This window comes from Nocardiopsis sp. NPDC050513 (assembly GCF_044457925.1).
Classification (GTDB): Bacteria; Actinomycetota; Actinomycetes; order Streptosporangiales; family Streptosporangiaceae; genus Nocardiopsis.
Window position 1 is genome coordinate 169,830 of the sequence record NZ_JBITHK010000002.1, and the last position, 115,343, is coordinate 285,172.

General features: G+C 72.3%; 90 protein-coding genes and 3 pseudogenes (2 of these 93 cut by a window edge). 42 read left to right on the top strand and 51 right to left on the bottom strand.

The features are described from left to right. The 4 genes from leuA to ACIBFB_RS03475 form a co-directional block, all read right to left on the bottom strand. A protein-coding gene (leuA, locus tag ACIBFB_RS03460; protein ID WP_397225729.1) for a 2-isopropylmalate synthase crosses the window boundary here: on the bottom strand, nucleotides 1–933 show its 5' portion. Its footprint begins 768 nt before the window's first position; only the first 933 of its 1,701 coding nucleotides appear in the window; the start codon lies at nucleotides 931–933; its stop codon lies off the left edge, out of view. A 332-nt stretch (nucleotides 934–1,265) separates the two neighbouring features. Further along, complete coding sequence (gene gcl / locus ACIBFB_RS03465; RefSeq protein ID WP_397225731.1) at nucleotides 1,266–2,981, bottom strand: glyoxylate carboligase; 1,716 nt, start codon at nucleotides 2,979–2,981, stop codon at nucleotides 1,266–1,268. Between the two features lie 159 nt (nucleotides 2,982–3,140). Beyond that, complete coding sequence (locus tag ACIBFB_RS03470) at nucleotides 3,141–4,031, bottom strand: 2-hydroxy-3-oxopropionate reductase (protein ID WP_397225733.1); 891 nt, start codon at nucleotides 4,029–4,031, stop codon at nucleotides 3,141–3,143. A 140-nt stretch (nucleotides 4,032–4,171) separates the two neighbouring features. Next, nucleotides 4,172–4,972 carry a hydroxypyruvate isomerase family protein gene (locus ACIBFB_RS03475; RefSeq protein WP_397225735.1) on the bottom strand — a complete coding sequence of 267 codons (801 nt, stop codon included), beginning with the start codon at nucleotides 4,970–4,972 and terminating at the stop codon, nucleotides 4,172–4,174. Between the two features lie 418 nt (nucleotides 4,973–5,390). Between ACIBFB_RS03475 and uraD the strand changes: the two genes are divergently transcribed. The 4 genes from uraD (at nucleotide 5,391) to ACIBFB_RS03495 (ending at nucleotide 9,180) form a co-directional block, all read left to right on the top strand. Next, nucleotides 5,391–5,945: a 2-oxo-4-hydroxy-4-carboxy-5-ureidoimidazoline decarboxylase gene (gene uraD / locus ACIBFB_RS03480; RefSeq protein WP_397225737.1), complete on the top strand. Its 555-nt coding sequence runs from the start codon at nucleotides 5,391–5,393 to the stop codon at nucleotides 5,943–5,945. After that, nucleotides 5,942–6,286, top strand: a complete 345-nt coding sequence (uraH, locus tag ACIBFB_RS03485) for a hydroxyisourate hydrolase (protein ID WP_397225739.1) — start codon at nucleotides 5,942–5,944, stop codon at nucleotides 6,284–6,286. The genes uraD and uraH overlap by 4 nt, the downstream gene beginning before the upstream one ends. Before the next feature lie 191 nt (nucleotides 6,287–6,477). Continuing rightward, the gene (gene pucL / locus ACIBFB_RS03490) at nucleotides 6,478–7,374 is read left to right on the top strand and encodes a factor-independent urate hydroxylase (protein ID WP_397225741.1); all 897 of its coding nucleotides are present in this window, start codon (nucleotides 6,478–6,480) and stop codon (nucleotides 7,372–7,374) included. A 288-nt stretch (nucleotides 7,375–7,662) separates the two neighbouring features. Continuing rightward, nucleotides 7,663–9,180: a nucleobase:cation symporter-2 family protein gene (locus ACIBFB_RS03495; protein ID WP_397225743.1), complete on the top strand. Its 1,518-nt coding sequence runs from the start codon at nucleotides 7,663–7,665 to the stop codon at nucleotides 9,178–9,180. A 57-nt stretch (nucleotides 9,181–9,237) separates the two neighbouring features. Here ACIBFB_RS03495 and ACIBFB_RS03500 read toward each other — a convergent pair whose 3' ends face one another. Further along, entirely contained in the window at nucleotides 9,238–10,302 is a 1,065-nt protein-coding gene (locus ACIBFB_RS03500; RefSeq protein WP_397225745.1) for an alkene reductase, read from the bottom strand. A gap of 159 nt (nucleotides 10,303–10,461) precedes the next feature. On the opposite strand from ACIBFB_RS03500, the gene ACIBFB_RS03505 reads away from it, so the two are divergent. Then, entirely contained in the window at nucleotides 10,462–13,851 is a 3,390-nt protein-coding gene (locus ACIBFB_RS03505; protein ID WP_397225747.1) for an AfsR/SARP family transcriptional regulator, read from the top strand. A gap of 279 nt (nucleotides 13,852–14,130) precedes the next feature. Next, on the top strand, nucleotides 14,131–15,393 hold the full coding sequence (locus tag ACIBFB_RS03510; RefSeq protein ID WP_397225749.1) for a M14 family metallopeptidase: 1,263 nt from the start codon (nucleotides 14,131–14,133) through the stop codon (nucleotides 15,391–15,393). A 276-nt stretch (nucleotides 15,394–15,669) separates the two neighbouring features. Here ACIBFB_RS03510 and ACIBFB_RS03515 read toward each other — a convergent pair whose 3' ends face one another. From ACIBFB_RS03515 to ACIBFB_RS03535, 5 genes are all read right to left on the bottom strand, one after another. Further along, nucleotides 15,670–15,942, bottom strand: a complete 273-nt coding sequence (locus tag ACIBFB_RS03515) for a type II toxin-antitoxin system RelE/ParE family toxin (protein WP_397225751.1) — start codon at nucleotides 15,940–15,942, stop codon at nucleotides 15,670–15,672. Next, on the bottom strand, nucleotides 15,926–16,150 hold the full coding sequence (locus tag ACIBFB_RS03520) for a TraY domain-containing protein (protein ID WP_397225753.1): 225 nt from the start codon (nucleotides 16,148–16,150) through the stop codon (nucleotides 15,926–15,928). Before ACIBFB_RS03520 ends, ACIBFB_RS03515 begins: the two co-directional genes overlap by 17 nt. Nucleotides 16,151–16,257: 107 nt before the next feature. After that, complete coding sequence (locus ACIBFB_RS03525) at nucleotides 16,258–16,542, bottom strand: hypothetical protein (protein WP_397225755.1); 285 nt, start codon at nucleotides 16,540–16,542, stop codon at nucleotides 16,258–16,260. Between the two features lie 212 nt (nucleotides 16,543–16,754). Next, nucleotides 16,755–18,104 (bottom strand): allantoinase AllB, encoded by a 1,350-nt coding sequence (gene allB, locus ACIBFB_RS03530; RefSeq protein ID WP_397225757.1) that lies wholly within the window; start codon nucleotides 18,102–18,104, stop codon nucleotides 16,755–16,757. Continuing rightward, on the bottom strand, nucleotides 18,104–19,384 hold the full coding sequence (locus tag ACIBFB_RS03535) for a DUF6986 family protein (RefSeq protein WP_397225759.1): 1,281 nt from the start codon (nucleotides 19,382–19,384) through the stop codon (nucleotides 18,104–18,106). The genes allB and ACIBFB_RS03535 overlap by 1 nt, the downstream gene beginning before the upstream one ends. 341 nt (nucleotides 19,385–19,725) lie before the next feature. Here ACIBFB_RS03535 and ACIBFB_RS03540 point away from each other — a divergent pair, with 341 nt between their 5' ends. Continuing rightward, the gene (locus ACIBFB_RS03540; RefSeq protein WP_397226419.1) at nucleotides 19,726–20,460 is read left to right on the top strand and encodes an IclR family transcriptional regulator; all 735 of its coding nucleotides are present in this window, start codon (nucleotides 19,726–19,728) and stop codon (nucleotides 20,458–20,460) included. Between the two features lie 114 nt (nucleotides 20,461–20,574). Here the strand turns inward: ACIBFB_RS03540 and era are convergent, their stop codons facing one another. From era to ACIBFB_RS03580, 8 genes and pseudogenes are all read right to left on the bottom strand, one after another. Next, the gene (gene era / locus ACIBFB_RS03545) at nucleotides 20,575–21,543 is read right to left on the bottom strand and encodes a GTPase Era (protein ID WP_397225761.1); all 969 of its coding nucleotides are present in this window, start codon (nucleotides 21,541–21,543) and stop codon (nucleotides 20,575–20,577) included. Between the two features lie 9 nt (nucleotides 21,544–21,552). Beyond that, nucleotides 21,553–21,897 (bottom strand): cytidine deaminase, encoded by a 345-nt coding sequence (locus ACIBFB_RS03550; protein WP_358563438.1) that lies wholly within the window; start codon nucleotides 21,895–21,897, stop codon nucleotides 21,553–21,555. Further along, nucleotides 21,894–23,279 carry a hemolysin family protein gene (locus ACIBFB_RS03555; RefSeq protein WP_397225763.1) on the bottom strand — a complete coding sequence of 462 codons (1,386 nt, stop codon included), beginning with the start codon at nucleotides 23,277–23,279 and terminating at the stop codon, nucleotides 21,894–21,896. Before ACIBFB_RS03555 ends, ACIBFB_RS03550 begins: the two co-directional genes overlap by 4 nt. Next, nucleotides 23,276–23,764, bottom strand: a complete 489-nt coding sequence (gene ybeY, locus ACIBFB_RS03560) for an rRNA maturation RNase YbeY (RefSeq protein ID WP_397225765.1) — start codon at nucleotides 23,762–23,764, stop codon at nucleotides 23,276–23,278. Before ybeY ends, ACIBFB_RS03555 begins: the two co-directional genes overlap by 4 nt. Before the next feature lie 156 nt (nucleotides 23,765–23,920). Continuing rightward, nucleotides 23,921–24,313: pseudogene (locus ACIBFB_RS03565) on the bottom strand (PhoH family protein); the annotation flags it as partial. A 270-nt stretch (nucleotides 24,314–24,583) separates the two neighbouring features. Beyond that, a pseudogene (locus ACIBFB_RS03570) lies at nucleotides 24,584–25,405 on the bottom strand (LAGLIDADG family homing endonuclease); the annotation flags it as partial. Further along, nucleotides 25,394–26,092 (bottom strand): annotated as a pseudogene (locus tag ACIBFB_RS03575) (PhoH family protein); the annotation flags it as partial. The pseudogenes ACIBFB_RS03570 and ACIBFB_RS03575, both read right to left, overlap by 12 nt. A 210-nt stretch (nucleotides 26,093–26,302) precedes the next feature. Continuing rightward, the gene (locus tag ACIBFB_RS03580; protein ID WP_397225767.1) at nucleotides 26,303–26,653 is read right to left on the bottom strand and encodes a histidine triad nucleotide-binding protein; all 351 of its coding nucleotides are present in this window, start codon (nucleotides 26,651–26,653) and stop codon (nucleotides 26,303–26,305) included. Nucleotides 26,654–26,997: 344 nt separating this feature from the next. Between ACIBFB_RS03580 and ACIBFB_RS03585 the strand changes: the two genes are divergently transcribed. Beyond that, nucleotides 26,998–27,528 (top strand): SigE family RNA polymerase sigma factor, encoded by a 531-nt coding sequence (locus ACIBFB_RS03585; protein ID WP_397226421.1) that lies wholly within the window; start codon nucleotides 26,998–27,000, stop codon nucleotides 27,526–27,528. Next, the gene (locus ACIBFB_RS03590; protein ID WP_397225769.1) at nucleotides 27,525–28,241 is read left to right on the top strand and encodes a hypothetical protein; all 717 of its coding nucleotides are present in this window, start codon (nucleotides 27,525–27,527) and stop codon (nucleotides 28,239–28,241) included. The genes ACIBFB_RS03585 and ACIBFB_RS03590 overlap by 4 nt, the downstream gene beginning before the upstream one ends. Before the next feature lie 130 nt (nucleotides 28,242–28,371). On the opposite strand, the gene ACIBFB_RS03595 is transcribed toward ACIBFB_RS03590, so the two are convergent. Genes ACIBFB_RS03595 through hrcA form a run of 3 tightly spaced genes read right to left on the bottom strand, consistent with a single transcriptional unit; the run spans nucleotide 28,372 to nucleotide 31,263 of the window. Continuing rightward, nucleotides 28,372–29,109, bottom strand: a complete 738-nt coding sequence (locus ACIBFB_RS03595) for a 16S rRNA (uracil(1498)-N(3))-methyltransferase (protein WP_397225771.1) — start codon at nucleotides 29,107–29,109, stop codon at nucleotides 28,372–28,374. Continuing rightward, the gene (gene dnaJ / locus ACIBFB_RS03600) at nucleotides 29,106–30,245 is read right to left on the bottom strand and encodes a molecular chaperone DnaJ (protein ID WP_397225773.1); all 1,140 of its coding nucleotides are present in this window, start codon (nucleotides 30,243–30,245) and stop codon (nucleotides 29,106–29,108) included. Before dnaJ ends, ACIBFB_RS03595 begins: the two co-directional genes overlap by 4 nt. Nucleotides 30,246–30,249: 4 nt before the next feature. After that, complete coding sequence (gene hrcA / locus ACIBFB_RS03605) at nucleotides 30,250–31,263, bottom strand: heat-inducible transcriptional repressor HrcA (protein ID WP_397225775.1); 1,014 nt, start codon at nucleotides 31,261–31,263, stop codon at nucleotides 30,250–30,252. A 211-nt stretch (nucleotides 31,264–31,474) separates the two neighbouring features. On the opposite strand from hrcA, the gene ACIBFB_RS03610 reads away from it, so the two are divergent. The 3 genes from ACIBFB_RS03610 to ACIBFB_RS03620 all read left to right on the top strand — a co-directional run bounded on the left by ACIBFB_RS03610 (nucleotide 31,475) and on the right by ACIBFB_RS03620 (nucleotide 34,265). Continuing rightward, nucleotides 31,475–32,314 (top strand): DUF3097 domain-containing protein, encoded by an 840-nt coding sequence (locus ACIBFB_RS03610; protein WP_397225777.1) that lies wholly within the window; start codon nucleotides 31,475–31,477, stop codon nucleotides 32,312–32,314. Nucleotides 32,315–32,444: 130 nt separating this feature from the next. Continuing rightward, nucleotides 32,445–33,605, top strand: a complete 1,161-nt coding sequence (locus tag ACIBFB_RS03615) for a DUF4870 domain-containing protein (protein ID WP_397225779.1) — start codon at nucleotides 32,445–32,447, stop codon at nucleotides 33,603–33,605. A 45-nt stretch (nucleotides 33,606–33,650) separates the two neighbouring features. After that, nucleotides 33,651–34,265 (top strand): DUF4870 domain-containing protein, encoded by a 615-nt coding sequence (locus ACIBFB_RS03620; RefSeq protein WP_397225781.1) that lies wholly within the window; start codon nucleotides 33,651–33,653, stop codon nucleotides 34,263–34,265. A 40-nt stretch (nucleotides 34,266–34,305) separates the two neighbouring features. Here the strand turns inward: ACIBFB_RS03620 and hemW are convergent, their stop codons facing one another. Together hemW and ACIBFB_RS03630 are read right to left on the bottom strand one after the other, a co-directional pair. After that, nucleotides 34,306–35,538 (bottom strand): radical SAM family heme chaperone HemW, encoded by a 1,233-nt coding sequence (gene hemW, locus ACIBFB_RS03625; protein WP_397225783.1) that lies wholly within the window; start codon nucleotides 35,536–35,538, stop codon nucleotides 34,306–34,308. Between the two features lie 72 nt (nucleotides 35,539–35,610). Continuing rightward, nucleotides 35,611–36,696 carry a LacI family DNA-binding transcriptional regulator gene (locus ACIBFB_RS03630; RefSeq protein ID WP_397225785.1) on the bottom strand — a complete coding sequence of 362 codons (1,086 nt, stop codon included), beginning with the start codon at nucleotides 36,694–36,696 and terminating at the stop codon, nucleotides 35,611–35,613. 96 nt (nucleotides 36,697–36,792) lie between these two features. Here ACIBFB_RS03630 and ACIBFB_RS03635 point away from each other — a divergent pair, with 96 nt between their 5' ends. The 4 genes from ACIBFB_RS03635 (at nucleotide 36,793) to ACIBFB_RS03650 (ending at nucleotide 42,617) form a co-directional block, all read left to right on the top strand. Further along, the gene (locus ACIBFB_RS03635) at nucleotides 36,793–38,391 is read left to right on the top strand and encodes an alpha-amylase family glycosyl hydrolase (protein WP_397225787.1); all 1,599 of its coding nucleotides are present in this window, start codon (nucleotides 36,793–36,795) and stop codon (nucleotides 38,389–38,391) included. A gap of 460 nt (nucleotides 38,392–38,851) precedes the next feature. Next, nucleotides 38,852–40,096, top strand: a complete 1,245-nt coding sequence (locus ACIBFB_RS03640; protein WP_397225789.1) for an extracellular solute-binding protein — start codon at nucleotides 38,852–38,854, stop codon at nucleotides 40,094–40,096. Between the two features lie 2 nt (nucleotides 40,097–40,098). After that, nucleotides 40,099–41,712 (top strand): ABC transporter permease subunit, encoded by a 1,614-nt coding sequence (locus ACIBFB_RS03645; RefSeq protein ID WP_397225791.1) that lies wholly within the window; start codon nucleotides 40,099–40,101, stop codon nucleotides 41,710–41,712. Then, nucleotides 41,712–42,617 carry a sugar ABC transporter permease gene (locus ACIBFB_RS03650; protein WP_397225793.1) on the top strand — a complete coding sequence of 302 codons (906 nt, stop codon included), beginning with the start codon at nucleotides 41,712–41,714 and terminating at the stop codon, nucleotides 42,615–42,617. Before ACIBFB_RS03645 ends, ACIBFB_RS03650 begins: the two co-directional genes overlap by 1 nt. Before the next feature lie 47 nt (nucleotides 42,618–42,664). On the opposite strand, the gene lepA is transcribed toward ACIBFB_RS03650, so the two are convergent. Then, the gene (gene lepA / locus ACIBFB_RS03655) at nucleotides 42,665–44,503 is read right to left on the bottom strand and encodes a translation elongation factor 4 (RefSeq protein ID WP_397225795.1); all 1,839 of its coding nucleotides are present in this window, start codon (nucleotides 44,501–44,503) and stop codon (nucleotides 42,665–42,667) included. Nucleotides 44,504–44,755: 252 nt separating this feature from the next. On the opposite strand from lepA, the gene ACIBFB_RS03660 reads away from it, so the two are divergent. The 5 genes from ACIBFB_RS03660 (at nucleotide 44,756) to holA (ending at nucleotide 51,005) form a co-directional block, all read left to right on the top strand. Further along, a complete protein-coding gene (locus ACIBFB_RS03660) occupies nucleotides 44,756–45,730 on the top strand; it encodes a hypothetical protein (protein ID WP_397225797.1) in 975 nt (324 codons plus the stop codon). Nucleotides 45,731–45,941: 211 nt separating this feature from the next. Next, nucleotides 45,942–46,211: a 30S ribosomal protein S20 gene (gene rpsT, locus ACIBFB_RS03665; protein WP_397225799.1), complete on the top strand. Its 270-nt coding sequence runs from the start codon at nucleotides 45,942–45,944 to the stop codon at nucleotides 46,209–46,211. 642 nt (nucleotides 46,212–46,853) lie between these two features. Beyond that, nucleotides 46,854–47,594, top strand: a complete 741-nt coding sequence (locus ACIBFB_RS03670) for a helix-hairpin-helix domain-containing protein (RefSeq protein WP_397225801.1) — start codon at nucleotides 46,854–46,856, stop codon at nucleotides 47,592–47,594. 5 nt (nucleotides 47,595–47,599) lie between these two features. Beyond that, a complete protein-coding gene (locus ACIBFB_RS03675; RefSeq protein ID WP_397225803.1) occupies nucleotides 47,600–49,942 on the top strand; it encodes a ComEC/Rec2 family competence protein in 2,343 nt (780 codons plus the stop codon). 100 nt (nucleotides 49,943–50,042) lie between these two features. Beyond that, on the top strand, nucleotides 50,043–51,005 hold the full coding sequence (holA, locus tag ACIBFB_RS03680) for a DNA polymerase III subunit delta (RefSeq protein ID WP_397225805.1): 963 nt from the start codon (nucleotides 50,043–50,045) through the stop codon (nucleotides 51,003–51,005). Nucleotides 51,006–51,246: 241 nt separating this feature from the next. On the opposite strand, the gene ACIBFB_RS03685 is transcribed toward holA, so the two are convergent. Continuing rightward, the gene (locus ACIBFB_RS03685) at nucleotides 51,247–52,455 is read right to left on the bottom strand and encodes an amidohydrolase family protein (RefSeq protein ID WP_397225807.1); all 1,209 of its coding nucleotides are present in this window, start codon (nucleotides 52,453–52,455) and stop codon (nucleotides 51,247–51,249) included. A 376-nt stretch (nucleotides 52,456–52,831) separates the two neighbouring features. Then, entirely contained in the window at nucleotides 52,832–54,364 is a 1,533-nt protein-coding gene (gene hflX, locus ACIBFB_RS03690; protein WP_397225809.1) for a GTPase HflX, read from the bottom strand. Nucleotides 54,365–54,702: 338 nt separating this feature from the next. Here hflX and aceB point away from each other — a divergent pair, with 338 nt between their 5' ends. The 3 genes from aceB (at nucleotide 54,703) to ACIBFB_RS03705 (ending at nucleotide 59,163) form a co-directional block, all read left to right on the top strand. Continuing rightward, entirely contained in the window at nucleotides 54,703–56,307 is a 1,605-nt protein-coding gene (gene aceB, locus ACIBFB_RS03695; protein ID WP_397225811.1) for a malate synthase A, read from the top strand. Nucleotides 56,308–56,423: 116 nt separating this feature from the next. Then, nucleotides 56,424–57,887, top strand: a complete 1,464-nt coding sequence (locus ACIBFB_RS03700) for an FAD-binding oxidoreductase (protein WP_397225813.1) — start codon at nucleotides 56,424–56,426, stop codon at nucleotides 57,885–57,887. A 64-nt stretch (nucleotides 57,888–57,951) separates the two neighbouring features. Further along, entirely contained in the window at nucleotides 57,952–59,163 is a 1,212-nt protein-coding gene (locus tag ACIBFB_RS03705; RefSeq protein WP_397226423.1) for an FAD-binding oxidoreductase, read from the top strand. Nucleotides 59,164–59,184: 21 nt separating this feature from the next. Here ACIBFB_RS03705 and dapF read toward each other — a convergent pair whose 3' ends face one another. The 4 genes from dapF to ACIBFB_RS03725 all read right to left on the bottom strand — a co-directional run bounded on the left by dapF (nucleotide 59,185) and on the right by ACIBFB_RS03725 (nucleotide 64,441). Beyond that, the gene (dapF, locus tag ACIBFB_RS03710) at nucleotides 59,185–60,009 is read right to left on the bottom strand and encodes a diaminopimelate epimerase (RefSeq protein WP_397225816.1); all 825 of its coding nucleotides are present in this window, start codon (nucleotides 60,007–60,009) and stop codon (nucleotides 59,185–59,187) included. Between the two features lie 78 nt (nucleotides 60,010–60,087). Beyond that, the gene (locus ACIBFB_RS03715; protein WP_397225818.1) at nucleotides 60,088–61,089 is read right to left on the bottom strand and encodes an enediyne biosynthesis protein UnbU; all 1,002 of its coding nucleotides are present in this window, start codon (nucleotides 61,087–61,089) and stop codon (nucleotides 60,088–60,090) included. Beyond that, nucleotides 61,086–62,987, bottom strand: coding sequence for an FG-GAP repeat domain-containing protein (locus ACIBFB_RS03720; protein WP_397225820.1), 1,902 nt, complete (start codon nucleotides 62,985–62,987; stop codon nucleotides 61,086–61,088). Before ACIBFB_RS03720 ends, ACIBFB_RS03715 begins: the two co-directional genes overlap by 4 nt. Nucleotides 62,988–63,064: 77 nt before the next feature. Continuing rightward, entirely contained in the window at nucleotides 63,065–64,441 is a 1,377-nt protein-coding gene (locus ACIBFB_RS03725) for an NAD(P)/FAD-dependent oxidoreductase (RefSeq protein WP_397225822.1), read from the bottom strand. Between the two features lie 232 nt (nucleotides 64,442–64,673). Here ACIBFB_RS03725 and ACIBFB_RS03730 point away from each other — a divergent pair, with 232 nt between their 5' ends. The 9 genes from ACIBFB_RS03730 (at nucleotide 64,674) to tpx (ending at nucleotide 74,015) form a co-directional block, all read left to right on the top strand. Beyond that, a complete protein-coding gene (locus ACIBFB_RS03730; RefSeq protein WP_397225824.1) occupies nucleotides 64,674–65,180 on the top strand; it encodes an SgcJ/EcaC family oxidoreductase in 507 nt (168 codons plus the stop codon). A gap of 55 nt (nucleotides 65,181–65,235) precedes the next feature. Continuing rightward, nucleotides 65,236–66,048 (top strand): SAM-dependent methyltransferase, encoded by an 813-nt coding sequence (locus ACIBFB_RS03735; protein ID WP_397225826.1) that lies wholly within the window; start codon nucleotides 65,236–65,238, stop codon nucleotides 66,046–66,048. A gap of 40 nt (nucleotides 66,049–66,088) precedes the next feature. Beyond that, a complete protein-coding gene (locus ACIBFB_RS03740; RefSeq protein ID WP_397225828.1) occupies nucleotides 66,089–67,414 on the top strand; it encodes a nucleotide disphospho-sugar-binding domain-containing protein in 1,326 nt (441 codons plus the stop codon). Further along, on the top strand, nucleotides 67,411–68,574 hold the full coding sequence (locus tag ACIBFB_RS03745) for a DegT/DnrJ/EryC1/StrS family aminotransferase (protein ID WP_397225830.1): 1,164 nt from the start codon (nucleotides 67,411–67,413) through the stop codon (nucleotides 68,572–68,574). The genes ACIBFB_RS03740 and ACIBFB_RS03745 overlap by 4 nt, the downstream gene beginning before the upstream one ends. Beyond that, nucleotides 68,571–69,644 (top strand): glucose-1-phosphate thymidylyltransferase, encoded by a 1,074-nt coding sequence (locus tag ACIBFB_RS03750; protein ID WP_397225832.1) that lies wholly within the window; start codon nucleotides 68,571–68,573, stop codon nucleotides 69,642–69,644. The genes ACIBFB_RS03745 and ACIBFB_RS03750 overlap by 4 nt, the downstream gene beginning before the upstream one ends. A gap of 40 nt (nucleotides 69,645–69,684) precedes the next feature. Further along, complete coding sequence (gene rfbH / locus ACIBFB_RS03755) at nucleotides 69,685–70,989, top strand: lipopolysaccharide biosynthesis protein RfbH (protein WP_397225834.1); 1,305 nt, start codon at nucleotides 69,685–69,687, stop codon at nucleotides 70,987–70,989. 94 nt (nucleotides 70,990–71,083) lie between these two features. Beyond that, entirely contained in the window at nucleotides 71,084–72,430 is a 1,347-nt protein-coding gene (locus ACIBFB_RS03760) for a nucleotide sugar dehydrogenase (protein ID WP_397225836.1), read from the top strand. After that, a complete protein-coding gene (locus tag ACIBFB_RS03765; RefSeq protein ID WP_397225838.1) occupies nucleotides 72,427–73,425 on the top strand; it encodes an NAD-dependent epimerase/dehydratase family protein in 999 nt (332 codons plus the stop codon). The genes ACIBFB_RS03760 and ACIBFB_RS03765 overlap by 4 nt, the downstream gene beginning before the upstream one ends. 71 nt (nucleotides 73,426–73,496) lie before the next feature. Further along, nucleotides 73,497–74,015 (top strand): thiol peroxidase, encoded by a 519-nt coding sequence (gene tpx / locus ACIBFB_RS03770; protein ID WP_397225840.1) that lies wholly within the window; start codon nucleotides 73,497–73,499, stop codon nucleotides 74,013–74,015. Between the two features lie 137 nt (nucleotides 74,016–74,152). Here the strand turns inward: tpx and ACIBFB_RS03775 are convergent, their stop codons facing one another. Together ACIBFB_RS03775 and ACIBFB_RS03780 are read right to left on the bottom strand one after the other, a co-directional pair. Continuing rightward, nucleotides 74,153–74,605 (bottom strand): SgcJ/EcaC family oxidoreductase, encoded by a 453-nt coding sequence (locus ACIBFB_RS03775; protein ID WP_397225841.1) that lies wholly within the window; start codon nucleotides 74,603–74,605, stop codon nucleotides 74,153–74,155. Between the two features lie 64 nt (nucleotides 74,606–74,669). Further along, a complete protein-coding gene (locus ACIBFB_RS03780) occupies nucleotides 74,670–75,137 on the bottom strand; it encodes an SgcJ/EcaC family oxidoreductase (protein WP_397225843.1) in 468 nt (155 codons plus the stop codon). Between the two features lie 286 nt (nucleotides 75,138–75,423). Here ACIBFB_RS03780 and ACIBFB_RS03785 point away from each other — a divergent pair, with 286 nt between their 5' ends. Then, nucleotides 75,424–76,602 carry an acyl-CoA dehydrogenase family protein gene (locus tag ACIBFB_RS03785; RefSeq protein ID WP_397225845.1) on the top strand — a complete coding sequence of 393 codons (1,179 nt, stop codon included), beginning with the start codon at nucleotides 75,424–75,426 and terminating at the stop codon, nucleotides 76,600–76,602. 35 nt (nucleotides 76,603–76,637) lie between these two features. Then, nucleotides 76,638–78,206 carry a GMC family oxidoreductase gene (locus tag ACIBFB_RS03790; RefSeq protein WP_397225847.1) on the top strand — a complete coding sequence of 523 codons (1,569 nt, stop codon included), beginning with the start codon at nucleotides 76,638–76,640 and terminating at the stop codon, nucleotides 78,204–78,206. 116 nt (nucleotides 78,207–78,322) lie between these two features. Here the strand turns inward: ACIBFB_RS03790 and ACIBFB_RS03795 are convergent, their stop codons facing one another. From ACIBFB_RS03795 to ACIBFB_RS03805, 3 genes are all read right to left on the bottom strand, one after another. After that, nucleotides 78,323–79,882, bottom strand: a complete 1,560-nt coding sequence (locus tag ACIBFB_RS03795; RefSeq protein ID WP_397225849.1) for an MFS transporter — start codon at nucleotides 79,880–79,882, stop codon at nucleotides 78,323–78,325. A gap of 6 nt (nucleotides 79,883–79,888) precedes the next feature. Next, nucleotides 79,889–80,557, bottom strand: a complete 669-nt coding sequence (locus tag ACIBFB_RS03800) for a DUF899 domain-containing protein (protein ID WP_397225851.1) — start codon at nucleotides 80,555–80,557, stop codon at nucleotides 79,889–79,891. Nucleotides 80,558–80,681: 124 nt separating this feature from the next. After that, nucleotides 80,682–81,095 (bottom strand): SgcJ/EcaC family oxidoreductase, encoded by a 414-nt coding sequence (locus ACIBFB_RS03805; protein WP_397225853.1) that lies wholly within the window; start codon nucleotides 81,093–81,095, stop codon nucleotides 80,682–80,684. A gap of 397 nt (nucleotides 81,096–81,492) precedes the next feature. Here ACIBFB_RS03805 and ACIBFB_RS03810 point away from each other — a divergent pair, with 397 nt between their 5' ends. Further along, the gene (locus ACIBFB_RS03810) at nucleotides 81,493–83,202 is read left to right on the top strand and encodes a hypothetical protein (protein WP_397225855.1); all 1,710 of its coding nucleotides are present in this window, start codon (nucleotides 81,493–81,495) and stop codon (nucleotides 83,200–83,202) included. A gap of 33 nt (nucleotides 83,203–83,235) precedes the next feature. Beyond that, the gene (locus ACIBFB_RS03815) at nucleotides 83,236–83,610 is read left to right on the top strand and encodes a hypothetical protein (RefSeq protein WP_397225857.1); all 375 of its coding nucleotides are present in this window, start codon (nucleotides 83,236–83,238) and stop codon (nucleotides 83,608–83,610) included. A gap of 12 nt (nucleotides 83,611–83,622) precedes the next feature. Here the strand turns inward: ACIBFB_RS03815 and ACIBFB_RS03820 are convergent, their stop codons facing one another. From ACIBFB_RS03820 to ACIBFB_RS03860, 9 genes are all read right to left on the bottom strand, one after another. Beyond that, nucleotides 83,623–86,868 (bottom strand): BTAD domain-containing putative transcriptional regulator, encoded by a 3,246-nt coding sequence (locus ACIBFB_RS03820; protein ID WP_397225859.1) that lies wholly within the window; start codon nucleotides 86,866–86,868, stop codon nucleotides 83,623–83,625. Between the two features lie 225 nt (nucleotides 86,869–87,093). Then, nucleotides 87,094–87,909 carry a TIGR03084 family metal-binding protein gene (locus tag ACIBFB_RS03825; protein ID WP_397225861.1) on the bottom strand — a complete coding sequence of 272 codons (816 nt, stop codon included), beginning with the start codon at nucleotides 87,907–87,909 and terminating at the stop codon, nucleotides 87,094–87,096. Beyond that, nucleotides 87,906–88,937, bottom strand: a complete 1,032-nt coding sequence (locus tag ACIBFB_RS03830; RefSeq protein WP_397225864.1) for a carboxymuconolactone decarboxylase family protein — start codon at nucleotides 88,935–88,937, stop codon at nucleotides 87,906–87,908. Before ACIBFB_RS03830 ends, ACIBFB_RS03825 begins: the two co-directional genes overlap by 4 nt. A gap of 29 nt (nucleotides 88,938–88,966) precedes the next feature. Further along, on the bottom strand, nucleotides 88,967–90,619 hold the full coding sequence (locus tag ACIBFB_RS03835) for an FAD-dependent oxidoreductase (protein ID WP_397225866.1): 1,653 nt from the start codon (nucleotides 90,617–90,619) through the stop codon (nucleotides 88,967–88,969). After that, nucleotides 90,616–91,185: a DUF5987 family protein gene (locus ACIBFB_RS03840; protein ID WP_397225868.1), complete on the bottom strand. Its 570-nt coding sequence runs from the start codon at nucleotides 91,183–91,185 to the stop codon at nucleotides 90,616–90,618. Before ACIBFB_RS03840 ends, ACIBFB_RS03835 begins: the two co-directional genes overlap by 4 nt. A gap of 41 nt (nucleotides 91,186–91,226) precedes the next feature. Continuing rightward, entirely contained in the window at nucleotides 91,227–92,573 is a 1,347-nt protein-coding gene (locus ACIBFB_RS03845) for a cytochrome P450 (RefSeq protein WP_397225870.1), read from the bottom strand. Then, nucleotides 92,570–93,556 (bottom strand): DUF1702 family protein, encoded by a 987-nt coding sequence (locus ACIBFB_RS03850; RefSeq protein WP_397225872.1) that lies wholly within the window; start codon nucleotides 93,554–93,556, stop codon nucleotides 92,570–92,572. Before ACIBFB_RS03850 ends, ACIBFB_RS03845 begins: the two co-directional genes overlap by 4 nt. Nucleotides 93,557–93,661: 105 nt before the next feature. Next, the gene (locus tag ACIBFB_RS03855; protein ID WP_397225874.1) at nucleotides 93,662–94,612 is read right to left on the bottom strand and encodes a DUF1702 family protein; all 951 of its coding nucleotides are present in this window, start codon (nucleotides 94,610–94,612) and stop codon (nucleotides 93,662–93,664) included. Nucleotides 94,613–94,639: 27 nt separating this feature from the next. Further along, nucleotides 94,640–95,464, bottom strand: a complete 825-nt coding sequence (locus ACIBFB_RS03860; RefSeq protein ID WP_397225876.1) for a helix-turn-helix transcriptional regulator — start codon at nucleotides 95,462–95,464, stop codon at nucleotides 94,640–94,642. 741 nt (nucleotides 95,465–96,205) lie between these two features. Here ACIBFB_RS03860 and ACIBFB_RS03865 point away from each other — a divergent pair. Next, nucleotides 96,206–96,862, top strand: a complete 657-nt coding sequence (locus ACIBFB_RS03865) for a TetR/AcrR family transcriptional regulator (protein WP_397225878.1) — start codon at nucleotides 96,206–96,208, stop codon at nucleotides 96,860–96,862. A gap of 25 nt (nucleotides 96,863–96,887) precedes the next feature. Here ACIBFB_RS03865 and ACIBFB_RS03870 read toward each other — a convergent pair whose 3' ends face one another. Genes ACIBFB_RS03870 through ACIBFB_RS03880 form a run of 3 tightly spaced genes read right to left on the bottom strand, consistent with a single transcriptional unit; the run spans nucleotide 96,888 to nucleotide 103,703 of the window. Beyond that, a complete protein-coding gene (locus ACIBFB_RS03870) occupies nucleotides 96,888–97,406 on the bottom strand; it encodes a flavin reductase family protein (RefSeq protein ID WP_397225881.1) in 519 nt (172 codons plus the stop codon). Between the two features lies 1 nt (nucleotide 97,407). Then, a complete protein-coding gene (locus tag ACIBFB_RS03875; RefSeq protein WP_397225883.1) occupies nucleotides 97,408–97,884 on the bottom strand; it encodes an acyl-CoA thioesterase in 477 nt (158 codons plus the stop codon). Beyond that, on the bottom strand, nucleotides 97,884–103,703 hold the full coding sequence (locus ACIBFB_RS03880) for a type I polyketide synthase (protein WP_397225885.1): 5,820 nt from the start codon (nucleotides 103,701–103,703) through the stop codon (nucleotides 97,884–97,886). The genes ACIBFB_RS03875 and ACIBFB_RS03880 overlap by 1 nt, the downstream gene beginning before the upstream one ends. 232 nt (nucleotides 103,704–103,935) lie before the next feature. On the opposite strand from ACIBFB_RS03880, the gene miaA reads away from it, so the two are divergent. The 3 genes from miaA to ACIBFB_RS03895 all read left to right on the top strand — a co-directional run bounded on the left by miaA (nucleotide 103,936) and on the right by ACIBFB_RS03895 (nucleotide 107,196). Next, nucleotides 103,936–104,940 (top strand): tRNA (adenosine(37)-N6)-dimethylallyltransferase MiaA, encoded by a 1,005-nt coding sequence (gene miaA / locus ACIBFB_RS03885; protein WP_397225887.1) that lies wholly within the window; start codon nucleotides 103,936–103,938, stop codon nucleotides 104,938–104,940. A 143-nt stretch (nucleotides 104,941–105,083) separates the two neighbouring features. After that, on the top strand, nucleotides 105,084–105,905 hold the full coding sequence (locus ACIBFB_RS03890; protein WP_397225889.1) for a TetR/AcrR family transcriptional regulator: 822 nt from the start codon (nucleotides 105,084–105,086) through the stop codon (nucleotides 105,903–105,905). Nucleotides 105,906–105,918: 13 nt separating this feature from the next. Continuing rightward, nucleotides 105,919–107,196, top strand: a complete 1,278-nt coding sequence (locus ACIBFB_RS03895; RefSeq protein ID WP_397225891.1) for a cytochrome P450 — start codon at nucleotides 105,919–105,921, stop codon at nucleotides 107,194–107,196. Nucleotides 107,197–107,249: 53 nt separating this feature from the next. On the opposite strand, the gene miaB is transcribed toward ACIBFB_RS03895, so the two are convergent. The 4 genes from miaB to ACIBFB_RS03915 all read right to left on the bottom strand — a co-directional run bounded on the left by miaB (nucleotide 107,250) and on the right by ACIBFB_RS03915 (nucleotide 113,550). Continuing rightward, on the bottom strand, nucleotides 107,250–108,719 hold the full coding sequence (gene miaB, locus ACIBFB_RS03900) for a tRNA (N6-isopentenyl adenosine(37)-C2)-methylthiotransferase MiaB (RefSeq protein ID WP_397226425.1): 1,470 nt from the start codon (nucleotides 108,717–108,719) through the stop codon (nucleotides 107,250–107,252). 146 nt (nucleotides 108,720–108,865) lie between these two features. Further along, nucleotides 108,866–111,931 carry a TRAP transporter permease gene (locus tag ACIBFB_RS03905; RefSeq protein ID WP_397225893.1) on the bottom strand — a complete coding sequence of 1,022 codons (3,066 nt, stop codon included), beginning with the start codon at nucleotides 111,929–111,931 and terminating at the stop codon, nucleotides 108,866–108,868. 42 nt (nucleotides 111,932–111,973) lie between these two features. Then, nucleotides 111,974–112,459: a DUF1850 domain-containing protein gene (locus ACIBFB_RS03910; protein WP_397225895.1), complete on the bottom strand. Its 486-nt coding sequence runs from the start codon at nucleotides 112,457–112,459 to the stop codon at nucleotides 111,974–111,976. Nucleotides 112,460–112,509: 50 nt separating this feature from the next. Then, nucleotides 112,510–113,550: a TAXI family TRAP transporter solute-binding subunit gene (locus tag ACIBFB_RS03915; protein ID WP_397225897.1), complete on the bottom strand. Its 1,041-nt coding sequence runs from the start codon at nucleotides 113,548–113,550 to the stop codon at nucleotides 112,510–112,512. Nucleotides 113,551–113,860: 310 nt separating this feature from the next. Between ACIBFB_RS03915 and ACIBFB_RS03920 the strand changes: the two genes are divergently transcribed. Next, nucleotides 113,861–115,343, top strand: partial view of a S9 family peptidase gene (locus ACIBFB_RS03920; protein ID WP_397225899.1) — the 5' portion only. 680 nt of this gene lie beyond the right edge of the window; only the first 1,483 of its 2,163 coding nucleotides appear in the window; the start codon lies at nucleotides 113,861–113,863; its stop codon lies off the right edge, out of view.

Genomic DNA, 115,343 nt, shown 5'->3' on the forward strand with positions numbered 1-115,343 from the left:
CTCGGAGAAGTCGATCCTGGGGTCGACGCCCTGGCTGAACAGGTTCAGGCCCAGGGTGACCAGGCAGACGTTGCCGGTGCGCTCGCCGTGCCCGAACAGGCAGCCCTCGACGCGGTCCGCACCGGCCATGACGGCCAGCTCGGCGGAGGCCACGCCGGTGCCGCGGTCGTTGTGCGGGTGGACCGACACCACCACGTGCTCGCGGCGGCTCAGGTTGCGGCTCATCCACTCGATCTGGTCGGCGTAGACGTTGGGGGTGGCGCGCTCGACCGTGGCGGGCAGGTTCAGGATGATCTCGCGTCCGGGGCCGGGCCGCCAGACGTCCATGACGGCCTCGCAGACCTCCAGGGCGAAGTCCAGTTCGGTGTCGACGAAGATCTCGGGCGAGTACTCGTAGCCGAAGTACTCGGTCTGGCCCAGGTACTGCTCGGCGAAGCGCATGACGTGCCGGGTGCCCTCGACGGCGATGTCCTTGCACTGCTCGCGGTCGACGCGGAAGACCACGCGGCGGAAGGTCGGGGCGGTGGCGTTGTACAGGTGGACGGTGGAGCGCTTGGCGCCGACCAGGCTCTGCACGGTGCGCTCGATCAGGTCCTCGCGGGCCTGGGTCAGCACCGAGATCTGGACGTCGTCGGGGATCAGGTCGCCCTCGATCAGCGACCGTACGAAGTCGAAGTCGGTCTGGCTGGCGGCGGGGAAGCCGACCTCGATCTCCTTGTAGCCCATCTTGACCAGCAGCTCGAACATCTCGCGCTTGCGCTCGGCGTCCATCGGCTCGATCAGCGACTGGTTGCCGTCGCGCAGATCGGTGGACAGCCACCGGGGCGCCTCGGTGATCGTCTTCGACGGCCACGTGCGGTCGGGCAGGTCGACCGGCTGGAAGGGCTGATAACGCTGGAAGGGCATGGGACTGGGCTGCTGCTGCGGCACCATCGGGTGTCTCCTGAAGGATCTGCTGGCGTGAGGTCAGTGGCCGACCATGGCAAGCCGAAGTCCCGCGGCGAGGGAGCCGACCGTCTAACGACCCCCGCCGCGGCCACTAAGGAGAAGCAGCTCGCGCAGCATAGTGGTCGCCACGCTAGCAGAGTGCTCCGGAATGCTGGTACTCGACGTCCACATCCTGGGACACCATGCGCGTGGCCTGGTTCCCTGTCGTGGAAACGGTGGCATCGCGTGGGAATGGCGGCGTCGCGGCCGTAACCCGTTCACTACGACCGCGACGCCTGTCTGTTTGTTCCCCGGAGGGACACCGGTCCCCCGGCCCGTTACGCCTCGGGCAGGGGCTCGAACTCCTTGACCGCGTCGATGGCGGGGCCGTGCGGCGTGTTCGCCTCGCGCTCGATCATGATCTCGACCAGAACCGGACGCGAGGTGGCCTTGGCCTCCTTGCGCGCCCACTCCAGGGCGTCCCGGATCTCGTCCGGGTCGGCGACCCGGCGGCCGGAGCAGCCGTAGGCCTCCATGATCTTGACGTTGTCGGTGCCGAACTCGTCGTAGTGGATGTCGACCTGGTAGTTCATCTCGTACGGGAGCGAGGCCTGGCGGATGAGGCCCAGGTACTCGTTGTTGATCATGATGATCACGTACGGGACGTCGTACTGCGCGGCGACGGCCAGCTCTTCCACCATGTACTGGAAGCCGTAGTCGCCGACGATGCCGACGACCTCGGCGTCCGGCTCGGTGTTCTTGAGCGCCTTCTTGACACCGATGGCGGCCGGGATCTCCCAGCCCAGCGGGCCCGCCTGGCCGCAGATCTGGTAGTGGCGCGGCTTGTAGGCCTTCTGGTGCTGGCCGCCCCAGATCTGGTAGAGGCCGATCGCGGTGACGAAGTAGGTGTCGGCGTCGAAGACCTCGTTGATCTCCTTGTAGACGCGCGGCGCCTTGATCGGCACGGTGTCGAAGTCCTCGCGGCGGGTCAGCGTCCGCTTGAGCTCGTTCACCCGGTCCACCCACGGCTGGACCTCGGCCCTGCGGCCCCGCGCCCGGGCGGTCTCCAGGAGCGCGGACAGGAACAGCTTGGCGTCGGAGACCACGCCCAGGTCCGGCTCGAAGACCCGGCCGATCTGGGTCGGCTCGATGTCGACGTGGATGAACTTCCGGTCGCCCCGGTAGACGTCGATCTGGCCGGTGTGGCGGTCGCCGAAGCGCGCGCCGACCGCCAGGACCAGGTCGGACTCCAGGAAGGAGGCGTTGCCGTAGCGCTGGGAGGTCTGGACACCGGTCATGCCGGAGTAGAGCGGGCTGTCCTCGTCGAAGGAGCCCTTGCCCATGAGCGTGACCTGGACGGGGACGTTCAGGTACTCGGCGAGTTCCCTGAGCTCCTCGGAGGCCTCGGACAGGATCACACCGCCGCCGGACAGCAGGAGCGGGCGCTCGGCGGCCAGCAGCAGGTCCAGGGCGCGCTCGACGCGCGGCTGGTGCGGCTCGACGGCGTTGATCCTCAGGGGCGCGTCGATGGACGGGTCGTACTCGATGACCTGCTTGGCCACGTCCAGCGGGATGTCGATCAGGACGGGGCCGGGACGGCCCTCCTGGGCGACGCGGAAGGCCTCGCGGAAGATCCAGGGGGCGGTGGCCGCCTCCCTGATCTGCACGGCCCACTTGGTCACGGGCTTGGCGATCTCGACGATGTCGACCGCCTGGAAGCCCTCCTTGTCCAGCAGGGAGGTCATGGCCTGGCCGGTGATGCAGACGATCGGCACGGAGTCCGCCATCGCCGTGTACAGACCGGTGATCATGTTGGTGCCGGCGGGACCGGAGGTGCCGATGGCGACACCCACCTTGCCGGTGGTGCGCGACCACCCGTCCGCCATGTGGGTGGCGCCCTCCTCGTGGCGGACGGTCAGGTGCTCGATGCCGCCGACCTCCTCCATCGCCTTGTAGAGCGGCAGGATGGCGGCGCCGGGGCAGCCGAACGCGGTGTCCACGCCTTCGTCCTTGAGGACCTCGATGACGGCGTTCATCGCGGGCATCTGTACCATTTGAAGCGAACCCTTCAGTGCTAGGGGGGTTGACGGATTCCGCCGGCGGGACCCAGGGTGCGGCCAACACCCGAGGCCGCCGTCAGCCACGCGGATCACACGTAAGACGTGGGTACGGCAGGCCGGTACCGCCGGCGGAAGCCCATTTCCAGGTGGCCGTTACTCGGTGCGGCCGGACAGCTGCTCGACGATCTTCAGCAGCGCGGAGTGGTCGAGCCCGCCGTGGCCCTGGTGCTTGAGGGCGCCGACGAACTGGGCCACCTGGGCGCCCAGCGGAATCGCCACGCCGGCCTCGCGGGCGGCGGTGGTCACGATCTTCATGTCCTTGTCGTGCAGCGCGATCCGGAAGCCGGGCTGGAACTCGCGCTTGCGCATGGCCTCGCCCTTGCGCGCCATCACGGTGCTGCCCGCGAGCCCGCCGCCGAGGACCTCCAGGCCCGCCTCGGTGTCGACGCCGTGCGCCTCCAGGAAGACGAGGGCCTCGGCCACGAGCTGGATGTTGCCCGCGACGATGAGCTGGTTGGCGGCCTTGACGGTCTGACCGGCGCCGTTGGGGCCGACCAGGACCGGGGTGGTGCCGAGGACGTCGAAGATCGGCTTGGCCGTGTCGAAGTCCTCCTTCGCGCCGCCGACCATGATGGACAGCTTGGCCTCGATGGCGCCCGCCTCACCGCCGGAGACCGGGGCGTCCAGGACGCGGAAGCCGCGCTCGGCGCCGGTCTCGGCGAGGGTGCGGGTGACGTCCGGACGGATGCTGCTCATGTCGATGACCAGGGCTCCGGCCTCGGCGTTGTCGTAGACGCCGCCCTCTCCGGTGAGGACCTCCTCCACCTGGGGGGAGTCCGGGACCATCGTGATGACGACGTCGGCGCCGGCCACGGCCTCGGCGATGTTGCCCGCACCCTTGCCGCCTGCCGCGACGAGCTTGTCGATCGCGGCCTGGTCCAGGTTGTAACCGGTGACGCTGTACCCGGCCCTGACCAGGTTGGTGGCCATGGGCAGGCCCATGATCCCGAGTCCGATGAAGGCGATGTTGCTGTTGGCGGGCATGTCCGCCCCTTTCGTGGTCTGTCGTCTGCGGGTGTGTGGAACGCGTCCGGGTGGTGCGGCCGCCCGCCCCGAGGGCGTGCGGGGCGGACGGCCGACGGCGGTCGCCGCGTGCGGCGGCCGCCCGTCTGGGACGGGGCTGGTCAGCGGTTCAGCCAGCCGAAGCTCTCGGCGGAGGGCACGGTCGGCTTGTACTCCAGACCGACCAGGCCGCGGTAGCCGCGGGCCTCGGCCTCGGTGAGGAGTTCGTCGAGGGGCAGCGACCCGGTGCCGGGCTCGCCCCGGCCGGGGGCGTCGGCGATCTGGATGTGGCCGAACTCGGCGGCGTGGTCCCGCACGACCGCGGCCACGTCGTCGCCGTTGACCGCCAGGTGGAAGAAGTCGGCGAGGAACGCGACGTTGGCGGCCCCGGCCTCCTTGACCTCGGCCACGAACGCGAGGGCGTCGGCGGCCGTCTTGAGCGGGTAGTCCTCGGAGCCGCTGATCGGCTCGACGAGCACGGTGCCGCCGACCTTGGCCACGGCGTTCGCCGCGGCGACCGTGTTCTCCAGGGCCAGGCGGTCCTGCTCGGCCGGGTCCACGCCCTCCTGGCGCAGGCCGTAGAGGGCGTTGAAGCCCGTGGTGCCGGTGCGCTCGGCGATGCGCGCGACGACCTCGGTGTTGGCCTTGAACTCGTCGCTGCGGGAGGGCTGGGACAGGACGCCGCGGTCGGGACCGGGAAGGGCGCCGGCGAAGAAGTTGAGGCCGCTCAGCCGGACACCGGCGTCGTCGATCGCGGAGACGAAGGCGTCGATCTCGTCCTGCGCGGGCGTCGCGCTCTCGAACGGCCACCAGAACTCCACCGCGTGGAAGCCCGCGTCGCGCGCGGCCCTGGGGCGTTCGTTGATGGGGAGCTCGGTGAACAGCAGCGAGCAGTTCACCGTGTAGCCCAGCGCGTGGCTCATGCTTGGCCTCCGTCACCTTGTGTTCCGCGATGCGGAAAGTAGTTTTCACTTGAAGGAATAATCAGAGTGTGCGCCCCCAGCGTGACCTTGTCAACCACCCGATGCGCCCCGGATCGCCGAACGTCCGCCGCCGACCCGCCCACGAGCCCCGCACACTCCACCCGCCCCGCACGTTCCACCGGGAAGATCGCCCGATCTTCGTGCGGGAGCACGAAACTCGGACTTTTTCGACAATCCCCCCTTGCCAGTGTTGACAAGATCACACGGTCTGGAGTTAGAGTCCCTCCATCCGCCATACGGAAACAACCCTCTGCACTACGAAAAATGCCCGGTGACTCTGTGGGAACATCCGAGTGCCGTGAGCGGGGTAGGGACCCCTCACGGGAGTGACCGCACACCGGACACGGGGAGAGAACACATGCCCGAGACCAACGCGCGAGAGCCGGACGGGGCCGCCGATCCGGGTCTCGCGCGCCTGAACGCCCTGTCACGGGACGACCTGCGCGTCGAACTCGCCCAGGTCCTCGACATCGACCGCTGGGTCGACGCCGTGGCCGGGCAGGCGCCCTACGCCGACCGGCACGCCCTCACCGAACTCGCCGACAAGCACGCGCGCGGGATCACCGGGGACGAGGTCGCCTCCGCGCTGGCCCGCCACCCGCGCATCGGGGAGAAGGCCGAGGGGAGGGGAACCGAGGCACGGTGGTCGCGCGGCGAGCAGTCCGCGTTCGCCGCCGACACCGACGACGCGTCCCTGCGCGTGCAGCGGATCTTCGAGTTCGCCCAGGGCGAGTACGAGGAACGGTTCGGGCAGATCTACCTGGTCTGCGCCAGCGGCCGTTCCAGCCGCGCGCTGCTGGCCGACCTCGTCGCGCGACTCGACAACGACCTCTCCAGCGAGCTGCGGGTGGTCGCCGAGGAACTGCGCAAGATCGCCGGACTACGACTCGACAAACTCCTGGACGCCGCATGAGCCACGTGACCACGCACATCCTCGACGCGTCGCTGGGCCGCCCCGCCCGCGACGTCCCGGTCCGCCTGGAGGGCGCCGCCGACGCGGAACGCACCTCGTGGAAGACCGTCGCCGAGGGCCGCACCGACGACGACGGCCGCGTTCCCGACCTGGGGCCCGACCGGCTCGCCGCCGGCTGCTACCGGGTCGTCTTCGACACGGCGGCCTACTTCGCCGCCACCGGTCAGACGGGCTTCTACCCGGAGGTCACCGTCGTCTTCGACCTGGCTGACGAGGACGCGCACTACCACGTGCCGCTCCTGCTGAGCCCGTTCGCCTACTCGACCTACCGGGGTTCCTAGGGCCCGGTCGGATCCGCCGAGAAGGGAGCACGACACGACCCGAATCCCCCAGCGCTGACCACGAACCTCTTCGAGTGCGTGACAGGTCCTTCCGCATGTCCACAGCGGTCCTCCCTCGTGCGCACGGCGCGGGCGCGCGGCGCCCGGCGCGAAACGACGTCATGTACACACATGGGATGGAGTACGCCCTGATGGGTATCCGACTCGGAGACAACCAGTACGGCAAGGCCGAGGTGCGCCTCGTCCACGTCAACCGCGACACCGCGGTCCACCAGATCAAGGACGTCAACGTCACCTCGCAGCTGCGCGGCGACCTGGAGACCGTCCACACCGTCGGCGACAACAGCACGTGCCTGCCGACCGACACCCAGAAGAACACCGTCTACGCCAAGGCCAGGGAGTGGGGCGGCGTCGGCGCCATCGAGGACTTCGCGCTCGGGCTCGCGCGCCACTTCGTCGACGAGCACGAGTACGTGTCCGGCGCGCGCCAGGAGATCCAGGAGTACTCCTGGGAGCGGATCGCCACCGCGCACGGCCCGCACGACCACGCCTTCTCCCGCAGCGGCGCGGAGACCCGCACCACCGTGGTCAACAAGGACGGCGACCGGGAGTGGGTGGTATCCGGCTTCGAGGGCCTGACCGTCCTCAAGTCCACCGGGTCCGAGTTCCACGGCTACCCGAAGACCAAGTACACCACCCTCAAGGAGACGGACGACCGGATCCTCGCCACGGACGTCACCGCCCGCTGGCGCTACGTCGGCACGGACCTGGAGTTCGACAAGCTCTACTCCTCCATCCGCGCCATCTGCCTCGAGGCGTTCGCCGAGACGCACAGCCTCGCCCTCCAGCAGACGCTGTACGAGATGGGCAAGGCCGTCCTGGAGGCGCACCCCGAGGTCGCCGAGATCAGGTTCTCCATGCCGAACAACCACCACTTCCTGGTGGACCTGTCGCCGTTCGGCCTGGACAACCCGAACGAGGTCTTCTTCGCCGCCGACCGCCCCTACGGCAAGATCGAGGCCACGGTCGAGCGCGACGACGCTCCCGACGCCGGTGACGCCTGGAAGGCCGTCCCCGGCTTCGTGTAGGAAGCCCACGCGTCCCGGGGTCCGTCAGGGCGTGTGCGGTGGATGCCGCCCGTCGCGCAGCAGGGCAGGTGCCCGCCACGCGCGCCCGGACAGCCCGTCGGACCCCGGTTCCCGCCGCAATCCCAGTTCGAGGCACCGCCTCGCGAGCCGCGCACCGACGCGGCCGACCCACCGCTCCTCGGCGTGCCCGGAAACGGGCGCCCGGACGGTGGACACCACCGGGCCGCGCGCCCGAGAGACCGGTCACCCCCGCCGGTGACCGCCCGACGCAAAGGCTGGAAACTGGCCATGTCGAACAGTCCGTCCGCGAAGGACTCGGCCACAACGAACGCCTCATCCCCCTCCCCCGTGCGTGCCGAGGACGAGAAGCTGCCGCTGCGGCTGCTGATCGTCTACGGGTTGCAGCACATCTTCACCATGTACGCGGGCGCGGTCGCGCCCGCCCTGGTCATCGGCGCCGCCGCGGGACTCGCGAACGAGCCCGCCGCCATGGGCATCCTCGTCAGCGGAGCGCTCCTGGCCGCGGGGATCGCCACCCTCCTCCAGACCGTCGGCCACCGGCGCCTCGGCGCGCAGATGCCGATCGTGGTCGCCTGCTCCTTCGTCCCGGTCAGCGCCATCACCTCGCTGGCGGCCGGGTCGAACGGGGAGAACCTGCCCGTGGCCTTCGGCGCGTCGATGGCCGCCGGGGTCTTCGCCCTGATCCTGACCCCGTTCTTCGGGCAGCTGATCCGCTTCTTCCCCCCGATCGTCACCGGGACGATCATCACCGTCATCGGGATCAGCCTGATGCCGGTCGCCGCCCGCTGGATCATGGACGGCGGGACCCGGACCCTGGAGGACGGGTCGACGGTGGCCGCGGCCCCGCTGGCCGACCTCGCGCTCGCCGGGTTCACCCTCGTACTCATCCTCGTCTGCTCCCGGGTCCTCCCGGGCCTCTGGGGACGCCTGTCGGTCCTGCTCGGACTGGTCGTGGGCACGCTCGCGGCGGTGCCCTTCGGCATGGCCGACTTCAGCCGGGTCGGTGAGGCCGACATCGTCTTCAACCCCGCGTCGGTCTTCTACTTCGGCGCGCCGCGCTTCGAACTCGCCGCCGTCCTGACCATGTGCGTCATCATGCTGGTCGTCCTCACCGAGGGCGCCTCGCACATCATCGCGGTCGGCGAGATCACCGGGTCGAAGGTGGACGCCAGGCGCATCTCCGCCGGTCTGCGCGCCGACGTGAGCGGGTCCATCATCGGGCCGGTCTTCAGCGCCACGCCCACCAGCTCCTTCGCGCAGAACATCGGGCTGCTGGCGCTCACCGGGATCCGCAGCCGGTTCGTCGTCGCGACGGGCGGTGTGATCCTGCTGGCGCTCGGCCTGTTCCCGATCCTGGGCGGGGTGATGGCCGCGTTGCCCGCCCCCGTGCTGGGCGGCGCTGGGCTCGTGCTCTTCGGCAGCGTGGCCGCCAGCGGCGTCAAGACCCTCGGCAAGGTCGACTTCACCGACAACCTCAACCTGGTGCTCGTCGCGACGTCCATGGGCGTGGCGGTCATCCCGCTGGCCTATCCGACCTTCTACGCCTTCCTCCCCGAGTCCGTGGAGATGATCGCGCACTCGGGCATCATCGGAGCCGCCCTGGTGTCGGTGCTGCTCAACATCTGCTTCAGCGTGATCGGGCGGACCCCGGACGGGGGATCCCCGGCCGAGACCGACACCGCCGAGATCGGCAGCACCGGTCCGGGCGAGGCCACGTACACCGACCAGGCCGGTGCGGCCTACCGCGGAGAGGAGCCGGAGTCCGCCGACGGCTCCCGGGGGTGACCGCCCCGCGGAGACGGTGCGGCGGCGCCCGGTCGGACCGGGCGCCGTCCGCGCGGCTCAGGCGCCCAGCGTCGGGTAGTCGGTGTACCCGCGGTGGTCGCCGCCGTAGAAGGTGGCGGAGTCGGGCTCGTTGAACGGGCCGCCCGCCTTGATCCGGGCGTCGAGGTCGGGGTTGGCCAGCCACGCGGCGCCCAGGGAGACGGCGTCCGCCAGGTCCTCCTCCCGTGCCTGGATCGCGGGGGCCGTGTCCAGGCCCGCGGCGGGGTTGTAGACGAAGGTGCCCGCCCACTCCTTGCGCAGGCGCTCGGCGTGCTCACGCGGACCCATCCCCACGACGTGGAGGAACGCCAGCTCGGACTGGTTCGGGATGGCCGCCAGGAGTGCCAGGTGCTGGCCGAGCGAGTCCGTCTCGGTGATGCCGTTGAAGGTGTTCCCGGGGGACACGCGCAGGGCGGTGCGCTCGGCGCCGATGGTGTCGGCGACGGCCGCGACCGCCTCGGCCGCGAACCGGGCCCGGCCGTCCGCGCCGCCGCCGTACTCGTCGGTGCGCTGGTTGGCGCCGTCGGCGAGGAACTGGTGGATGAGGTAGCCGTTGGCTCCGTGCAGCTCCACGCCGTCGAACCCGGCGGTGATCGCGTTGCGGGCGGCGGAGGCGAAGTCGTCCAGCGCCTCGGCGATGTCGGCGGAGGTCATCTCACGCGGGACCGGGTGGGGGACCATCCCGGAGCCGTCGAACAGGGACTGGCCGGAGGCGATCGCCGAGGGCGCGACCGGCAGGCCGCCGTCCGGGTACAGACTCGGGTGACCGATGCGGCCGGTGTGCATGATCTGCGCGTAGATGTGGCCGCCCTCGGCGTGGACGGCGTCGGTGACCTTCCGCCACGCCTCGACCTGCTCGGCGGAGTGCAGTCCGGGGGTGTTGATGTAGCCCTGGCCGCGCACGCTGGGCTGGACGCCCTCGGTGATGATCAGGCCGGCGGAGGCGCGCTGGGCGTAGTACTCGGCGACCAGGTCGCCCACGCGACCCTCCCCGTCCGCCCGGGACCGGGTCATCGGGGCCATGAAGAGGCGGTTGGGAAGTTCGTCGCGGCCGACGGTGATGGGCTCGAACAGCTGACTCATGTCGTCTCCAGGTCGTGTGCGGGGCGCCGCCCCTCGTTGACGACACCGACGGTAGGGAGGAGTGCTCGCCGTCCTCCCGCCGTCCGCTGTCCGCCCGCTGTCCGTCGGCTGTCCGCCCGTCGCCGAACGCGACCGGCTCGTCGGGATAAGCTGCCTGATATGCGATTCGGCGTGTTGGGGCAGCTCGCGGTGTGGACCGACGACGGCACGCCCGTCACCGTTCCCGGCGCCAAGGTCCGCGCCCTCCTGGCCCATCTGCTCGTCCACCGCGGAAGCTGGGTCTCCGCCGACCGGCTGAGTCTGGACCTGTGGGAGGATCCCCCGCCCGACCCCGCCGCCGCCCTCCAGACCGCCGTGTCGCGGCTGCGTCGCGCCCTGGAGAACGCCGAGCCCGGCTACCGGGAACGGGTGGAGTCCGGGCCGGCCGGATACCGGCTGCGGGTCGACGCGGCACAGCTGGACGCCGCGCGGTTCGAGGAGCTGGCCGGTCGGGCGCGCGGAGCGGCTCCCGGGGAGTCCGCGGACGTCCTCGGCCGGGCGCTGGAGCTGTGGCGCGGCCCGGCCCTGGCGGACCACGCGGACGCCCCCTTCGCCCGCCCCAGCGTCACCCGGTGGGAGGAGTTGCGGCTGTCGGCCGTGGAGGACCGGATCCGGGCCCGGCTCGACCTGGGCGAGGACGCCGCCCTGGTGGCCGAGCTCGACGACCTGGTGGACCGCGAGCCCCTGCGCGAGCGCCTGCGCGCCGCCCACATGCTCGCGCTGTACCGCGCCGGGCGCCAGTCCGAGGCCCTGGAGAGCTACCGGCGGATACGCGATCTGCTGGCCGACGCGGTGGGCGTGGACCCCGGCCCCGAGTTGGTCCGGCTGCACCAGGACATCCTCGCCCAGGACCCCGCGCTCACCCGGGCCGCCGCGTCGCGCGGCGCGGAGGGACACTCCGCGGAGGCACGTGACACGGGCGGCCGTTCCTCCGGACCGCGTGCCCGGGACGACCGGACCGACGCGGAGCCGGCCGCGCGCCCCGCACCGGCCGAGCCGGGTGGCGAACCGGACACGGCCGCGGCGCCGCCGCGGCTGCCGGGCAACGTTCCCGCCCCGCTGACCGAGGTCATCGGCCGGGAGGAGTCCGTCGCCCGCGTGCGCGCCGACGTCGAGCGGTTCCGCCTGGTCACCCTCATGGGTGCGGGCGGGGTGGGCAAGACGACGCTCGCGCTCGCCTCCGTGCGCCCCGCTCCTCCGCCCTCCTCCGCAGTGTGGTTCGTCGAACTCGCCGGTCGCGACGCCGACTCCACCACGCCCGAGAGCGTCGCCGAGGACATCGCGTCCGCCGTCGGCCTGTCCGACGAGGGCTGCTCGCCCGGACAGCGTTCCTCGGCGCTCCGGCTCGGCCGGTGCCTGGGCGCGGGCCTGCTCGTCCTGGACAACTGCGAGCACGTAGCCGGCCCTGTCGCCGCACTGGTGACCCAGCTGCTGCGCTCGGCCCCCGACCTGCGGGTCCTGGCCACCAGCCGCGAGCCCCTGGGCGTTCCCGGCGAGCGCCTCCACCAGGTCCGGCCGCTCGACCTGCCCCGGGAGGCCACCCCCGAGGCGCTGTCCGCGTCCACGGCGGTCGAGCTGTTCGTCCAGCGCGTGACCGCGTCCCTGCCCGGGTTCGCCGTCGACGCCGGCAACGCCGCCGCCGTCGACGCGATCTGCCGCCGCCTGGACGGTCTGCCGCTGGCCCTGGAGCTGGCCGCCGCGCGGGTGCGCTCCCTCGGCGTGCACGAACTGGCCGCCCGCCTGGACCACCGCTTCCAGGTCCTGGGCGGCGGCGGGGCGGGCCTCCACGCCCGTCAGCGCACCCTGCACGCCCTGGTGGACTGGAGCTGGCAGCCGCTCAGCGACGACGAACAGGCCGTCCTGCGCCGTCTGTCGGTGCACGCCGGGCCGTTCCGACTGGACAAGGCGGAGGCGATCGCCGGACTCACGCTGGAGGGGGCGCGCGCCGTGCCGGCCCCTGCCGTGGCCGGGCTGCTCGCCTCGCTCGTGGACCGGTCCCTGGTCGTGGCCGAGCAGAACCCCTGGTGCACCCGGTACCGGCTCCTGGAGACCATCCGGGCCTTCGCGCGGGAGCGGCTGGCCGAGGCCGGTGAGGAGACCGCCGCCGTCCGCGCGCTGACCGTATACCTGGCCGAGGAGTCCGCGCAGTTCGAACCCCGGCTCTTCGGCTCCGACAGCGAGCAGGGGCTCTGCCTGGAGTGGCTGGACCACGAGACGGCGAACCTGCGCACGTCGGTGGAGTGGGCCGCCGCCCAGGGCGAGGCCGCGCTGGCGCTGCGCATCGCCGGCGCCCTCGGCTGGTACTGGTACCTGAGGGGCCGCTACCGGGAGGGGCACCGCCTGCTGTCGCTGGCCCTGGCCGCTCCGGGCGGGCCGACCGACGCCGAACGCGCCACCGGACAGCTCTGGCACGCCGCCCTGTCGTTCGCGGTCACGCCCGGCCCGGAGGCGATGGAGTCGGCGCGGGCCGCGCTCGACCTGGCCGCGCGGCTGCCGGATCCCGCGGTCCTCGCCCGTACCCGCGCCCTCCTGGCCTTCATGACGTTCATGGCGGCGGTGGAGGGGGAGCCGCTGGACGCGCTGGACGAGCGGCTGGATGCCGCGCTGGCGGTGTTCGAGGCACGGTCGGACCGGTGGTGGCGGGCCTTCACCCTGCACCTGCGCGGATGGCGGTCGGTGCGGCACAGTCAGATGGCGGAGGCGGAACGCGACGCGCGGGAGAGCCTCGCGCTGTTCGAGGAGCTCGGAGAGCCGTGGGGGCGGGTCCGGGCGGGCAACCTGCTCGGAGTGCTCGCGGGGATCGAGGGCGACTACGCGGAGGCGGCGCGGCTGCACGGCGACGCGCTGGAGCAGGCGGAGCGGATCGGGCTGTGGCCGTCGGTGGCCGAGGAGTACACCCGCGTCGCGCGGGTCCACCTGCTCACCGGGGATCTGGACGCCTCGGACGAGGCCAATCGGCGCGCCATCGCCGTCGCCAGGGAGCAGGGGCTGCCGGACCCGGAGCGGTTCGCCCTGGTGGGTCTGGGGTTGGGCGCACGGCGGCGCGGCCGACTGGACGAGGCGGAGGGGCACCTCGGGAAGGTCCTGGCGTCGCACCGGGCGGACGGGTACCGCCACGGCTTGGCCTTCCTCCTGGCCGAACTGGGCTTCTGCGCCGAGATGCGCGGGGACGCGCCCCTGGCGCGGGAACGGCATGCCGAGGGGCTGGAGTACGCCCGGCGGAGCGACGACCCTCGGGCGGTGGCCTACGCCCTGGAGGGGCTCGCCGGGGTGGCGCTGGCCGAGGAGGACGGCGTGCTCGCCGCACGGTTGCTGGGCGCTGCCGCCCGCACCCGCGAGGACGTCGGGGTGCCGCTCCAGCCCGGTGACCGGTTCGACGTCGACCGCCTCACCCGGGCCGTCCACGGGCTGATCGGCGCCGCCGGGGCGGAGCGGGAGTTCGCGCGGGGCCACGCGGCCGGGACCGATGCGGCGATCGGATGGGCGCTGGCCGACATCCCCGTCGGCTGATCCGGACGGCGGCCCCCGCCGCGCACGGGCGGCCGACGCGTGCGCGCCGTGTACGCCCCTGTACGTTGTGTGCGCACCGTGTACGCCGTGGCCACATCCGGCCACGGCGTGTGCGCGTCCGCGGCACGGGGAAGCGGGCCTCACCTGCCCAAGGGGCCAAACCAGGCGTTCCGCCACGATGGACACGCTGCGTTAGACGGATTGACAGGATTTGCGGCATTCCTTAGCAATGACGCCAAATGTCCGACGCCTCACCCCCCGCTCCACGGAGGCCGTGTCATGCGTTCCCCCACCCCCCGACGAATCCTCGCCCCCCTCGCCGCCGGAGCACTCGTCCTCGGGCTGCTCAGCCCCGCCAGTGCCGACACCGCGGACGACCCCGCGCTGTACGAGGTCAGCGGTGTGTCGACGGCGCAGGAACGGACCGAGATCGCCTCGACCGGTGCCGCGATCGACGACGTCAGCGCCGACACGGTGCTCGTCACCGCGACGGCCGAGACCGCCCGGGCCATCGACGGCCTCGGGTACGAGGTCACCGAGTTCAACCCGCCCACCACGCAGTTCGCCCCCGACGACGGGTACACCACCTACTCCGAGTTGCGCGACGCCGTGGACCAGGTCGTCGCCCAGAACCCGGGCATCGCCGCCCAGTCGGTCTACGGGTACTCCTACCAGGGGCGTGAGCTGATCGCGATCAAGATCAGCGACAACGTCGGCACCGACGAGGACGAGCCCGAGGTCCTCTTCACGCACTCGCAGCACGCGCGCGAGCACCTGACGGTCGAGATGGCCGTCTACCTGATGGAGCTGCTCACCGGCGAGTACGGCTCCGACACGAGGATCACCGACCTGGTGGACGGCCGGGAGATCTGGATCCTGCCCATGGTCAACCCCGACGGCGCCGAGTACGACATGGCGGGCTCGTCGTGGCGGTACTGGCGCAAGAACCGGCAGCCCAACGCGGGTTCGTCGTACGTCGGCACCGACCTCAACCGCAACTGGGACTACAACTGGGGCTGCTGCGGCGGTTCCTCGGGCAGCACGTCGAGCGAGACCTACCGCGGCTCCGCCCCGGAGTCCGCCCCCGAGGTCGCCCAGGTCGCCGACTTCGTGCGGAGCCGGGTGGTCGGCGGCGAGCAGCAGATCACGTCCGCGATCGACTTCCACACCTACAGCGAGCTCATCCTGTGGCCGTTCGGCTACACCTACAGCGAGGTCACGAACGGGATGAACCGCGACGAGTACGACACCCACGCGGCCCTGGGCACGTACATGGCCCGCGCCAACGGGTACACGCCCCAGCAGTCCAGCGACCTGTACGTGACGGACGGGACGATCAACGACTGGCTGTGGGGCGACCAGCGGATCGTCAACTTCACCTACGAGATGTACCCGAGCAGCTTCTGGGGCGGGGGCTTCTACCCGCCGTCCTCGGTGATCGACCGGGAGACCGCACGCAACCGCGAGGCGGTCCTGCGCCTGCTCGACTACGCCGACTGCCCGTACCGCATCATCGGCGAGGAGGACGCCTACTGCGGCTGACCCTCCGAGCCCGACGGTGGCCCCGGCGCGTGAGCGCGCGCCGGGGCCACCGGTCTGTGGATTCCGCGGTGCGAACCGACCTCGCATCCCTACAGTGGCCGGAGATCGAACGCCAGGAGGTCACCATGAGCGTTGCCCTGATCGACATCGACGACGAGGCACAGGACAGAGCCGCCGTCCTGGGCACCTCGACCCCCGAGGAAACGGTCAACACCGCCCTTCGGCAGGAGGTCGAGTGCATGGAACGAGTGTTGCTTCGAGCGGGCGCCGATGACGTCAGCCCCGGTACACCTGGCCCCGGTGACCCACGTGAAGGACGAGAACCGTGACGATCCCGTCCTGAATGTCAGCGATGATCCGGTAGTCCCCGACCCGATAGCGCCAGAGGTCACCCAGTCTGTTGCCCTGCAGAGCATCCCCGAGCGCGCGCGGATCCTCGGTGCCCGAGATCCGGTCGTTCAGGAACCGGAGGATTCTTCGTGCGACCTGTCCGTCCAGCTTGCGCAGCTCACGCTTGGCATCATCGTGGAGGTCAACTTTCCAGGCCATATTCGTCCATCACGTCCGAGAGCGGCGTCGTGCTACTCCGCCCCGCCCGCAGGTCCTCAAGCCTGCTCTCGGCGAGGTAGATCTCTTCCAGCTCATCCAGGTGAGCGACAATCGCCTCTCGGGCGTAGAAGCTCTTCGACCTGCCGGTTTCCTTGGCCAGGGCTTCGAGTCTCTCCTCGATCTCAGCCGGAAGACGCAGTGCCAACATGGTGAACCTCCCTGGTTGCTATACAAGTATAGCACCGGAGCGGATGACTCCGAGCACTCAAAGGGCCCCGGTGCGCGAGCGCGCGCCGGGGCCGCCGTGGCCAGGCGTCAGTCGCCGGGCGGCGGCGGGTTCGGCACGCTCGGGGCGTGCTGGACCGCGGGAAGGAGCACGCCGAGCTCCAGCGGCCCGACCGTCGGTCCGAGGCTGGTGGGTCCGCCGTCGGCGGCGGACGTCTGGACGGAGACGACGAAGGCCAACTCCAGCAAGATCTCCACGGATCCCGGGTCCACGCTCACGCCCGGTCGGACGTCCGCCAGCGCGAGCCCTCCTCCCGCCCACGTGAGCGCCCCGGCCAGCCCCGCGACCGCCATCGTCCTGCTCAAGGTACGCATGCGTCTCCCCTGTCCGCCCACGGAGTCCCTTCCGCGGGAATCACCTGATGAACACCGCATATGTACCCTGAGTGATGATTCTATGGCTTGTGGTTAGGTGAAGATCCGGTATGCCCGTCCGGCGCGGGCCCGAGCCACGGCCGCGCCCGCCGCATGCCACCCACACGAGGTCCCGGCACGCGCGCGTGCCGGGACCGTGGAGCCAGGGGAACTCAGCCCCGGGTCAGCAGCCGACCGGCGGGCGCGGACAGGTCGACGTCCGCGCCGCGCAGGATCGTGCGGCGTACCCGGCCCACCAGGTCGGCTCCGTCGTAGGCGCTCACCGGGTTCTTGTGCTGGAGGTCGCGCGCGACCACGTGCAGCGCCTCCTCCGGGGCCACGATCGCGAAGTCCGCGTCCTTGCCCTCGGCGATCGAGCCCTTGCCCTGGACCCCGGCGACCCGTGCCGGGCCGGAGGACATCCACCGCACGACGTCCACCAGCGGCACCCCGCGCCGACGCGCCTCGGTCCACACCGCGCTGAAGCCGACCTGGAGCCCGGACACCCCGCCCCAGGCCGTCCCGAAGTCCCCGGTGTCCAGGTCCTTCAGGTCCGGCGTGCTCGGCGAGTGGTCGCTGACCACGCAGTCGATCAGTCCGTCCGACAACGCCCGCCACAGCAGGTCCCGGTTGGCGTGGCCGCGGATCGGCGGGCAGCACTTGAACTGAGTGGCACCGGCGGGGATCGCCTCGGCCTCCAGCGTCAGGTAGTGCGGGCACGTCTCCACGGTCAGCGGCACACCGTCCGCACGGGCCTGGGAGATCAGCGGCAGCGCCGAGGCGCTGGACAGGTGCAGGATGTGCGCTCTGGTACCGGTCCGGCGCGCGGTCTCGATGACCAGCGCGATCGCCTCGTGTTCGGCCTCGTCGGGGCGCGAGGCCAGGAAGGCCGCGTACTCGCGGCCCGACGCCGCGGGCGCCCCGTCCAGGACCGAGGGGTCCTCGGCGTGCACGATGATCTGGCCGCCGAACTCCCCGATCGCCTCCGCCGCCGTACGCAGCCGGTCGGGCGACAGGTGCCCGAACTCGTCCACGCCGGACGGCGACAGGAACGCCTTGAACCCGTACACGCCCTGCTCGTGCAGCGCCCGCAGTTCCTCGGTGGCGCCGGGGGTGCTGTTCTCGGGCACGGCCCCGCCCCAGAAGCCGACGTCCACCGCGACCTGGTCGCGCGCCACGGAGCGCTTGACGTTCAGGCCGTCCACGGTGGTGGTCGGGGGGACGCTGTTGAGCGGCATGTCGACGATCGTGGTCACACCGCCCAGCGCGGCGGCGCGCGTGGCGCTGGCGAAGCCCTCCCACTCGGTGCGGCCGGGCTCGTTGACGTGCACGTGGGAGTCGACCAGCCCGGGCAGCAGCACCTCGTCTTCGGCCAGGACGATCTCCCTGGCCGCGTCCGCCGCGGCGTCCGCGCCCGGCAGGACGGCGGTGATCCGGCCGCCGTCGACGGCGACGGTCACCGCCCGCTCGCCGTCGGGGGTGACGGCGCGCCGGGCGCGCAGAACGAGGTCGTGGGTGGTCATCACTGCTCCTGTCCGACTCGGCGGGTGGCCAGCCCCAGCAGGGCGGCCGTGTCCGTCCCGGTGTGCTCCTGGACCTCGGCCTCGTCGAGCGCGCCGCAGCGCACCCCGTTGACCAGGGCCGACGCCAGCGCCTGTGCGGTGGCGGGCTCGTCCATGACGCCGCCGGCCACGGCGCCGAAGTAGGCCTTCAGGCGGGCCGCGGCGGGGGCGAAGGCCTCCCGGTAGAAGGCGTAGGTGGCCAGGAACCGCATGGGAAGCTGGCCCGGGTGCAGGTCCCAGCCCTGGTAGTACCCGCGTTCCAGGGACCGGCGCACCAGTCCGGCGTGCAGTCGCCAGGCCTCGTGGACGTCCGCGCGCCCGCCCACGGGCAGGACGTTGCTGCCCCCGTCGGAGAGCCACACGCCGGTGCCGGCCGCGGCGAGCTGCATGACCGCCTTGGCGTGGTCGGCGACCGGGTGGGCCAGGCTCTGGTAGGCGGCGGTGATCCCGCAGGCGGCGCTGTAGTCGTAGGTGCCGTAGTGCAGGGCGCTCGCCCGCCCCTGGGCGGCGCCGATCATCCGGGCCACGGCGGCCGTGCCGTCCTGGAGCAGGATCGACTGGGGGGTCTCGATCTGGAGCTCGAAGCGCAGGCGGCCCTCGGGCAGGTCGAACCGCCGCTCCAGCCGGTCGCAGACCCAGGCCGTGGCCTCGACCTGCTCGACGGAGGTGATCTTGGGGAGGGTCAGGACGAGGTTGTCCGGCAGGGCGCCGTGGCGCTCCAGGAGGGTCTGGAGGAACAGGGTGAGGCTGCGGACCCCGCGGTGCCGTCCGGCGGCCTCCATGCCCTTCATCCGGACGCCGAAGTAGGGGGTGGCGGTGCCCGCGGCGAGGTCGGCGCAGAAGGCTCCGGCGGCGGAGGCCGCGTCGGCGTCCTCGGCCTCGTCACCGCGGTTCCCGTACCCGTCCTCCAGGTCGGCTCGCAGGTCCTCGATCGGTTCGCGGTCGAGCTTGGCGCGCACGCGCGGCAGCGCCTCGGCGACGGCGGACTCGCTCAGCCCGGTGATCTCGACGAGGTCGGCGGCCTTCGGGGCGAACTCGTCGAGGGCGGCCAGAGCCTGGCGCCCCCAGTCGGCGGCGAGGCCGGGGCGGATCCGGTCCGCGGGAACGTAGACGGTGTGCACCGGCTGGCGCGCGGTGTTGGCTCCGGGGTACTCGCGGGCCAGGCGCGCGTCGGCGGCGGCCAGACGGGCGTCCAACGCTGTGGTGAGTTCGTCGAGGGACAGGGGGTCCTCCGCTGTCACGTTGCGGTTCCTCTCCGTAGGGGTGGTCCGGCCTGCCAAGGGAAGGCCCACCAGAATTCCTATATGCGGATGCTAACTTCTGCGATCCGGAATAACAAGAGTTCAGCGGTGTCGGGAGTGCCCCCGATCGCCCCGACCCGTGGCGCTTGGGGCAGCGCTACGTGACTGTGCCGTGCTATAGAGGACTCAGAGATGGGAAGTACTTTTCGTATCGCAGAATAAAGACCGTGACTTCAAGCGGCCTTCACAGGGGAGCATGACCGTTGTCAGCCTCGCAGACCACCCAGACCGACACCCCGCCCCTACCTGAGGAGACCGGTAGGCGCGGTCGATCCGGTGGGGTGCAGTCCCTCGAACGGGCCTTCGCCCTGCTGGAGATCATGGCGGAGGCGGGCGGTGAGACCTCCCTCAGCCAGCTCGCCGAGTCGTCCCAGCTGCCGTTGCCCACCATCCACCGGATCATCCGGACGCTGGTCGGCAACGGGTACGTACGGCAGCTGCCCTCGCGCCGCTACGCCCTCGGACCCCGGCTCATCGGCCTGGGCGACAAGGCCTCCCAGATGCTCGGCACCTGGGCCCGGCCCCACCTCGCCCACCTGGTCGAGGTCCTGGGCGAGACCGCCAACCTGGCGATGCTCGACGGGGACAAGGTCATCTACGTGGCTCAGGTGCCCTCGCCGCACGCCATGCGCATGTTCACCGAGGTCGGCCGACGCGTCCTGCCGCACTCGGCCGGAGTCGGCAAGGCCCTGCTGTCGCAGCTGACCGACGAGGAGGCGCTGGCGACCGTGCGCCGCACCGGCATGCCCGCCGCGACCGACCGCACCATCACCAGCCCCGAGGACTTCGTCGCCGAACTGCAGCGCATCCGCGAACGCGGCTTCGCCATCGACGACGGCGAGCAGGAGATCGGCGTGCGCTGCGTAGCGGTGCCCGTGGAGGGCGCACCCTCCCGGATGGCCGTGTCCGTCTCGGGTCCGGACCGCCGTGTGACCTGGGATTTCGTCGACAGAGCCGCCCCGCTGGTCCAGGAGGCCGCCCGCACCCTGGCCTCCGACCTCAACCACCAGACCTGACCCGTTCCCCGGACGGGCCGTGACCGGAGTGGTCACGGCCCCGCCTCCGTTTCCCGGAACGGCCACCTGCGGGGGTTACCGTGCGGGCCTCAGCGAAGCGGAGGCCCGCAGAGACTAGGTCGGTTGGTCGAAGCCCAGCTTGCGCAGCTGCTTGGGATCGCGCTGCCAGTCCTTGGCCACCCGCACGCGCAGGTCCAGGAAGACGCGCCGCCCCAGCAGCCCCTCGATCTGCTTGCGCGCCCGCGAGCCGACGTCGCGCAGCCGCGACCCCTTCGACCCGATGACGATCGCCTTCTGGCTGGAGCGCTCCACGTACAGCGACGCGTAGATGTCCACCAGCTCCTTGCCGGGCCGGGTGTTCTCCCGCTCGGTCATCTCGTCCACGACCACCGCGATCGAGTGCGGCAACTCGTCGCGCACGCCCTCCAGCGCCGCCTCGCGCACCAACTCCGCCACGAGCATCTCGTCGGGCTCGTCGGTCAGGTCGCCGTCCGGGTAGAGCGGCGGCCCCTCCGGCAGGTGCGAGCACAGCACGTCGGTCACCGTGTCGAGCTGGAACCCGCCCTGGGCCGACACCGGCACGATGTCCGCCCAGTCGCCCAGCTCCTGCACCGCCAGCAACTGCTCGCCGACGGCCGCCCGGTCGGCCAGGTCGGTCTTGGTGACCAGGGCGACCACCGGCGTGTTGGTCTGCTCCGCCAACTCCTTGGCGATGTAGGCGTCGCCCCGGCCGATCGGCTCGTTGGCGGGCAGACAGAACGCGATCACGTCCACCTCGACCAGCGTGGACCGCACCAACGAGTCCAGCCGCTCCCCCAGCAGCGTGCGGGGTTTGTGCAGGCCGGGCGTGTCCACGATGATCAGCTGGGCGTCGGGCCGGTGGACGATCCCGCGCACCGTCCGCCGGGTCGTCTGCGGCCGGTTGCTGGTGATCGCGACCTTCTGGCCGACCAGCGCGTTCATCAGCGTGGACTTGCCCACGTTGGGACGGCCCACGAAGCAGGCGAACCCGCTGCGGTAACCCTCCGGACGGGAGAGCGCGGGCAGCGGAAGCCGAAGCCTCTCCAGGTCGAGGTCGTTCATCTTTCCTTCTCAGCGCCGGGTGATGCTCGCGGGCACCCCGTCGGGGGCGGCGATCACCACCACCTGGGTCTTCAGGTCGTCCGCGACCGCGCGGTCGTCCTCGTTCAGTTCCTTGGCCTCGGTCACCACCACCGCGGCCTCCAGAGCGGAGGCCTCGCTGGACACGGCCGCGGCGACGGCCGCCTGCAACGCGGTGAGCCGGAGCGAGGGCAGCGACACCGTCGTGGCGACGTACGTGCGCCCGGTCTCGTCGCGTACCGCCGCGCCCTCGGCCGCCGCGTTGCGGGCCCGGGAGGCCCGGGCGAGGGTGATGAGCTTGCCGTCCTCGGGGCCCAGCCCCGTCGTGTCCGTCACTGCTCCGTGCTCCTTACGTCCTCGTTCCGCCCCTGGCCGCCGGGAGCCCCGCCGTCGTCCGGCAGGCGCTCCACCAGGGCCGTGGTCAGGCGGTTCCGGCGACCGCCCCGACCCTCCAGGGTGAGTCTGAGACCAGCGTATTGCGCCTGTGCACCACCCGCGGGGACCCGGCCCAGCACGTACGCCACCAGACCGCCGACCGTCTCCACCTCCGGGGCGTCCAGGTCCAGGTCGGGGAAGAGCTCGGCGAGCTCCCCCAGCGGAAGCCGGGCGGTCACCCGCACCCGCGACTCGTCCAGCCACTGCACCGGCGGGATCTCGTGGTCGTACTCGTCGGTGATCTCCCCGACGATCTCCTCCACGATGTCCTCCAGCGTCACCAGGCCCGCCGTGCCGCCGTACTCGTCGATGGCCACGGCGACGTGGTTGCGCTGCTGCTGCATCTCGCGCAGGAGCTCGTCGATCGGCTTGGTGTCGGGCACGTAGGTGGCCGGGCGCATGACGTCCGCGGCGGTCATCGGCGGCTCAGTGCCCCCGCCCGCGGTCGCCGACCAGCGGTCGCGCAGCCTCTCCACCAGGTCCTTGAGGTAGACGATGCCGACCACGTCGTCCTCGTCCTCCCCCGTCACCGGGATCCGCGAATAGCCGCTGGCCAGCGCGAGCGACAGGACCGCGTCGGCGTCCGCCTCCCGGTTGGTGAACACGATGTCGGGGCGCGGCACCATGACCTCGCGCACCGAGGTGTCGTCGAGCTTGAACACCGAGTGGATCATCTGGCGTTCCTCGGGGTCGATCACCTCGCCCCGCTCGGCCAGGTCCACGAGCTGGCGCAGTTCCACCTCGGTGCTGAACGGACCCTCGCGGTCCCCCTTCTCCCGGGGGGTGAGCGCCCGGCCCACCCCCACCAGGAGCTGGGCGACCGGCCCCACCACGTACTGCAGGGGCTGCACGACGGCCGCGCTCGCCAACGCGATCGGCCCGGCGAACTGGCGGCCGAGGATGCGCGGGGCGATCGCGACGAACACCGACTCGACCACGACCAGCGCGACCAGGGCCAGGACCAGCGCGGGCCAGCCCGGTCCGAGCAGGACCACCATGCCCGACGCGGTGGCCAGCACCGCGCACACCTCGGTGACCACGCGCAGGAGCAGCAGGACGTTCAGGTGGCGGGTGGGGTCGGCGGCCACGCGCGCCCACCCCGGGGCGGAGCCCCGCTCACCGGACGCCTCGGGCAGCCCCACGGAGGCCACCCGGGTGACCGCCACCTCGGCGGCGGCGAGGAACCCGGCCGCGGCCGTCAGCAGCAGGGCGGCGGCGAACGCGCCCGCCCACAGGACGGGGTCGCCCGCGGCCCACGGGTCCGTGGTCGACGCGGCGCTCATCGGTCGCTCTCGTCTCCCCCGGACACGGTCGCCTCACGCTCACGCCAGGCGGAGAGGATCTCGGCCTGGAGACCGAACATCTCCTTGTGCTCGTCGGGCTCGGCGTGGTCGTAGCCCAGCAGGTGCAGGATGCCGTGCGTGCACAGCAGGTCGATCTCGGCCTCGGTCGAGTGCCCGGCCTTGCGCGCCTGGCGTTCGGCGACCTGGGGGCAGATGATCACGTCGCCGAGGACGCCCGGCTCGCTGGTGCGGCCGGGGCCCCCGGGACGCAGCTCGTCCATCGGGAAGGAGAGGACGTCGGTGGGCCCGGGCTCGTCCATCCACCGGACGTGCAGGTCCGTCATCGGTTCCTCGTCCACCAGCACCACGGACAGCTCGGCCAGCGGGTGGACGCGCATGGCGTCGAGCACGTGCCGAGCCAGGCGGGAGAGTCGCTCCTCGTCCACGGTGGTGACGCCCGACTCGTTGGCGACGTCGATACTCATCGGTTGCGGCTGCCTCACTTGGGAATCGTCATGGCCGAGCGGGATGACCGCCCGGCGGCGCGTCGCCGTCGCGTCCGCGCCGGGACGCCCGACGCCGATGGGCCCGCACCACGGCGGGCCCATCAGCTCGGACGTCGTACTACTCCAGTCTGCCCGCTATTCGGCGTGGCCGCTCCCCGCCCCGGCGTCGGTCGGGGTGTCGGCGGAGCTCCGCCGGTGCCCCGACCGGCGGGGGCGCCCTCCGTTGGCGCCCGGCCGACCGGCCTGGGCGGCGTCGTAGCGGCCGTAGGCGTCCACGATCTGACCGACGAGCCTGTGCCGGACCACGTCCTCGCTCGACAGGCGGACGAAGGCGATGTCGTCGATGTCACTCAGGATGTTCTCGATGGTGCGCAGGCCGCTGGTCTGCCCGCCGGGGAGGTCGACCTGGGTGACGTCGCCGGTCACGACGATCTTCGACCCGAAACCGAGCCGCGTGAGGAACATCTTCATCTGCTCGGGCGAGGTGTTCTGGGCCTCGTCCAGGATGATGAAGGAGTCGTTCAGGGTGTTGTGCGTCAGCAGGAAGTCCTCGGTGACGTAGAGGGAGTCCTCCGCCGCCACCTGGATGCAGACGCACTCCTCGGTCCCCGCCGGTTCGACGGAGTCCACGAAGCGCGTCGGACGGCCGCCGCCGCTGGCACGGTACCCGTCGATCTTGCGCCCGAGCCGGAACGGTGCGATCCCCTCGGGGAGCCGCAGGTCCAGGACGTGGGCGTCCTGGCGGTGGAACACCTCCCGGCCCCGGTCCCGGCCGGGCGCCCCTGCCTCCGCGCGGCGTGTGCGCTCGTACACCACTCCGCCGAGCGACCGCACCAGGAACCGGACCGCCTCCGCCAGGTGCGGAGAGGTGGTGCCGTACTGGATCCGGCAGCTGCGACCGGCCTGGGTGACCGGTCCGCCCTCGGCGTCCAGCAGCCCCTGGAGCAGGGCCAGCCGGACGTCGGCGGTGTTGTACAGGTAGTCGTGCGGGACGAACTCGGTGCCCGAGCCCGTGCCCCACAGTCCGAGTTCCCGCAGGACGGCCGTCACCGGGTCGGCGATGGTGATGGCGTCGCCGGGCTGGGATTCCCGGTTCAGGACGTGGTCCGGCCCCGACCTCCACCTCACCCGGACCCCGGGCAGGAGCCGGTCGAGCGACTCGGCCAGCTCCGGGTCCTCGGCGGCGAAGCCCGGCACCGTCGACCCGGTCAGGCACCCGTCCCCCAGGAGCAGTCCCAGGGCGTACGGATCCATGGGCACGTCCCGTGCCGGGAAGGCCACCGGGGCGCTGAGCAACGGGAGTTCGTACGTGTGGCCGTGGGCTGTCCGCAGGCCGCTCTCGATGATCTCCTTGGCGGTGAGCACCCGGTACGGCTTCCCGCGCCGGGTGTCGTCGCGCGTGCGCACGGACCACAGGTGGTCCTCGGAGCACAGGGTCGAGGCGCCGTCCTGCGACGCGAATCGGTAGATCGCCTTCCTGCCCTGCGGGTAGACCCCGATCACCGGTGTGGGCTCACCGTTCGAGCCGACAACGAGGTCGCCGACCCGAAGTTCGCCGATCGGACGGAAGCCCTCGGGGGTGAGGACCTTCGTCCCGACCGGTTGGGCCCGGCCACGCATGTACGCCAGGGGCGCGACCTCGATCGTCCCGGCCGACATCAGCTTGGGGATCGAGTCCGGATCGAGCATGTCGTGCAGCGCGTCGTACAGCGGCCGCAGGTACGGGTCGATCTTCTCGTAGAGGGTGCCCGGCAGGAAACCCAGCCGCTCGCCCGCCTCGACCGCCGGACGGGTGAGGATGATCCGGTTGACCTCCTTGTCCTGGAGGGCCTTGACCGCCTTGGCCATCGCCAGGTAGGTCTTGCCGGTTCCCGCCGGTCCGATGCCGAACACGACCGTGTGCCGGTCGATGATGTCGACGTACCGCTTCTGGTTGACGGTCTTGGGGCGGATCGTCCTGCCCCGGTTGGACAGGATGTTGGTCGTGAGCACGTCGGCGGGGCGTTCCGTGCCGGGCGTGCGCAGCATGTGGACCATGCGGTCGATGGTGTCGGGGGTGACGTGGGTGCCGCTCTTGGCGAGTTCGATGAGCTCCTCGACGAGGCGGACCACGACCGCGGTCTCCTCGGGGCTGCCGCTGATCGTGAACTCGTTGCCGCGGACGTGGATGTCGCTCTCGAACGCCCGCTCCAGCGCCCGGAGGAGTTCGTCCCCCGAGCCCAGCAGGCCGACCATGGTGTGCTCGTCCGGGACCACGACCTTGACCTGCGTGTCCTGTCGCGGTTGCGTGTGCGTTGTCTCGGCCATGACGTGGCCTTGCGGCCGCTGTCCCACCCTTCGTTCCGACCCCGCCCGCTCCGGCGGGGTGCGCCGCCCCCGGCACCCGAAACCGGTACCGGGCCCGCCCCTCGACCGGCGCCTCGCGCGGCTCACCGGCCCCTGGGACCACGCCTTGAGTCTACCAACGCGCCTCCGTCCGGCTCGATCGCTTTTTCGACCGCACCGGGGACCGGAGCCCTACCCGGGCGGCCAGTTCAGACCGCGCCCGCCCAGCAGGTGCCCGTGCAGGTGGAACACCGTCTGCCCGGCGCCGCTGCCGGTGTTGAACACCAGGCGGTACCCCGACTCGGCCACGCCCTCCGCCTCGGCCACCTCACGGGCCTCCAACGCGATCTCGTCCAGCAGCCCCGTCCCGGCGGCGGCCGCGGCCGCGGCGTCCGGGTGGTGGTCGCGCGGGACGATCAGCACGTGGGTGGGCGCCTGGGGGTTGATGTCGCGGAAGGCGACGGTGCGCTTCCCCTCGCGGACGATCTCGGCGGGCACCTCCCCCCGCACGATCTTGCAGAACAGGCAGTCGGCCTCGGCCATCGCGTACCTCCGTCGGGGGACTGCCGCCCGGATCGTTCCCGTGCGCGGGCCCGCGCGGGGGGCTCCGTGGCGGCCGTCTCGGAATGTCCGGTCCCCATGATGCCGCAGGTCCCGCCCACCGCACGCCATCGGGTTCGGAACCGGAAACCCTGGTACCGCGTCTCCTTTGGGAGAAGCACGATAGGCTTTGCACCCGTGCGCGGCGGGTCGTCGGCCTCCTCCGCCGACGTCCACCCTCCGGCGTGTTCGGCCTGAAACGCACCCCTACTTGGAAAAGAAGAGGTATGCCCTTTCGTAAACCCCGCGACAAGGGTGTGCGTCGAACTGATGTGACGACTGAAACCATGGTGGCGGGAGCCACCACGGCTTCCCTCGCCGTTGCCTGGGACGCCGACCACGCGGTGACCGAGCTCTACCGTGAGCACTACCGTCCCCTGGTCCGTCTCGCCTCGCTGCTCGTCCGGGACCACGCGACCGCGGAGGAGGTCGTGCAGGACTCCTTCGTCGCCATGCACTCGGCCTGGCGACGCCTGCGCGATCCCAACAAGGCCCTGTCCTACCTCCGGCAGGCGGTCGTGAACAAGGCCCGGTCGGTTCTGCGCCACCGGGCCGTCGTGGAGAAGCACGCGCCCAAGGCGCTGCCCGACGCTCCCAGCGCGGAACACGGCGCCATGAGCCAGTTGGAACGCGAGGCCGTCATCAGGGCCCTGCGCAAACTACCCACCCGTCAGCGAGAGGCCATCGTGCTCCGGTACTACGGCGACCTGTCCGAGGCGCAGATCGCGGACGCCATGGGGATCAGCAAGGGCGCGGTGAAGAGTCACACGTCCCGTGGCATCTCCGCACTCCGCTCTGTCCTGGAGCAGACGACATGACCAGTCCATCCGAGAACGACGCGTTCGAGAGCCGGCTCCGCTCGGTCCTGAGATCCGAGGCGGACGCGGTCGAGCCCTCCGCCGAGGCCCTGAACCTGATCCGTGAGCGGACCGAACGCGGACGCGGCTGGGCGTGGTTCGGACTGCCCTGGCTACGACCGGCGCTCGCGGTGGCGGGAGCGGTCCTGATCGCCGCGTCTGTGGTCATCTCCAGCCCCGAGGTCCGCGACCACGTACTGGAGATGACCACGGCGGGCGCCGACCGCGAGGGCACGCCCCAGGCCGCCGAGCCCTCCGGGGACGGCGTCGCCACCGACGCTCCCACCCCCGACGCGGGCGGTGGGACTCCGGCTCCGGAGCCGGAGCCCACTGACGCTCCGACGCCCACCCCGGAACCCTCGCGGGCGCCGTCCTCGTCGCCCGACGACATCCAGGCCAGCGCGACCTGCACCCCGGTGGAAGCCACCCCCACCGACCGGGAGAGCTCCGACGGCGCGCAGCCGTCGACGCCCCCCGCGGACGAGTGCGCCACCCCCGACGACGAGCCCACCGACGACGACTCCGAGGGCGGCACCGGCGGCACCGGCGGCGGTGAGGACGGCTCGGGCCAGGACGGCGGCTCGGACGGTGCGGGGAACGGCGGCCAGTCGCCCGGGGACAGCGCGGGCGGCACGGACACGACCAACGCTCCGGTGGAGTCCACGGTGCGCTGACCAGACGTCCGCAGCGAGCGCGGGGGCGTGCCCGGGACCGGATCCCGGGCACGCCCCCATGTCATGTCGTCCGTGCGCGCCCCGACCTCACGCGTGCCGCGGACCGTTCGTCACGCCCGGCGGGCGCCCCTCACCATCGACCGGTGCGCGTCTGGAGCACCGACAGCGCCGCCACCCCGGCGGTGGAGGTGCGCAGGACCGTCGGGCCCAGCAGGGCCGGGACCGCCCCGGCAGCGGTGAAGTCGTCGAGTTCGCCGTCGGAGAAGCCGCCCTCGGGACCGACCACCAGGACGATCCCGGCCGCGTCGCCCCGGGGCAGGTCCAGGTCGGCCAGGCGCCGGGCGCCGTCCTCGTGCAGGACGACGGCGAGGTCGGCCCCGGCCAGCAGCGCCGTCACGGCCGTGCGGTCGGCGAGGTCCGACACCTGCGGCAGCCGCCCCCGCCGCGCCTGCTTGGCGGCCTCCCGGGCGGTGGCGCGCCACCTGCCCAGGGACTTGGCCGCCCGGTCGCCCTTCCAGCGGGTGACACAGCGTTCGGCCGCCCAGGGCACGACGGTGTCCACCCCCGCCTCGGTCATCATCTCCACGGCCAGCTCGCCGCGGTCGCCCTTGGGCAGGGCCTGGACGACGGTCAGGCGCGGGCTGGGCTCGGGTTCGTCCCACCGGTCGACCACGCGGCAGACGATGCCGTCCTTGGCGACCCCGGTCACCGTGCAGCGCGCACGTCGGCCGAGGCCGTCGGACAGGTCCACCGTCTCGCCCTCGCGGATCCTGCGGACGACCGCCGCGTGCCGTCCCTCCGGACCCGACACCTCGATCCGGTCGGCCGCCAGGTCGGCGGTCCCGACGAGGAAGACCGGCGGGGTCACTTGGCTCCGAAGGCGTCGCGGAGCTTGGCGAACAGGCCGCCGTGTCCCGGACTGAACCGGCCCGGCGACTGGTCCTCGCCGCGCAGCTCGGCGAACTTGCGCAGCAGGGCCTCCTGCTCCTCGTCGAGTTTGGAGGGGGTCTCCACGTCGACGCGGATGCGCAGGTCGCCCCGCCCGCCTCCGTCGAGGTGGGTGACGCCCTTGTTCGGCAGGGTGATGACGTGGCCGGAGTTGGTGCCGGGGCGCAGGTCGATGTTCTCCGTGCCGTCGAGGGTGTCGAAGGCGAAGGAGGCGCCCAGCGCGGCCGCCGTCATGGGAACGGTCACCGTGCAGTGGAGGTCGTCGCCCCGGCGCTCGAAGGTGGGGTGGGGACGCTGGAGGATCTCCAGGATGATGTCGCCGCGCGGTCCGCCGTTGGGGCCGACCTCGCCCTCGCCCGCGAGCTGGATGCGGGTGCCGTCGTCGACGCCGGCGGGGATCTTGACCGTGCGGGTCACCTTCTCCCGCACCCGGCCCTCGCCCGCGCAGTCGGCGCAGGGGTCGGTGATGACCGTGCCCTGGCCCGAGCACTGCGGGCAGGGGCGCGAGGTCATGACCTGGCCGAGGAAGGAACGGGTGACCTGGGAGACCTCACCCTGGCCGTGGCACATGTCGCAGGTGGTGCGGTGCGACCCGGCGGCCGTCCCCTCGCCCTGGCAGGTCTCGCACAGGATCGCGGTGGGGAAGGTGATGTCCTTGCTGACGCCGAAGGCGGTCTCCTTCAGATCCAGCTCGACGCGGATCTTGATGCTGCGTCCACGACGGACCCGTTCACGCGGCCCCCGCGCGCCGGGCTGACCGCCGCCGAAGAACGCGTTCATGATGTCGTCGAACGCGAACCCGCCCGCGCCGCCGAAGCCGCCGGGGCCGCCGCCCGCCGGAGCGTAGGGGTCCTGGCCCATGTCGAACATCCGGCGCTTGTTCTCGTCGGAGAGGACCTCGTAGGCCTGGGTCACCTCCTTGAAGCGCTCCTGGGTGGCGGGGTCCGGGTTGATGTCCGGGTGCAGCTCGCGTGCGAGCCGGCGGTACGCCTTCTTGATCTCGTCCTTGGACGCGTCACGACGCACCCCGAGAACCTGGTAATAGTCTCTGGCCACTGAGTTACTGTCCTGCCAAAATCTGTCCGACATACCGGGCCACCGCGCGTACGGCGCCCATCGTTCCCGGGTAGTCCATCCGGGTGGGACCCACGACTCCGATCTTGGCCAGCGACTGGTTTCCCACGCCGTAGCCGGCCGACACGATGGAGGTGGACCGCAGACCCTCGTGGAAGTTCTCCTCGCCGATGCGCACGGTCAGCATCGAAGGGTCCTTCGCCTCACCCAGCAAACGGATGAGGACCATGTTCTCTTCCAGTGCTTCCAGAACGTCCCGCAGACTGGCCGCGAAGTCCACCGCCGCGAGGTTGGCGGTCCCGGCCAGGACGATCTTCTCCTCGTGCCGCTCGACCAGGCTCTCCAGCAGGACCGAGAGGACCGAGACGGCCATGGGGCGGTGTTCGGGGTCGATCTGGGCGGGGAGGTCGTCCACCGCGTCCGGGACGTCGCCGAGGGGAAGTCCCGCGATGGCCCGGTTCAGCATGGAGCGCAGATCGCCGACCGCGCTCTCGCTGATCTCGCCCGCGCCGTCGATCACCCGCTGCTCGACCCGGCCCGTGTTGGTGATGACGACCATCATCAGCCGCATCGCCCCCAGGGGCACCAGTTCCACGTGCTGCACCGACGAACGGGTCAGGGAGGGGTACTGGACGATCGCGACCTGGCGGGTGAGCTGGGCGAGCAGGCGCACCGTGCGCGCGATGATCTCGTCGAGGTCCACGGCTCCGGTGAGGAACGACTCGATCGCACGCCGCTCGGCCGCCGACAGCGGCTTGACCGAGGAGAGGCGGTCGACGAAGAGGCGGTAGCCCTTGTCGGTCGGCACGCGCCCGGCACTGGTGTGCGGCTGGGTGATGTAGCCGTCCTCCTCGAGGGCGACCATGTCGTTGCGGATGGTCGCGGGAGAGACCCCGAGACGGTGCCGGTCGGCGAGGGACTTGGACCCCACGGGCTCGTTGGTGTTGACGAAGTCCTCGACGACCGCACGCAGGACCGCGAGCTTGCGCTCATCCAGCAACTCGCCACCTCCTGGCACTCCGTGGTCCTCAGTGCTAATTCTATGCCCGGCCGCAAACGCGGTCGGCTACCCACGAGTACTAACGCGGCCTCCGATCCCCGATCTTCCCTCCTGGCCCGGCTGACGCCGGCCAGGCGGGCGGCGGCCGTGTCGGCCGCCGCACCCGATCGCCTCACGGGGCGCGGACCCCGCACCAGTAGACTGCACGACCGTGGCTACCAAGGGAACCGGCCGCTACGGCCGCGACGTGCTGGCCGAGGACTGGCGACGGCCCGGGAGGCGCGCGGTCCGCGAGACGCCGCTGAGCCGGGACCTGGTCGTGGAGGACGCCGAGGAGACGTTCTGCGGCGCCGTGGTGGCCTGGGACAAGGCGACCGTGACCCTGGAGGACCGGCACGGCCGGCGCCGCGTGTTCGATCTGGAGCCCGCGGCGTTCCTGGTGGACGGCGAGCCGGTCACCCTCGTCCGCCCCGCCGGGGCGCCGAGGGGGCCGCTGCGCAGCGCCTCGGGCTCGGTCGCGGTGACGGGCGCCCGGGCGCGCACGGCACGCGAGAGCCGCATCTACGTCGAGGGCGCGCACGACGCCGAGTTGGTCGAGAGGGTCTGGGGCCACGACCTCCGGGTGGAGGGTGTGGCCGTGGAGTTCCTCGAGGGCGTCGACGACCTGCCCGCGATCGTCGCGGAGTTCGCGCCCGGCCCCGGCCGCCGGCTGGGCGTCCTGGTGGACCACCTGGTGCCCGGGTCGAAGGAGAGCAGGATCACCGCACAGATCCGCGGCGACCACGTGCTGGTGACCGGACACCCCTACGTCGACGTCTGGCAGGCGGTGCGCCCCCGCAGCGTGGGCATCGCGGCCTGGCCGGAGGTGCCCCGGGGTGTCCCCTGGAAGGAGGGGGTGGTCCGGGCCCTGGGCTGGCGGACGGACACCGGTGGGGCCTGGCGCCGGATCCTGGGGTCGGTCCGCTCGTACGCCGACCTGGAACCGTCCCTTCTCGGCCGCGTGGAGGAGCTCATCGACTTCGTTACGGGACCGCATCCCGGCGAACACTAGGATTCACACCAGGCGACGGCGAGGACGCCCTGCGTCCGGTCGTGCCGGTCGCCCGTCCCGGGCCCTCCGCGGTCGTCGGCACAGACCCCCAGACAACAACCGCCCCTCAGCAGCGGAGCCAAGGATCAGCATGAGCGAGACCCCGACGAACCCCCCGTCCCCGGAGGACCCGCAGGGTCAGCCGCCGGAGCAGCCCCCGTCGGCCCCGGAACGGCCGGACCAGGCCCAGGCGCAGGGGTCCGCGCAGCAACCGCCCGCACAGCCCGGGCCGACCCAGCCGTCCGGTGAGCAGTCGCCGTACGCGCCGGGGCCGGAGGCAGCTCAGCCCCTGCCCCCGGGCCACGGCCAGCCCTCCGGCGGGCAGCCCCCCTACACGGCCCAGCCGGTGCAGCAGCAGCCCTACGCGGGCCAGCCCGGATACGCGCAGTCCTCCGGCGGCCAGCCGCCGTACGCGCCGCGGCCGGAGGGAGGCCACCCGTCCGGTGGCCAGCCCGGCCACGGACAGCCCTCGGGCGGGCAGCCGGGCTACGGACAGCCCTCGGGCGGGCAGTCCGCCTACGCTCCCCGGCCCGAGGCCCCGCAGCCCTACGCTCCCCAGCCCGACCAGGCTCAGCCCCAGGCCTATCCCCAGCAGCCCGCGCCGGGCCAGGCGGGGCAGCCGTTCCAGGGCCAGCCGGTGCAGGGCCAGCAGCCGTCGGGCGGCCAGCCGGGCTTCGCCCCGCCGCCCGGCGCCCCGGGGCAGCCGCCGTACGCGCCGCAGCCGGAGGCCGCGCCCCCGCAGTCCTACGGCCAGCAGCTCGCGGCAGCTCAGTCCGGATTCGCTCCCCGGCCCGGTCAGCCGGCCCAGCCCGGATTCGGACAGCCCCAGCCGCCGCGGTTCCCCGGCGCCCAGGCGCCGCACGGTCAGCCCGGCCCCTACGGTCAGCCTCCCGCTCCGGCCGACGACGGCACCCTCGTGTCGATGATCGCGCACCTGTCCGGGTTCGTGGTCGCCTTCCTCGGGTGGATCCCGCCCCTGGCGATCTACCTCGCCAAGCGCGACCAGTCGCCGACCGTGCGGCACCACGCGTCGGAGGCGGCCAACTTCCAGTTGACGCTGCTCATCCCCTACGTCTTCGCCTGCGTGGTCTTCATCGGACTGGGTATCTTCTTCCCAGGGCTGTCCTGGATCGGCATCGCCGTGATCGCGCTGATCTGGATCCTCGCGATCGTCCTCGGCGTCCTGGGCGCCTCCAACGCGAACAAGGGAATCTGGTACCGCTACCCGGTGAGCATCCGACTCCTGAAGTAGTCCCCCCATGAGTGCCTGAGTGAGTCAGCACGAAGGGACACCGCCATGTCGCACCCGAACACACCACCTCCCGAGGAACCCGACGACCGGGAGCGGCGGCAACAGGGCCAGGAGGGCACGGGCGGCCAGCCGCCGGCCAGCGGGCCCGAAGGCGGCGGCCAGCCCGGGTACGGGCCTCCGCCCGGCGAGGGCCCCGGATACGGTCCGCCGCCCGGCGGCCAGGCTCCGGGCGGGTACCGGACGGGCGGCTACGGCGGCTACCAGCCGGGCGGGCCCGCGCCCGGCGGCGCCGAGCCCTCGTCGGCCACCACCGGCCAGCCCAACCAGGCGGAACGGCAGATGGGTCTGATCGCCCACCTGGGCGGCGGCCTGGCCGGATTCTTCTTCTCCGGGTTCGGCTGGCTCGTCCCGCTGATCGTGTACCTGGTCAAGAAGGACGAGTCTCCGTTCGTCCGCGACCAGGCGGCGCACGCGCTCAACTTCCAGTTGCTGATCACGATCGGGATCGTCGTGTCGTGGGTGTTGACGCTGGTGATCATCGGAGTGCTGACGTGGATCGTCGTGGCCGTGGTCTGCCTGGTCTTCGGCATCCTCGGCGGCCTGGCCGCCAACCGGGGCGAGTGGTACCGCTACCCGTTCAACGTCAGCTGGGTGAAGTAGCCCCGGTCCCGCGCGGGGCCGCGTCCCGGAGGGACACGGATCACGTCAGGTCGCGGACCACGGCGTCGGCGAGCAGGCGTCCCCTGCGGGTCAGGACGGCGCGGCCCGCGTCGTGGGCCCCGGGGTCGAGCAGACCCCCGGCCACGGCGCGCCGCGCCGCCTCCCTGCCCCGCGGCTCCAACAGGTCGAGCGGGCACCCCCGTTCCACCCGCAGCTCCAGCAGGACGCGCTCGAACCGGCGCTCCTCCGCGGTGAGCACCTCGCGTGCCTGCCCCGGGCTCGACCCCTGCGCCAGCCGCGCCGCGTAGGCGGCGGGGTGCTTGACGTTCCACCACCGGGTGCCGCCGACGTGGCTGTGCGCCCCCGGACCGACGCCCCACCAGTGGCCACCGGTCCAGTAGAGGAGGTTGTGCCTGCTGCGGCCCTCCGGGGTGCGCGCCCAGTTGGACACCTCGTAGGGGGCGAACCCGGCCTTGGCGAGGGCCTCGTCGGCCATGAGGTAGCGGTCGGCCATGGTGTCGTCGTCGGGCGCGGTGAGCTCCCCCCGGCGGACCCGCGCGGCCAGGCGGGTGCCCTCCTCCACGATGAGCGAGTAGGCGGAGACGTGGTCGGGGTCGGCGGACAGCGCGGCGTCCAGGGAGGCGGCCCAGTCGTCGTCGCTCTCGCCTGGGGTGCCGTAGATCAGGTCCAGGTTGACGTGCTCGAACCCGGCCGCGCGGGCCCACGCCACGCACCGCTCGGGCCGTCCCGGCGTGTGCCCGCGCTCCAGGACGCGCAGCACGTGCGGGCGGGCGCTCTGCATGCCGAAGGAGACGCGGGTGAACCCGGCCTCGCGCAGCCGCGCCAGGTAGGCGGGGTCCACGGTCTCCGGGTTGGCCTCCGTGGTCAGCTCGGCGTCGGGGGCCAGTCCGAAGCGGTCCCGGATCGCGCCGACGATCCTGCCCAGGTCCTCGGCGGGCAGGAGCGTGGGCGTCCCTCCGCCGACGAACACCGTGCCCACCTGGGGACGGTCACCGCGCAGGACCCGGTCGGCCAGCTCGACCTCGGCGATCGCCTGGTCGGCGTAGGTCTCCCGGGAGGCGGTGGCCGTGCCGTCGCGCGAGACCAGCTCGTCCGCGGTGTAGGTGTTGAAGTCGCAGTAGCCGCACCGCGTGACGCAGAACGGCACGTGGACGTAGAACCCGAGCGGGCGGTCGCCGAGTTCGGCGAGGGAGGACGCGGGAAGGTCCCCGCCCCGCGGGACGGGTTCGCCGTCGAGGGCAACGGAAGGCATGTCTCCAGTGTCGCCGACCCGGCGACGTGCCCGGGCCGGCGAGGCGGAGGGGGCGGCCCCGCCGGTCTCCTCCTACGCGCGGGCGGACTCCACGGCGCCGCCGGCCGTGGCGTCCGCGGACTCGGCGAACCGCGGCTGGACGGGTGCGGCGACGCGGGGCGGGGCGACGGCGGTGGAACCGCGCACGATCAGCTCGGGGTCGAACAGGTACTCGGTGTGGGAGACGTGGTGTCCGGCGATCTCGTCGCACAGGGCGCGGACGGCCGCGAGCGCCATCGCGTTGACCGGCTGGCGGACCGTGGTCAGCGGCGGGTCGGTGAACGCGATGAGCTGGGAGTCGTCGAAGCCGACCACCGAGAAGTCCTCGGGGACGCGCAGTCCGCGTTGGCGGGCGGCGCGGATGGCGCCCAGGGCCATCATGTCCGAGCCGCAGACCATGGCCGTGACGCCGCGCTCGATGAGGCGGGTGGCGGCGGCGTGGCCGCCCTCGACCCCGAACAGGGACAGCTCGACGAGTTCCCCGCCGTCCAGGCCGTGCTGGGCCAGCGTCTGGTGGTAGCCGTCGAGCTTGCGGCGGACGGGGACGTAGCGCTCGGGACCGCTGGTGAAGCCGATCCGCGTGTGGCCCAGGGCGACCAGGTGGTTGACGGCCAGGCGCCCGGCCTCCCTGTCGTCGCAGGAGATGAAGGCGGCGGGGATGGCGTCGGCGAACCCGTTGACGAGCACGATGGGCAGACGGCGCGACACGAGGGCCTGGTAGCGCTCGTGGGAGGCGGAGGTGTCGGCGTGGCGCCCGGAGACGAAGAGGATGCCGGAGACGTTGCGCTCCAGCAGCAGTTCGACGTACTCGTCCTCCGTTATCCCGCCGGGGGTCTGGGTGCACAGGACGGGGGTGTAGCCGCGCTGGGCGAGGGCGCCCTCCGCCGCCTGGGCGAACATCGGGAAGACAGGGTTCTCCAGTTCGGGGATGACCATCCCCACGAGTCCGGCCGAGCGCTGGCGCAACCGGGCGGGCCGCTCGTAGCCGAGGACGTCCAGTGCGGTCAGGACGGCCTTGCGCGTGTCGCTTCCGACACCGGGTTTGTCGTTGAGCACCCGCGAGACGGTCGCTTCGCTGACACCTGCGTGCCGCGCGATGTCGGCAAGTCGTGGACCCATGCGGACAACTCTAGTCGAGATCACCGTCACATGGCCGCAAGTAGGCGGTAATCTTGCGCAAGAAGTTGCAGAGGCCCACAGGGAAGGACCCCCGTTTTGCTCCAGGCACACTGGTGGCGCGACGCCGCCATCTACCAGATCTACGTGCGCAGCTTCGCCGATTCCAACGGCGACGGGGAAGGCGACCTGGCCGGGATCCGCGAACGCCTCCCCCACCTCGTCGAGCTCGGCGTCGACGCCCTCTGGCTGACGCCCTTCTACGTGTCCCCGCTCGCCGACGGCGGGTACGACGTCGCCGACTACCGCGACGTCGACCCCAGGTTCGGCACCCTGGAGGACTTCGACGCCCTTCTCTCCGCCGCCCACGACGCCGGCGTGCGCGTGATCATCGACGTCGTGCCCAACCACTCCTCGTCGGCGCACCGCTGGTTCCGCGAGGCCGTGGCCGCCGAGCCCGGCGCACCCGAGCGCGCCCGCTACCTGTTCCGCGACGGCAGGGGGCCGGACGGCGAGCAGCCGCCCAACAACTGGAGGTCGATCTTCGGCGGCCCCGCGTGGACCCGCCTCAAGCGGCCCGACGGCACGCCCGAGCAGTGGTACCTGCACCTGTTCGACGCCGAGCAGCCCGACTTCGACTGGACCAACCCGGAGGTCCACGAGGAGTTCGACGACGTGCTCCGGTTCTGGCTGGACCGCGGCGTGGACGGGTTCCGGATCGACGTCGCGCACGGCATGGTCAAGGACCCGGCCCTGCCCGACATCGCCGACGACGCCAAGGCCGACCTCCTCGACGGCAGCACGACCCTGCCCTACTTCGACCAGGACGGCGTGCACGAGATCTACCGGCGCTGGGCCGCCATCGCGGCCGAGTACCCGGGCGACCGCGCCCTGGTGGCCGAGGCGTGGGTGGAGGACGCCGACCGGGTGGCGCGCTACCTGCGGCCTGACGAGCTGCACCAGGCGTTCAACTTCGAGTACCTGACCGCGCCCTGGGACGCCGGGCGCCTGCGCCAGGTCGTCGAACGTTCTCTGACCGCCAACGCGGCGGTGGGCGCAACGACCACGTGGGTGCTGTCCAACCACGACGTGACGCGCCACGTGACGCGGTTCGGAGGAGGTGAGCAGGGGCTGCGCCGGGCGCGCGCGGCGACGCTGCTCATGCTGGCGCTGCCCGGGTCGGTCTACCTGTACCAGGGCGAGGAGCTGGGCCTGCCCGAGGTCACCGACCTGCCCGAGGAGGCGCTCCAGGACCCGACGTGGGAGCGGTCGGGGCGCACCGAGCGCGGGCGCGACGGCTGCCGGGTGCCGCTGCCCTGGGAGGAGGGGCCCGCCCCGTGCGGCTTCGGCCCCGAGGGCAGTGTGCCCTGGCTGCCGATGCCGGAGGGGTGGGGCGCGCTGGCGCGTTCCGCCCAGCGCGGGGCCGAGGGGTCGACGCTGGAGCTGTACCGGCGTGCGCTGCGGCTGCGGCGCGAGCTGGAGGCACTCGGCGACGGGACCATGACCTGGGTGGACGCCCCTGAGGGTGTGCTGTGCTTCGAGCGCGAGCCGGGCGTGCGCTGCGCCGTCAACCTCGGCGACGCGCCGGTCGAGGTCGCCGCGGCGGGCGAGGTGCTCGTCGCCAGCGGGCCGGTGGAGGCGCCCTCGGAGGGGCGCCTGACCCTGCCCGGTGACACGGCGGTGTGGCTGCGGAACTGAACCGTGCCCGCGTGAGGGCTCCGTTTCACGCGTCCGTCGCCCGTGCTCGTCCACGGGCGCCGAGGGTGACGGGTGGTCCCACCCGTCACCCCCCACCGCCGTCGACCGACGCCTCCGGCGCGGCACCCCCCTCTTCGCCACCCTCCACCACCCACGCGGCACGCCCGCCCGGACCGCCTCCACGCGCACCCGACGTCGGGCACGGCCGCACGCGTGACCGCACGCCGCACCGTCACGACCTGCGATGACAACGCAGAGAGAAGTGTCCACCACCCTCGGTGCGCCATCACCGGACCGTTTCCTGGACGTTTCCGCATCTTTATCCCCGACGTCTGCAAAACCTTTCAAAACTTGCAAGGTATTGCTAATGTCACACCACAGCGCAGGTCCGCGACGGTCCCGACCACCGGCCCCTCGCGTGCGCACCCCCATCAGTACCGCCTCCCGGAGGGAAGACACCATGAGATTCCGCAGCGCACCAGCGTTCGCCGGTATCGCCGCGATCGCCCTGATGGCGACCGCCTGCGGCGGCGACGAGGGCGACGGAGGCGAGGCGTCCGGGGGCGGCGAGCTCGTCGTCTGGACCGACCCCGAGCGCGCCGACGCCGTCCAGGCCGCCGCTGAGCAGTTCTCCGAGGCCAACGGCATCAATGTCAGCGTGGACAGCGTGGCCTTCGAGGACATGCAGGGAGACGTGCTCAACGCCCACCAGGCGGGCAACGCCCCGGACGTCTTCATCGGCGCCCACGACTGGACCGGGAACCTGGTGCGCAACGGAGCCGTCCAGCCGGTCGAGCTGCCCGAGGACCGGGCGGCGATGCTCGACGGGACCGCGCTGGACGCCATGACCTTCGACGGCCAGCTCTTCGGCGTCCCCTACGCGCAGGAGAACCTCTTCCTCCTGCGCAACACCGCGCTCGCCCCCGAGGCCCCGGCGACCTTCGAGGAGATGGTCGAGGCCGGGACCCGGCTCCAGGAGGACGGCGAGGTCGGCGAGGTACTGTCCATGGCGGTCGGCCAGGAGGGCGACCCCTACCGGATGAACACCCTGTTCACCTCGGCCGGGGGATACCTGTTCGGCCAGGACGACACCGGCACCTGGGACCCCGCGGACCTCGGCGTGGGCACCGACGCGTCGATCGAGGCGATGGAGCGGATCGCCGAGTACGGCGAGGACGGCTCGGGCGTGCTCCGCCGCTCCATCACCACCCAGAACGACGCCGCGCTGTTCTTCGACGAGGAGACCGCCTTCTTCGTCGCTGGCCCCTGGAACCTCGCCGACGCCGACGAGTCGGGAATCGACTACGCGATCAGCCCCGTCCCCGGGTTCGAGGACGCCGGCCCGGCCCGCCCCTACATCGGCTACCAGTCCTTCTTCGTGACCGAGGGCAGCGCCAACTCCGCGCTCGCCGAGGAGTTCGTGACCAACCTCGTCACCGACACCGAGTTCATCCTGGGCCTGTACGACGCCGACCCGCGCGTCCCCGTCCAGGCCGACGCCCTGGAGAGCGTCTCGGCCGACGACCCCAACGTCGCCGCGATCGCCGAGGCGGGCGCCGAGGGCATGCCGATGCCGTCCATCCCGGAGATGGGCGAGACCTGGCAGCCGCTCGGCGTCGCCCAGGCCGAGATCATCGGCGGCGGCGACGTCCGCGAGGCCATGGAGGCCGCGGCGCGGACCATCTCCGAGCAGATCGGCGAGTAGGCGTGCCGGTTCCCGAATCCGACACGGCGGGCGCCCCCGCGAACGGGGCGCCCTCCCGTCCACCGCTGCCGGGCGGGCGCTGGGCCCGCGACGGGTCGCTGGCAGGGCGGATCGCCAAGATCGGCCTGCTGGGCCTGTTCACGGCGCTCGGCGTCTGGGCCCTGCTGCCCCTCTACCTCGCGGGCAACTGGCTCGGCCTCGCGCTGGTCGTCGCCGTGGTGGCGCTGGTCTACTACGTCTACCTGTCCCGGCGCACCGTCCCGGCCAAGTACCTGGTGCCCGGCGTCCTGTTCCTGCTGGCCTTCCAGATCCTGCCGGTCCTGTACACGATGAGCACGTCGGTCACCAACATGAGCGACGGCCACCGCGGGGACAAGCAGCAGGCGATCAACGCCGTCGAATCCCTGTCCGTGACACGGGCGCCCGACTCCGAGGAGTACGTGCTCACCGTCGCCACCACCGGTGACCCGGACACGGGCGAGCTGGTCTTCCTCCTCACCGACGGAGAGGGCGAGGCCTTCGTCGGCGACGCCGACGGGCTCGACGGCCTCGGCGGCGCCACCGTCGACCCCTCGGGCAAGGTCACCGAGGCCTTCGGGTACACGATCCTCTCCCCCGCGCAGGTCAACGCCCGCAGCGCCGAGCTGGAGGAGTTCGCCGTCCCGACGGGGAGCGGCACGGGCATCCGCTCCAGCGGCCTGTCCACCGCCTACGAGGGGACGGCGGTCCGCTCCTACGACGCCGGGTGTGACTGCGTCACGGACAGTGAGACCGGAACCGTCTACGTCGCCGACGACGAGCGCGGCGCGTTCGTCTCCGAGGACGGCGACCGCCTGCCGCAGGGCTGGCAGGTGAACGTCGGCCTCGACAACTTCGCCCGGTTCCTGCTCGACCCGGCCTTCGCCTCGTCGTTCTTCGGCATCCTGGTGTGGAACATCGCCTTCGCCGTCGCCGTGACCGGCCTGGTGTTCGTGGTGGGACTGGCCGTGGCGCTGACGCTGCACGTCCCGCGCATGCGCGGCAAGGTCGTGTACCGGATCCTGGTGGTCCTGCCCTACGCCATGAGCTCGCTGGCCATGTACCTGCTGTGGCGGGACATGTTCAACACCGACTTCGGCCTGTTCAACCGGATGCTCGGACTCCAGGTGGACTGGTTCGGCAACGCGTGGAGCGCCCGGGCGGCGGTCATCCTCGCCAACGTGTGGCTCGGGTACCCGTACATGTTCCTCGTGAGCACGGGGGCGCTCCAGGCCATCCCGCGCGAACTGGAGCAGGCCGCGCGGATCGACGGCGCCAACGCCTGGCAGGCCTTCCGGCACGTGACGCTGCCCCTGCTCATGGTGGCGATGACGCCGATCCTGGTCGCCGTGTTCGCCTTCAACTTCAACAACTTCAACGCCGTGTGGCTGCTCACCCGCGGCGGCCCGCTCTTCTCGGACAACTCCACGGCCGGGGCGACGGACCTGCTCATCACCTACACGTACCGGCTCGCCTTCAACGAGGCCACCGCCCAGTACGGGTACGCCGCCGCGCTGTCGGTGATGATCTTCGTCATCGTCTCGGTGATCTCCGTGGTGAGCCTGTGGCGGAGCAGGGCACTCAAGGAGGTGGACTGATGACGGCGCGGACCGCCGGGGCCGCACGGCTCCGCCACGAACGCACCGCGGCGACCCGGTTCGGACTGTGGGCGGCCCGCCTGGGCTGGCGGCACGCGGTCATGTGGCTGGTCGCGGCCTTCGCCCTCTTCCCCGTGCTGTTCGTGCTCTCGGCCGCGCTCAACCCGCTGGGCACGCTGAGCAGCGCGGAGCTGTGGCCGACGGGCGCGAGCCTGGCCAACGCGCGCGACCTGTTCCAGAACACACCGTTCACCACCTGGTACGCCAACTCGCTGTTCTTCGCGCTCACCAACGCGGCGGTCACGGTGCTGCTGTCGGCGCTGGCGGCGTACGCGTTCAGCCGGATGCGGTTCCGGGGGCGCCGGGTCGGGCTGGTCGGGCTCCTGGTGATCCAGATGTTCCCGCAGTTCCTGGCGATCGTGGCGCTCTACCTGATGTTCTCCGGCATCGGCGAGTACTACCCGGCGATCGGGTTCGACACCCGCTGGGGGCTGCTGCTGGTCTACCTCGGCGGCGCGCTGAGCATCAACACGTGGCTGATGAAGGGCTTCTTCGACACCGTTCCCAAGGAGTTGGACGAGTCCGCGCAGATCGACGGGGCCACCCACGCGCAGGTGTTCTTCCGGATCATGCTGCCCCTGGTCACGCCGGTCCTGGCGATCGTGGCGCTGCTGGTGTTCATCTCCACCATCAACGAGTTCCTGCTGGCGAGCGTGTTCCTGCGCGACACCGACGCCAAGACGCTCGGGCTGGGGCTGTACCAACTGGTCGCCTCGCAGCGCAACGCCAACTTCGGGATGTTCGCGGTGGGCGCGGTGATGCTGTCCCTGCCGACGTTGGCGGTGTTCTGGTTCCTCCAGCGGTTCATCACCGAAGGCCTGACCTCCGGCGCGGTCAAGGGCTGACCGGACCGGCCCCGCGCTCCCGGTCCGGGAGCGCGGGGCCGGGGAGCCTACTTCTTCTTCTTGTCCTCGCCGCCGCTGTCGGTGGACAGCGCGGAGATGAACGCCTCCTGGGGGACCTCCACGCGGCCGACCATCTTCATGCGCTTCTTGCCCTCCTTCTGCCTCTCCAGCAGCTTGCGCTTACGGCTGATGTCACCGCCGTAGCACTTGGCGAGCACGTCCTTGCGGATGGCGCGGATGTTCTCCCGGGCGATGACCCGGGCGCCGATGGCCGCCTGCACGGGGACCTCGAACTGCTGCCGGGGGATGAGCTCGCGCAGCTTCTTGGTCATCTCGACGCCGTACGTGTAGGCCTTCTCCTTGTGCACGATCGCCGAGAAGGCGTCCACGGCCTCGCCCTGGAGCAGGATGTCCACCTTGACCAGGTCCGCCTCCTGCTCGCCGGTGGGCTCGTAGTCGAGCGAGGCGTAGCCCTTGGTGCGCGACTTCAGGTGGTCGAAGAAGTCGAAGACGATCTCGGCCATGGGGAGGGTGTAGCGCATCTCCACACGGTCCTCGGACAGGTAGTCCATACCGTGCATGGTGCCGCGCCGCTCCTGGCACAGCTCCATGATCTGGCCGATGTAGTCGGAGGGGCTGAGCACGGTCCCCTTGACGACGGGCTCGAAGATCCTGGCGATCTTGCCGTCGGGGAACTCGCTGGGGTTGGTCACCACGTGCTCGGTGCCGTCCTCCATCTCCACGCGGTAGATCACGTTGGGCGCGGTGGAGATGAGGTCGAGGTTGAACTCGCGCTCCAGACGGGCACGGGTGATCTCCAGGTGCAGCAGACCGAGGAAGCCGCAGCGGAAACCGAAGCCGAGCGCCGCGGAGGTCTCCGGCTCGAACACCAGCGAGGCGTCGTTGAGCTGGAGTTTCTCCAGCGCGTCGCGCAGCACCGGGTAGTCGGTGCCGTCGATCGGATACAGGCCCGAGAACACCATCGGCTTGGGCTCCTGGTACCCGGCGAGCATGTCGGTCGCGGGTGCGTTCAGGGAGGTGATGGTGTCGCCGACCTTGGACTGGCGCACGTCCTTGACGCCGGTGATGACGTAGCCGACCTCGCCCACGCCCAGGCCGTCGCACTTCCTGGGCTCGGGCGAGCTGACGCCGATCTCCAGGATCTCGTGCGAGGCCCGGGTCGACATCATCTGGATGCGCTCGCGCGGGCTGAGCCTGCCGTCGATCACGCGGACGTAGGTGACGACACCGCGGTAGGTGTCGTAGACGGAGTCGAAGATCATCGCGCGGGCGGGCGCGTCGGCCTCGCCGACGGGCGGCGGCACCTGGTTGACGATCTCGTTGAGCAGCTCCTCGACGCCCTCACCGGTCTTGGCGCTGACCTTGAGCACGTCGGAGGGCTCACAGCCGATGATCCCGGCGAGCTCCTCGGCGTACTTCTCCGGCTGGGCGGCGGGAAGGTCGATCTTGTTGAGCACCGGGATGATGGTGAGGTCGTTCTCCAGCGCCATGTACAGGTTGGCGAGGGTCTGCGCCTCGATGCCCTGGGCGGCGTCCACCAGCAGGACGGCGCCCTCGCACGCGGCCAGGGAGCGGGACACCTCGTAGGTGAAGTCGACGTGGCCGGGGGTGTCGATGAGGTCGAGCGTGTACGTCCTGTCGTCGAGCGCGGTGAACGGGATGCGCACCGCCTGCGACTTGATGGTGATGCCGCGCTCGCGCTCGATGTCCATGCGGTCCAGGTACTGGGCGCGCATCTGGCGGTCCTCGACGACGCCGGTGATCTGGAGCATCCGGTCGGCCAGCGTCGACTTGCCATGGTCGATGTGCGCGATGATGCAGAAGTTGCGGATCAGCGCGGGATCGGTCCAGTTCGGCTGTGCCACCGTGCTCCGTTCACAGGTTGGGTCCGGGTCCCGGGCGGGCCCTGGGCTCCGCCCCGCCGCGGCTCGGGCCGACGGCGTCGTCCATCATCCCACGGGGACGGGGTCGTCCTCTCCGGAGACGCCCGCGACCCGTAGGGCAGTATGGGGCGCGGATTCGGGACCGGTGTCCAGATTATGCGACCTGGAGCTGGGAACGGGCCGTCGGGAGGCGTGCCGGGCGCGCGGGTTCGAGAGCCGGGGAGGAACGGACCGTTGAGGTGGTTTCTGACACGCGTGCTGGCCGGGCTGGCGGCGATCGTCGTGGTGCTGGTGGGGGCCGCGGCGCTCCTGGGGTACCAGTTCACGGGTGAGCCGGCGCCGTGGGCGGCGTCGCAGGGCGCCGACGCGGCCTGGGTGGGCTCGTGGGAGGACACGGCGGCGCTCGACGCCGTTCTGTCGACCGGCGCGGTGAACACGGTGTACGTCTACGCGGGCGAGATCGGCGCCGACGGCGCCGTCGAACGGGTTCCCGGCACCGGGGAGCTGCTCTCGTGGTTGGAGTCGCGGTACCCGGACGTGCGGGCGCTGGCGTGGCTGAGGCACGTGACCGAGGGGTCCTCGCTGATCCGGGACCGGTTCGACGAGGAGGCCCGGGCGGCGCTGGCGGGCGCAGCCGCCGAGGTCGCCGCCGACGGTTTCGCGGGGCTGCACCTGGAGGTCCGGCCGGTCACCGTGAACGACCCCTCGGTGCCGGAGCTGATGGGCATGGTGCGCGAGGAGCTGGGTGAGGACGCCGTGTTCTCGGTGCAGGCCCAGCACGTCGAGTTGGCGCCCGGCGGCCGGGTGCCGGCGTTCGTGGCGGGCGGCGAGGAGAAGTACTGGTCCGCGGGGTACCTGGACCGCGTGACCGAGTACGCGGACGAGGTCGTCCTCCCGGGCGTGGGCGCGGGCATGCCCGCGGAGGCCCTGTACGGGGGGTTCATGGTGCGGCAGGTGACCGAGGGGGTGACGGCGCTCAGCGGCCGGGACGGGGTGACGCTGAGGTTCGGCCTGCCGGCGCACACCAGTGGGGAGTGGGGGCCGGCCGAGGACACCGAGTCGGTGGCGACCGCGCTCGCCGGCGTGCGTCTGGGAATGACGCGCGTGGAGCCGCCGGAGGGGATGACGCTGGGTGTGGGCCTGTACGTGGCGGACGAGGCCGACCCGGAGGACCTGGCGGCCTACACCGCGGGCTGGCTGCTCACCTAGCCGCGGTCTCCGGTCAGCCCGTGCACGAAGTGGTGCGCGCGTGCGGCATACTGGAAGTCCGTGTCTCGGACCTCCGTGTTCGCATTCGAGCCCTGAGGACTCACACACCCTGTGTCGGCGCCCGCGCCGGCCGCTCGCGGTACGGCTGCCCGCGAGCTGAGCCGCCGGTTCACCCGACGCGATGATCAGATCAACTGGAGCACGTTTTCGCATGGCGAACATCAAGTCGCAGAAGAAGCGCATTCGGCAGAACGAGAAGGCTCGTGTCCGCAACCAGGCGGTGCGCTCTTCGCTGAAGACGGCCATCCGCAGGTTCCGTGAGGCCGCCGAGGCCGGCAACGTCGAGCAGGCCGTCGTCGCCCAGCGCGCCGCCGCGCGTGCGCTGGACAAGGCGCACAGCAAGGGCGTCATCCACAAGAACCAGGCCGCGAACCGCAAGAGCGCGATCGCCCAGCGCCTGCACAAGCTTCAGTCCGCCTAGGACTGGAACCCTGACGGGTGGGGCCCGGTCCGGCGAGTGCGCCGGACCGGGCCCTTCGTCGTCGCTCGGGAGGGGATCCCCGAGTTGTCCACAGCCTGGAATCGCCCGCTGACACCGCGTGGGCGCTTTCCTACCGTGGAGGGCATGAGCCTTCAGCGCCGCATCCGACGTGCCCCCTCCGCCCCCGGTCCCCGTGAGCGACTCCGTACGGTCTCCCTCGGGACCGCCGACCACGGCGACGGTCCGCACCCGCCGCCCGGCACCGCCGGGCCGCCGCCCGCGATCCCGAGCGCGCCCTACGCCGTGGTCGCCCCGCAGGCCCGGGAACCGGTGGCGGACGGACGGTCCCCGCGGCGGGACCCCGCGGCGACGCGTGGCGCCCGCGCCCCGCGACCGACGGCCGCCGAGGCACCGGAGTCGGCGCGGGACACCGGGTCCGCGGCGGCCGGGAGGGGCGCCGCCCCGGGTGACGACCGCCCGACGGACCCACCGCGCCCGAAGGCGGCCTCGTCCCGGAGGGCGCGCACCCGCACGGGCGGTGCGCACGGCGATCCGGACGGCCGACGCCCGCCGGACACTACGGGCACCGGGCACGACCGCCCGACGGCCCCACCGACCCCTCAGACAGCGAACCCCAGAAGGGTGCGCCCCCACGCGGACGACGTCCACGGCGACCGGATCGACCGCCCGCCGTCGGGCTACGAGGAGTTCCTCCCCGAGTCGCCGGCGTCGGCGCTGGAACGGGTCACCCAGCGGTGGCGGATCGACGCCGCCCTGTCGCGGCGCGCGGTCCTCGCCCTCCTCGTCCTGAGCCTGATCGCGGTGGGATCCGCCCTGGTGCTCCTGCGCGACCGGCCCGAGCCGGTGACCGCCGAGGCGGTCACCGCCGTGTCTCCCGCCGCGAGCGGCGGTTCGGGGGAGTCCGCCGGAGCGGGCGACCCGGGCGGCACGGCGCCCGAGCCCGCGCGACCGCAGGAGGACCTGGTGGTCCACGTGGGCGGAGAGGTCGCCGAACCCGGGCTGTACACCGTGCCCCCGGGTTCGCGGGTGGCCGACGCCGTGGAGGAGGCGGGCGGTGCGCTGCCGGACGCCGATCTGGACACCCTCAACCTCGCCCGTCCCCTGGTCGACGGCGAGCAGGTGCTCGTGGGCGTCCCGCAGTCGGCCGACACGGGAGGCGCGCCGGGGACGCCGGTCGACATCAACCGGGCCGACGCCGCCGCGCTCACCGCCCTGCCCCGGATCGGCGAGGTCATCGCCGCCGAGATCGTCGCGCACCGGGCGGCCAACGGACCCTTCGCCAGCGTCGACGACCTGGTCGAGGTGAACGGCATCGGCGAGCGGACCCTGGAGACCCTCCGGCCACACGTGACGGCGGGGTGAGCCCGGTGACGACATGGCTGGGAACGGACGCGCTCGGTCTGCGACGGCCGCCCGACGTGCGGCTCCTCCTGCCAGCCGTCATGGCGTGGCTGACGGCGTTGGGCGCACTGGCGGCGCCGCCCCGGCTCTCGTGGGCCTGCGCGGCGGTCGCGGGTGGCGCCGCGGTCGGGGTCTACGTGTGGGCGCGACCGCCGTTGGAGGCGGTGGCCCTCACCCTGGCGGCAACCCTGGCCTGCTCGGCGACGGTGGCCGCGGTCACCGGCGCCCACGTCGCCCGTGCGACGGGCAGCGCGGCCGCGCGGGCGGCCGACCGGGAGGCGGAGGCGGAGTTCTCGGCGATCGTGCGGACGGACCCGCGGTCCCGGGCGGGAGCTCCCCGGCCCGGGCGCGCGGAGTGGGTGGTGGGCGCCCGGACGGTCTGGGTACGTGCCGACGGTCGGCGGACCGCGTCGGGCGCGGAGGTGGTGGTCCTGGCCTCGGGTGAGCGGTGGCACGCTCTGCTGCCGGGCCAGACGTTCCGCGCCCGCGGCGTCTTCCTCCCCGCCGAGGGCGATCCGCTCACGTCGGCCCTGGTCCTGGTGCGGGGTCCTCCGGAGGAGGTGACGGAGCCGAGCGGGGTCCAGGCGCTGGCCGGTCGGGTGCGGTCGGGGCTGCGCGAGGCCGCCTCCGCGCTCCCCCAGCCGGAGCGCGGGCTGCTCCCCGCGCTGGTCGTCGGGGACGTGTCGCTGCTGCGCGAGGACACCGCGCAGGACTTCCGATCGACCGGCATGGCTCACCTGTTGACCGTGTCCGGAGCCAACCTGGCGGTTCTGACCGGGTTCGTGCTGGGGCTGGCCCGGTGGCTGCGGGCGCCCACGTGGTGTTCGGTGGCGGGCGGCGCGGTGATGATCTGGCTGTTCGTCCTGGTGTGCCGACCGGAGCCCAGCGTGGTCCGGGCCGCCTTCATGGGGTCGCTCGCCCTCCTGGCGCTGGCCACCGGTCGCGCGCACGCCGCTCTGGGAGCGCTCAGCGTCACCGTCCTCGGGGTCCTGTTCGTCGCGCCCGGGCTCGCGGCCTCCTACGGGTTCGCGCTGTCCGTCCTGGCCACCGCGGGCATCCTGGCGTTCGTCCCGTCCTGGACCCGGACGTGGTCGCGGTGGTTGCCGCAGCCGGCGGCCGACGCCGTCGCGGTCGCCGCGGCGGCACAGATCGCGGTCGCTCCGGTGCTGGTGCCGCTCTCGGGGGAGGTGTCGTGGGTGGCCGTTCCCGCCAACGTGCTGGCGGCCCCGGTGGTGGCCGCGGTGACGGTCGCCGGGTTCGTGGTCGCGGTCCTGTCCGTTCTCTGGCCGGTCGGCGCGGCGATCGCCGCGCATCCGCCGGGGTGGGGGGTGGCGTGGATCGCGTGGGTGGCGGAGACGGGGGCCCGGGTGCCGCACGGAGCACTGCCCTGGCGTCCGGACGTGGTGGGCGCGCTCGTCCTGGCGGGGGTGCTGCTCGTCCTGGTGCTGTCGCGGGGGTGGCTTCTGCGCGTGGCGGCGGCGGTCGTCGTCGCGGTCCTGGTCCTGTCCCTGGCGGCGCGATGCGTCCCCGGCGGCTGGCCGCCGACGGGGTGGGACCTGGTCGCCTGCGACGTGGGACAGGGGGACGGGTTCGTGTTGTCGGCGGGTGCGGGGTCGGCGATCGTGGCCGACACCGGGGAGGACCCCGCCGTGATCGACGCGTGCCTGACCCGGCTGGGCGTACGGGAGGTCCCTTTCCTGGTGCTCAGCCACGACCACGCCGACCACGTGGACGGGACACCCGGCGTCCTGCGGCACCGCCGGGTCGGGGCCGCGCTGGCTCCGCACGGCTTCGGCGACACCGCGATGGGCCGCGCGCTCGCGGAGGAGGGGGTGGAACTGTGGGAGGGCCGGCGCGGGCAGTCCTTCCGGGTCGGTCCCTGGTTCCTGCGTGTGCTGTGGCCGCCGCCGGGCTACGCCGGGTCGGTCAACGACGGCTCCGTCGTGGTGCGGGCGGACGGCACGTCCCTGTCGGTGCTGCTGACGGGTGACATCGAGGAGGAGGCCCAGACGAGACTGCTCGCCGGTCCGGAGGCCGAACTTCTGCCGGTGACCGTCCTCACCGCGCCGCACCACGGCGCGAACACCCAGGACCCGGACTTCCTGGCGGCCACCGACCCGGTGGTCACGGTGACGTCGGTGGGCGAGGACAACTCCTACGGGCACCCGTCCCCGTACACGTGGGCGCTGCTGGAGCGGCTGGGCCGGGTCAACATGCGCACCGATCGCGACGGGGACGTCGCCGTCCTGGACGGTGGTGGGACCGGTCCCGTCCGGGCCGTGGCGCGGGGCCCGGACCCCGGCCGGTGACCGTGCGGCGAGCCCCGTCCACCGGTGGCGCGGGGCCCGGAGGGGGGCGGTGGCGGCGGATCGAGTCCGGTCGGTCGGTGGAGCGTGGCATCCTCGGAGTATGCCTGCACCCGCCCCTGTCACCGTCATCGTCGGCACCGAGGAACTCCTCGTGGACCGCGCCGTCGCCGCCGCGGTCGCGGCGGTCCGCGCGACCGACCCCGACGTCGACGTCCACGACCTCGTGCCCGCCCAGGTGGGCCCGTCCACCGTGGTCGAGGCCACCTCGCCCTCCCTGTTCGGCGACCGTCGCGTGGTGGTGCTGCGCTCCTCCCACGACCTCACCAAGGACCTCGCGGCGACCGTCACCGACTACCTCAAGGCTCCGGCCGACGACGTCCACCTGGTCCTGACCCACGCCGGAGGCGCCAAGGGGAAGGCGCTGCTCCAGGCGGCGGTCGAGGCGGGCGCCCAGCGGGTCGACTGCAAGGGGCCGACCAAGGGTCCGGAGCGGGTGGCGTTCGTCAAGGGCGAGTTCTCCGCCGCCGGACGACAGATCACCCCGGACGCGGCGCAGGCGCTGGTGGACGCGGTGGGGACCGAGCTTCGGGAGATCGCCGCCGCGTGCACGCAGCTCATCGCCGACACCGAGGGGCGGGTGGACGCCGCCGCCGTGGCCCGCTACCACTCCGGCAAGGCCGAGGCGTCGGGTTTCTCGGTCGCCGACCGTGCCGTCGAGGGCCGCCTGCCGGAGGCCCTGGAGCAGCTGCGTTGGTCGTTGGCGGTCGGAACCGCCCCGGTACTGATCAACAGCGCCCTCGCGGGCGCGGTGCGCGGCATCGCCGTGGCCGCCCAGCCGCAGCGGGGTACGAGTGAGGCGGAGCTGGCCAAGCGGGCCAAGGTGCCGCCGTGGAAGATGCGCACCCTCCGCCAGCAGGCCCGAGGTTGGTCCCCGGCCGGAATCACCCGGGCCATGAGCGTGGTCGCCGAGACCGACGCGCTGATCAAGGGCGCCGGACGCGATCCCGAGTACGCCCTGGAGCGCGCCGTGATCGAGATCGCCCGTGCCCGCGGCACACGCTGATCCCCCGGAGCCGACCGCGGGGTCGTGGGTCCGCGTCCCGGAGCCGTCCGGAGGGGTGTCCGGGCCGACGGCGTCGGTGGAACCGGGCGCGAGGACAGCAGCGAGGGCGTCCGTACGGGGAGGTACCGCGCCCGAGGCGTCCGAGGGAGGCGGCACGGGGTGACGGAGCGCGAATGCGGCGGCGATTGGGGGCGGTGGAGGGGACGGAGAGGGCGGCACCGCGCCGAAGGCGACGGGCGGGCTAGTTGATCGCCCGCCCTCCATGCCACACACGCAGTGCGTTCAGGCCCATCGACCACGCGAACGCGCCCTCGTGGTCGGCGTCCCACTGCACGAGGTCCGCCACGCTGCCCGGGGTGAGCGTTCCCCGGTCGGCGAGACCGAGCGCCCGCGCCCCACCGCTGGTGGCCGCGTTGAGCGCCTCCTGGACGGTCATCTCGAACATCGAGATCGCCAACGAGATGATCAGCGGCATCGACGTGGCCCCGGACTGACCCGGGTTGTGGTCCGTCCCCAGCCCGACCGGCACCCCGTGGTCCAGTAGCGTGCGCACCGGCGGGGTCCGCCGCTCGTGCAGCGACGTGGTGGGGCAGGCCACCACCGGCGTCCGGGTGGCGGCCAGCGCCAGGATGTCCTCGTCGTCGGTCTCGTGCAGCAGGTCCACCGAGGAACACCCCAGCTCGGCGGCCATCCGCACGGCCCCGTGGCGGGGGCGCGAGCAGGCGTGCAGGGTCGTGCGCAGCCCCACCGACTGGCCCACGCTCAGCAGCATGTGCGCGTCGTCGGTGGTGAACTGCTGGTTGTCGCAGTACACGTCCACCCCGTCGGCACCGGCCATCGCGGCGTCGCTCAGCCACGAGGCGGCCGTGCTCACGTACTCCTTGGGACGGCCGAAGAACTCCGGCGGCACCCCGTGCGCGGGGAAGAACGTCACATGCAGGCGCGGCATCCCCGGTTCCTCCTCCAGGGACCGCAGTAGGCGCACGTCGGCGAGTTCCCCGTCCCGGGTCAGGTGGTATCCGGTCTTGGCCTCCACCGTGGTGGTGCCCGTGAGTACCCAGTGGCGCAGGCGCTCGCGCACCGCGTTGCACAGCGTCCAGGGGTCGGTCCCACGGGTGATCGTCACCGTGGTCGACACGCCCCCGCCGGCCGCGAAGATGTCCCCCTTGGACGCGCCCTTGGCCCACATGTTGACCTCGGCGTACCGGTCGCCCGCGTACACGGGGTGGCAGTGGGCGTCGACCAGCCCCGGCGTGACGAGGGCGCCGCCGATGTTGACGACCTCGTCCACGTCGGTGAGGTCGTCGAACACGCCGGGGATGCGTTGCGGCAGGTCGGCGGCGGGGCCGACCCAGGCCACACGGTCACCATTGAGCAGCAGCGCCGCCTTGGTCAGCAGCTCGTTCCCGGTCCACAGCCGACCGATGTTGGTGAGGAGTACCAGCGTCATGGGTTCGTGTCCGCCGGTCAGGTCCGCCGATGACGGCTGGCGACACGGTCGTGGGGTACACGGGCGGACATAGCGACCTCGTATCTGGAACGATCCGACTGAGCCGGGGCGGCGGCGAGGCCGCCGAGGGCCGTGTCAGCGGTTGGGGGCGTCGCCTGTGGGAGGGGACAGCGGCCGCTGACGGCCGGTGCTCCAAAACCGTAGTCCATTCTCCGACCCCCTGTACACCTCCCCTGCGGGACGAATGCGAGTGTTTGTCGCCAATACTCGCGAGTCGTCTCGGGTGACGAGCGCCACGCTCACGCGAGACGGCCGGGGCGCCCCGCGGGGTGCCCCGGCCGTTCGGCGTCGTTCCAGGCAGGTCGCGCCGCGACCGTCAGGCCGTGCTCGGCGCGTACTCCCCGAGCTTGGCGGCGAGCAGTTCGGGGACGAACGCGTGCAGCCGCGTGCCCTCTCCGGTGTGCTCCTCGCTGAGGACCCGCCCCTCCTCGTAGGCCTTGGCGACCAGGTCGCCGCGCGAGTACGGCACCAGCGCGCGCACCTCGTGCGCCAGCTCGGGCAGAGCGTCGGCGACCGCCGCGACGAGGCCGGACACGCCCTCACCGGTGCGCGCGGAGACCTCGACGACGTCGGGGTAGCGGCTGCGCAGCACCTTGAGCGTGTCGGGGTCGGCCGCGTCGACCTTGTTGACCACGATCAGCTCGGGCACGTCGGTCGCGTCGATCTCGGCGAAGACCTCGTGGACCGCCCTGATCTGCTCCTCGGGGTCCGGGTGGGCCCCGTCGACCACGTGCAGGATCAGGTCGGAGTCGGCGACCTCCTCCAGGGTGGAGCGGAACGCCTCCACCAACTGGTGCGGCAGGTGCCGGACGAACCCGACCGTGTCGCTCAGGGTGAAGCCGCGGCCGTCGGGCGTGCGCGCCTGGCGCACGGTCGGGTCCAGGGTGGCGAACAGGGCGTTCTCCACCAGAACCCCGGCGCCGGTCAGCCGGTTGAGCAGGCTCGACTTGCCCGCGTTGGTGTAGCCGGCGATCGCCACCGACGGGACCTCGCGGGTCCGGCGCACGTCGCGCTTGACCTCACGGGCGGTGCGCATGTGGGCGAGCTGCCTGCGCAGCTTGGCCATCCGGTCGTTGATGCGCCGACGGTCGGTCTCGATCTTGGTCTCACCGGGACCGCGCAGTCCCACACCGCCGCCCGAACCACCGCCGGAGCCGCCGGCCTGCCGGGACAGGGAGTCACCCCAACCGCGCAGCCGCGGAAGGAGGTAGTTGAGCTGGGCGAGTTCGACCTGGGCCTTGCCCTCGCTGCTGCGCGCGTGCTGGGCGAAGATGTCCAGGATGAGCGCGGTGCGGTCGATCACCTTGACCTTGACGACGTCCTCCAGCTGGCGGAGCTGGCCGGGGGTGAGTTCTCCGTCGCAGATGACGGTGTCGGCCCCGGTGGCCTCGACGATGTCGCGCAGCTCGGCGGCCTTGCCCTTGCCGATGTAGGTGGCGGGGTCCGGCTTGGGGCGACGCTGGGTCAGCCCCTCCAGCACGAGCGCCCCGGCGGTCTCGGCCAGGGCCGCGAGTTCGGTGAGCGAGTTGTCCGCGTCGGTCTGCGTGCCGCTGGTCCACACACCGATGAGCACGACGCGCTCCAGGCGCAGAGTGCGGTACTCGACCTCGGTGATGTCGGTGAGCTCGGTGGACAACCCCTGGACGCGGCGCAGCGCATGCCGCTCGGCGAGTTCCATCTCGCCCCGCTCGGGGGTGTCGCGTGCCGCGGTGTCGCGGCCGCCGTCGGTCTCCTCGCCGCGGTCGACGGGGTCGTCCGCGGCGCCGGTGGCGATCGCCTCGCGGAACTCGTCCTCGCCGGGGGTCGTGGACCCGGTCGGGGCGGCTCCGCGGATGTCAGAAGTATTCATATCCCTCCAGGTGGGTCAACGTCCTGGCCGCCGCGGATCTTCCCGGTCGGGCGTACGCCGGTGGCCGTGGGTCGATGGTCGCACCTCGGCCGCGTCCAGGCACGTGATTATCCCAGGCATCGCCAGAAACTCTCGAGATCGAGAGGGTGAGATGGAGCCACCGCATCGGATGGGATACTGAAGAAACGCGCAACTTCGCGGGAGAACTTTCGCAAACCTTCACATGCAGGAAAGTTCGCCTGACGTGCAACACGTACCGCGCGTTGACCGCTCGACATCAAGAGAGTAGCTTCTTTTCCACATACCAGAAGCTTGTTTCGTATTGCGGAAGGTTTTCCATGGGCGCCACGCACGGGGTCGAGATCACGGGCCCCCTCCACGAACGTTTCGACGAGATCCTCACCGACGAGGCCCTCGACCTCGTCGCCGAGCTGCACCGCGCCTTCGAGGGGCGCCGCCAGGAGCTGCTCGCCGCGCGCAGGACGCGCCAGGAGCGGATCTCGGCCGGAGCCGACCTCGACTTCCTCCCGGAGACCAAGCACATCCGCGAGGACGACGGCTGGAAGGTCGCCGACCCCGCCCCCGGCATCACCGACCGCCGGGTCGAGATCACCGGCCCCACCGACCGCAAGATGACCATCAACGCGCTCAACTCCGGCGCGAAGGTCTGGCTGGCCGACTTCGAGGACGCCAACACCCCCCTGTGGGAGAACATGATCGGCGGGCAGCTCAACCTGCGCGACGCCCTCGACCGCCAGATCGACTTCACCTCCCCCCAGGGCAAGAGCTACGCGCTCAAGGCGGACTCCGAGCTCGCCACGATCGTCGTGCGCCCGCGCGGCTGGCACCTGGACGAGAAGCACATCCTCGTCGACGGCCAGCGCACCAGCGGCGGCATCGTCGACTTCGCGCTCTACTTCTTCCACTGCGCCCAGCGCCAGCTGGACCAGGGCAAGGGTCCGTACTTCTACCTGCCCAAGATGCAGAGCCACCTCGAGGCCCGCCTCTGGAACGACATCTTCGTCCTCGCCCAGGAGCGCCTCGGCATCCCCCGCGGCACCATCCGCGCCACGTGCCTCATCGAGACCATCCCCGCGGCGTTCGAGATGGAGGAGATCCTCTACGAGCTGCGCGAGCACTCCGCCGGTCTCAACGCGGGCCGCTGGGACTACCTCTTCAGCATCATCAAGACGCACCGCACCCGCGGCCGCGGCTTCCTGCTGCCCGAACGCAACGCCGTCACCATGACCGCGCCGTTCATGCGCGCCTACACCGAGCTGCTGGTCAAGACCTGCCACAAGCGCGGCGCGCACGCCATCGGCGGCATGGCGGCGTTCATCCCGTCCCGCAAGGACGCCGAGGTGAACAAGGTCGCCTTCGCCAAGGTCCGCGACGACAAGTCCCGCGAGTCCGGCGACGGCTTCGACGGCTCCTGGGTCGCCCACCCCGACCTGGTCCCGGTCGCCAAGGAGATCTTCGACGGCGTCCTGGGCGAGCGCCCCCACCAGATCGACAAGCAGCGCCCCGAGGTCGAGGTCTCGGCCGCAGACCTGCTCGCCGTCGACAAGACCGAGGGCGGCGTCACGCCCACCGGTCTGCGCAACAACATCAACGTCGCCCTCCAGTACCTGGCGACCTGGATGGGCGGCAACGGCGCGGTGGCGATCCACAACCTCATGGAGGACGCCGCGACCGCCGAGATCTCCCGCTCCCAGATCTGGCAGTGGCTGCACAACGACGTCACCCTCGACGACGGCCCCAAGGTCACCGCCGAGCTCGTCAAGCAGATCATCGACGAGGAGCTCGCCACGATCCGCGGCGCCCTCGGCGACGCCTTCGACGAGGCCCTCTACCAGCAGGCCAGTGAGCTGTTCGCCGAGGTCGCCCTCGCCGACGACTACGTCGACTTCCTCACCCTGCCCGCCTACGAGCGCATGCCGTAGCCACGCGCGCGGCCGTCCCCCGGCGGGGTCGACACTCCACGGCACCCCTTGCCCCGGCGAGGGGTGCCGTCATACGTTGCGATCGACACGCTGCGACGACGGCACCGGGGGCACCCATGTCCGAGGCCCTGACCGCCCTCATCCCACGGCTCCGCGACGTCTGCGGACCGGACGGGGTCCTCACCGACGCCCGGGAACGCCGGGCCTACGACCACGACGGCCTCACCCACCGCCGGTCGCTGCCCGGCGTGGTCGTCCTGCCGACCACCACCGCGCAGGTCGCCGCGGTCCTGCGCCTGTGCGCCGGGGCCGGCGTCCCGTTCGTCCCCCGCGGCGCCGGGACCGGCCTGAGCGGCGGCGCCCTCCCGCACCGCGAGGGCGTCCTGCTCACCACCGCGCGGATGCGCCGCGTCGTGGAGCTCGACATCCCCAACGAGTGCGCCGTCGTCGAACCCGGCGTGCCCAACCTCGACATCACCGCCCTCGCCACGCCGCACGGCTACTACTACGCCCCCGACCCCTCCAGCCAGGCGGTGTGCTCGGTCGGCGGCAACGTCGCCGAGAACTCCGGCGGCGCGCACTGCCTCAAGTACGGGTTCACCGCCACCCACGTGCGCGGACTGGAGCTCGTCACCCCCGAGGGCGAGGTGGTGCGCCTGGGCGGCAAGGCGCCCGACGGACCCGGCTACGACCTGGTCCGCGCGGTCATCGGCTCCGAGGGCACGCTCGGCGTCGTCACCGAGGTCACCGTCGGACTGACCCGGCTGCCCGAGCGCACGGTGACCCTGCTCGCGGCCTTCGACTCCCTGGACGCGGGCGGCGCGGCGGTCAGCGCGATCGTATCCTCCGGCGTGCTGCCCTCGGCCATCGAGATGATGGACGCCCTGTCCATCGAGGCGGTCAAGGCCTACGTCGACTGCGACTACCCCGCCGACGCGGCCGCCGTGCTCATCGTCGAACTCGACGGTCCCGCGGCGGACGTGGACGCGCACCTGGCCGAGGTGGCGGGGCTGTGCGCGACCCACGGAGCCCGCCGGACCCGCACGGCCAGCGACGACGACGAACGGGCGCGGATCTGGGCGGGCCGCAAGGCGGCCTTCGACGCGGTGGGCCGGATGAGCCCCGCCTACATCGTGCAGGACGGCGTCGTCCCCCGCACCGCCCTGCCCGACGTGCTGCGCCGCATCGCCGCGCTGTCGGCGCAGTCCGGCATCCGCGTGGCCAACGTCTTCCACGCCGGGGACGGCAACCTGCACCCGCTGGTGATGTTCGACGACGCCGACCCCGACGGCTACCGCCGCGCCGAGGAGGTGTCCGCCGCCATCCTGGACCTGTGCGTGGAGCACGGCGGGTCGATCACCGGCGAGCACGGCGTGGGCACCGACAAGGCGTGCTCGATGCCCCGCATGTACTCCCCCGACGACCTCGACACGTTCGACCGGTTCCGCCGGGCCTTCGACCCGCGCGGGATCGCCAACCCGGACAAGCTCCTGCCCACGCCGCGCCTGTGCGGTGAGCGGCCGGGGGTGCGCAAGGGCGTGCACCCGCTGGTGGAGTCGGGCCGGGCGACACAGTTCTGATCCGCTGATCCGAAGGAGCCACGTGCGGCCAGCCCGATCGACCACCGGCCCCGCCGACCCGTCCGTGCTCGACGACCTGGCCGGCGCCGGACCGCGCCCCGGCACGCCCGGCGACGCCGTCGGCGGTGTGGTTCCCGCTCTGGTGGCGCGCCCGCGGGACGAGGCCGACGCGGCCCGTGTCACGGCCGCGGCGGCCCGGCACGGTCTGAGCGCGGTGTTCCGCGGCGGCGGCACCGCCCTGGACTGGGGCGGCCCGCCGCGCTCGGCGGACCTGCTCGTGGAGACGGCCGACCTGACCGGAATCGAGCACACCGCGGACGACCTGGTGGTCACGGTCGGCGCGGGGACGCCCGTGGCGGAGCTGACGGACGTGCTGGCGGCGGCCGGTCAGCGGCTGTCCGCCGACCCCGCGCGCGTGGGCGGCACGGTCGGCGGAATGGTCGCCACCGGGGTGTGCGGGCCGCGCCGCCTGCTGTTCGGCGCCCTGCGGGACCTGGTCATCGGCATGACCGTGGTGCGCGCGGACGGTGCGGTGACCCGCACCGGGGGCCGGGTCGTGAAGAACGTGGCCGGGTACGACCTGGCCAAACTGCACACCGGGGGGCTGGGGACCCTGGGGCTGATCACGTCGGTGACCTTCCGGCTGCACCCGGCTCCGCCCGCCCTGCGGGCGGTGACCGCCGCCGTCCCCTCCCGGGCCCACGGTGAGCGCATGGCGGCGGCGCTGCGCGCGCGGCCGTTGGCGCCCTCGGCGGTGGCTCTGGACTGGCCGTCGGAGGGCGGCGCCCGCCTGCACGTGGTGCTGGAGGGGATGGCCGAGGGGATGGCCGCGCGGGTCGACGGGGCGCGCGCCGCCCTGGGCGGCGGCACGACCGTCTCGGAACGGCTCCCCGAGGGGTGGGGGCTGGTCCCCGCTCGCGGGACGCTCGGCTTCGTGTCGTGTCCCCCCGCCGAGTCGGTCGCGGCGGCGGCGCGGATCGGCGCACTCGTCCGGGCCGCGGACGCGGACGTGCTCGTGCGGGGCTCGGTCCCCAGCGGAGCGCTGTACGCGGCGTTCCCTCCGGGGACCGGCGCGGACGTGATCGCGACGGTCGCCGAGGGCGTGCGCTCGCGTCCGGGCTGGTCGCTCACCCTGATGCGCGCCGAGCCCCACGTGCACGCGGCCGGGGTCGACCTCTGGGGCGAGGTGCCGGGACTGGAGCTGATGCGCTCGGTCAAGGACGCCCTGGACCCCGACCACCGGCTGGCGCCCGGGCGCTTCGCCGGAGGGATCTGACACCGACCGATCGCGGCGCGGTCAGACCAGGGAGGTCTCCCCCTCGGCCACGATGACGGCCGCGCCGCTCAGGCGCGCGCCGTCGGCGTCCAGGAACACGACGCACTCTCCGCCGGGGACGCGCACGGTCCACGTGGCGCCCTCCCCCGTGGGGGTCGCGGCGGCCGCCGCGGCGACGATCCCCGTCCCGCAGGAGCGGGTCTCCCCCGAACCGCGCTCGTACACGCGCATCTCCAGGACCCCGGGCGCGACCTCGGCGTACACCTCCACGTTGGCACCCTGCGGGAAGGCCTCCCCGTCCAGCTCGGGCGCCCGGGTGAGGTCGACCTCGGCCACCGGCCCCTCGACCTCGCAGGCCAGGTGGGGGTTGCCGACGGAGATCTGCGCGCCGTGCACGACCTGACGCGCGAGCTTGGCCGAGGAGGTGCCCTGCATCTCCACCCGGCCCATGTCGACCGTGACGTCACCGGTGGCCTCGATCCGGACCTCCTTGGCGCCGTCGCGGGTGCCCACCTCGAAGCGGTCCCGGTCGACCAGTCCTGCGTGCAGCAGGTAGCGCGCGAACACCCGGACCCCGTTGCCGCACATCTCCGCGACGGTTCCGTCCGCGTTGCGGTAGTCCATGAACCACTCGGCCCGCTCCGCGGTTCGGGCCGCGGGGGCCAGGGTCTCGCCGAGGGCACGGGTGCGGACCACGCGCAGGACGCCGTCGCCGCCGATCCCCGCCCGGCGGTCGCACAGCAGGCGGACGGTCCCCTCCGTGAGGTCGAGCTCCCCGTCCGGGTCGGGGAGGATCACGAAGTCGTTCTCTGTTCCGTGGCCCTTGGCGAATCGCATGCGGCCCATCCTAGGGCCCGTGGCGACGGGGCCGTCCGGCCTCGGATCCCTCCCGAGGCCGGACGGCCCCCGTCCGTCCCGGCCCCGCTAGGCGGGAGCGCCGCCACCGGCGCGTTCGCTCCCGGGCGCCGGGGTGTTCGGACGGGAGAACCAGGGGGCGGCCACCAGAACCGCTCCGCGCAGGAGGCAGGTGATGACGAGCGCGAAGAAGAGTCCGAAGACGACGTGGAAACTGACCAGGACGCCGTACACCAGCGCCGTGGTCAGACCGAAGACCATCTGGTTGCGCGGCCGGTGGGGCGTCGTCCCGGGGTCGGTGATCATGTAGTTGGTGAACAGGATGAAGGCCACCCCGGTCAGCGGCGCCAGAGCCGCCACCAGCATGTGGTCGAGGATCAGCCACCGCAGCACGGCCTGGAGGACGAAACCGCCCACCCAGGCGAGGATCAACGGCCACCGCTTGGTGAGGTTGACGTTGAGCATGGTCCCGGCCATGAGGATTCCGAGCGGGATCAGCCAGTCGACGGCGCCGAAGGCGTCGTTCGTGAAGTGGTACGGAGGGGCGATCCCCACCCACGGGAAGAGCAGCAGCGTCACCGCGATCCCGAGGTTGGAGGGGTTGAGGAAGTGCCGCTTGCGCCCGCCGACCGGGAGGCGCAGGAGGTACTTGCTGCTCACCGCGATGGACACGGCGAACAGGTACGGCCACAGCGACGTGTTGCCCCACAGGAGCATCGCGCAGGCCAGACCGGCGATGTGGGTCGGCAGCAGGTAGTCGACCGTCTTGCCGAATCCGCCGGCGTACCCGGGCGCCCGGTCCGCCGCCCGCGCGTCCAACGTCTCCAGGACGAGGTCGAGGGTGTAGCCGAACAGGAGGGCGACGATGGGCGTCACGGGCGACTGCTCGAAGCCCAGGAACAGGTGCCCCACGATGTTGAACACGGTGATGGACATGGCGAACATGCGCAGCGCCTTCAGGCGCCTGTCCACCGGCGGTCTCGCGGTCGGTGCGGAGGGGGTGGCGGGCGGTTGGGCCGGCGCCTCGGCGGCACCGGCGGCCGGACCGCCGTCGGATCGGGTGACAGTCATCGGACAACCGCCGTTCCGTCGTCGTTGAGGAGGATCGTGTGGGTACCCGGCTCGACCACGAGGTCGGCGGTGTGGGTACCGCCGTCGCCGTCCCGCCAGGAGACGGTGACCGGGAGGTCGCCCTCCGGGGCCGCCAGGTGGACGATGGAGTCGGAGGCCCCCACGTGGCCGTTGGCCGGGAAGAGCTGGCGGATCTGCGGGGGGTGGCCCTCGTCGTCCACCACGACCGAGGCGCCGATCGCCGGGGTGGGCGCGCCGTCGGCCGCCCCCGGCCGCATCAGGCGGAGCACGGCGCCGGGTGCGGCGTCGGGCGCGGTGTTCAGCAGCAGGCGCGAGTCCTGCCACTGGTTGGCGACCACGGCGTCCAGGAGTCCGTCTCCGTTGACGTCGCCGAAGGAGAAGGCGCGGGTGACGTCGTCCTCGGCGATTCCCAGGGGTTCGGCCAGGTCGTCGTAGCGTCCGTCCTCACCGCGCACCCAGAAGGGGTTGGACTCGTGCCCGGACAGGTCGTCGCCCTCGGCGAAGGTGGGCCAGACCCAGGGGTACCGGAGCAGCTGGTCGTTGCCCATGGCGATCTCCTGGAGCTCCGGCCAGCGGGTGTTCTCCCCCCGGAGGAAGCCCGTCGCCTGGAACAGCTCGTCGGTGCCGTCGTTGTCGAAGTCGCCCGCCTTGACGTCCCAGGACCAGCCGCTGCGTGCCAGACCCAGTTCCTCGCTGGTCTCGTCGAAGGGGACGGACCCCTCCAGGAGGTCGGCGCCGTCTCCGTCGGGAACGAAGGCGAAGTTGCTCTCGTGCAGCGCGTAGGGGCTGGTGATGTTGCTGACGACCATCATCGGCAGGTCCTGGCCGTCCACGTAGGTGAACGCGATCCCCATGCCCTTGAACGACCCGTTGCCCAGGACCTGGGACTTGGGGGTGGTCATGTCGCGCTCCCCCTCGACCAGTTCCAGCCGCACGTCACCGGGGGTGGAGGTGTTGACGAGGAGGTTGTCGTTGCCGAAGTCGTTGCCCAGGTAGATGTCGGGCAGACCGTTGCCGGACAGGTCCTGGAAGCCGATCGCCAGGGTCCATGCGGTCATCACCCGTTCGGGGAGCGCGGTGGTGGCGTCCGTGACGGTCGGCGGGGTGTCGGCCTCGCCGGTCGGTTCGGTGCGCAGGACGCGGTTGCGGCCGGCGTTGGTGGCCAGACCCATGCTCTGCTGCATCTCCATCCGCGTCTCGTCGTCCGCCTCGGGGTCGAGGACGCGGGCGCCGTCCGGGAAGTAGTTGCCGACCAGGACGTCGAGTCCGCCGTCGCCGTCGATGTCGGCCACGTTCAGGGCGGTCGTGTTCCAGATCTGCATCGGCGCCACGAACTCGTGGGCGGTGAAGCCGGCCGCGGAGGGGACCGCCCCGGGTTCCGCCGTGTTCAGGAACAGGACGGGTGACCGGCCCCAGTAGTAGACGATGATGTCCTGGTCGCCGTCCTCGTCCATGTCGGCGGGGACGCAGCCCATCGGGGCCATGGTGTGGTCGTAGGGCAGGCCGTCGGGCAGCAGTTCGACCACGGGGTAGTCGTCCTGTCCGCTGCCGGGGGCGTTGCGCAGGGTGACGCTGTCGTCGCGCGGGTCGACCAGGCAGGCGTCCGAGGACGTGCCCAGGCCACGCAGGTCCAGCAGGGCGCCACCCGCGCCCACCGAGGAGATCCATCCCCGGAAGTGGTCCAGGGCGGGCGCCACCTCCCGCTCGTGTCGGGCGTCGTCGGGTTCGGAGTTCAGGGCGAGTGACTCGAAGGCGAAGGGCGCGGCCCGTTCCGCCCGTTCCTGCTCACTGGTGGAGGGACGGACGGTGAAGGCGGCGAGGGCGCCCATGAGCGCCAGAGCCACCGCCACCGTCGCGACGCGGTACATGAACCCCATGTGCGGTTCTCCAAAGAAGAGGATGTTCGACGTGCACGGGTGTGCGGGCGGAGGGGAACGCCCAGCCGCCCTCGTGGTCAGGGAATCGGCCCCTGACCGATCCGGGTCGGCTCGGAGTGGGCTCGGTCGCGCTTCGCCCCCCGGCGAAGGACGCGGAGGGCCAGTCTCGGGGTCAGGAGTTTCTCCGGCGGGTCCACGAGGCCGATCACGCGGAGAAAGGCCTCGGAGAGCCGCACGTCGTCGTGCGCGGCGTGGCGGAGACGGTCCAGGTAGCCGTTGACGAAGCGGACCAGGGGCGTGCGCCGCCCCTCGACCGCGGGGAAGGCGAGGTCGCCACCGGTGGCGATGGACCAGGCCGGATCCAGCGCACGCCGGGTGGCGCGGTAGAACTCCCGCGGCGAGGGGGCGGCGCCGTCGGCGACGTGGTCGCGCAGCACGCGTGCCTGGAGCGCCGCCATCGTCATCCCCTGCCCGTAGACGGGGTTGAACGTGCACGCCGCGTCGCCGACCACGAGCAGCCCTGCGGGCAGGCGGTCCATCGCCTCGTACCGGCGGCGCACACTGGCGGGGAACTTGAAGGTGGCCGCGTCGTTCAGGGGCTCCGCGTCCCTGAGCGCCTCGTACACGTCGGGCACCGGGAGGGACCGGGCGAACTCCAGGAAGTCGTCCAGGTCTCCTGGCGGCGTGTCCCCCAGCACCCCGGTCAGGGACACGGCGCACCGGTCCCCGCCCAACGTGGTGAGGAAGGCGCCGCGCGGATGGTCGGGGGTGGCGACCGGGTTGACCGACACGTCCGAGCCGAAGGGGTTCGACCGAAGGCGGAACCGGCGGGTGGTGTAGCTCAGCCCGATCCGGACGGTCTCCTCGGGGACCCGCCCGTACCCCATCGCGTCCAACCAGACCGGGGTGCGCGAGCCGCGGCCCGACGCGTCGATCACCAGGTCGGCGTCGACCACCTCTTCGGGGCCGCCCGCGCGGGGCTGGACGCGGACCCCGGTCACCCGCGCGGCCGCGTCGTCGTGGACCAGGGAGACGATGTCCGTGCCTTGCCTGAACTCGGTGTTCGGCAACTCCACGACACGGCGGCGCACGTGGTGTTCCAGGATCGCCCGGTCCCCGCCGATGACCACGAGCCCGGTGCGTACCGGCGCCAACCGCCTGCCGTTGAAGTACCAGCGCAGTTGCCCGCCGAGATCCCCCATCGGGACGCCGTTCTCCAGCAGGTCGTGCTTGAGTCCGGGCATGAGGTCCTCGGCCATCAGCTGACCGTTGGCGAGCAGGCCGTGCACGTGGTGTCCCTGGGGGACGCCACGGCGTGCGGTGTCCGTACCGACCACCTCGTCGCGGTCCACGAGTACGACCCTCGTGTGGACTCGGGCGAGGACGTGCGCGACGAACAGCCCGGCGATACTCGCCCCGAGCACCACCGCCGTCCCCTTCCGGGCTCCGGTCATCGTGCCGGCCTCCTTACGTGTACGTTTCGGCGAATCCGCGGGCATCGCGTCGCCCGATGCTCGAATCTCGCACCCATTCCCGGTCAGCCGCGTCTCCGGAATTGCGACCATGGCGTGCCGCGCGCCTTTCCTCGGCCGGCAATCCAGGAGACGCGACGAGCACGAAAAGGCCGTGACGATGAGCACGCGTCCGGGAATTCGGCCGCGACCCATGTTCACGAGGAGGCTGACCATGCCCCGAGAAACGACGACCCGGAACGGGGCGTCTCCCGGTTCCGGGGAGAGCACGGCCGCGCTGATTCTCGCCCAGGCGGGGGTGGAGGAGGACCCGGAGTACTACAAGGACTTCCCGGGCGACCTGAGCCGTGAGGTGCTCACCGTCCCCCAGCTGATCCAGGCCGCGTGGCTGGCCAACGACGCCGACTTCTTCGCCTCGGTCTTCACCCCCGAGGGAAGCCTGCTCATCCAGGACGAGGAGCTGCCCGACCGCGAGGCGATCCACGCGTTCATGGCGGCCGGCTTCCAGGGTCCGTTGCGCGGCGCCCACGTCAAGGGATGGCCCCTGGCCATGCGCTTCCTCGCGCCCGACGTCGCCCTCGTGGTCACCCAGGGCGGCATCGTCATGCCCGGTGAGGACGCGGTCGCCCCGGAACGCGAGATCCGGGCGGTGTGGGTGATCGTGCGTCGGTCCGGCCGCTGGCATCTGATGTCGCACCAGAGCAGCCCCATCCGGGGGTGACCCCGGCCGTCCGGCCGGCGAGGAATCACACGCCGCACCAGAGAAAGGACGTCTGATGACCGCAGGCAGCATCCCCGAGGACGAGGTCTTCTCCCCCGACCGCCCCTCGCCGGCGCGGATGTACGACTACTTCCTCCACGGGACCGACAACTTCCCCGTCGACCGGGAAGCCGCCGATCGGGTGATCGAACGGCTCGGCGTCACGCTGACCCGATCGGTGGTCTGGGAGAACCGGCACTTCCTGGGCCGGGTCGTCCGCCACCTGGCCGCCGAGCACGGCATCCGGCAGTTCATCGACGTCGGCGCCGGGCTGCCCAGTGTGGACAACACCCACCAGGCCGCCCACTCCGTGGCCCCCGAGGCGCGTGTCCTGTACGTCGACAACGACCCCGTCGTGGCCGCCCACGCCGAACGGCTGCTGAAGGGGGCCGGGGATCGGGCTCGCGCTCTGACCGCCGACCTGCGCCGACCCGAGTCGATCCTGGAGAGCCCGGTCACTCGGGACCTGATCGACCTCTCCCAGCCGGTCGCGTTGCTCTTCGTGGCGGTCTTCCACTTCGTCAAGCCCGAGGAGGACCCCCGGGGCCTCATGGCCCGCTACCGGGACGGGCTCGCCCCCGGTTCCTTCGCGGCCCTGACCCACCTGTGCACCGACGACTCACCCGACGACGAGCGTCGCCTGATGACGGAGACGTACAAGAACTCCCCGGCTCCCATGGTGTACCGCACCGGCGAGGAGATCGGCTCCCTGATGGACGGGTTCGAGCTGCTCGAGCCGGGTCTGGTGCCGCCCGGCCTCTGGCGGCCGGAGCCGGGCCGGGAGGAGTCGACCCGGCGCTTCCTCAGCGCCGTGGGCCGTGTGTCCTGACCCGCCCCTCACCACACCCCCGACGAGTTGGAACGGACCCATGAGAGTCGTCTTCTGCCTCTGGCCCAACGCCGCCCACCTGTACCCGCTCGTCCCCCTCGCCTGGGCGCTCCAGGCGGAGGGGCACGAGGTTCGTGTCGTCTCCCACCACGCGCTCGAAGGAAGGACGGCGGAGGTGGGCCTGCCCGCCGTCTCCGTGGGCGCGCCGGACATGGTCCCCATGGGTCCGGGCAACCCCTATCCCGAGGAACGGCGCCGCATGGCGGAGCTGAGCGCGACGGTGTCCCCGTCCGGAGGCGGACGCGACACCTGGGACGTGTTCACCCACTTCATGCTGCCCTCCATCTGGGACTTCTCCCCCATGAACCCGACCGGGGCGGAGCAGTTCGCGGCCGTCGACGACCTCGTCGACTTCGCCCGGGACTGGAAACCGGACCTGGTCCTGTGGGACCCGTGCTTCCCGGCCGGCGCCGTCGCCGCCGCGGCGTGCGGAGCCGCCCACGCCCGACTGCTGTGGGGACAGGACTACTTCGGGTGGAGCCGTGAGCTGTTCCTCTCCACCGCGACAGCCGACGCCGCGCGGGAGCCCCTGGCGGACTCGGTGCGCCCGATCGCCGAGCGGCACGAAGTCGAGGTGGACGACGAGCTGCTCCTGGGCCAATGGACGATGGACCCGCTTCCCGAGGCCATGCGTCTGCCGACGAGCGCCCTGACCGTCCCGGTCCGGTGGGTGCCCTTCGCCGGTCAGACGCCCGTACCGGGTTGGCTCCGGGGCAGGCCCGCCAGGCCCCGTGTCGCCCTGTCCCTGGGGTTGTCCCAACGCATGTTCCTCAAGGGCGGCTGGGGGCACGTCCCCGGCATCCTGGAGGCCGTCGGCGGGCTGGACGTGGACGTGGTCGCCACCCTGGACGCCACCCAACTGGAGAACGCCACCGTCCCCGACAACGTGCGCACCATCGACTACCTGCCGCTGAACCAGCTGCTGCCCACCTGTGACGCGATCATCCACCACGGAGGGGTGGGCACCTTCGCCGCCGCCGCCGCGACGGGGGTGCCGCAGCTGATCACCGACACCGACGACGACCACGGCGTCATGGCCGCGCCCGGCGAGGGCATGGAGGCGTCCAAGCACGCCGAGTCCTCGATCACGGCGGGCTACGTCACCTCCAGGTCCGCGGGGCTTCGGCTCGACCACCAGACCCAGAACGTCGAGGACGTCAGGGAGAACGTGCGCAGGGTGCTCAAGGACGCCGACTTCCGCGCCGGGGCCGACCGGGTGCGCGGCGAGATCCTCGCCTCGCCCTCGCCCGCGACCGTCATCCCGACCCTTCGAGCCCTGACCGCCCTGCGCAAGGGCACGTCATGATCAACGTGTTCCAGCCCGCCCTGGGCTCGGAGGAGCTGGCCGCGGTCGAGGCCGTGTTCAGCGACTCCTGGCCCGGGATGGGACCGCGCACCACCGCCTTCGAGGCGGCCTTCGCCGACCATCTGGGCGTCGACCCGGACGGCGTGCTGTTCGTCAACTCGGCGACCGCGGGGCTCTTCCTCGCCGTGGAGCTGTTGGGCCTGGGCCCGGGCGACGACGTGGTGATGCCGAGTATCAGCTTCGTGGGGGCGGCCAACGCCGTGTGCGCGGCGGGCGCGCGTCCCGTCTTCTGCGACGTGGACCCGCGCACCCTCAACCCGACCGTGGAGGATGTGGAGCGCAGTCTGACCGCCCGCACCCGCGCGGTGGTACTGCTGCACTACGGCGGTCTGCCGGGCGAGGTCGAACGGATCGCCGCGTTCTGCCGCGAGCGGGGCGTACGGCTCGTGGAGGACGCGGCGTGCGCCGTCGCCTCGCGGGTCGGGGACCGGGCCTGCGGCACCTTCGGCGACATCGCCGTGTGGAGCTTCGACGCCATGAAGATCCTCAGCACCGGCGACGGAGGCATGGTCCTGGTACGGGACCCGGACGAGGCCGACCGGGCACGGCGCCTCGCCTACCACGGGCTGCGCCACCACAGCGGGATGAGCGCGTCACGGTCGGTCGCGCGGCGATGGTGGGACCTGGACGTGGAGGGATTCGGCCGCAGGATCGTCGGCAACGACCTGACCGCGGCCATCGGGCTCGTGCAGCTGAGCCGGCTGCACGCGTTCGTGGACCGGAGGCGGAACGTGGCCGCGGCCTACGACCGCCTCCTGGACGGGGTCGAGGGCGTGGCGGCGCCGCCGCCGGCGCCCGAGGACCACACCTGCTCCCACTACTTCCACTGGGTTCGTCTGGACCCGGGGGAGCGCGACCGGGTGGCGGCCGAACTCCTGGAGCGGGGCGTCTACACCACCTTCCGCTACGCGCCCCTGCACCGTGTGTCCGCCTACGGGGCGGACGGGGTCCGTCTCCCCGGCGTGGAGGAGGCGGCCGAGCGCACCCTGCTGCTCCCCCAGCATCAGGGGCTCTCCGACGCCGACGTCGAGCGCGTGGCCAAGGAGCTGGTCTCCTCGGTCGCGCGTCGGCCCCGGACACGGAACGAGAGTCGCCGATGAGGGCGCTCGTCCTGGCGGGCGGAACCGGATCGCGGATGCGGCCGCTCAGCCACACCCGGCCCAAGCAGCTGGTCCCCGTCGCGGGGCGCCCGGTCCTGGAACACGTGGTCCTCGGCGTGCGCGACCTGGGGATCACCGACATCGGAGTCATCACGGGCGACGGCGCGGACCACGTCCGCGACGCGCTCGGGGACGGGAGCGGATGGGGGGTGCGGCTCACCTACATCCATCAGAGCCGTCCCCGCGGCCTCGCCGACTGCGTCCGGGCGGCACGGGACTTCCTGGGCGAGGACGCCTTCGTGCTCTGCCTCGGCGACAACCTGCTGCCGTCCGGATTCACCGAGCTCGCGGAGGAGTTCCGGCTCCGGCGCTCGGACGCGCACGTCGCGGTACAGCGGGTCGCGGACCCCTCCGCGTTCGGAGTCGTGGTCATGGGCGAGGACGGCAAGGTCGGCGGGCTGGTGGAGAAACCCGCCGTCCCCGTCAGCGACTGGGCGATCATCGGCGTCTACTTCTTCTCACCGGCGATCCACGAGGCCGTCCGCGCGATCGGACCGAGCGGCCGAGGAGAGCTGGAGATCACCGACGCGATCCAGTGGCTCCTGGAGCACGGGTACGGCGTGAGCGCCGGTGAGTACACGGGGTACTGGGCGGACGTCGGACGGCCCGACGACGTCCTGCGCGCCAACCGCCACCTGCTCGGCACGCTCACCCGGTCCGCGTTGGAGGGCGACGTCGACCCGGACAGCCGCCTGGACGGCGTGGTCTCCCTCGGCGAGGGCGCCAGGGTGGTCCGCTCCACCGTGGTCGGACCCGTGGTGATCGGTCGCGGGACCGTGGTGACCGACTCCGTTCTGGGCCCGGGGACGTCGATCGGCGCGTACTGCTCGCTGAACGGGGCCGACGTGGCCGACAGCGTCCTGATGGACGGCACCCGGATCGACGGCCCCGCTCCGCTGAGACGCTCCGTGGTCGGACGGGAGTCCGTCGTCCGGTCCGCGAGGACCGCGGCCCCCAGCGGCCACCGGCTCGTCGTCGGGGACCACACCCGCATCGAGCCGGATTCCTGACACATCACGACCGAACGAGGAAGGGACGAGGGGTGCCGTCATGGAGGAAGCGAAGAAGGAGATCCTGGACGCCGTCCTGGCCTACCACGACAAGACGAAGTCCGAGGGGCCCTTCGTCCCCGGCGAGACCGAGATCTGGCCCTCCGGCGCCGTCCTGGACGCCGACGACCGCGTGGCCTTCGTCGAGGCCGCGCTGGACATGCGCATCGCCTCGGGGGCAAGCGCACGCAAGTTCGAGAACGCGCTGGCCCGCAAGATCGGCGTGCGCAAGGCCCACCTGACCAACTCGGGTTCGTCGGCCAACCTCCTCGCCGTGACCGCGCTCACCTCGCCCCAGCTCGGCGAGCGCGCGCTGCTGCCCGGAGACGAGGTGGTGACCGTCGCCGCCGCCTTCCCGACCACGGTGAACCCCATCCTCCAGAACGGGCTCGTCCCCGTGTACGTGGACATCGAACTCGGCACGTACAACACCACGGCCGAACGGGTGGAGCGTGCACTGGGCCCGCGCACCAAGGCGATCGCGATCGCCCACACGGCGGGCAACCCCTACGAGGTGGAGGAGATCGCGCGGCTGGCCGCCGATCGCGGCCTCTTCCTCATCGAGGACAACTGCGACGCGCTGGGATCCCGGTACCGCGGGACGTACACGGGCACCTTCGGGGACCTGGCCACGGTCAGCTTCTACCCCGCCCACCACCTCACCATGGGCGAGGGCGGCTGCGTGCTCACCTCCGACCTGAACCTCGCCCGTGTCGTGGAGTCACTGCGCGACTGGGGGCGCGACTGCTGGTGCGCTCCCGGCGAGAGCAACACGTGCTTCAAGCGGTTCTCCTGGCAGCTGGGCGACCTCCCACCCGGATACGACCACAAGTACATCTACTCCCACGTCGGCTACAACCTCAAGACGACCGACACCGCCGCCGCCCTCGGCCTGTCCCAGCTGGGCAAGATGGACGGCTTCTGCGCGGCCCGACGCGCCAACTGGGCGCGGCTGCGCGAGGGCCTGGACGGCGTCCCGCACCTGCTCCTGCCCGAGGCGACCCCGGACAGCGACCCGAGCTGGTACGGCTTCGTCCTCACCGTCGCCGACGACGCCCCGTTCTCCGCCGCGGACCTCATCGACTTCCTGGAGGAACGCAGGATCGGCACACGGCGCCTGTTCGCGGGCAACCTCCTCCGCCACCCGGCCTACACCCACCGGCCGCGGCGGGTGGCGGAGGAGCTGACCAACACCGACCGGGTCATGGAAGGCACTTTCCACCTGGGCGTCTACCCCGGCCTGACCGAGGAGATGATCGACTACGTCGTCGCCTCGGTCAAGGAGTTCGTCGCGTCGCGGCGTTGAAGGACCACACCCCCGGCACCCTCGCGCCCGGCGCCGCCCGTGCGGCGGCGCCGGGTCGGGGCGCCCCCACACGACCACTCACACGAGGTGGACCATGCGTTGGATACCCCATGACCGACTGCCCACCGTGGCGGTGATCGGTCTCGGATACGTCGGTTCGTGCGTCGCGGCCACGCTGTCCGACCGAGGACACGACGTCATCGGCGTCGACACCGACACGGCCCTGGTGGACGAGCTCACCCGCGGGCACTGCCGGTTCCGCGAGGAGGGACTGCCCCAGAGCCTGGCCCGTGGCCTGGCGGCGGGACGGATCCGGATCTCCACCGACCAGACCGGCGTCGGCGCGGCGGACGTCGTGCTCATCACCGTCGGCACACCCGTCCGGGACGACGGCTCGATGGCGGACGACCAGCTCGCCGGGGCCTGCGACGAACTCGCCCGGCACCTGCGCGAGGGTCAGCTGGTGATCCTCAAGAGCACCGTTCCGCCCGGCACGACCTCGACGAGGGTGCGGCGGGCGCTGGAACGGTCGGGGCTGGCGGCGGGCGTGGGCTTCGGGCTGGCGTTCGCCCCCGAGCGCCTGGCCGAGGGCACCGCGATGCGCGAGCTGCGCGCACTGCCGATGGTCGTCGGCGGTCTGGACGCGGACAGCACCGCCGACGCGGCGGAGTTCTGGCGGCGGGGACTCGGCGTCCAGGTCATCACCGTGGGCTCCGCGGAGGCGGCCGAGATCGTCAAGCTCGCCGACAACTGGTGGATCGACCTGAACATCGCCCTGGCCAACGAGCTCGCCCGCTACTGCGCGCTCTTCGGCGTCGACGCGCACGAGGTCATCCCGGCCGCCAACACCGTCCCCAAGGGTTCCGGCAACGTCAACGTGCTCATGCCCAGCGTGGGGGTCGGCGGCTCCTGCCTCACCAAGGACCCCTGGATGGTCTGGTACTCGGCGCGCGAGCACGGTCTGGACCTGTTGACCCCGGTGGCGGGCCGGGAGGCGAACACGGCGATGCCCGGGTACGCGGCGGACCGCGTGCTCGCCGGGCTCGAACGCCTGGGCAGGACCGCGGAGGGCGCCCGCATCGCCGTGCTGGGCCTGTCGTTCAAGAACGACACCGCCGACCTGCGCGAGACCCCCGTCCTGCCGGTCGTCACGGAGCTGGACAAGTCCGGTGCGGAGGTGACCCTGTTCGACCCGCTGGTCGACCCGGCGGACACGGAGCGGGTGTTCGGTCGGGCCCCGGCCCCGTCCCTGGAGGCCGCCGTGACCGACGCCGACTGTGTGGCCGTCCTCGCCTACCACCGGGAGATGGAGTCGGTGGACCTGACGGCCCTGCCGGTCACCCGGCCCTGCCTGTTCTTCGACGGCCGCGCGAACCTGGCCGCCGAGTACGTGGCCCGTCTGCGCGCCGCCGGATTCCACTACGAGGGGATCGGGCGGTGAGCGGGTCAGCGCAGCGACGGGCGGTGGTCACCGGAGGGAACGGGTTCGTCGGCCGCCACCTGGTGCGACGGCTGTTGGAGCAGGGCTGCGAGGTCCGCGTCCTCGACCGCGCCGACGCCGCCGGCGGCCAGCGGGCGCCGGAGGGGGTCCAGTGGATCTCGGGCGACGTCCGGAATCCGGCGGACGTGGCGCGCGCCGTGCACGGCGGCGTGGACGTCGTCTACCACCTGGCCGCCATCGTGGGAGTCGACCAGTACCTGGCCGATCCCCTGACCGTCATCGACGTCAACTTCACGGGCACCCGCCACGTGTTGGAGGCCGCGCTCCGGGCGGACGCCCGCCTCGTCATGACGAGCACCAGCGAGGTGTTCGGCAAGAACCCCGCCGTCCCCTGGGCGGAGGACGACGACCGGGTGCTCGGTTCGACCTCGAAGGCCCGGTGGAGCTACGGGACGAGCAAGGCCCTCGCCGAACACCTCGCGTTCGCGTTCGCCGAGCGGTACGGGCTGCCGGTCTCCATCGTCCGCTACTTCAACGCCTTCGGGCCCGGGCAGCGACCGGCCTACCTGGTGAGCCGTCTCGTCCACCGGGCGCTGAACGGCCGTCCCCTAACCGTCTACGACAAGGGTCGGCAGACCCGGTGCCTGACCTACGTGGGTGACGCGGTGGAGGCCACGGTCACGGCCGGGACCGCCGAGTCCGCCGTCGGCGAGGCGTTCAACATCGGCGGTCGGCGGGAGAGCACCGTGGCCGAGGTGGCCGAGCTGATCGGCGGACTGACGGGTGGTGAGGTCCCGATCCGCTACGTGGACACGGAGGCCAGTCTCGGGAGCGCCTACGAGGACCTGGGGCGGCGGATACCCGACACCGACAAGGCACACCGCCTGCTGGGCTGGGAGTGCCGGACACCGCTGCGCGACGGGCTGGCCCGGACCGTCGCGTGGGCGCGCACCGCCCCGGCGTGGCTGGCCCTGGACGACACCGGGGCCGAGTGAGCCCGCCGGGCGGGCCCCCGCCGCACCCCCCTTCGCACCGCCGGCCGATCATCGACGTGAGGAGTACGACCGTGGACACCGTGAGAGAGAGCCCGGGGACGACGACCTTCCGGGGCCGTCCCGTGACCTTGTTGGGTCAGCCCGTCCAGGAGGGCGCCCCGGCGCCCGATTTCACCGTCATCACCCCCGACATGGCACCCGTGCGGCTGTCCTGGGCGCCGGGCGCGGTACGGGTCCTGTGCTCGGTTCCGTCCGTGGACACCCCGGTCTGCGACCGGCAGACCAGGTTCCTGGCCGAGGAGCTGGGCTCCCTCCCCGGCGTCGGGCTGTTGACGGTCTCCGCGGACCTGCCCTTCGCCCAGCGGCGCTGGTGCGGAACCGCCGGACAGGACGGGATCGTCGCCTCCGACCATCGCGACCTCTCCTTCGGTCTGGCCTACGGTGTCGCCGTCAAGGAGCTGCGTCTGCTGTGCCGTGCCGTGTTCGTCGTCGACGCGGGGGACACGGTCCGGTACGCGCGCTACGCTCCGGCCTCGGACGAGCCCCTGGACCACGAGGAGATCCTGGCGGCGGTCCGCGACTGCCTCTAGGCGCCGGGCGGGGGGCGGGTGCGCGTCCAGGTGGCGGCCCCGCCCTCCGGAGTCCCCGGCGCGGCGCGACACGAGAAGGAGGGGGCGCCCCGCGGGGCGCCCCCTCCTCTCCGCCGGCTCCCGGCGACCGGCGCCCGTCAGGCCAACGGGCTGGACTGGTAGGAGAGCAGCACCCACTCCCCGTCCCGGCGGACGGAGACCCACACGGTGCGGGAGCGGTACTCCTCGGCCGGGGACTCCTCGACGGAGCGGGCCACCCCGCCCTCGGTCACGACGACGGCGGTGTCGTCTCCGAGGAAGCGCATGTCGATGGGCTGCTCCACCAGACGGGTGTCCTTGTAGGGGCCCGACAGGGCCTCCGACATCGCGCCGCGGATCTGCTCGCGGCTCGTGTACTGGTCGTCGCCCAGGAGCAGGCTGCCGTTCTCCACGAACACATCGGCCAGCGCGTCCGCGTCGCCCTCGGCCCAGGCCGCCCGCGCACGCAGCACGGCGCTCAGGGCCGCCCCCTCCTCTCCGTTGGGGAAGGGGCCGTAGCTTCCCGCCCACTCCTTCGCCTGGGCGACGAGTGAGGCAGCGTCGTTGGACATCAATGGTCTCCTCTCCCGGCCAGGCGGCCGGAGTCTCCGGTGCTCCGTGTCGAGATCGGTGCGCTCACCAGCGCAGGGTCGCGCCCTCGCCGCGCGGGCTGTTCTGGTAGGCGGCGAGCTTCCACTCGCCGTCCCGCTTGACGAGGACCCAGGTGGACCGAACGGCGAGCTCGGGGGCGATCTCGGTCTCCCCGGGCGCCAGGATCCCGCCGTGCGTGCGGACCAGGCACACGTCGTCGGCCGCGAAGCGCACGTCCACCGGGGCGCCCGTCACCCCGGTGCCCTTGAACGGACCGGCGTAGGCGGCGGTCATGAACGCGCGGATCTCCTCGCGGTTCTTCTTGTAGACGTCGCCGGGCAGGATCATGACCCCGTCCTCGACGAAGGTGTCGGCGACCTTGTCGCCGTCGTTCTCCGACCAAGCGGCGACCAGGCGGAGGGGGACGCTGAGCGCCTCCTTCTCCCGGTCGGAGGTGAAGGAACCGTAGTAGGCGTCCAGGTTTCCTGCGTTGGCTGGTGCCTTCGTTGACACACGTGCCTCCATCGTCGGGTGTTCTCGGTTCCGGACGGCACAACGGCCTCAGATCCGTCGCTTTCCGGCCCCGCCGTTCCTCCATGCTCTCCGCCGATTCACCCGCCCACATCTCCTGGATTGTCCTCCTCCCCCCATGCGCGAGGAACGGCATTCCGACCCCAGCAATGGAGAAGTCGCCGCCGTACGGAAAAGGTGTGATTCTCCGAGGTGAGACGTGCGCCCGAAGGGAATTCGCGGAAATTCCCTCGGGCCGTCGGCCATCGAGACGGAGAAGGAGCACCGGATGGACAACGATCCCGGCCGGGAGGAGATCGTCAAGCGCGTGCGGGCCATCGTGCCCCTCGTTCGCGAGCACGCGGCCTGGCAGGACGAGAACAGGAGGCTGCACGACGAGGTGGTCGAGGCGCTGGACGAGGCCGGCGTCTTCCGCATGCGGGTACCGACCAGGTACGGCGGCTACGAGTCCGACACCGGGACCACGTTGGAGGTGGCGTCCGTCCTGGCGCAGGCGGACGGCGCCACCGCCTGGAACACGTCGGTGTGGTGGATCCCCACCTGGATGGTCGGCATGTTCCCCGACCACGTCCAGGAGGAGGTCCTGTCCGAGCACGGCGGCCGTGTCTGCGGCACGCTCAGCCCGGGGGGCGTGGCCGAGCCCGGGGACGGCGGGTTCGTCGTCAACGGCCGGTGGGGTTTCATCAGCGCGGCGCCGCACAGCCACTGGCAGTCGATCATCGCGGTCACGCCCACCCCCGACGGCTCGGACATGCAGCCCGTCATGGCGCTGGTGCCGATGTCGGACCTTCGGTTGGTCGACGACTGGCACGCGGCGGGACTGCGGGGCTCCGGCAGTGTGACCACCGTGGCGGAGAACGTGTTCGTCCCCTCCGACCGCGTCCTGCCCCTGGGCGCCGTGATGCAGGGGCAGACGGTGTCCGAGGCCAACCGGGAACTGCCCATGTACCGGGCTCCGCTGCTGGCGGTGGCCGCCGCCACCTCCGCCGGCACCCCGACCGGCCTCGCGGAGGGCGCCCTCGACCTCTTCCTGGAGCGCTCCGCCGAACGTGGGATCACCTACACCGACTACGGCCGCCAGGCCGACGCGCCGGTCACCCATCTCCAGGTCGCCCAGGCCTCCCTGATGGCGGACGAGGCCCGGTTCCACGCCGAGCGACTCACCTCGGTCGTCGACGCCAAGGGGTCGCTCGGCGAGGAGTGGTCGCTGCTGGAGCGCGCCCGGTGCCGTGCGGACATGTCGGCGCTGTGCCGTCGGGCCAAGGACGCGGTGACCCTCCTCGGTGAGGCGAGCGGCGGGCGTTCCGTGTACGCCGAGCACCCGATGCAGCGGATGGTCCGCGACATCACCGCGCTCAACCTGCACGCCCTCATGTATCCGGACACCGGCTTCGAGTTGTACGGACGCGTCCTGTCCGGGCTCGAACCGAACTCCCTCTACATCTGATGGCCTCGGCTGCGACCGGAAGGGACGAGAACGCCGTGTTCGATTACGTGATCGTGGGAGCGGGGTCGGCCGGCTGTGTGCTGGCGGCGCGCCTGAGCGAGGATCCCGACACCACCGTGTGCCTGATCGAGGCGGGCCCGGCGGACACCTCCGAACGGATCCACATCCCCTCGACCTTCGGGCACCTGTTCCGCACCGAGGTGGACTGGGACTACCACACGCACGAGGAGCCCCACCTGGGGCGGCGCAAGGTGTACCTGCCCCGGGGCCGGGTCCTGGGCGGCACCAGCTCCATCAACACGATGATCTACGTCCGGGGGAACCGGACGGACTTCGACGACTGGGGTCAGGAGGGCTGGTCCTTCGAGGACCTGTTGCCCTACTTCCGGCTCGCCGAGGACAACGAACGCGGCGCATCCCGCTTCCACGGGGTGGGCGGCCCCCTGTCGGTCTCCGAGAACCGGTCGCGCAACCCGATGTCGACGGCGTTCCTGGCCGCCGCCGGGCAGGCGGGCCACCCGGCCAACGAGGACTTCAACGGCGCCGAGCAGGACGGCTTCGGTTTCTTCCAGCTCACGCAGAAGGACGGGATGCGGTGCAGCACCGCGACCGCCTATCTGCATCCGGCGGCCGACCGTCCCAACCTCACCGTTCGCACCGGCACCACCGTCCACCGGGTCGTCATCGACGGCGGCAGGGCCGCGGGCGTCGCGGTGGGCGGGCCCGAAGGGGAGGAGGTGGTCAGGGCCGGGCGCGAGGTCCTGCTGTGCGGAGGCGCGTACAACTCGCCGCAACTGCTCATGCTGTCCGGCGTGGGTGCGCCGGAGGCCCTGGCCCCGCTGGGGATCGACGTCGTGGCCGACCTGCCGGCGGTGGGCGCCGGCCTCCAGGACCACGTGCTGCTGCCGCTGGTCTACACGCACGACCACCCCATCAGCCTGTTGGCGGCGGGCTCGCCCGAGAACGTCCGCCGTTTCCAGGAGAGCCGGTCCGGGCCGATGACGTCCAACGGGCCGGAGGTCGGGGGCTTCGTCCGCACCCGCGGTGACCTGCCCGCGCCCGACGTGGAATTCCTGACCGCGCCGATCATGTTCGTCGACAGCGGTCTGGCCGCGCCCACCGGACACGCCCTGTCCTTCGGGCCCTCCATGCTCACACCCGCGAGCCGGGGGAGGGTGGAGCTGGCCAGTGACATGCCCACCGCCAAGCCGCGGATCGTGCACAACTACTTCGACGCCCCCGAGGACATGGACTCGGCCGTCGCGGCTCTGCGCATGGCGCTGGACATCGCCCGGCAGGAGGCCCTGCGCGACTACACGAAGACGGCGCACCAGGCGCCCGAGTCCGACTCGGACGCGGACCTGAGGGAGTTCGTCCGACGGTACGCGCACTCCATCTACCACCCCTCCTCCACGTGCGCCATGGGCAGCGTGGTGGACGCGGAGCTGCGGGTCCGGGGTGTGGAGGGCCTGCGTGTGGCCGACGCGTCCGTGATGCCGACCCTCGTCCGGGGCAACCCCAACGCGGCGACGGTTACGATCGCCGAGCGCGCCGCCGACCTGGTTCGGGGGATCGATCGGCGCGGCGAGGGCGCCGCGGCCTGATCCCGAACGCACGAGCGGGGCCGCCGAGTCCGGCGGCCCCGTACGTGTGGGAACGGACGGCGCCCCACGGACCCGTCCCCCGTCCGACGGCCGCGCCCGACAGGGGACGTCATCGGTCAGGGACGTTCCGGCGCCACCCGCTCCCGCCGGTCTCCCTCGTCCTCCCCGGTCCCCGGCCCGGCGTCCGCCGCGGCGCGTGCCGGGGGCACATGGCGCAGCGCGAAGACGATGACGACGGAGAGCAGCACCAGGAGCGCCGCGCTGCCGACCGAGACCGCGTTCAGTCCGTCGACGAAGGCCGCCCGCGCCGGCTCCAACACCCGCGCGGCCTCGGCGGCCGGCATCCCCTCGGTCGCGGACACCTCGGCGGCGAGCGAGGAGTGCTCCCCACCGCCCATGGTGCTCTGGTAGACGGCCGTGCCGACGCTGCCCAGCACCGCCACGCCCAGCGCGATGCCGAACTCACCGCTGCTCTCGGACATGCCCGCGGCCGCACCGGCCTTGTCCTCCGGGGCCGACCCGACGACCAGATCCGTGCCGAGCGCGCCCATGGGGCCCGTGCCGAAGTAGACGAGGGCGTAGCCGCCCGCCACCACCGCGAGCCCGGCGCCCGGTCCGACCGAGACCAGGATCGCGCAGCCCACCGCCGCCGCGGCCAGACCCGCGGAGATGACATAGGCCGGGCGGACCCAGTCGATGAGGACGGGCGCCGCCATCGAACCGAGGATCATGCCGCCCGCCGCCGGCAGCAGCCACAGCCCGGCCGTCAGCGGGGACAGCCCGCCGACCAGCTGGAGGTACTGCGTCACGTAGAGGGAGACCCCTCCCACCGCGGCGGTGGCCAGCAGCAGGCCGACCAGGGCCGCGCTGAAGGACCGGTTCCGGAACAGTCCGAGATCCAGCAGCGGACTGGCCAGCGTGCGCTGACGGACCACGAAGGCCACCCCCATGGCCAGGCCGGCGGCGATGGCGAGCAGGGCGAGCGCGCTGACGCCCTCCGCCGCGATGTCCTTCATCCCGTAGATCACCGGGAGCACCGTGGCCAGGACCAGCAGGGTGCTGGCCAGGTCCAGGCGGGCCGAGCCGCCCGCGGGTGTCTCCGGCAGCAGGAAGGGACCGACGACCAGCAGCAGGACCATGATCGGCACGGCGAGGAGGAAGACCGAGCCCCACCAGAAGTACTGGAGCATCAGGCCGCCCACGATCGGGCCGACCGCCATGCCGACCATGAAGCAGCTCATCCAGACCGCCACCGCGACGCCCCGCTGACGCGGATCGCGGAACGCGGTCCGGACCAGGGCCAGCGTGCACGGCATCAGGCTGGCGCCGGCCACCCCGAGCACGGCGCGCATCGCGATGAGCATGCCGGCGCTGGAGGACATCGCCGCCGCGACCGAGGCCAACGCGAAGAGGACGGCCCCGATGAGCAGGAGCCTGCGGCACCCGATCCGGTCGCCGAGCGCCCCCATGACGAGGAGGAAGCCCGCGACCATGAACCCGTAGATGTCGGTGATCCACAGCAACTGGACCCCGCTGGCGCCGAGGTCGGCCGTCAGGTGCGGGAGCGCCAGCAGCAGGACGCTCAGATCGATCGAGAGCAGCAGCGTCGGAAGCGCCAGGACGGCCAGCACCGTCCACTCGCGCGCGCCCGCCCTGGGCCCGGTACTCGTGTCCATGTCCGCTCAGCTCCCGTACTCGTCGCGCAGTCGCCACCAGGCGTACGGGGACTCCTGGGGAACGCCGTCGGGGCTGTCCTCCCAGGTCTCCTGTCGGCCCAGGGGGGTCAGGTCGAGCAGGCTCCAGTTCGTGCCGAGCTTCTCGACGCCCCGCCCCGCGGTGAAGTACGTCCAGTGGACCGACCCGCCGTCCCGGAGGAAGACACTCAGGCCGAAGCTGTCGGAGCCCTCGACCGTGACACCCGTGTCCTCGTTGAAGGAGCCGCGGAACGACGAGTACCAGGGCACCGTCCACCCCATCCGGTCTCGGACGCGGGCGATCTCCTCATACGGCGCCCGGGACACGAGCGCGAGCGTGGTGTCGCGGGCGTTGAGGTGCGCGGGGTGGCCGAGGTTGTCCACGAACATGGAGCAGCCCTCGCACTGGTGGGTGGACCCGGGCGGCAGCATGAAGTGGTAGACGATCAGCTGGCGACGCCCCTCGAAGAGGTCCTCCAGGGAACTCTCCCCGGCCGGGCCGTCGAACACGTACTCCTTGTCGACGCGGACCGCGGGCTGTCGCCGGCGCTCCGCCGCGAGCCGGTCCTGGAGCCGCGTCAGCTCCTTCTCCTGCGCGAGCAGGCGCTCGTGGCCGGCCCGCCACTCCTGTTCGGACACCACCTTGGGCGGATACATGGCCCTCCTCCTCGTCCTGTGCACGATCGCGGGCGGTGCGTGTGTGCCCGCCCCGGGGCCCACACTCGCACCGCCCGCTTACGGTTCCCTGTGCGTCGGACTTACCGTCCGCGCGCGCTCGGCGTCAGCCGTCCTCACTCGTCGCCTTGGAGTTCTGGTAGGCGGCGATCAGCCACCCGCCGTCACCGCGGACCAGGGTGCACGTGGCGAAGAAGGCCAGGTCCGGCGTCTCCGAGGGGACACCGGGGACCTGGACCCGGCCCCTGGTGACGAGCAACGCCACGTCGTCGCGGACGAACCGCACGTCCAGCGGTTCGACGATGACGCTGGAGCCCTTGTACGGGCCCGCGAACCCCTGCCCCATGAAGGCGCGGATTCCTTCCCGCCCCCGCATGTACGTGTCGCCGATCAGGCTCGCGTCCGCGTCGAACAGCGATGCGAACGCGTCCGCGTCGTTGGCCGCCCACGCGTCCATCACACCGTCCACGACGGCTCGGACCGCCTTCTCGTCCGTACCGATCCGCGCGTCTTCCACCATGCTCGGTTCTCCTCTCCTCGGCCGCCGACGGCGGGCGTGCGCCCGCCCGACGCCACCCCATGCTCGTCAGCGCCCTGAGGGCCGAACGTCTCCTTCCTTGCTGTGCCGACGGAGTGTGCGGCAGTCGCACAACCGGGAGGAAGCCAGGACGGGAGAGCGCGCCGCAGGATGTGCGAGGGCCGCCCCCTCAGTCACACGAGCGAGAGAGGCACAGCAGTTGACTCACCCTTCCCTTGCGCTCCGTCTCCGAACGCACCGGATCATCGGAACCACCGGCCTGGCGGTCACGACCGCCCTGGCACTCTCCACCGCCCCTCACGCATCGGCGAACACCGAATCCACCCCCCTCGAACCCGCCGACGGATTCCAGGAGACCGTCCTCGACACGGGGGACACCGTGACTGTGTCCCCCGACGGCGACCACGTGGCCATCACCCCCGCGGAGGGACGTGAAGGCACTCGGTTCACCTCCGTCCACGCGGGCGAGCACCGCCTCGTCCTGCCCGCGGACCGGCCCCGCGCGGCGGAGGCGCCCGCCCCGGCCGCGACGACCGCGCGCACCCTCCCGTCGGCCGACGCGGGGTGCGGGCAGGAGGAGTGCCACGACCTCACCGTCCGTCACCTGGGCCCGGACGGCGCACCCACGGACGACGCGGAGTCGATGGTGTTCGGGTTGGACGGTGACGTGCTGGAGTTCGCCGGTGGCTCGGCCGCGGCCACGTTCACGCTGCCCGAAGGCCGCTACATGCTGATCACCGACGTTTCCGACTTCACCGACCCGGACGCCGACTGGCACCGTCTGGTCCACCCGCTGATCGTCCTCGACGGCGACGACGAGGTCGTGATGGACGCGACCACCACCCGACCGGTCACCACGGACCCGGGAGCGGACCGCACGGACACGGCCCTGGTGGAGATCGGCGTCGAGAACCGGGCCGGAACCGAGAACGTGCGCGTCTCCCTCCAGGCCGACGACTTCTCCGGTCTGCACACGGCCCAGGTCGGCCCGTCGGCCCCGGTGGACGGCCTGACCTCGTTCGTCGCCTCCACGTGGGCGCACCGCGACGAGACGGGACGGTTCCGCGGCTCCCCGGAGACCGTCCACCTGCTCGACACGGTGGAGGGGGCCTTCCCCACCGGGTACGACCGGACCGTGGAACCGGGCGACCTCGCCTCCGTCACGGTCGAGCACTTCGCCCAGACCCCCGGGAGCACGGCCACGAAGGCGCTGTTCGGCGGCGCCCCCGGGGTGAGCGGCACCGCGACGGTGTTCCTCCCTTACTCCCTGCCCTCCTCGACCGTCCACCGTCTGGAGGCGGGGGCGACCATGTGGAGCAGTGCCTTCGGTGAGAACCGTGTCGCGGACGACGGGACCGTCCGCGACGTCACCGCGCTCGGCTCGGTCCCCCGCTCCTACGAGGCGGGCGACCGCTACACGGAGCGATGGAACGCCGCCGTGATCGGGCCGATGTTCCTGTGGGGCGAGCACGCCGTGCGCACCGGCGACGACCTGTGGTTCGGCATGCCGATGTACTCCGACCAGGACCGGCACCAGGGCGGTTCGAGGACGGACGAGGCCTCGATCCGACTGTTCCAGGACGGCGGCCTCGTCGCCGAGTCGGGTACGGGCCACCTGCGGGCGACCCTGGAACCCGGTGAGAGCGAGCTGCGCCTGGAGAGCAGGACGTCGCGCGCGTCGGTGGCGGACCTGTCCACGCGCATCGAGGCCGAGTGGACGGTCTCCTCCGACACCGTCGCCTCCGGCCGGGAACGCCTGCCCCTCTGGGTGGTGCGCTACCAGCCCGAGGTCGACGCGTGGAACACCGTGCGCGCACGGGGGCTGATCCGACTGCCGCTGACCGTCGAGGCCCACCCCGACTCGGCCCACGGCGACGTCGCGGAACTCACGGTGGAGACCTCCACCGACGACGGGGAGACGTGGGAGACGGCCCGGGTCGTCGACCGCGGCGGCGACCGCCGGACGGCGCTGATCCGGACACCCGGCGGCCCCGCCGGCGAGTACCTCTCGCTCCGTGCCCGCCTGACGGACTCCGACGGCAACGCCGTCGAGCAGACGATCATCCGTGCCGTCCGCCTGTCCGACTGAACCGTATCCGCACCGCCTTCCAAGGAGTCTCCCATGGTGCCCAAGCTCCGCACGTTCCTGGCGACCGCCCTGGCCGCGGTCTCGGCGGCGACCACGCTGAGCGCCCCGCCCGCGCTGGCCGACGCCTCGTGCCTGTCCGTTCCGACCGACCCCGTGCTCACCTCCTCCGGATCGCACGTCCAGGCCACCGCCCGCAGCGAGTGCGGCGCCCTGACCGTGCTGTGGCTGGTGCGGGAGGCGACCACGACGCAACCGCGCACCATCCAGGAGCGCTACCTCGAACCGGGGACCGAGCAGACCGCCAGCGTGTACTGCCGCCGGAGCGGCACGCACACCTACCAGGCGATGGTGTGGGATCCGAACATGATGTTCCGCCGCACCTCGGACTCGGTCACCATCACCTGCTGAACCGGACGGCGATCACCGGGCTTCGGGGACGGCGAGCGTGACGGCCTCCGCCGGACGGGTCCGCCGGCCCAGCGCGAACCCGCTCTCGAAGCCCCCGTCGCCGAGCACTCCTCTCAGGAGGAGCTCCACCCGCCGGACGTCTCCCCTCTCCGCCTCGGGGAGGGGGGCTCCGACGGACTCCCGCAGGGCGTGGGCGGCGCCGAGCAGCCGCGCGGAGACGGTGTGGCGGCCCCCGGCCGCGGTGGCCGCCGCCAGCCCCTCCAGGGAGAGGGCGAGCGCCCTCGGGTCGCCGAGTCTGAGGGCGACCTCGCACCCCTCCGTCTGGAGCCGGAGGGCGTCGTCGACCCGCCCCTCCGACTCGGCGACGAAGCCCAGCTCCGTGAGAAGGAGGCCGTCCACGACGTCGGTGTCGACCTCGGAGCGGCGGTTGGTCTCCAGGACTCCGCTCAGATGCTCCCTGGCCTCGGCCAGCCTGCCCTCCCGTCGCGAACCGAGCCCGAGCCCGATCCGGGCGAACAGCTCCCCCACCTTGTATCCGCTGTCGGTCGCGAGCCGCACGGCCCGCTCGTGGTGCGCCCGTGCTCCCGCGAAGTCTCCGGCGAGCATGTCGATCCTGCCCAGGCCGGTGACCGCGTCCGCTTCCTCCGGCCACATCCGCAGGTCGCGGGCCTGCCGGGCGCTGTCCTGGTGCAGCCCCCGGGCACGGTCGTAGTCGCCGACCACCTCGGCCCACGAGGCGAGGACGAACGAGGCCTGGATCGTGCCCCAGCCGTCACCGAGTTCGGTGAACAGGGCCCGCGCCCGCGCCGCATCGCGGTGCAGGACCTCCACATCGCCGCGCGCCTGCGCCTGCCCCGCCCGCACACACAGGACCGCCGCCTCCGTCCAGCGGTCGCCCGTGCGCCGCGCGTCCGCCAGCGCCCGGTCGGCCACCGGCCCGCCCGCCCCCGCGTCCCCGGTGTTCAACAGTGCGTGCGCCAGGAACCAGCGGGTCGACGCGGAGCACTCGGTCGCTCCGTCGCGGAACCGCTCCACGACACGGCCCACGCGGCCGTCGGTGTCGAGCCCGGCCCCGTCCAGCAGGGCGAGCCCGGCCCACCAGCCCTCCGCGTCGTTCCTCGACCCCTGCCGCAGGGAGTGCCCCTGGCCCACCAGGTCGTCCAGCACGGCGCGTCCCTCCGCGAGCCGCCCTCGGAAGAGCCAGTACCAGGTCAGGGAGGAGGCCAGTGCCCACGCTCCCTCGGTCTCCTCGGCCCGCAACGCCCTCTCCAACGCAGCCCGCGCGTTCGCCGACTCGGCGTCCAGACGGGCGAGCGCGGAGCGCTGTTCCCCTCCCCGCAGGAGTTCCGCGCAACGACGCGCCAGGTCCGTGTAGTGGGCCAGATGCCGACGGCGGACCGTGCGGCGTTCTCCCGCGTCGTCCAGCCGTTCGCCGGCGTAGGCGGCGATGGTCTCCAGCAGCTGGAAACGCCGAAGGCGCGACTCGGACGGCCTGGGCACGGCGGAGACCACCAGCGACCGGTCGACCAGGCGGGCGAGGGTCCCGGCGACCTCGTCCGACCGGACGCCGTCACCGGAGCACACCGACTCGGCGGAGGGCAGGTCGCACCCGTCCGCGAAGGCGGCGAGCCGACGCAGCACCGCGCGTTCTCCGTCGGTGAGCAGGTTCCAACTCCAGTCGGTGACCGCGCGCAGGGTCCGTTGCCGCGGCGACGCCGATCGTCGCCCGCCGTCCAGGAGCCGGAAGCTGTCGTCCAGGCGGTCGAGCACCTCCGCCACGCCCAGGGAGCACACGCGCGGCGCGGCGAGCTCCAGAGCGAGGGGCAGCCCGTCCAGCCGACGGCACAGGGCCGCGACGTCCGCGGCGTTGGAGTCGTCGAGGGTGAAGCCGTGGCAGGCCGCCGAGGCCCGGTCCACGAACAGCAGGACCGCCGCGCTTTCCCTCACCTTCTCCGTTTCGGGGGTGTCCTCCGGGGCGGGCAGCTCCAGGGGGTGGAGCTCGTACCGGCGTTCCCCCGCCACCGCCAGCGGCTCCCGGCTGGTGAGCAGGACCCGCGCCCCGGCGGCACCGCGCAGGAGGGACTCCACCAGGGGCGCGAGTGCCTCCACGACGTGCTCACCGTTGTCGACGATCAGGAGGACCTCCCGGTCGCCGAGGGCGACGGCCACCGCCTCCTCGGCCGTGGTCGGCCCCGGACCCGTCCTGAGGTCCAGGGCACGCGCCAGTTCGGTGGCCAGACGGGGGACGTCCCCGGAGCCGGGCGCGGGGTCGAGGGCGGCCAGTTCCACGAGCACCACGTCGCGTCCGGCGTCCTGCTCCCAGGCGCCGACCTCCAACGCCACCCGGGTCTTGCCGACGCCCCCCGGGCCGGTGAGGGTGACCAGCCTGTGCCCCCGCAGGAGTTCGCGCACCTCCCCGACGGTCGCCTCGCGGCCGACGATCCGGGCGAGTCCCCGTGGCACCCCGCGTCGTGTCGACGGAGCGGAGGGCGCGGACGGAGGAGGGGACACCGGCGGAAGATCCCCCCGCAGGATCGCCTCCTGGAGTCGGCGCACCCGCTCACCCGGCTCCAGGCCGAGCTCCTCGGCGAGGAGGGTGCGCAGCCGGGCGTAGCTGTCCAGGGCCTCACTGCGCCGGCCCGCGTGGTGCAGCGCCCGCATCTGGGCCGCCCGCAGGCGTTCGCGCAGGGGGTGGCGGAGCACCAGCTCCTCCAGCTCCCCGATGACGCGCGTGGACTCCCCGGCGTCGACCAGGGCCTCGGCGCGGGCCTCCAGGGCCTCGACCCGTTCCTCGTCCAGTCGTGTGGCCACCGCCCTGAGCGCGGGCTCGTCCGCGAAGTCGGCGTAGGCGGAGCCCCGCCACAACGACAGGGCCGCGGTGAGGTCGGCGGCGCGGGAGGCCGCGTCGGAGCGGTCGCGCGCGGACCCCACCAGATCGCGGAAGCGCCAGGCGTCCACGGAGTCGCGTTCGGCGGCCAGCAGGTAGCCGGAGTCCCTGAGCGCGACGAGTTCCCGGCCGCCGGGTTCGGCCTCCTCCAGGACCCGCCTGAGCTGGGACACCTTGGCGTGCAGGGCCGCTCCGGCACGTTGCGGGGGGTGCTCCTCCCAGATCTCCTCGACGAGCCGTGGCGGCGGGACGGGCCGCCCCTCCGCGGCCAGGAGGGACGCCAACAGCGCACGGACCTTGCGGCCCGGCACGGTGACCTGGTCACCCGCGCCCGTCCAGACGGCCACGGGGCCGAGAACTCCGAACCTCATAGCACCGGGGGACTCGGCGGGCTTGCCGCGTCCGTCGTCCCCGCTCCCCTTCCCCGCGCGTTCCACGCCACCGTGGACGTCACCACGGTGGTCACGCGGACACGTTACGCCTCCGGGGGTTCCTTCACCAGCGGACACGGAGTGCGCGCAGGTGGACGGACGCGCCCCGGTCCGGCCCGGCGACGTGCGGGCCGGACCGGGGCGCGTGCGGGCCGGGCGCCGGGGTCAGGCGGAGAACTGACCGGGCTCGCGGCCGGGTCCGGCCGGGCCGCGGTAGGCCTGGGCGATGCCGAGCCAGTGGTCGGCGTCGGCTCCGACGGCGGTCACGTCGAGGTCGTCGCGGTGGCGGCGGCGCGTGACGAGCAGGCAGAAATCGGCCGCGTCCCCGGTGATCCGCTGCTCGGCGTCGGCGGGGCCGAACTCCCACTTCCGTCCGGAGGGGGAGGTGAGCTCGAAGCGGAACTCGGTGTCGGGCGGGGTGAGTCCCCGGGACTGGTAGCCGAACTCCCAGACCATCACGGCGAACCCGACCACGTTGCCGATCCGGTCGGTGCGCTCGGGGACGACGCCCAGCGCGTCGGCGATGTCCTGCCCGTGGGCGAGGGCCTCCATCATGCCCGCGCAGGCCAGGACGCCGGGGGGGATGGGGCGCACGAGCCAGGGCACCGGCTGGTCGGCGGGGGCCGCCGCGAGCGCCTCCACGGCGAAGTCGCGGTCGGCTCGCCAGCGGGCGAGCAGCTTCTCGGGGTCGTCCAGGGGGTAGCTCCGCAGGACCGCGTTCACCGCGCCGTCGAAGTCCTTGCCGGCCTCGGCCGTCATGGCGGCGAACGCCTCCGCGTCGGAGGCGGCGGTCCCGGCCAGCCGGAAGACGAAGCACAGGTGGGCGACCTGGTCGGCCACGGTCCATCCGCGGGCGGGGGTCTCGCGCGCCCAGTCGGCGGGTTCCAGGTCGGCCACCAGGGCGTCGATCTGGGCCGCCTCGGCGGCCAGGTCGTCGATGACGGCGGGCAGTTCCGTGATGACGTTGGGCAGGTTGTTCACGTCTGATTCCCTCGGTTCGGTTCGATGCGGCGAACGGATGCGGTGTTGCGGGCGGTGGCGTGGCGGGCCGCGGCCATCGCCGCCCAGGAGACGGCTCTGACCAGGTCGGCGTCGTCGGCCCCGGCCCGTCGGCACTGGGCGACGGTGTCGTCGCCGACCTGGAACGAGGCGCGCGCGGTGAGCAGGGCCAGCCGCCCGAAGGCGCGGTCGGAGGGCGGCAGCGCGGCGACGGGCTCCTCCACCCAGGCGCGGCCGACCCCGCCGGGTGCGGTGCCGTGCTCACGGAGGTGCCGGTGGACCAGGGCGCGCACGGCGCCCGGGAGGACCCGGGACCCGGCCTCGTCGACGGCGGCGGCCACTCCGGCCAGGACACGCGCGATCCGCGGCTCCCCGAGCGCCCAGCGCAGGTCGTCGGGCACGGCCGCGTCCCGGGCGTTCCGGGGCAGCAGTTCCAGCGACGTGTCGGGCGACAGCGGCGGTCCCGTTCGGGCGGCGATCACCGCCCCGGTGGCGCGCCGCAGCGGCCCCCGCACCGGCGCGGGCGCGAACTCGGGCAGGGGCGAGTCGGGCAGGAACACGTTGACCAGGCGGTTGATGTGCTGGAAGGTGAGTTCGACCGCGCCCAGCTCCGCGCGTTCGGCGGGGGTCAGCGGCCCGAGGCGCCTCGGGTCGGGGGCCTCGGAGCCGTCCCCGGTCCCGTCGAGGGACCCGAGGGTGGCTCCGTGCACCTCCACGCAGTAGGGGCAGGTGTTGGCCCGGGACACGGCCGTGGCGACGGCCTCCCGTTCACCCCGTCCGGTGCGTCCCGGCACCAGGAGCGACTCGCGCAGTGCCGTCCAGGTCGCCGCGGCGCACTCCGGGGCGGGCGAGAGCATGACCACGGGCGGGGCGAGGACGCCGAAGTCCCGTTCCACCCGGCGGTGGAGGTCGGCGACCCCACCGCGCGCCCGGCCCGGTGGGTCGGGACGGATGTGGCGCACCTCGTTCAGCGACCGGCGCACGGCCGCCCGCAGGATGGAACGGAGCACGGGTCCTCCTCCCGTCTCGGAGTGTCCGGTCAGGCCGAGGTCCGACCGGCGAGGTGGAGGACGCCCCCGCGCCCCGACGTGGCGCCGTCGGGAGCGGGAGCGCCGTAGGTGACGTCGACGCCGCGCGCACGGGCGGCCTCGACGATGCCGGGCACGGAGCGCTCGGCGAGGGCGGCGATGGTCATCGCCGGGTTGACGGTCAGGGCGCCGGGCACCGAGGAGCCGTCGGTGACGAAGATCCCGGGGTGGTCCCGCAGCTCGTGGCGGTCGTCCAGGGCCGAGGTGTGCGGGTCGTCGCCGATGCGGCACGAGGCCAGCGGGTGCACGGTGTAGGCCCCGACCAGGTCGTTGGTCCAGGGGGCGACGCTCGCGATGCCGTCCTTTTCGAGGATCTCCTTGACCTCGGCGTCGGCGCTGTTCCAGCCGTGCCAGGTGTTGGCCGTGGGCCGGTAGGTGAGCGGGCCGCGGCCCAGCATCTGCTGGGACAGGCGCACGGCGTTGCCCGTGGGCGGGGGCGCGCCGAAGACGCCCTCGTTGTCGTCCTCGCTCATGGTGAAGATGATCAGCCAGGACTTCCAGCGGCGGAGCATCTCCTTCTTGTCCGCGCCGAACCACGACGGTCCGGGGACGCCGGGGGTCTGGGCGAGGATGGTGCCCAGGGCCGGGGGGAAGTAGAGCTGTTCGAGCGAGTACCGGGAGTACTCCGGCAGCGCCGGGTCGAGCCGGTCCCAGTTGGCCACGCAGGGGCCCTTGCCGATCTGGAACGCCTCGTAGGCGCGTTCGTCGTCCCGGGACAGGCCCAGGACCTCACGGACCCGGTCCTCGTTGACGACGGCGGTGTTGAGCCGCTCTCCGTTGCCGGAGAAGTAGCGGCCCACCGCGTGCGGCATGGCGCCCAGGTGCTCCTCGGAGCGCTTGAGGATGACCGGCGTGGCCCCCGCTCCGGCCGCGAGGACGACGATCTTGGCGTCGATGGCGCCCGAGTCGGTGGTGACCCGGTAGTCGCTGTCGTCGACGACGTTGTAGTGGACCCGGTATCCGCCGTCGTCGAGCCGTTCCAACCGCTGGACCTCGTGCAGCGGCCGGATCCGCGCCCCGTGGGCGACGGCGGCGGGCAGGTAGTTGAACACCAGCGACTTCTTGGCCTCGAACCGGCAGCCCGCCATCATCCAGTTGCAGTTGACGCAGGTGTCCTTGTCGATGGCCACGGGTACCGGGTTGGCCGTGCGTCCCGAGTGGTCGCACGCGGCGCCCCACAGTCCCCCGGCGTAACTGACGTCGGACCAGTCCTGGGTGCGCACCCCCAGCGCCTCGGCGACCCGGTCGTACCAGGGGTCGAGGGTGTCCCGGTCGATGGCCGAGGGCCACATGCGCCGCCCGACGGAGCCGCGGCGCTCGAAGACGAACCGGGGCGCCCTGGGGAGCGCGGCGAAGTACACCATGCTCCCCCCGCCGACGCAGTTGCCGCCCAGCACGCTCATCCCGTCGCCCACGGTGAAGTCGAAGGCGCGCGTGTACGAGGAGCCGAGGAGGAAGTCGTGCTGGAGCTCCTCGGTCTCCAGCCAGGGGCCGCGTTCGAGGACGGTGACCCGCGCCCCGCCCGCGGCGAGGTGGTAGGCGGTGATGGCGCCGCCGAAACCGCTGCCGACGACGAGGACGTCGGTCTTCTCCGTCGTGGTCATGCGAGGCTCCCCGAGGCCGTGGTGTCCGGGTGGAGGCGGGCCGTCGGCCTGCCGTAGGAGTACTCCTTGAAGCGCAGCAGCCCGTCCGTGTCCGGGGCGGCGAAGCCCATCGCCGCCAGTCCGGGATGGCCCTCCGCGATCGCGGTCGGGGTGCTCATGTGGGCCGCGCTGTCGAAGGCCATGTTGCAGAAGAGCGCGAGCATCACCCAGAACTCCTTCTCCGGGTGACCGGGCGCGGTGAGCGCGCGGACCAGGGCGGTGCGGTCCTCGAAGGACAGCCGGACGAACGGCGGAAGCTCGCCGTCCGCGGCCAGGCCGTGCTCGCGTTCGTACCTCTCGGCGTGCCGGTTGAGCAGTGCGACGAACTCGGGCAGGCCGGACGTCAGACCCGTGGCCGGGGTCCGCAGCAACTCCAGCGCTCCCGCCTCGACCGACCCCGCGTCGTGCGAGCGGCCCGCGATGCTGGGATCGTCCGGTCCGCGCTTCGCGCCCGGGAGGATGGTGTCGGCGAACGCCTCCAGCGTCAGCGTCTGGACACCGTCCGTGTCGGGGGTGCCACTGGGCATGGTGGTCTCCTGTCGTGGTGGGGTGGGGCGTGTGCGGGGGCTCAGACCGTGTGGACGGTCATCGGGAGACCGCCGCGTACGCGCAGCGAGAGCATCGCCTCGGGGACGGCCCGGTGGCCCGGCGGGAGGGTGAGGCGCAGGTCGCGCGCGATGACGGCGAGCACGAAGACGGCCTCCATCATCCCCAGGTTGCTGCCCACGCAGACGCGTGGTCCGGCTCCGAAGGGGATGTAGGAGTAGCGGTGGCGGTCGTCACGGCGGTCCGGGGAGAAGCGTTCGGGGTCGAACCGCTCGGGGTCCGTCCAGGAGTCGGCGCGCCGGTGCAGGGTGTACGGGCAGATCAGCACGTCGGATCCGGCGGGCACGTGGTACCCGCCGATCTCGTCGTCGGCCAGCGCCACGCGCGGCAGGATCCACACGGCCGGATACAGCCGCATCGTCTCCTGCACGACCATCGTGGCGAACGTCAGCCGGTGCAGGTCCTCGTAGGTCGGCGCCCGGTTCCCGAGGACGCGCAGCGCCTCCTCCCTGAGCCGCTCGGCGGTACCGGGGTTGCGGTCCACGAGGTAGAGCGCCCAGCTCAGGGTGCTGGCGGTGGTCTCGTGCCCCGCCAGCAGCAGTGTGACCAGCTCGTCGCGCACCCGGCGGGAGCGGACCCGCGGGTCGGGCTCCCCCGCGGCGTCCGCGAGCACGCGGGAGAGCGCGTCGTCCGCGTCGTCGCCGGCCGTGTGCCCCCGGACGAGCCGGTGCACGATCCGTGCGAGTTCGGCCCGGGCGTGCCGGAACCTCGTCTGCGTGCGGAAGGGCAGCCACACCGGCAGCTTGTTCATCGTGACCATGTCGAGCATGGCCTGGTCCTGGACCGCTTCGAAGGCGGCGCCGATGGTGTCGAAGGCGTGCAGGTCGGTGTCGAGGAGGGTCCTGCCGAGTACGCCCAGGGTCAGCCCGGTGGCCTCCTCCGAGATGTCGACGGGACCGCGCCCCGCCCGCGACCGCAGCCGGTCCACCAGGGCGACGGCCTCCTTGGCCACCGCGTCCGCCTGGGCGGCGACCCTGCGCTGCTGGAAGACGGGGCGGATCGTCCGGCGCTGGCCGCGCCACACCTCGCCCTCGCTGGTCAGCAGCCCGTCGCCGAGGGCCCGCTTGGCGTGGACCTGGCCGATGCCCTTGTGGTAGTTGCCGTGGTTCTCGGCCAGTACGTGTTTGGCGTGGTCGGGGTGGTTGAACAGGTAGAGGGTCTTGGGTCCGGCCTTCATGCGCACGGCGTCGCCGTGGCGTTCGACCGCCGTGGACATCATGGCGAGCCGGTCGGTGAGCAGGTCGCGCAGCATTCCCGGCACCGCGGAGGGCGGGGTGCGCGGAGGGCGGCGCCGGTCCGTCGCCGTCACGGGTGCGCACCTCCTCCGTCCCGGAGCGCGAACTCCTCGGCCAGGAGGGAGCGCCACACCTCGTACCAGGGGCGGTCGGGGTCCTCCGTGCCCGCCGCCTCGGGGCGCAGGTCGCGGGCGAGGCGGGCCGCCTTCTCGGCGTCCATGCCGCACAGGACCTCGCTGGCGGCCTCGGTGTGGGGGACGACGAGCCCCGCGCGGATCCGGGCCTCGGCGGCGAAGGAACCCCCCTGGGCGAGGTGCGGGGCGTGTTCCCCGGCGTGCCCGCGCAGGCGGCGCAGCTCGTCCGCGTCCGCGCCGCCCGCGTACGTGGCGGCCAGCCCCACCCCGGCGTAGAGGTCGGCTCTGCGGCCCTCGGCGAAGGAGTCGACGAGTTCGGCGACGCGGTCGACGTCCGTCCCTCCCACGAACCACAGGGCCCGGCCCACGCCTTGGTCCGCGGCCCGGAGGGCGTAGGCGCCGTCTCCGGTGTACCGCGCCGCGCGTCCGTCCCGCACCCGGCGGCGCACGTGCGCGTCGGTGTGGAAGTAGGCCTGGTGGAAGCCGTAGCCGTCGTGGACGAGCCACCGGAGAAGGGGGTCGAGGCGGTCGGTGCGCGGCCACAGCGGCCTGGGCAGACGGGCCATGGCCCACCCGATGCCGACGTAGGCCATGTAGACATGGGGTGCGCCGGGGCCCTCCAGGAAGCGCTCGGTCCGGCCGCCCTTCAGCGACATCGCGTCCACCAGGGCGAGCCCCATCGCGGCGCCCTCGTAGGCGAAGCCCTTGTACCGGGTCGGCAGCGCGTCGAGGCGGCGGTCGGTGCGTTCCGCAGATCCCGTCTCCAACGCGTCGCCGAGCCCGGTGAGAAAGGATTTCCCCACCGTCTCCAGAACTTCGCGGCCGGCGGGATTCTTGTCGTGGAATCCACGGGTCTCCACGGTGACCTCGGATGGGCTCGGAGTGATGATCCGGCGTCTGAGCACGCCGAACACACTGGCCATTTCGTCCTCCCGACCTACGAGTTCCGCATATCGTCGTTCACTTTTCCATGCTTCCGGTGCGGAAGTTCGGGGTCTACTTCGCGATTGCCCGACACCGGACTTCGCTCAGCGAAAATGCCTCCGAATTCCGGCGCGCCAGACCTCGTACGCGGGTACGCCGCCGCGGGCTCCCGGCTCGACCGCGTGGTCGTCGGCCAGGGCGGCCGCCCCCGCGGAGTCCGTGCCGGCGAGCGTCCGGACCACGGCCTCGGTGTGCTCGGGGACGCACCGCGAGAACACCCGGGCCTTGGCGGCGAAGACGGCTCCCTGCGCGACGTGGGGCGCGGCCGACCCGGCGTCGCGCAGGAGTGCCTTCAGTTCCTCGGGCTCGGCTCCTCCCGCGAAGGCCGCGGCGAGTCCGACACCGCTCCACAGGTCGGCCCGGCGCTCCTCGGGGAAGGCGCGGACGGCGTCGGTGACCGCCGCGGGGCGCGCTCCGTGGATGAACCACAGCGCCCGGCCGACCCCCTGGTCGAAGGCGCGGTGGAAGTAGTCGGGGGAGCCGAGCCAGGGGTAGGGGCGCGGTGTCTCCCTGCGCCCGACCCAGCGCGGTGTGTCGAAGTAGGCCAGGTCGAACCCGTAGCCGTCCACGGCCAGCCAGCTCATCGTGGGGTGGTAGGGGTTGTCCGAGAGCTCGGGCAGGACCCCCTTCCACAGGCCTCGGGGCAGCCGGGCCATGGCGAACCCGATCCCGATGTAGGCGAGGAACGTGTGCGGCCTGGCCGGTCCGTCCATGAGTTCGCGGGTACGCCCCGACCGGCCGAGGGGGAGGGCGTCGAGTACGGTGAAGGCCATGGTCGCGCCCTCGTAGGCGAATCCCCGCAGGGCGGCGTCCACCGTCTCCAGGCGGTGTTCGACCTCCCACAGCCGACGCGCCTCCATGCCCCACTCGAACCCGCAGACGACGGATTCGGGGATCGCCTCCAGGCGCCGGGCCGCCGGCGCGCCGCGACCGGGGAAGCCCCGACGCGCGAAGCCGACGTCGGCCAGGGGCGGTGCCAGCAGTGCGCGGGACATCGCGCGCAGGATACGGCCCGCCATGGCTCAGGCCACCGTCGGCTGGAGGCCGCGGTCACCGGTCCGCCGGAAGTCCGTGCCCGCCGCCGAGGCGTCGGCCAGCGTCACGGCGATCGGCGGGGCCGTCTCCTCCGCCAGGTCCATCACCAGGGACACGTACGTGTTCAGCCCGGAGGCGATCGTGACGCGCGCTCGGGTCCCCGCCGTCAGCGCTCGCGCGGCGTCCGCCCTGCCCCCGTAGGGCATGGCCACGGCGATGACGTGGTAGGACCCGTTCGGCACCCCGGTCACCTCGAACTCGGTCCGTCCGTGCGCGGTGAACGCCTCGAAGGCGACGGGCGCGCCCTGGGGCGCCGCGTCGTCGAACACCCCCACGAGGGCGTCGACCCCGCCGACGGTCGTGGGGATGTCGAGCGATCCCTCCAGCACGCCGGCGGCCTCCGACCGGACCCGCCTGTCGCGGCTGGCCTCGATCATGTCCCCGAGATCGGGCAGTCGGGCGAAGTCGTCCGAGGCGGCGACCGTCAGCCGGGCGACGGCGGGGTCCCGGTACTGGGTCGGCGACATGCCGACCGCCCGGGTGAACCGACTGGTGAACGTGCCCACGCTGTTGTACCCGACGCTGCACACGATGTCGGAGACGGTCAGGTCCGTGGTCAGGAGCATGCGCTTGGCCGCGAACAGGCGGACGGCCGTGAGGTAGCGGCCCGGTGTGAGGCCGACGGCGCGCGAGAAGATCCTGGAGAAGTGGTAGGGGCTCACGAAGACCTCAGCCGCCACATCGCTGAGGGTGATGGGCTCGTAATAACGACTACGAATGAATGCGACAGCCTGGCGTACAGATCTCTCCACTGCTATCTCCCAACTCGAGATCAGCCGTCCAACATCAGGGAACAGAAAAGATATGAACTGGATGGGGGCAGCCGAAATGAGCATGCGCCGTCGGACAGTAAAAACCGCAACCATCGAATCCGACCCTGCCGGCAGAAAAATCGCATTCGACCGGCCCAGGCCGTGGAACACTCACGGAAGATCAAGAAACGCGACGGTCACGCTCCGTGATTTTCTTCTGACCGGGCGGACACTCCGCTGCCTCCATAACGCCACCACACCCTCACCCTTCGACGCTGGCACCGGTCCATCGTCACATCCCGACCCCCGCACCTCATCTTCAGAATTGCGGCACCGGCGCGGAAACCACTTAAAAACAGACTCGAACAAAGTGTCGAACCCGAAAATGAGCCGACACCTGATGTCACAGCCCGCCCACGAATAGTGAGAGTCCCGGGGTGGGCGGCACATCGCCACAGAGGCCACATGAGCCCTGTCAACATCTGTGACCACGTCCGGACAACAAAGATTAGTTTCTCCAGAACAGGGAAAAATCTCTTTCTTCATGGCAAACCGGCCTCCACGTCACCCGATCATGGTGTTATCACTTCGTGCCGGGGGCCGGTCCCGTGATGACTTCTCCAGCGAACCGGTCGGAAATATAAGCCGAACAATCAGTGTGCGAGGACGCACTCCGGCGTGGGACCGGAAAAGGTTGGCCACGAGTAGATGCGTTCGGCCTGGAAGACCGATATTGATTCCATGAGCCCACGTAAGGCAGACCCACGACTGCGTACGTCACTGATCGACGTGGCCGCCCGGCTTCTCTCCCTGGAGGGGCCCCAAGCTCTGTCCACCCGCCGGATCGCCCGCGAGTCCGGCAGCTCCACCATGGCCGTCTACACCCACTTCTCCGGCATCGGCGGACTGGTGCACGCGATGGTCCGCGAGGGCTTCGCCCGCCTGGAGGACAGCCTCTCCCGGGTCCGTGCCACCGACGACCCCGTCCGCGACCTCGGCCTCCTGGGCCGCGCCTTCCTCGACAACGCCTCCAGGAATCCGCACCTGTATCCGGTCATGTTCGGCGGCTGCTCGCTCGCGGGCTTCAGTCTCTCGGAGGAGGACCGGCAGTACGGGCGGTACACGCTCCGCCACGTGACCGCGTGCGTCGACCGCTGCATCGCGTCCGGCCGGTTCGACCCCGCCGACCCGGAACTGGTCGCCCACCGGCTCTGGATCGCGATGCACGGCCTCACCGCCCTGCACCTCGGCTCCTACCTCATTCCTCCCTACGACGCCGCCCGCTGCTTCGAGGACCAACTCGTCTCCCTGATGGTGGGGTGCGGCGACTCCCCGGAGGACGCGCGCGGATCGATCGCGGCGTCCTCCGGGCTGCTGCCGTCCCCGTCCGAGGACTAGCCGGCGTGCCCGACCGCGGGGGCGCTCATCCCGACCCCGTCCGGCCAACGGCTCCGTCCGCCGAGAGGGCGCCGCCCAGGCCCTTGAAGGCGCCCCCGTGGAACAGCAGCGCCGACCGTTCCGGCCCCGTGACCGCGTGGAGGACACGGCCGACGAACACCGAGTGGTCGCCCGCCACGATCTCCTCCGTCACGTCGCACTCCAGCCAGGCCAACGCGTCGGCGATCAGGGGCGCGCCGGTGCCCGGTCCGGGGAACCACTCCACGGCGGCGAACTGGTCCAAGCCCTCCGGCCGCGCCCGGTCGGCGAAGTACCGGGCGGTGTCCTCCTGCTCGGCGCACAGCACCGACACCGCGAAGTGCCCCTCGGACACGACCGCCTTGTGCATCCGGGCCGTACCGGAGACACAGCACAGGACCAGCGGAGGATCGAGGGAGACCGAGCTGAAGGCGTTGGCCGTCATACCGTGGGGGGTGTCGCCGCCGACCGAGATCACCGTGACCCCGGTGGCGAACGCGGACATCACCCGGCGCAGGTCCACCACGTCAGGCCACCGCCCCTCGCTCGGAGCCGCGACCGGCCGTCAGACCGGTGCCGTCCGAGGCGTAGGGGGCCAGCGCGGTGCGCAGCTCCCCCGGAACGCGGGTGGGCACGGTCGCCGTGTTCGGCCCCCTCATGCAGGCGATCCTCTGGGATCCGCGGGCCACCAGCGTCTCCGTCTCCTCGTCCACCCGGACGTAGTCGAAGGAGAACGCCACCTGGGTCTGGGTCAGCTCCCCCAGCCTCATCCGGACGGACAGCTCGTCGAAGGCGGTGATCTCGGCGAAGAACTCGCAGTCCACCCGGAGCGTGAACAGCTTCAGGTCACCGCGCAGGTCCGCCAGGACACCGGGCGCACGCTCCTTGAGGAACATCTCCCGGCAGCGCCCCTGCCATCTCAGGTAGTTGACGTAGTAGACGTTGCCCACGAGGTTGGTCTCCTCGAAACCGACCGTGTGGCGGATCTCGTAGTAGTCGGACATCAGCTCTCCTCTCCGGCCAGGACGGCGAAGACCACCGGTGCGGGGTCGCCGTTCAGGGTGGTCGCCCAGGTGGCGATCCGCAGGCCGCCGGCGGCGAGCACCACCCACCCGTGTTCCAGGACCCGGTCCAGCGTCAGGGCGTTCCCGGTGCCGCCCGCCTTGCGCAGGCACTCCAGGGCGCCCCACACCCGGGTCGCCGCGACGTGGACGGACTCGTCCGCCTCCTGCGCGACCAGGTGCCGCACCGACGCGGCGTCCCGGCCGAGCAGCCCGTCCCACTCCCGGTCGGAACGGTCCAGAACGGTCTCCACGTCGCAGGCCAGACGCTCCTGCCCCACGACCGCCAGGGTGACCCCGGCGCCGTGGGAGGCGGACACCGCCGCACCCTCGACCTCGGGCCGGCCGTCCGGCCGGCGGCGCACCCTCACCGGCCGGTTCAGCGCCCTGCCGACCGCCAGTTCGGTCCTGTCCCCGCGGTCCCCGGGCCCCTCGCCGGGACGGGGTTCGGGGTCGGGATCGACGACCACGGCCCTGGAGCCGCCGAGCACGCGTTCCAACTCCCGCTCCAGGTGGGAACCGAGCAGTGCGGGCACCCACGGCCCGGCCCCGCCGCTCCTGCGCACCGCCCGCAGCCGCAGGCCCTCCCACCGCTCGACCACGGCCCCGAGGGGATCCCGTACGTCCACGTCGTAGACGTAGGAGTCGCCGTCCTGCAACCGCTCCCGGGCCTCCAGGAGCACGCGGTCGGACTCCTGGTCCCGCGGCCGGGACAGGACGATCCTGTCCACGCCCTCGGGCAGGAGGGTGCCGTCGGGGACGCACGCCTGGAGGACGTGCATGGCGGCGTCGCGCACGCCCGGGTCGGCCAGGAGGCGCTCCTGGGGCAGGAACGACCCGAACCAGCCGCCCGGGGCGGCCGTCGACAGTTCCGCGACCACGTGGCGAGCGCTCACCCGGCGGTAGGAGAGCAGCCGCTGGAACCTCTTGCCCTGGAAGAGCACGCCCCCGTACATCTCGTCGGGGTCGATCGGGACCCGGGGCAGCACCGGCGCCGCGTCCGCAGACGGGAACCCCTCCTCCACCTGCTCAGGTCGCGGCCAGCGCAGGAGCGCGCGGAAGTGGTCGGCGTCGTAGCCCGTCTCCTCGCTGCGGATGACGACCTCCACCGTCCGGGCGTCGCGCACCAGGGCGGCCACCCGCACCGTGGTGCTCCCGCCGGGCCGCACCGCGACGGGACGCAGGAACCGCGCCCCCTCCATCACGGGCGGACCCTCGTGCCCGCTCACGGCGGCGGCCACCTGGGTCATCGCCTCCATGCCGATCACGGCCGGGAAGAGCATGTCGCCGTCGAGCAGGTGATCGTCCAGGTAGGGGTCGTCCGCCGAGGACAGCTCGGCCTCGGTGACCAGCTCGACCCCGGGGTAGTGCACCAGGACCCGGTCCACGAAGCGGCCGAGGGGCAGTTCGCGTTCCTCGTTCGCCAGTGTCGGCAACCCGCCGGTGCGACCGCTGACGACCAGGACCGGGCCCGCCGAGGAGTCGGCCAGCACCTGGTGGAGGACGGAGATCCCCTCCTCCGCGGACACGGGTGTGATGCCGTCCCGCATCAGGGCCTCGACCACGCCGAGGCGCTCGCCCATCCCCGCGCCGGACCACACCGACCACTCCAGGGCCAGGACCCGCGTGCGGGGGTGCTTCCGCCCGTACTCGACCGTCATCTCGGTGAGCCAGTCGTTGGCGGTGGAGTAGTGCGCCTCACCGCGCAGCCCGGCCCGGCCGATGATGCTGCCGAACGTGACGAGCAGCCGCAGGCGCTCCGGGTCCACGGTGTCCAGGACGGCCGCGAGCCCGTCGGTCTTGGGCGCGAGGGTGCGCCGGAAGGCCGGCTCGGTGAGGCCGCCCAGGGCGGTGGGCTCGTTGCGCCCGGCCCCGTGCAGAACCGCGGTCACGGGTCCCAGGTCCTCCTGGAGGGACCGCACCGCGCTCCGGACCTCCTCCCGCCGGGTGACGTCGGCGCGGGCGTAGGCGTGGCGGACCCCCGCCGCGGCCATGCGCTCCAGGTTGGCGGCCAGCTCGGCGTCCTCCTCCTGGGCCGCGCGGCCCAGGAGGGCGAGTCGGACCCCGTACTCGGTGGCCAGGGACAGGGCGCACTCGGCGGTGATGCCCTTGCCCCCGCCGGTGACCAGGAGCACGTCGTCCGGACCGAGCGGGGCGCCGCCCTCCGACGCCTCCGCGGGGAGCACGGCACGCAGGACCGGAACGGTGCGGCGGCCCTCGGCGTCGTGGTGGGACTCCGCGTACGCCGAGGCGGGAGTGGCGGCGACCTCGGCGACCACCCGGCGCACCGCGTCCTCCCGCGCCTCGGGGGCCTCGGGGGCGGGGTCGTGGAGGGTGACGACGGTGGTGGTCACACCCGGCAGCTCCTGGTGCAGGGTCCGAGCCACCCCTGACGCGCCGCGTCGACCCTGGACCACGACGAACCGCGTCCGCTCCCCCGTCGCCAGGACCGAGCGGGCGGCGTCGAGGAACGTGCCCACGAGGTGTTCCCCGCCCTCGGCGGGCAGACACAGCAGGACGCCTCCGCCCGCCCCGGAGAGCGCCTCGCGCAACGGCTCGGCGAGGGGGTGGCCGGCGGACGCGTACACGCTCCATCCCGTGTCGTCCGCGTCGGCCGGTTCGGACGCCCCGCCCGCGGGCACGGGCGCGCCGACGCCGACGACCTCGAAGGCGCGGACCCAAGGGGCCGCGCCCGGCGCCTGTCCCGCCGAGGCCCTGCCGTCGTCGGTCTGGGCCAACGCGTCGATGGTCTCGGCCAGCTCGCGCAGACTCGACGTGGCGTACCCCGAGGTCGCCCCCATCGGAGGCATGCCCAGGCGCTGGGTGACCTCGTTGACGATCTGCCCGACCGTGATGGAGCTCAGGTGGAGGTCGTCCAGGGGCCGCGTGTCGTCGCCCACCATGGACTCGGGGAGTTCGACCCGCTCGGCCACGAGCGTGCGCAGGAGCCCCAGGGTGTCCGCGTCCCGCGCCGCGGCGTCCGCTCCGGCCGTCTCGGCGGACACGGCCGTCGCGCCGTCCGTGCGTCCGACCCCGGTGCTGGGGGCGGTCTCGCACGGGCTGGCCAGGAACTCGAACTCCTCCGGGAGTTCGCGCACGAGCCGCCCGGAGAAGAGAGCGCGCACGTCGACGGGGGCGCCGAGGGCGTAGGCCGCGGCCACCGCGCCGAGGAAGGGCTTCAGCGAGTCCGAGTCGGTGTCCATGGAGACGGCGGGGACGTCCGGGACGGCCGCGCCCGCCAGGCTGGTGAGGACGCGCCCCGGCCCCGCCTCGATGAGCAGGTCCGCCCCCTGGGCCAACCGTGTGACGGCCTCGTGGAAGCGCACAGGGAGCACGACCTGCTCCCGGAGGAGCCGGCGCGGATCGGTGTCGGCGCCGAGGTCCGAGCCGGTCACCGTGGACACCACCCCCGGGGACAGCGGCCCGAAGCCGGTCTCTGCGAGCTCGCGGTCCAGCACCTCGGCGGCCGGCGCGACGAACGGGGAGTGGAAGGCGTGTGAGACGTTCACGCGCGTGGAGGTGATCCCGAGGGCCCGGGCCCGCTCGCGGACCCTCTCCACGGCGTCGGACGCCCCGGAGACCACTGTCTGCCGGGGCCCGTTGTAACCCGCAACGACCACGTCCGTCTCGCCCTCGAGCAGGGCCTCCACCCGCTCCGGCGGGGCCGACAGTCCGGCCATGGCGCCGTCGCCGCGCCCCGTCTCCGCCATGGCGCGGCCCCGGGCGGCCGCGAGGCCGACGAGCGCGGTGGCGTCCAGGGCGCCCGCCCAGTGCAGCGCGGTCAGTTCGCCGAGGCTGTGCCCGACGGCTCCGTCGGCCCGGACGCCCACGTCCTCCAGGACGGCGAGGGCGGCCAGGGAACCGGCCACGATGCGCGGCTGGGCGACCTGGGTGGCCACCTGGTCCCCGCCCTCCGTCAGCCCGGCCGACGCCAGGACCTCCTCGGCCCTGGCGAAGCGGCGCCGGAACGCCCCGACGCGTCCGCTCCCCGACCCCTGGCCGGGGAAGAGGTAGCGGACGACGGGGGGTGCGGTGCGGTGCGCGAGGAACATGCCCCGGGCGGGGGCGATGACCTCGTCGTCACCCGCGTCGATCCGTTCGACGAGCGCACGTGCCGCGTGCGCGGCGGCCTCCGGGGAGGAGGCGACGACCGCGGCGCGGGCGGCGCCCCCGCCCGCCTCGGCGGCGAGCGCTCCCGCCAGATCGGTCAGTTCGGCGTAGGAGAGCTTGGTCAGGAGGTCCGCGAGCTCCGCCAGGCGGTCCCGTACCTCGGAGAGGTCACCGCCGTCCACGACCAGCATCTCGGCGTCCTGGCGCCCGGACACCAGCTCGCGGACCCGGGCCGTGACGCCCGCCCCCTGGCGGCCGGCCGCCGACTCCACGGTGACGTGGGTGTTGACCCCGCCGAAGCCCATCGCCGACACGCCGGCGCGTACGGGTCGGTCCTCGGGCCAGGGCAGCGCCCGGTCCGGGACGCGCAGCGGCGCCGCCTCCTCCTCCAGGCGCGGGTGGGGGTCGTGGTGGCCGGTGGCCGGCGGAATGACCCGGTGGTGGACGGAGAGGATCGCCTTGATCAGGCCCGCGACACCCGCCGCGGCCTTGGTGTGGCCGATGTTGGCCTTGATCGAGCTGAGCGCCGCCGGCGGCGCGGAGGGATCGGCCGCCGCCCGGCTCCCGCCCAGCGCGGCCAACTCGGTCGCGTCGCCCAGGGCGGTGCCGGTGCCGTGCCCCTCGAAGTAGCCGATCGTCTCGATCCCGTACCCGGCGCGTTCGTAGGCGCGTTCCAGGGCGCGGCGGTGACCGCTCTCCTCCGGCCGGGTGATGCCGCCGCTGCCGTCGGACGAGACCGCCCAGCCCGTGATGACGGCGTAGACGCGCTTGCCCTGAGCGCGGGCGTCCTCCTCACGCATGAGCACGAGCGCCCCGGAGCCCTCCCCCGGCCAGAAGCCGTTGGAGTCCTTGTCGTAGACCTTCATCTCCCCGGTGGCGAGCGCCCCGGTCTTGGCGAAGCCGATCACCTCGAAGGGGTCGATGGACAGGTCGACTCCACCCGCGAGGGCGGCGTCCAGATCACCCGAGGCCAGGGCGTTGGCGGCGCTGACGACCGACAGCAGGGAGGACGAGCAGGCGCCGTCGACCGTGTACCCGCCGCCGCCCAGGTCGAAGTGGTTGCAGACCCGGCCCGCGATGGTGTTGGAGAGTCCTCCGGCGAGCGTGTCCTCGTCGATGCGGGGGAAGGGCGCCTTGTAGGACTTCTCGAGGTCGGCCAGGAAGGCGTCCGTCTCCGCCTCCGCCCATCCGTGGTCCAACAGCGCGGAGGCCACCGTCCGCCGTACATAGGGCCAGCGCAGTCGCAGGGTGTTCGCGCGCGAGAACTCACCGGTCAGGCTGTTTCCGATGACCACTCCCGTGGATCTGCGCGGAAGCCCCTCGGCCTCGGGGAAACCGGCGTCCTCCAGGGCGCGGGACATCGTTTCGAGAGCGAGCCAGTGCGTCATGTCCGTGGACCTGAAGGAACTCCCGGACACCCGGTAGCGAGCCCTGTCGAACGTGAATCCGCGAAGCACTGCGGCCTTTTCCGAGTAGAACCGGTCCTCCGCCGCCGGATCCTTCGACCAGTAGTCGTCCAGGTTCATCCGCTCGTCGGGCAGGCGCCGGAAAGCCCTCCTGCCAGCCAAGACGTTGTCCCACAGATCTACCGGAGAATTCGCGTCCGGATAACAGAGTCCGATTCCCACAACAGCAATTCTGGTGTTTTCCATACCTACCCGCAGACGTTTTCAGAAAATGACCCGTACAGCAGGGAACACAGACCAATCATGCGTGGGACCGGGTGGCATGTCTTCTTCCTTTGTGCGCCCCGGAGAAGCAGGTATTCCATAACGGCGTGATTATTGCTATGCGCTGGCGCGGTTCCTGTCCGGCCGCGCACGCCCGGCGGGGGGTGCCGCCGGGTCAGCGGCGCCGGTGCCCGGGGCCCCCTAGGCTGGGGGCATGATCAAGGTGATCGCGGTCGTCGGCCCGACCGCTGTGGGCAAGTCGGACCTCGCCGTCGAACTGGCCCTCCGGCTGGAGGAACGCACGGGACTGCGCGGCGAGGTCGTCAACGCGGACTCCATGCAGCTGTACCGGGGCATGGACATCGGCACGGCGAAGGTCACCCGCGAGGAGATGCGCGGCGTCCCCCACCACCTCCTGGACGTGTGGGAGGTGACCGAGCCCGCCGACGTGGCCAGCTACCAGGAGATGGCCCGCGACCGGGTGGAGGAGTGCGCCGAACGCGGGGTCCTGCCCGTCCTGGTCGGCGGCTCGGGGCTGTACGTGCGCGCGGTCCTGGACCACCTGGAGTTCCCCGGCACCGACCCCGCGGTGCGCGCCCGCCTGGAGGCCGAGCTGACCGAGGTCGGCCCCGGCGTCCTGCACGCCCGGCTGGCCGAGATCGACCCTGAGGCGGCCCGCGGCATCCTGCCCGGCAACGGGCGCAGGATCGTGCGCGCCCTGGAGGTCGTCGAGCTCACCGGCCGCCCCTTCACCGCCACCCTGCCCGACCACACCTCCTACTACCCGTGCGCACAGGTCGGGCTGCTCGCCCCGCGCGGGGAACTGGACGCCCGGATCGACGCGCGCGTGGATCGCATGTGGGAGCGCGGGCTGCTGGACGAGGTCCGCCGCCTGGACGCCCGGGGACTGCGGGAGGGCCGGACGGCCTCGCGCGCGCTCGGCTACGCCCAGGCGCTCGGTCAGCTCGACGGAGACCTGACCGAGGAGGAGGCCCGGGAGAGCACCGCCCGCGCCACCCGCCGGTTCGCCCGCCGGCAGGAGTCGTGGTTCCGCCGCGACCCCCGCGTGCGGTGGCTCCCCCACGACTCCCCCGATCTCGTCGAGCGCGCGCTCGCCCACGTCGAGACCGCGATGACCGGACCGAGCGAGGAGCCGGGAGAGACGCTCGTCGACGTGGCCACCCTCGTCCCCCACGCCCACCGCCCCGCCGACGGCTGACCCGGTCGGATCGCCTTCGCCCCAGGCGGTCCAGCCGATCCGACCCGCCACCTGGACGCTTGCCAGGGGCGCCGTCCTCGCCTAGCTTTGACTTCGTGACCGGATTCGAAATCTGGTCACGAAGTCAGGACCCGAGGGGAGGCATGGCTATGGTCGTTGCGACCACACTGGTATCCGCGAACCACCACCGTGACCCCGATGAGCAGGAGTACGCCGTGCCCTCCCCCACCCCGTCGACGTCCAAGGCCGCCAACCGCCTGGCCCGAGCCGAACGCATCCTCGACGCGGCGGGCGACCTGCTCGTCTCCTGGGGCTATCCCAAGATCACCATCGAGGACGTCGCCCGCCGGGCCGGCATCGGCAAGGGCACCGTCTACCTGCACTTCCCCACCAAGGAGGTGCTGTTCCTGGTGGTCCTGCTCCGCGCCCAGACCGCCATGGTCGAGCGCACGCTGCAGGTCCTGCGCCACGGACCGGAGGGGATCTGGCCCAGCACCCTCGCCCGCACCACCGCCCTGGCGCTGCACGAGTCACCGATCATCGCCACGGTGATGAAGGGCCGGACCGAGACCCTGGGCACCCTCGCACGGGCCGCCGCAGAGCACAGCACGGAGCTCGTCGAGCGGCGGCGCGCCACCGCGGAGGGCTACTTCGACGTCCTCCGCGACCACCGCCTGGTCCGCACGGACCGGTCCCGCGCCGACCAGATGTACGCCTACTCCTCGATCCTGACCGGCTTCCTCGTCGCCGAACCGCTCCTGGGCGACCAGTCCGCCTCCGCGCCGACGACCGTCGACCACCACGCCGACGTCCTGGCCGACGCCATCCGCTCCACCCTGGGCGAGTCCGACGCCGACGACACCCTGCACGTCGCCTGGCCGAAGGTCACCGCCCTGTTCGAGGACCTCGCGCGCGACTTCCGGGCCGAGGTCGACCGCTACACGCACGCCACTCGCGACACCTGACACTGGAGTGCCCATGACGGCCACACCATCCGCCGCCCACGACGTGATCAACCTCCTGGACCCGGCCTGGACCTCCGACCCCCGGTCCCTGGTCGACCGGGTCGCCGAGGCGGGCGGGTCCGCTCCGGCCCTGTTCGCCGACGGCTTCGAGGTCGTCCTCTTCGCCGACGACGAGGACGTGCGCACGATCCTGAGCGACCGCCGGTTCGTCGTCGACCCCGCCAACGTGGGCGCGGGCGCGACCACCCGCAGCAAATCCGAACTCCTCGAGACCATGGGCATCACCCCGGACCTGGCCGCCTACGTGAGCGAGAGCCTGCTCCAGATGGACGGCTCCGACCACACGCGGCTGCGCAAGCTCGTGTCGCGCGCCTTCACGGTACGCCGGGTCAACGAGCTCCGCCCCAAGGTCCAGCGGATCACCGACGACCTCCTGGCCCGCCTGCCGGACCACGCGGAGGAGGACGGGGCCGTCGACCTCCTCGAACACTTCGCCTACCCGCTGCCGATCACGGTGATCTGCGACCTGGTCGGCGTGCCCGAGGAGGACCGGCCCGCGTGGCGGGAGTGGAGCCGCACCCTCCAGGAGTTCGACCCCACCAGGCCCGAACGGATGAACACCGTGCTGGGCGCGATGATCGACCACATCAAGGCGATGATCGCGCGGCGCCGCGCCCACCCCCAGGACACCCTGCTCGACGCGCTGATCAGGGAACAGGACGAGGACGGCGGCAGCCTCAGCGAGGCCGAACTGATCACCCTGGTCTTCACGCTCGTCATCGCCGGGCACGAGACCACCGCCCACCTGCTCACCAACGGCACGCACGCGCTGCTCACACACCGCGACCAGTGGGACCTGCTGCGGTCCGACCCCGAACTCCTGCCCGCCGCCGTCCACGAGATGCTGCGCTGGTGCGGCGTCGCGCTCCTCACCCAGGTCCGGTACGCGGCGGAGGACGTCCGGCTCAAGAGCGGTCGGCTGGCCGCCGGGGACCGCGCGGTGGCCCTCCTCGCGGGCGCCAACCGCGACCCGAACGTGTACCCGGACCCGCACCGCTTCGACGTCACCCGCCACCGCGGCAAGCCCGGCGAGGCGCACGTGGGCTTCGGCCACGGCATCCACTACTGCCTGGGCGCGGCCCTGGCCCGGCAGGAGGGACAGGTGGCCTTCGGGTCGCTGCTCAAGGCCTGGCCGGACCTGGACCTCGCGCCCGGGCGCGAGCCCGAGCGGGTGCCCTCGCCCGGTGCGATGCGGTTCAAGGACCTGTACGTCCGCCTCACCCGCGACTGACACGGCCGCGGCCCCCGGCGCCGTGCCGGGGGCCGCGGGCGACACGCGTCCGGTCAGACGTCGCAGCACCCGCCTGCGGGGGCGGCGGGCTCGGCCGCCGGAACGCCGACCTTCGGCATGCCCAGCAGGACGCCGGGGCCCGGGTCCTCGGCCGGTCGGCCGTTCCGCGCGGCCCAGGCGTCCCCGGCGCGCGTGCGGCGCAGGTTCCGGACACCGGAGTCGGCCACCAGGTGGTGCGGCGCGGCATAGGTGACCTCCACGGTCACCGTGTCGCCGGGGCGCGGCTCCTCGCCCCCGCCCACGGCGAAGTGCACGAGCCGGTTGTCGGGCGCCCGCCCCGACAGACGGCGGTGCTCGCCGTCCTTACGGCCCTCGCCCTCGGAGACCAGCAGCTCGACCTCGCGGCCCACCAGCTTCTGGTTCTCCTCCCACGAGATGGAGTCCTGGAGCTCCACCAGGCGCTGGTAGCGGTCCTTGACCACCTCGGGCGGCACCTGGCCGTCCATCGTCGCCGCCGGTGTCCCGGGCCGTTTGGAGTACTGGAAGGTGTACGCCATCGCGAACCGCGCCTCGCGCACCACGTGCAACGTCTCGGCGAAGTCCTCCTCGGTCTCGCCGGGGAAGCCCACGATGATGTCGGTGGTGATCGCGGCGTGCGGCATCGCGGCGCGCACCTTCTCCACGATGCCCAGGAACCGCTCCTGACGGTAGGACCGGCGCATGTCCTTGAGCACCTTGCTCGACCCGGACTGCAACGGCATGTGCAGCTGCGGCATGACGTTGGGGGTCTCGGCCATCGCCTCGATGACGTCGTCGGTGAAGTCGCGCGGGTGCGGGGAGGTGAAGCGGACCCGCTCCAACCCCTCGACCCCACCGCAGGCGCGCAGCAGCTTCGAGAAGGCCTCGCGGTCGCCGAACCCGCTCCCGTAGGCGTTGACGTTCTGCCCGAGCAGGGTGATCTCGCTGACGCCCTCGTCCACCAGGGCGCGCACCTCGGCCAGGATGTCGCCTGGACGCCGGTCCTGCTCCTTGCCGCGCAGCGCGGGCACGATGCAGAAGGTGCACGTGTTGTTGCAGCCGACGGAGATCGACACCCACGCGGCGTACGCCGACTCGCGGCGGCTGGGCAGGGTGGAGGGGAAGTGCTCCAGGGACTCCGCGATCTCCACCTGCGCCTCGCGCTGGACGCGGGCGCGCTCCAACAGAGCGGGCAGGGATCCGATGTTGTGGGTGCCGAACACCACGTCCACCCACGGGGCGCGGCGCACGATCTCACCGCGGTCCTTCTGCGCCAGGCAGCCGCCGACCGCGATCTGCATGCCCGGGTTGGCGTCCTTGACCGGACGCAGGTGCCCGAGGTTGCCGTACAGGCGGTTGTCGGCGTTCTCGCGGACCGCACAGGTGTTGAAGACGACGATGTCTGCGGTGGTGTCCTCGGCTGCGCGCGCGTACCCAGCGTCCTCCAGCAGACCGGACAGGCGCTCGGAGTCGTGGACGTTCATCTGGCAGCCGTAGGTCCGCACTTGGTAGGTACGACTCTGGCTCACCGTCCCAGGCTAACCGGTGGCGCGGACACGTGGACCACGGCGCGGACTCCGGTCGCGGGACGGCCCGTGCCGCCGACCGCGACGGGTCGGCGGCACGGGCCGCGCACGGGGTGGGACGGAGCTCAGTCCTCGCCCTCGGCCGACTCGACGGCCGGCCCCTGGCCGGAGGAGGCACCGGCCCCGCTGTTCGCCTCCGCCTTGGCGGGAGCGGAACCCACCGGCGGGATGACCCGCGCGCCGCCCTCCCGGCGGGTGACCAGCTTCTCGTGCCCGATGACCGCCACCAGCAGGACCAGTCCGACGATGTTGGTGGCGAGGCTGCCCGAGACCAGGCACAGGCCGCCCACGACCAGTCCGATCCGCTTGTACCAGGGCAGCGGCCGGTCCAGGTACCCGACCAGTCCGAGCGCCACCAGGACCGCGCCGACCACGCCGGTGACCGCGGCCACCGTGCCCGTGAACCAGTTCACCTCCAGCAGCAGCAGCTCGGGGGAGAACACGAACATGTACGGCATCACGAAGGCCGCGATGGCGATGCGCACCGAGTAGAACCCGGTCCGGATCGGATCGCCTCCGGAGATGCCCGACGCCGCGTACGCGGCCAGGCAGACCGGCGGGGTGATGTCGGCGAGCACACCGAAGTAGTAGACGAACAGGTGCGCCATCAGCAGCATCGCGAGCCGCTCGTCGACCTCGCCCTCCAGGATCGCCACGATCGCCGGAGCGGCCAGAGTCGCCGTGATGACGTAGTTCGCGGTCGTGGGCAGACCGATGCCCAGGATCAGGCAGGCGACCATCGACATGAACAGGACCAGGAACAGGTCCACCCGCATCGTGCCGACCGCCGTGACCCCGAAGTCGGCGCCCGCGCCCGTCCACGCCAGGACGGGAGACGTGGCCACCGCCGTCAGCAGTGAGGCCAGGCCCGCGCTGATCGACTCGGCGATCCCCAGCAGACCGCTGCTGAGCTTGAGGCCGAGGTCGGTCGTGGTGATGACGCCCGCGATGATGCCCGCCGACGCGCACGCCACGATGATCGGGATCGCCAGGCGGGCCGCGCCCACCAGCCCGTCCAGGAACGAGTGCAGGTTCAGCTGGTCCTCACCCGAGGCGCTCCAGCGGTGGAACGCCACCGACACGGCGATGCCCGCCAGCGTGAGGAGCACCGTGGCGCCCAGGGCGACCATCCCGCGGTCCATTCCGGCCATGAGCGCCTGGGCGACGGTCACCAGGACCGCCGCGGCGCCCGCCGCGACGACGATCGGCAGGGACAGCCGCATCGCCGCCCCCAGCACGTCGCCCAACGGCCTGGTGCCGATCCTGCCCGTCTCCTCGGCCCGCTGGAACGGCATGAGGAGGAACTGCGTGACGATGTTGACCGCGACCGTCGCCACGACCGCGCCCATCGCGGAGTACATCGGCGAGAAGCCCATCGACAGCAGGGCGAAGATCGCCACGACCGGCGCGATGAGGTATCCGCGCGTGATCATGAGCCGCCGCAGGTTGGGCAGCAGCTCCTTGGGCAGGCCGCCGATGCCCATGCGCTTGGCGTCGTAGTGGACGACCACGTACTGCGAGACGAAGAACATCACCGCGGGGATCGCGGCGGCGGTCAGGATCTGCTGGTAGGTGGCGCCCGTGAACTCGATCATGATGAACGCGCCCGCGCCCATGATCGGCGGCATGATCTGCCCGCCCGTGGAGGAGGCGGCCTCGACCGCCCCCGCGTACTCGGGCTTGTACCCGGACTTCTTCATCATCGGGATGGTGAACGCGCCGTTGGAGACGGTGTTGGCCACCGAACTGCCCGTGATCGTCCCGGAGAAGGCGCTGGTGACGATACCGACCTTGGCGGTGCCGCCGACCGACGACCCCGTCGCGCCCAGCGCCAGGTCCGTGAAGAAGCGCTCCATGCCCGTCCGCTGGAGCATCGCGGCGAAGATCATGAACAGGAAGATGAACGTCGCCGAGATGCCGAGCGGCGTCCCGAACACGCCCTCCGTGCCCACGTACAGGTTGGTGACGATCTGGTCGACACTGGAACCGCGGTGGCGCAGGAACCCCGGCATCGACTGGCCGAAGTAGGCGAACGCGATCAGCGAGCCCGCCAGCACCACCAGCGCCGGGCCCAGCACCCGCGAGGCCGCCACGAGGATCAACAGCAGGCCGATCGTCCCGACCGTCACGTAGGTCGCGTTGTAGATGCCGACCGACCGGGTGATCTCCTCGTAGTTGACGAACATGAACAGCCCGGCGAACAGACCGAGCCCGGCCAGCGCGACGTCGAACACGGGCATCCCCCACACGTTCCAGGGGACGTGCCGCGCGCACTGGACCACGACCAGGACGACCAGCGCCGGGCCGAGCACGTTCCACTGCGCGATCCCGGCCAGCCACATGTAGACCAGGGTCACCGCGCCGACGGCGGTCAGCCCCCACCGGGTGACCACCGGCCACAGCCAGACCGGGAACACCGACGGGAACCGCGTCAGCGCCACCGCCCCCGCGACGGCGACCACGACCAGCACCAGGCCCAGGATCGGCAGGAAGAAGAACCCGCCGCGCGCCTCACTCGTGACCAGGTCCAGCGCGACCAGTGCGGCGCCGACCAGCAGGGTCCACCCCGCGGCCCCCTGCGCCCTGGACGGGGCGGCCGTCCCGCGGGTGCGCCACAGGAGCACCCCGGCCCCGCCGACCAGCAGGACCGCGATCAGGCCGAACACCCACTGCGGCAGGTACAGGTACATGCTCGCGTTCGAGCCGGAGAACACGCCGACGCCGATGTAGCCCACCAGCAGCCCGCTGAAGGCCATCGCACCGCCGTAGAAGGGTCCGTGGGGGCCCTCGGCACGCGGTTTGGTCGGGTAGAGCAGGAACACCAGGCCGAGGCCGAGCGCGAGGTGGAACGAGCGCTGCTGGAGGGGCGGGAGCGTCTGGGTGAACGCGGTCCACAGGTGGAAGACGGCCAGGGCCAGGGCGACGGCGAACACGCCCCACCGCCACACGGCCCGCAGGTCCGTACGTACGCCCTCGACCCCCGTGTCCTCGGTGAAGTCGTGCTCCTCCAAGGCCTCCAGATCCCGCTCGATCTCCTCCAGTGCCCGGGGGGTGGGCTCACCGCCGGCGGAGGCTCCGCCCGCGGTCGCTGCGGCACCGGATTCGCCGGCGCCCTTGGGGTCGGTCGTCATCACCCTCATCCTCGTCATCGGTGGGGGGACACCCCACGGCCTTCACTTCAGGTGCGCGCCCGGACGGGTCTGCACGTACAGCTCCACACTCGCACGGGGGTCCACCAGGTCCAGGAGCCGGAACTCCCGGCCCCGCAGGGTCAGCCGGTGGTCGACGTCGGGCGTCCCCACGAGCATCCGCACCGTGCCGAGCGGACGTCCGTGGTGGTCGACGCGGTAACCCCCGTCCTCCTGGACGAAGGTCGAGGTCACCCCGTCGACCGTTTCCGGTCCCGAGGGGAGGTTGGCTCCGTGGGCGTCGGCGCGGATCTCCTCCAGCGCCAGCCCCGAGGAGGGGGAGACCGAGTAGACCTCGTGCACCGGACGCCGGTGCACGGAGTGCGTGTGGCTGAGCTCGATCCGGTCCCCGATCTCGACCGGGACGCTGAGGACGGGCGACTCATGGCCGTACACGCGGACGGCGAACCAGGCCGAGCCCGTGTCCGCGGAGCCGGTCAGGAGCAACGCGCACCCCAGCAGGACCGTCACAAGCGCAGGGCCGCCCGGAATCCACCGAGCGGCCCTGGGCGAACGGGTCATCAGTCGAGGAGCCCCTGCTCCTCGTAGTAGCGCTGGGCGCCGGGGTGCAGCTCCATCGAGCCCAGGCCGTCCAGGGCCGTGTCCAGCAGGACCTGGCCGCCGACGTCGTGGCCGATGTCGCCCGCGTCCTCGTACATCACGCGGACCAGGTCGTAGGCGAGCTGCTCGTCCAGGGCCGAGGTGGTGTAGAGGGTCGCCCACTGGGTCAGGGTGACGACGTCCTCGTCCTGGCCGTTGTAGGTGCCGCCGTCGATGGTCAGCGGGCTGTAGCTCGGGTCGTCGGCCATGAGGGAGTCGGCCTCCTCCCCCTCGAGCGGCAGCAGCCGGACGTCGTTGCTCGCCGAGACCTCGACGATGCCCGCCGCGGGCACCGACAGGATGCCGAAGGCGGCGTCGACCTGGCCGTCGCCGAGCGCGGTGGCCGCGTCGCCGAAGGTGCTGTCGTAGGCGTTGATGTCCTCGTCCGGGTCCAGACCGTAGGCCTCCAGGATCTGGCGGGCGGCGACCTCGGTGCCGCTGCCGGGCGGCCCGATCTCGACGTTCATGCCCTCCAGGTCCGCGATCGACTCGATGTCGGAGTCGGCGCGGACGACGACCTGCATGACCTCGGGGTAGATGTTGCCGAGCGCGAGGATGTCGTCGGGGCTGCCGAGCGGCTCCTCCTCGAAGGGCCCGGTGCTGCTCTGGGCCTGCATGGCCACACCGTTGACCGCCATGATGAGTTCGCTCTGGTCGATCGCGCCGGCCTCCGCGTCCTCGGTCTCACCCTCCAGGGCACGCAGGTTCTGCACCGAGGCGCCGGTGGCGAACGTGTCCACCTGGACGTTCTCGATGTTGCTGCTCCACAGCTGTGCGATCTCACCGCCGAGGGGGTAATAGGTACCGCCGGTGGAACCCGTGGCGAGCTGGAGGAATGTGGTCTCCGCATCGTCACCGCCGGGGCCTTCGACGTCCTCGGGGGCCGCGCAGGCCGACAGGGCGACCACACCGGCCGCGGCGATCGCCACGGAGGCCCGGATGGTCCCGCGTCCCTTGCTCATCGCTGGCTTCCTCTCTAGCAGTGTGGGTGACGACGGGGCCTCGGCCGCGCACGGTGATCCACCGCCGTTCCCTCGACCATTCATCACCTGGTGATATCCGCGAAAGCCTAGAACGGCGCGTTGATCCCCGCCGTGTCTCGCCAGTCACGAATAGAGAACGATACTCAGCGGTCGGCGTCGCCTCCGCCGTGTCACACGCTATGGCCTGCGGGGATGCACGCACCGGCGATCTGATCTCCCGAAAGGGGGCCCGGACGACTAAGGTCGACATGTCATCAGTTTTCCATTCACGACCCTTCCTGAGCGGGACATGTCTGAACTGTCGAGCCCCCACGGCTCATGGCCCTCGCCCATCAGCGCCGGTGACGTCGCCCGGGGTGTGCACCGGATGTCCTTCCCCTCCGTCGTCGGCGACGAGATCTGGTGGGAGGAGGAGCGCCCGGCGGAGGGAGGACGCTCCACCGTCATGCGCCGGAACCCCGACGGCGCCGTCGTCGAACTCCTGCCCGCGCCCTGGAGCGCGGGCACACGGGTGCACGAGTACGGGGGACGCTCCTACCTCCCGGTGCCCCGGCGTGACGACAAGGCCCTCACGCGCATGGGCATCGTCTTCGCCAACGCCGAGGACCAGCGCCTCTACCTGCTCGAACGCGACGCCGCGGCGCCGACTCCGCTGACCCCCGAGCCCGATCGCCCCGCCGCGCTGCGCTACGCCGACCCGACGCTGAGCGCCGACGGCAGGCAGATCCTGTGCGTGCGCGAGGAACACGTCGCGGACGGCGTACGCCGGGCCGTGGTGACGGTTCCCCTGTCCGGTCGGGGCGCCGAGGACCCCGCCGCCGTCCGCGTCCTGGCCTCCGGCGCCGACTTCTACGCCTCGCCCGTCCCCTCCCCCGACGGCCGGCGCCTGGCGTACGTGCGCTGGAACCACCCGAGGATGCCCTGGGACGGCACCGAGCTGCGGCTCGGCCGGCTGGAGGACGCGACGCTGACCGGGGAGGTCACGCTCAAGGGCGGGGTCGACGAGTCCGTCGTCTCGCCCACGTGGGTGGACGCCGACACCCTGTACCTGGCCTCGGACTGGCCGGGCTTCTGGAACCTGTACCAGGCGGGCGTGACCGGCCAGGCGATGGCGCTCTACCCGGCCGAGGAGGAGTTCCACGCCCCGCCCGGGCACCTGGGCCACCGGTCCTACGCGGTCCTGGACTCCGGGAAGGTCGTGGTGCTGCACGGGAACACCGACCTGGCGCCCAGCGTGTACGACCCCGACACCCTGGAACTGACCCCCGTGACGACCGGATTCACCTCGTGGGCCCAGGTGGACTCGGACGGGGTCGGCGTGGTCGCGGTGGCCGCCTCCCCCACGCGCCCCCAGTGCCTGGTCCGGCTGCACCCGGAGTCGGGGCGGGTCGAGGTGCTGCGCGAGTCGCTGGACGCCCTGCCCGACGCCGCCCACCTGCCCGTGCCCGAGCACATGACGCTGCCGGGGCGCTACGGGCGGCCCGTCCACGCGAACGTGTACCGGCCGACCCACCCCGGGGTCACCGCCGAGGGCCCCGCGCCGTTCGTCGTGTGGGTGCACGGCGGCCCGGTCGCGCACGCCTCGCACGCCCTGGACCTGGCCAAGGCCTACTTCACGAGCCGGGGCATCGGCGTCGTGGACGTCAACTACGGGGGATCCACGGGCTACGGCCGCTCCTACCGCACGCGGGTGCACAAGGAGTGGGGCGTGGTCGACGTGGAGGACGCGGCGGCCGCGGCGCGCGCCCTGGTCGACCAGGGGGTGGCCGACC

What these genes read in the sequence shown, in the direction of transcription:
- ACIBFB_RS03720 (WP_397225820.1), bottom strand. Translation starts at nt 62,987, where the DNA reads ATGGGGTTCATGTACCGCGTCGCGACGGTGGCGGTGGCTCTGGCGCTC.
- rpsT (WP_397225799.1), top strand. Translation starts at nt 45,942, where the DNA reads ATGGCGAACATCAAGTCGCAGAAGAAGCGCATTCGGCAGAACGAGAAG.
- ACIBFB_RS03470 (WP_397225733.1), bottom strand. Translation starts at nt 4,031, where the DNA reads ATGCCCGCCAACAGCAACATCGCCTTCATCGGACTCGGGATCATGGGC.
- pucL (WP_397225741.1), top strand. Translation starts at nt 6,478, where the DNA reads ATGGGTATCCGACTCGGAGACAACCAGTACGGCAAGGCCGAGGTGCGC.
- ACIBFB_RS03500 (WP_397225745.1), bottom strand. Translation starts at nt 10,302, where the DNA reads ATGAGTCAGCTGTTCGAGCCCATCACCGTCGGCCGCGACGAACTTCCC.
- ACIBFB_RS03475 (WP_397225735.1), bottom strand. Translation starts at nt 4,972, where the DNA reads ATGAGCCACGCGCTGGGCTACACGGTGAACTGCTCGCTGCTGTTCACC.
- ACIBFB_RS03495 (WP_397225743.1), top strand. Translation starts at nt 7,663, where the DNA reads ATGTCGAACAGTCCGTCCGCGAAGGACTCGGCCACAACGAACGCCTCA.
- ACIBFB_RS03685 (WP_397225807.1), bottom strand. Translation starts at nt 52,455, where the DNA reads ATGACGCTGGTACTCCTCACCAACATCGGTCGGCTGTGGACCGGGAAC.
- ACIBFB_RS03820 (WP_397225859.1), bottom strand. Translation starts at nt 86,868, where the DNA reads ATGAGGTTCGGAGTTCTCGGCCCCGTGGCCGTCTGGACGGGCGCGGGT.
- rfbH (WP_397225834.1), top strand. Translation starts at nt 69,685, where the DNA reads ATGGAGGAAGCGAAGAAGGAGATCCTGGACGCCGTCCTGGCCTACCAC.
- ACIBFB_RS03775 (WP_397225841.1), bottom strand. Translation starts at nt 74,605, where the DNA reads ATGTCCAACGACGCTGCCTCACTCGTCGCCCAGGCGAAGGAGTGGGCG.
- ybeY (WP_397225765.1), bottom strand. Translation starts at nt 23,764, where the DNA reads ATGAGTATCGACGTCGCCAACGAGTCGGGCGTCACCACCGTGGACGAG.
- hemW (WP_397225783.1), bottom strand. Translation starts at nt 35,538, where the DNA reads ATGCCTTCCGTTGCCCTCGACGGCGAACCCGTCCCGCGGGGCGGGGAC.
- allB (WP_397225757.1), bottom strand. Translation starts at nt 18,104, where the DNA reads ATGACCACCCACGACCTCGTTCTGCGCGCCCGGCGCGCCGTCACCCCC.
- miaA (WP_397225887.1), top strand. Translation starts at nt 103,936, where the DNA reads ATGATCAAGGTGATCGCGGTCGTCGGCCCGACCGCTGTGGGCAAGTCG.
- ACIBFB_RS03640 (WP_397225789.1), top strand. Translation starts at nt 38,852, where the DNA reads ATGAGATTCCGCAGCGCACCAGCGTTCGCCGGTATCGCCGCGATCGCC.
- ACIBFB_RS03700 (WP_397225813.1), top strand. Translation starts at nt 56,424, where the DNA reads ATGTCCGAGGCCCTGACCGCCCTCATCCCACGGCTCCGCGACGTCTGC.
- uraD (WP_397225737.1), top strand. Translation starts at nt 5,391, where the DNA reads ATGCCCGAGACCAACGCGCGAGAGCCGGACGGGGCCGCCGATCCGGGT.
- aceB (WP_397225811.1), top strand. Translation starts at nt 54,703, where the DNA reads ATGGGCGCCACGCACGGGGTCGAGATCACGGGCCCCCTCCACGAACGT.
- uraH (WP_397225739.1), top strand. Translation starts at nt 5,942, where the DNA reads ATGAGCCACGTGACCACGCACATCCTCGACGCGTCGCTGGGCCGCCCC.
- ACIBFB_RS03525 (WP_397225755.1), bottom strand. Translation starts at nt 16,542, where the DNA reads ATGCGTACCTTGAGCAGGACGATGGCGGTCGCGGGGCTGGCCGGGGCG.
- ACIBFB_RS03630 (WP_397225785.1), bottom strand. Translation starts at nt 36,696, where the DNA reads ATGGGTCCACGACTTGCCGACATCGCGCGGCACGCAGGTGTCAGCGAA.
- ACIBFB_RS03515 (WP_397225751.1), bottom strand. Translation starts at nt 15,942, where the DNA reads ATGGCCTGGAAAGTTGACCTCCACGATGATGCCAAGCGTGAGCTGCGC.
- ACIBFB_RS03835 (WP_397225866.1), bottom strand. Translation starts at nt 90,619, where the DNA reads ATGACCACGACGGAGAAGACCGACGTCCTCGTCGTCGGCAGCGGTTTC.
- holA (WP_397225805.1), top strand. Translation starts at nt 50,043, where the DNA reads ATGCCTGCACCCGCCCCTGTCACCGTCATCGTCGGCACCGAGGAACTC.
- hflX (WP_397225809.1), bottom strand. Translation starts at nt 54,364, where the DNA reads ATGAATACTTCTGACATCCGCGGAGCCGCCCCGACCGGGTCCACGACC.
- era (WP_397225761.1), bottom strand. Translation starts at nt 21,543, where the DNA reads ATGAACGACCTCGACCTGGAGAGGCTTCGGCTTCCGCTGCCCGCGCTC.
- ACIBFB_RS03715 (WP_397225818.1), bottom strand. Translation starts at nt 61,089, where the DNA reads ATGACTGTCACCCGATCCGACGGCGGTCCGGCCGCCGGTGCCGCCGAG.
- ACIBFB_RS03510 (WP_397225749.1), top strand. Translation starts at nt 14,131, where the DNA reads ATGCGTTCCCCCACCCCCCGACGAATCCTCGCCCCCCTCGCCGCCGGA.
- ACIBFB_RS03590 (WP_397225769.1), top strand. Translation starts at nt 27,525, where the DNA reads ATGACCAGTCCATCCGAGAACGACGCGTTCGAGAGCCGGCTCCGCTCG.
- ACIBFB_RS03725 (WP_397225822.1), bottom strand. Translation starts at nt 64,441, where the DNA reads ATGACCGGAGCCCGGAAGGGGACGGCGGTGGTGCTCGGGGCGAGTATC.
- ACIBFB_RS03815 (WP_397225857.1), top strand. Translation starts at nt 83,236, where the DNA reads ATGGTGCCCAAGCTCCGCACGTTCCTGGCGACCGCCCTGGCCGCGGTC.
- ACIBFB_RS03760 (WP_397225836.1), top strand. Translation starts at nt 71,084, where the DNA reads ATGCGTTGGATACCCCATGACCGACTGCCCACCGTGGCGGTGATCGGT.
- ACIBFB_RS03890 (WP_397225889.1), top strand. Translation starts at nt 105,084, where the DNA reads ATGGCTATGGTCGTTGCGACCACACTGGTATCCGCGAACCACCACCGT.
- ACIBFB_RS03880 (WP_397225885.1), bottom strand. Translation starts at nt 103,703, where the DNA reads ATGGAAAACACCAGAATTGCTGTTGTGGGAATCGGACTCTGTTATCCG.
- ACIBFB_RS03875 (WP_397225883.1), bottom strand. Translation starts at nt 97,884, where the DNA reads ATGTCCGACTACTACGAGATCCGCCACACGGTCGGTTTCGAGGAGACC.
- ACIBFB_RS03785 (WP_397225845.1), top strand. Translation starts at nt 75,424, where the DNA reads ATGGACAACGATCCCGGCCGGGAGGAGATCGTCAAGCGCGTGCGGGCC.
- ACIBFB_RS03750 (WP_397225832.1), top strand. Translation starts at nt 68,571, where the DNA reads ATGAGGGCGCTCGTCCTGGCGGGCGGAACCGGATCGCGGATGCGGCCG.
- ACIBFB_RS03615 (WP_397225779.1), top strand. Translation starts at nt 32,445, where the DNA reads ATGAGCGAGACCCCGACGAACCCCCCGTCCCCGGAGGACCCGCAGGGT.
- ACIBFB_RS03840 (WP_397225868.1), bottom strand. Translation starts at nt 91,185, where the DNA reads ATGCCCAGTGGCACCCCCGACACGGACGGTGTCCAGACGCTGACGCTG.
- ACIBFB_RS03735 (WP_397225826.1), top strand. Translation starts at nt 65,236, where the DNA reads ATGACCGCAGGCAGCATCCCCGAGGACGAGGTCTTCTCCCCCGACCGC.
- gcl (WP_397225731.1), bottom strand. Translation starts at nt 2,981, where the DNA reads ATGGTACAGATGCCCGCGATGAACGCCGTCATCGAGGTCCTCAAGGAC.
- ACIBFB_RS03855 (WP_397225874.1), bottom strand. Translation starts at nt 94,612, where the DNA reads ATGTCCCGCGCACTGCTGGCACCGCCCCTGGCCGACGTCGGCTTCGCG.
- ACIBFB_RS03800 (WP_397225851.1), bottom strand. Translation starts at nt 80,557, where the DNA reads ATGTATCCGCCCAAGGTGGTGTCCGAACAGGAGTGGCGGGCCGGCCAC.
- ACIBFB_RS03585 (WP_397226421.1), top strand. Translation starts at nt 26,998, where the DNA reads ATGGTGGCGGGAGCCACCACGGCTTCCCTCGCCGTTGCCTGGGACGCC.
- ACIBFB_RS03555 (WP_397225763.1), bottom strand. Translation starts at nt 23,279, where the DNA reads ATGAGCGCCGCGTCGACCACGGACCCGTGGGCCGCGGGCGACCCCGTC.
- ACIBFB_RS03865 (WP_397225878.1), top strand. Translation starts at nt 96,206, where the DNA reads ATGAGCCCACGTAAGGCAGACCCACGACTGCGTACGTCACTGATCGAC.
- ACIBFB_RS03905 (WP_397225893.1), bottom strand. Translation starts at nt 111,931, where the DNA reads ATGACGACCGACCCCAAGGGCGCCGGCGAATCCGGTGCCGCAGCGACC.
- ACIBFB_RS03745 (WP_397225830.1), top strand. Translation starts at nt 67,411, where the DNA reads ATGATCAACGTGTTCCAGCCCGCCCTGGGCTCGGAGGAGCTGGCCGCG.
- ACIBFB_RS03620 (WP_397225781.1), top strand. Translation starts at nt 33,651, where the DNA reads ATGTCGCACCCGAACACACCACCTCCCGAGGAACCCGACGACCGGGAG.
- ACIBFB_RS03805 (WP_397225853.1), bottom strand. Translation starts at nt 81,095, where the DNA reads ATGGTGGAAGACGCGCGGATCGGTACGGACGAGAAGGCGGTCCGAGCC.
- ACIBFB_RS03505 (WP_397225747.1), top strand. Translation starts at nt 10,462, where the DNA reads ATGCGATTCGGCGTGTTGGGGCAGCTCGCGGTGTGGACCGACGACGGC.
- ACIBFB_RS03730 (WP_397225824.1), top strand. Translation starts at nt 64,674, where the DNA reads ATGCCCCGAGAAACGACGACCCGGAACGGGGCGTCTCCCGGTTCCGGG.
- ACIBFB_RS03740 (WP_397225828.1), top strand. Translation starts at nt 66,089, where the DNA reads ATGAGAGTCGTCTTCTGCCTCTGGCCCAACGCCGCCCACCTGTACCCG.
- ACIBFB_RS03795 (WP_397225849.1), bottom strand. Translation starts at nt 79,882, where the DNA reads ATGGACACGAGTACCGGGCCCAGGGCGGGCGCGCGCGAGTGGACGGTG.
- dapF (WP_397225816.1), bottom strand. Translation starts at nt 60,009, where the DNA reads ATGGGCCGCATGCGATTCGCCAAGGGCCACGGAACAGAGAACGACTTC.
- ACIBFB_RS03915 (WP_397225897.1), bottom strand. Translation starts at nt 113,550, where the DNA reads ATGAGCAAGGGACGCGGGACCATCCGGGCCTCCGTGGCGATCGCCGCG.
- ACIBFB_RS03650 (WP_397225793.1), top strand. Translation starts at nt 41,712, where the DNA reads ATGACGGCGCGGACCGCCGGGGCCGCACGGCTCCGCCACGAACGCACC.
- ACIBFB_RS03580 (WP_397225767.1), bottom strand. Translation starts at nt 26,653, where the DNA reads ATGGCCGAGGCCGACTGCCTGTTCTGCAAGATCGTGCGGGGGGAGGTG.
- ACIBFB_RS03520 (WP_397225753.1), bottom strand. Translation starts at nt 16,150, where the DNA reads ATGTTGGCACTGCGTCTTCCGGCTGAGATCGAGGAGAGACTCGAAGCC.
- ACIBFB_RS03850 (WP_397225872.1), bottom strand. Translation starts at nt 93,556, where the DNA reads ATGGCCAGTGTGTTCGGCGTGCTCAGACGCCGGATCATCACTCCGAGC.
- ACIBFB_RS03895 (WP_397225891.1), top strand. Translation starts at nt 105,919, where the DNA reads ATGACGGCCACACCATCCGCCGCCCACGACGTGATCAACCTCCTGGAC.